At 72.8% G+C, this 107907-nt stretch carries 117 protein-coding genes, 1 tRNA gene, 1 rRNA gene and 2 pseudogenes; 34 read left to right on the top strand and 87 right to left on the bottom strand.

Going from position 1 to position 107907, the window contains the following annotated elements; all coding sequences use genetic code 11:
- Positions 1 to 87: 87 nt before the first annotated feature.
- The 5 genes from ABD086_RS22125 to ABD086_RS22105 all read right to left on the bottom strand — a co-directional run bounded on the left by ABD086_RS22125 (position 88) and on the right by ABD086_RS22105 (position 3522).
- The gene (locus ABD086_RS22125; protein ID WP_343910252.1) at positions 88 to 591 is read right to left on the bottom strand and encodes a SixA phosphatase family protein; all 504 of its coding nucleotides are present in this window, start codon (positions 589 to 591) and stop codon (positions 88 to 90) included.
- Between the two features lie 23 nt (positions 592 to 614).
- Positions 615 to 1631 (bottom strand): hypothetical protein, encoded by a 1017-nt coding sequence (locus ABD086_RS22120; protein WP_343910251.1) that lies wholly within the window; start codon positions 1629 to 1631, stop codon positions 615 to 617.
- A 127-nt stretch (positions 1632 to 1758) separates the two neighbouring features.
- The gene (gene fabI / locus ABD086_RS22115) at positions 1759 to 2541 is read right to left on the bottom strand and encodes an enoyl-ACP reductase FabI (protein WP_343910249.1); all 783 of its coding nucleotides are present in this window, start codon (positions 2539 to 2541) and stop codon (positions 1759 to 1761) included.
- A 1-nt stretch (position 2542) separates the two neighbouring features.
- Positions 2543 to 3271 carry a 3-oxoacyl-ACP reductase FabG gene (gene fabG, locus ABD086_RS22110; protein ID WP_343910247.1) on the bottom strand — a complete coding sequence of 243 codons (729 nt, stop codon included), beginning with the start codon at positions 3269 to 3271 and terminating at the stop codon, positions 2543 to 2545.
- 38 nt (positions 3272 to 3309) lie between these two features.
- Positions 3310 to 3522, bottom strand: a complete 213-nt coding sequence (locus ABD086_RS22105; RefSeq protein WP_343910245.1) for a dodecin — start codon at positions 3520 to 3522, stop codon at positions 3310 to 3312.
- Positions 3523 to 3552: 30 nt separating this feature from the next.
- On the opposite strand from ABD086_RS22105, the gene ABD086_RS22100 reads away from it, so the two are divergent.
- Complete coding sequence (locus tag ABD086_RS22100; RefSeq protein ID WP_343910243.1) at positions 3553 to 3885, top strand: DUF3099 domain-containing protein; 333 nt, start codon at positions 3553 to 3555, stop codon at positions 3883 to 3885.
- A 134-nt stretch (positions 3886 to 4019) separates the two neighbouring features.
- Entirely contained in the window at positions 4020 to 4208 is a 189-nt protein-coding gene (locus ABD086_RS22095; protein ID WP_343910241.1) for an acetone carboxylase, read from the top strand.
- A gap of 103 nt (positions 4209 to 4311) precedes the next feature.
- On the opposite strand, the gene moaA is transcribed toward ABD086_RS22095, so the two are convergent.
- Positions 4312 to 5307: a GTP 3',8-cyclase MoaA gene (moaA, locus tag ABD086_RS22090; protein WP_343910239.1), complete on the bottom strand. Its 996-nt coding sequence runs from the start codon at positions 5305 to 5307 to the stop codon at positions 4312 to 4314.
- Positions 5308 to 5351: 44 nt separating this feature from the next.
- Here moaA and ABD086_RS22085 point away from each other — a divergent pair, with 44 nt between their 5' ends.
- Positions 5352 to 6314, top strand: coding sequence for an SURF1 family cytochrome oxidase biogenesis protein (locus ABD086_RS22085; protein ID WP_343910238.1), 963 nt, complete (start codon positions 5352 to 5354; stop codon positions 6312 to 6314).
- Between the two features lie 8 nt (positions 6315 to 6322).
- On the opposite strand, the gene ABD086_RS22080 is transcribed toward ABD086_RS22085, so the two are convergent.
- The 3 genes from ABD086_RS22080 to ABD086_RS22070 form a co-directional block, all read right to left on the bottom strand.
- Positions 6323 to 8200, bottom strand: coding sequence for an ABC transporter ATP-binding protein (locus tag ABD086_RS22080; protein ID WP_425571681.1), 1878 nt, complete (start codon positions 8198 to 8200; stop codon positions 6323 to 6325).
- Positions 8201 to 8223: 23 nt separating this feature from the next.
- A complete protein-coding gene (locus tag ABD086_RS22075; RefSeq protein WP_343910234.1) occupies positions 8224 to 9009 on the bottom strand; it encodes an enoyl-CoA hydratase/isomerase family protein in 786 nt (261 codons plus the stop codon).
- A 73-nt stretch (positions 9010 to 9082) separates the two neighbouring features.
- Positions 9083 to 10681 (bottom strand): ABC-F family ATP-binding cassette domain-containing protein, encoded by a 1599-nt coding sequence (locus ABD086_RS22070; protein WP_343910232.1) that lies wholly within the window; start codon positions 10679 to 10681, stop codon positions 9083 to 9085.
- A gap of 53 nt (positions 10682 to 10734) precedes the next feature.
- On the opposite strand from ABD086_RS22070, the gene ypfJ reads away from it, so the two are divergent.
- On the top strand, positions 10735 to 11664 hold the full coding sequence (gene ypfJ / locus ABD086_RS22065) for a KPN_02809 family neutral zinc metallopeptidase (protein ID WP_343910230.1): 930 nt from the start codon (positions 10735 to 10737) through the stop codon (positions 11662 to 11664).
- Positions 11665 to 11671: 7 nt separating this feature from the next.
- Here the strand turns inward: ypfJ and ABD086_RS22060 are convergent, their stop codons facing one another.
- From ABD086_RS22060 to ABD086_RS22045, 4 genes are all read right to left on the bottom strand, one after another.
- Positions 11672 to 12580: a phosphotransferase gene (locus tag ABD086_RS22060; protein WP_343910228.1), complete on the bottom strand. Its 909-nt coding sequence runs from the start codon at positions 12578 to 12580 to the stop codon at positions 11672 to 11674.
- A 10-nt stretch (positions 12581 to 12590) separates the two neighbouring features.
- Positions 12591 to 14162, bottom strand: a complete 1572-nt coding sequence (locus tag ABD086_RS22055) for an ABC transporter permease (RefSeq protein ID WP_343910227.1) — start codon at positions 14160 to 14162, stop codon at positions 12591 to 12593.
- The gene (locus ABD086_RS22050) at positions 14159 to 15085 is read right to left on the bottom strand and encodes an ABC transporter ATP-binding protein (protein WP_425571680.1); all 927 of its coding nucleotides are present in this window, start codon (positions 15083 to 15085) and stop codon (positions 14159 to 14161) included. Before ABD086_RS22050 ends, ABD086_RS22055 begins: the two co-directional genes overlap by 4 nt.
- A gap of 76 nt (positions 15086 to 15161) precedes the next feature.
- Complete coding sequence (locus ABD086_RS22045; protein WP_343910223.1) at positions 15162 to 15671, bottom strand: metallophosphoesterase family protein; 510 nt, start codon at positions 15669 to 15671, stop codon at positions 15162 to 15164.
- Between the two features lie 99 nt (positions 15672 to 15770).
- Here ABD086_RS22045 and ABD086_RS22040 point away from each other — a divergent pair, with 99 nt between their 5' ends.
- Complete coding sequence (locus tag ABD086_RS22040) at positions 15771 to 16364, top strand: hypothetical protein (RefSeq protein ID WP_343910222.1); 594 nt, start codon at positions 15771 to 15773, stop codon at positions 16362 to 16364.
- On the opposite strand, the gene ABD086_RS22035 is transcribed toward ABD086_RS22040, so the two are convergent.
- The 9 genes from ABD086_RS22035 to ABD086_RS21995 all read right to left on the bottom strand — a co-directional run bounded on the left by ABD086_RS22035 (position 16352) and on the right by ABD086_RS21995 (position 23608).
- Positions 16352 to 16969 (bottom strand): acVLRF1 family peptidyl-tRNA hydrolase, encoded by a 618-nt coding sequence (locus ABD086_RS22035; protein ID WP_343910220.1) that lies wholly within the window; start codon positions 16967 to 16969, stop codon positions 16352 to 16354. The genes ABD086_RS22040 and ABD086_RS22035 overlap by 13 nt on opposite strands.
- A 123-nt stretch (positions 16970 to 17092) precedes the next feature.
- Positions 17093 to 17461 (bottom strand): metal-sulfur cluster assembly factor, encoded by a 369-nt coding sequence (locus ABD086_RS22030; RefSeq protein ID WP_343910218.1) that lies wholly within the window; start codon positions 17459 to 17461, stop codon positions 17093 to 17095.
- Positions 17454 to 17909, bottom strand: coding sequence for a Fe-S cluster assembly sulfur transfer protein SufU (gene sufU, locus ABD086_RS22025; RefSeq protein WP_343910217.1), 456 nt, complete (start codon positions 17907 to 17909; stop codon positions 17454 to 17456). Before sufU ends, ABD086_RS22030 begins: the two co-directional genes overlap by 8 nt.
- 2 nt (positions 17910 to 17911) lie before the next feature.
- Positions 17912 to 19162: a cysteine desulfurase gene (locus ABD086_RS22020; protein WP_343910215.1), complete on the bottom strand. Its 1251-nt coding sequence runs from the start codon at positions 19160 to 19162 to the stop codon at positions 17912 to 17914.
- A 2-nt stretch (positions 19163 to 19164) separates the two neighbouring features.
- Complete coding sequence (gene sufC, locus ABD086_RS22015; protein WP_343910213.1) at positions 19165 to 19932, bottom strand: Fe-S cluster assembly ATPase SufC; 768 nt, start codon at positions 19930 to 19932, stop codon at positions 19165 to 19167.
- On the bottom strand, positions 19929 to 20267 hold the full coding sequence (locus tag ABD086_RS22010; RefSeq protein ID WP_343910211.1) for a non-heme iron oxygenase ferredoxin subunit: 339 nt from the start codon (positions 20265 to 20267) through the stop codon (positions 19929 to 19931). Before ABD086_RS22010 ends, sufC begins: the two co-directional genes overlap by 4 nt.
- Positions 20267 to 21445, bottom strand: coding sequence for a Fe-S cluster assembly protein SufD (sufD, locus tag ABD086_RS22005; protein ID WP_343910209.1), 1179 nt, complete (start codon positions 21443 to 21445; stop codon positions 20267 to 20269). Before sufD ends, ABD086_RS22010 begins: the two co-directional genes overlap by 1 nt.
- A gap of 46 nt (positions 21446 to 21491) precedes the next feature.
- Positions 21492 to 22910 carry a Fe-S cluster assembly protein SufB gene (sufB, locus tag ABD086_RS22000; RefSeq protein WP_343910207.1) on the bottom strand — a complete coding sequence of 473 codons (1419 nt, stop codon included), beginning with the start codon at positions 22908 to 22910 and terminating at the stop codon, positions 21492 to 21494.
- Positions 22910 to 23608, bottom strand: coding sequence for a helix-turn-helix transcriptional regulator (locus ABD086_RS21995; RefSeq protein WP_343910205.1), 699 nt, complete (start codon positions 23606 to 23608; stop codon positions 22910 to 22912). The genes sufB and ABD086_RS21995 overlap by 1 nt, the downstream gene beginning before the upstream one ends.
- A 107-nt stretch (positions 23609 to 23715) precedes the next feature.
- Between ABD086_RS21995 and ABD086_RS21990 the strand changes: the two genes are divergently transcribed.
- From ABD086_RS21990 to ABD086_RS21965, 6 genes are all read left to right on the top strand, one after another.
- Positions 23716 to 24582, top strand: coding sequence for a lysylphosphatidylglycerol synthase domain-containing protein (locus ABD086_RS21990; RefSeq protein WP_343910203.1), 867 nt, complete (start codon positions 23716 to 23718; stop codon positions 24580 to 24582).
- Positions 24583 to 24675: 93 nt separating this feature from the next.
- Positions 24676 to 25452: a phosphatase PAP2 family protein gene (locus ABD086_RS21985; RefSeq protein ID WP_343910201.1), complete on the top strand. Its 777-nt coding sequence runs from the start codon at positions 24676 to 24678 to the stop codon at positions 25450 to 25452.
- Complete coding sequence (locus tag ABD086_RS21980) at positions 25449 to 26111, top strand: glycerophosphodiester phosphodiesterase (protein WP_343910199.1); 663 nt, start codon at positions 25449 to 25451, stop codon at positions 26109 to 26111. The genes ABD086_RS21985 and ABD086_RS21980 overlap by 4 nt, the downstream gene beginning before the upstream one ends.
- 47 nt (positions 26112 to 26158) lie before the next feature.
- Complete coding sequence (locus tag ABD086_RS21975) at positions 26159 to 27016, top strand: ABC transporter ATP-binding protein (RefSeq protein WP_343910197.1); 858 nt, start codon at positions 26159 to 26161, stop codon at positions 27014 to 27016.
- A complete protein-coding gene (locus ABD086_RS21970) occupies positions 27009 to 27776 on the top strand; it encodes an ABC transporter permease (RefSeq protein ID WP_343910196.1) in 768 nt (255 codons plus the stop codon). The genes ABD086_RS21975 and ABD086_RS21970 overlap by 8 nt, the downstream gene beginning before the upstream one ends.
- Positions 27767 to 28714, top strand: coding sequence for a COX15/CtaA family protein (locus ABD086_RS21965; RefSeq protein WP_343910194.1), 948 nt, complete (start codon positions 27767 to 27769; stop codon positions 28712 to 28714). The genes ABD086_RS21970 and ABD086_RS21965 overlap by 10 nt, the downstream gene beginning before the upstream one ends.
- Before the next feature lie 144 nt (positions 28715 to 28858).
- Here ABD086_RS21965 and ABD086_RS21960 read toward each other — a convergent pair whose 3' ends face one another.
- A complete protein-coding gene (locus ABD086_RS21960) occupies positions 28859 to 29803 on the bottom strand; it encodes a heme o synthase (protein ID WP_343910193.1) in 945 nt (314 codons plus the stop codon).
- A 182-nt stretch (positions 29804 to 29985) separates the two neighbouring features.
- Here ABD086_RS21960 and tkt point away from each other — a divergent pair, with 182 nt between their 5' ends.
- The 7 genes from tkt (at position 29986) to ABD086_RS21925 (ending at position 39257) form a co-directional block, all read left to right on the top strand.
- Positions 29986 to 32019, top strand: a complete 2034-nt coding sequence (gene tkt, locus ABD086_RS21955) for a transketolase (protein WP_425571682.1) — start codon at positions 29986 to 29988, stop codon at positions 32017 to 32019.
- Between the two features lie 49 nt (positions 32020 to 32068).
- Entirely contained in the window at positions 32069 to 33175 is a 1107-nt protein-coding gene (gene tal / locus ABD086_RS21950; RefSeq protein ID WP_343910189.1) for a transaldolase, read from the top strand.
- Entirely contained in the window at positions 33172 to 34833 is a 1662-nt protein-coding gene (gene pgi, locus ABD086_RS21945) for a glucose-6-phosphate isomerase (protein ID WP_425571678.1), read from the top strand. Before tal ends, pgi begins: the two co-directional genes overlap by 4 nt.
- 7 nt (positions 34834 to 34840) lie before the next feature.
- Positions 34841 to 36379: a glucose-6-phosphate dehydrogenase gene (gene zwf, locus ABD086_RS21940; protein WP_343910187.1), complete on the top strand. Its 1539-nt coding sequence runs from the start codon at positions 34841 to 34843 to the stop codon at positions 36377 to 36379.
- The gene (locus tag ABD086_RS21935; protein ID WP_343910186.1) at positions 36376 to 37287 is read left to right on the top strand and encodes a glucose-6-phosphate dehydrogenase assembly protein OpcA; all 912 of its coding nucleotides are present in this window, start codon (positions 36376 to 36378) and stop codon (positions 37285 to 37287) included. Before zwf ends, ABD086_RS21935 begins: the two co-directional genes overlap by 4 nt.
- A complete protein-coding gene (pgl, locus tag ABD086_RS21930; protein WP_343910184.1) occupies positions 37284 to 38003 on the top strand; it encodes a 6-phosphogluconolactonase in 720 nt (239 codons plus the stop codon). Before ABD086_RS21935 ends, pgl begins: the two co-directional genes overlap by 4 nt.
- A 249-nt stretch (positions 38004 to 38252) precedes the next feature.
- Positions 38253 to 39257: a type IV toxin-antitoxin system AbiEi family antitoxin domain-containing protein gene (locus tag ABD086_RS21925; RefSeq protein ID WP_343910182.1), complete on the top strand. Its 1005-nt coding sequence runs from the start codon at positions 38253 to 38255 to the stop codon at positions 39255 to 39257.
- A gap of 82 nt (positions 39258 to 39339) precedes the next feature.
- Here ABD086_RS21925 and ABD086_RS21920 read toward each other — a convergent pair whose 3' ends face one another.
- The 11 genes from ABD086_RS21920 to uvrA all read right to left on the bottom strand — a co-directional run bounded on the left by ABD086_RS21920 (position 39340) and on the right by uvrA (position 51572).
- Positions 39340 to 39699, bottom strand: coding sequence for an RNA polymerase-binding protein RbpA (locus ABD086_RS21920; protein ID WP_343910180.1), 360 nt, complete (start codon positions 39697 to 39699; stop codon positions 39340 to 39342).
- Positions 39700 to 39724: 25 nt separating this feature from the next.
- A complete protein-coding gene (gene secG / locus ABD086_RS21915; RefSeq protein WP_343910179.1) occupies positions 39725 to 39955 on the bottom strand; it encodes a preprotein translocase subunit SecG in 231 nt (76 codons plus the stop codon).
- Positions 39956 to 39986: 31 nt separating this feature from the next.
- On the bottom strand, positions 39987 to 40757 hold the full coding sequence (gene tpiA / locus ABD086_RS21910; RefSeq protein ID WP_343910258.1) for a triose-phosphate isomerase: 771 nt from the start codon (positions 40755 to 40757) through the stop codon (positions 39987 to 39989).
- A gap of 27 nt (positions 40758 to 40784) precedes the next feature.
- Positions 40785 to 41999, bottom strand: coding sequence for a phosphoglycerate kinase (locus ABD086_RS21905; protein WP_343910177.1), 1215 nt, complete (start codon positions 41997 to 41999; stop codon positions 40785 to 40787).
- 2 nt (positions 42000 to 42001) lie between these two features.
- Positions 42002 to 43000, bottom strand: a complete 999-nt coding sequence (gene gap / locus ABD086_RS21900) for a type I glyceraldehyde-3-phosphate dehydrogenase (protein ID WP_343910175.1) — start codon at positions 42998 to 43000, stop codon at positions 42002 to 42004.
- A 131-nt stretch (positions 43001 to 43131) separates the two neighbouring features.
- Complete coding sequence (gene whiA, locus ABD086_RS21895) at positions 43132 to 44118, bottom strand: DNA-binding protein WhiA (RefSeq protein ID WP_343910174.1); 987 nt, start codon at positions 44116 to 44118, stop codon at positions 43132 to 43134.
- A 22-nt stretch (positions 44119 to 44140) separates the two neighbouring features.
- Positions 44141 to 45142 carry a gluconeogenesis factor YvcK family protein gene (locus ABD086_RS21890; RefSeq protein WP_343910172.1) on the bottom strand — a complete coding sequence of 334 codons (1002 nt, stop codon included), beginning with the start codon at positions 45140 to 45142 and terminating at the stop codon, positions 44141 to 44143.
- Positions 45142 to 46017: an RNase adapter RapZ gene (gene rapZ, locus ABD086_RS21885; RefSeq protein WP_343910170.1), complete on the bottom strand. Its 876-nt coding sequence runs from the start codon at positions 46015 to 46017 to the stop codon at positions 45142 to 45144. The genes ABD086_RS21890 and rapZ overlap by 1 nt, the downstream gene beginning before the upstream one ends.
- Complete coding sequence (uvrC, locus tag ABD086_RS21880) at positions 46018 to 47982, bottom strand: excinuclease ABC subunit UvrC (RefSeq protein WP_343910168.1); 1965 nt, start codon at positions 47980 to 47982, stop codon at positions 46018 to 46020. It lies immediately after the preceding gene.
- A 76-nt stretch (positions 47983 to 48058) separates the two neighbouring features.
- The gene (locus ABD086_RS21875; protein WP_343910166.1) at positions 48059 to 48469 is read right to left on the bottom strand and encodes a Rieske (2Fe-2S) protein; all 411 of its coding nucleotides are present in this window, start codon (positions 48467 to 48469) and stop codon (positions 48059 to 48061) included.
- 67 nt (positions 48470 to 48536) lie between these two features.
- Positions 48537 to 51572: an excinuclease ABC subunit UvrA gene (uvrA, locus tag ABD086_RS21870; RefSeq protein ID WP_343910164.1), complete on the bottom strand. Its 3036-nt coding sequence runs from the start codon at positions 51570 to 51572 to the stop codon at positions 48537 to 48539.
- Positions 51573 to 51707: 135 nt separating this feature from the next.
- Between uvrA and ABD086_RS21865 the strand changes: the two genes are divergently transcribed.
- Together ABD086_RS21865 and ABD086_RS21860 are read left to right on the top strand one after the other, a co-directional pair.
- Positions 51708 to 52391: a maleylpyruvate isomerase family mycothiol-dependent enzyme gene (locus tag ABD086_RS21865; protein ID WP_343910162.1), complete on the top strand. Its 684-nt coding sequence runs from the start codon at positions 51708 to 51710 to the stop codon at positions 52389 to 52391.
- Positions 52391 to 53062 carry an MBL fold metallo-hydrolase gene (locus ABD086_RS21860; protein WP_343910160.1) on the top strand — a complete coding sequence of 224 codons (672 nt, stop codon included), beginning with the start codon at positions 52391 to 52393 and terminating at the stop codon, positions 53060 to 53062. The genes ABD086_RS21865 and ABD086_RS21860 overlap by 1 nt, the downstream gene beginning before the upstream one ends.
- Before the next feature lie 216 nt (positions 53063 to 53278).
- On the opposite strand, the gene ABD086_RS21855 is transcribed toward ABD086_RS21860, so the two are convergent.
- From ABD086_RS21855 to ABD086_RS21835, 5 genes are all read right to left on the bottom strand, one after another.
- On the bottom strand, positions 53279 to 53635 hold the full coding sequence (locus ABD086_RS21855; RefSeq protein WP_343910159.1) for a hypothetical protein: 357 nt from the start codon (positions 53633 to 53635) through the stop codon (positions 53279 to 53281).
- 46 nt (positions 53636 to 53681) lie between these two features.
- Positions 53682 to 54308 (bottom strand): hypothetical protein, encoded by a 627-nt coding sequence (locus tag ABD086_RS21850; RefSeq protein WP_343910158.1) that lies wholly within the window; start codon positions 54306 to 54308, stop codon positions 53682 to 53684.
- A 184-nt stretch (positions 54309 to 54492) separates the two neighbouring features.
- Entirely contained in the window at positions 54493 to 55590 is a 1098-nt protein-coding gene (locus ABD086_RS21845; RefSeq protein WP_343910156.1) for a 2Fe-2S iron-sulfur cluster-binding protein, read from the bottom strand.
- Between the two features lie 3 nt (positions 55591 to 55593).
- Positions 55594 to 55887 carry a hypothetical protein gene (locus tag ABD086_RS21840; protein ID WP_343910155.1) on the bottom strand — a complete coding sequence of 98 codons (294 nt, stop codon included), beginning with the start codon at positions 55885 to 55887 and terminating at the stop codon, positions 55594 to 55596.
- 5 nt (positions 55888 to 55892) lie between these two features.
- Positions 55893 to 57062, bottom strand: coding sequence for a 3-ketosteroid-9-alpha-monooxygenase, oxygenase component (locus ABD086_RS21835; protein ID WP_343910153.1), 1170 nt, complete (start codon positions 57060 to 57062; stop codon positions 55893 to 55895).
- A 46-nt stretch (positions 57063 to 57108) separates the two neighbouring features.
- Between ABD086_RS21835 and ABD086_RS21830 the strand changes: the two genes are divergently transcribed.
- Genes ABD086_RS21830 through ABD086_RS21820 form a run of 3 tightly spaced genes read left to right on the top strand, consistent with a single transcriptional unit; the run spans position 57109 to position 61013 of the window.
- The gene (locus ABD086_RS21830) at positions 57109 to 58299 is read left to right on the top strand and encodes an acyl-CoA dehydrogenase family protein (RefSeq protein WP_343910151.1); all 1191 of its coding nucleotides are present in this window, start codon (positions 57109 to 57111) and stop codon (positions 58297 to 58299) included.
- A gap of 30 nt (positions 58300 to 58329) precedes the next feature.
- Entirely contained in the window at positions 58330 to 59442 is a 1113-nt protein-coding gene (locus tag ABD086_RS21825) for an acyl-CoA dehydrogenase family protein (protein ID WP_343910149.1), read from the top strand.
- Positions 59439 to 61013: an AMP-binding protein gene (locus ABD086_RS21820; RefSeq protein WP_343910147.1), complete on the top strand. Its 1575-nt coding sequence runs from the start codon at positions 59439 to 59441 to the stop codon at positions 61011 to 61013. Before ABD086_RS21825 ends, ABD086_RS21820 begins: the two co-directional genes overlap by 4 nt.
- A gap of 75 nt (positions 61014 to 61088) precedes the next feature.
- Here ABD086_RS21820 and ABD086_RS21815 read toward each other — a convergent pair whose 3' ends face one another.
- A complete protein-coding gene (locus ABD086_RS21815; protein WP_343910146.1) occupies positions 61089 to 61880 on the bottom strand; it encodes a spermidine synthase in 792 nt (263 codons plus the stop codon).
- Between the two features lie 22 nt (positions 61881 to 61902).
- On the opposite strand from ABD086_RS21815, the gene ABD086_RS21810 reads away from it, so the two are divergent.
- The 3 genes from ABD086_RS21810 to ABD086_RS21800 are packed head-to-tail and all read left to right on the top strand — an operon-like array spanning position 61903 to position 64176.
- Entirely contained in the window at positions 61903 to 62463 is a 561-nt protein-coding gene (locus tag ABD086_RS21810; protein WP_343910144.1) for a P-loop NTPase family protein, read from the top strand.
- A gap of 5 nt (positions 62464 to 62468) precedes the next feature.
- Positions 62469 to 63488, top strand: a complete 1020-nt coding sequence (gene cobT, locus ABD086_RS21805; RefSeq protein ID WP_343910142.1) for a nicotinate-nucleotide--dimethylbenzimidazole phosphoribosyltransferase — start codon at positions 62469 to 62471, stop codon at positions 63486 to 63488.
- On the top strand, positions 63481 to 64176 hold the full coding sequence (locus tag ABD086_RS21800) for an adenosylcobinamide-GDP ribazoletransferase (protein WP_343910140.1): 696 nt from the start codon (positions 63481 to 63483) through the stop codon (positions 64174 to 64176). Before cobT ends, ABD086_RS21800 begins: the two co-directional genes overlap by 8 nt.
- Here ABD086_RS21800 and cobU read toward each other — a convergent pair.
- Positions 64173 to 64682, bottom strand: coding sequence for a bifunctional adenosylcobinamide kinase/adenosylcobinamide-phosphate guanylyltransferase (gene cobU, locus ABD086_RS21795; RefSeq protein WP_343910138.1), 510 nt, complete (start codon positions 64680 to 64682; stop codon positions 64173 to 64175). The genes ABD086_RS21800 and cobU overlap by 4 nt on opposite strands.
- Positions 64679 to 66157 carry a cobyric acid synthase gene (locus ABD086_RS21790; RefSeq protein WP_343910136.1) on the bottom strand — a complete coding sequence of 493 codons (1479 nt, stop codon included), beginning with the start codon at positions 66155 to 66157 and terminating at the stop codon, positions 64679 to 64681. The genes cobU and ABD086_RS21790 overlap by 4 nt, the downstream gene beginning before the upstream one ends.
- Positions 66158 to 66194: 37 nt before the next feature.
- Here ABD086_RS21790 and ABD086_RS21785 point away from each other — a divergent pair, with 37 nt between their 5' ends.
- Positions 66195 to 67007, top strand: a complete 813-nt coding sequence (locus ABD086_RS21785) for a siderophore-interacting protein (RefSeq protein ID WP_343910134.1) — start codon at positions 66195 to 66197, stop codon at positions 67005 to 67007.
- A gap of 6 nt (positions 67008 to 67013) precedes the next feature.
- On the opposite strand, the gene ABD086_RS21780 is transcribed toward ABD086_RS21785, so the two are convergent.
- The 4 genes from ABD086_RS21780 to ABD086_RS21765 form a co-directional block, all read right to left on the bottom strand.
- Positions 67014 to 67190, bottom strand: a complete 177-nt coding sequence (locus ABD086_RS21780) for a DUF1059 domain-containing protein (RefSeq protein ID WP_343910132.1) — start codon at positions 67188 to 67190, stop codon at positions 67014 to 67016.
- On the bottom strand, positions 67168 to 68028 hold the full coding sequence (locus ABD086_RS21775) for a histidine kinase dimerization/phospho-acceptor domain-containing protein (RefSeq protein WP_343910130.1): 861 nt from the start codon (positions 68026 to 68028) through the stop codon (positions 67168 to 67170). Before ABD086_RS21775 ends, ABD086_RS21780 begins: the two co-directional genes overlap by 23 nt.
- 39 nt (positions 68029 to 68067) lie before the next feature.
- Positions 68068 to 69219: an NDMA-dependent alcohol dehydrogenase gene (locus tag ABD086_RS21770; protein WP_343910128.1), complete on the bottom strand. Its 1152-nt coding sequence runs from the start codon at positions 69217 to 69219 to the stop codon at positions 68068 to 68070.
- 91 nt (positions 69220 to 69310) lie between these two features.
- On the bottom strand, positions 69311 to 70030 hold the full coding sequence (locus ABD086_RS21765) for an SDR family NAD(P)-dependent oxidoreductase (protein WP_343910126.1): 720 nt from the start codon (positions 70028 to 70030) through the stop codon (positions 69311 to 69313).
- A 110-nt stretch (positions 70031 to 70140) separates the two neighbouring features.
- On the opposite strand from ABD086_RS21765, the gene ABD086_RS21760 reads away from it, so the two are divergent.
- Complete coding sequence (locus ABD086_RS21760; RefSeq protein ID WP_343910124.1) at positions 70141 to 70296, top strand: hypothetical protein; 156 nt, start codon at positions 70141 to 70143, stop codon at positions 70294 to 70296.
- Positions 70297 to 70312: 16 nt separating this feature from the next.
- Here the strand turns inward: ABD086_RS21760 and ABD086_RS21755 are convergent, their stop codons facing one another.
- Genes ABD086_RS21755 through ABD086_RS21745 form a run of 3 tightly spaced genes read right to left on the bottom strand, consistent with a single transcriptional unit; the run spans position 70313 to position 71564 of the window.
- On the bottom strand, positions 70313 to 70489 hold the full coding sequence (locus ABD086_RS21755; protein ID WP_343910122.1) for a hypothetical protein: 177 nt from the start codon (positions 70487 to 70489) through the stop codon (positions 70313 to 70315).
- 11 nt (positions 70490 to 70500) lie between these two features.
- Complete coding sequence (locus ABD086_RS21750; RefSeq protein WP_343910120.1) at positions 70501 to 70698, bottom strand: DUF1918 domain-containing protein; 198 nt, start codon at positions 70696 to 70698, stop codon at positions 70501 to 70503.
- Positions 70699 to 70700: 2 nt separating this feature from the next.
- Positions 70701 to 71564 (bottom strand): 2-oxo acid dehydrogenase subunit E2, encoded by an 864-nt coding sequence (locus ABD086_RS21745; protein ID WP_343910118.1) that lies wholly within the window; start codon positions 71562 to 71564, stop codon positions 70701 to 70703.
- A 149-nt stretch (positions 71565 to 71713) separates the two neighbouring features.
- Between ABD086_RS21745 and ABD086_RS21740 the strand changes: the two genes are divergently transcribed.
- Positions 71714 to 72403: a DUF4389 domain-containing protein gene (locus tag ABD086_RS21740; RefSeq protein WP_343910117.1), complete on the top strand. Its 690-nt coding sequence runs from the start codon at positions 71714 to 71716 to the stop codon at positions 72401 to 72403.
- Here ABD086_RS21740 and ABD086_RS21735 read toward each other — a convergent pair.
- Positions 72400 to 72621: a DUF2188 domain-containing protein gene (locus ABD086_RS21735; protein ID WP_343910115.1), complete on the bottom strand. Its 222-nt coding sequence runs from the start codon at positions 72619 to 72621 to the stop codon at positions 72400 to 72402. The two genes, ABD086_RS21740 and ABD086_RS21735, sit on opposite strands and share 4 nt — an antisense overlap.
- Before the next feature lie 170 nt (positions 72622 to 72791).
- Here ABD086_RS21735 and ABD086_RS21730 point away from each other — a divergent pair, with 170 nt between their 5' ends.
- Positions 72792 to 73193, top strand: a complete 402-nt coding sequence (locus tag ABD086_RS21730; protein WP_343910113.1) for a DUF6855 family protein — start codon at positions 72792 to 72794, stop codon at positions 73191 to 73193.
- Between the two features lie 23 nt (positions 73194 to 73216).
- Here ABD086_RS21730 and ABD086_RS21725 read toward each other — a convergent pair whose 3' ends face one another.
- The 4 genes from ABD086_RS21725 to ABD086_RS21710 form a co-directional block, all read right to left on the bottom strand.
- Positions 73217 to 73606, bottom strand: a complete 390-nt coding sequence (locus tag ABD086_RS21725) for a hypothetical protein (RefSeq protein ID WP_343910110.1) — start codon at positions 73604 to 73606, stop codon at positions 73217 to 73219.
- On the bottom strand, positions 73603 to 73968 hold the full coding sequence (locus ABD086_RS21720) for a hypothetical protein (RefSeq protein ID WP_343910108.1): 366 nt from the start codon (positions 73966 to 73968) through the stop codon (positions 73603 to 73605). The genes ABD086_RS21725 and ABD086_RS21720 overlap by 4 nt, the downstream gene beginning before the upstream one ends.
- On the bottom strand, positions 73965 to 75185 hold the full coding sequence (locus ABD086_RS21715; protein ID WP_343910107.1) for a hypothetical protein: 1221 nt from the start codon (positions 75183 to 75185) through the stop codon (positions 73965 to 73967). The genes ABD086_RS21720 and ABD086_RS21715 overlap by 4 nt, the downstream gene beginning before the upstream one ends.
- 90 nt (positions 75186 to 75275) lie before the next feature.
- On the bottom strand, positions 75276 to 75548 hold the full coding sequence (locus tag ABD086_RS21710) for a DUF3303 domain-containing protein (protein ID WP_343910105.1): 273 nt from the start codon (positions 75546 to 75548) through the stop codon (positions 75276 to 75278).
- Between the two features lie 36 nt (positions 75549 to 75584).
- Here ABD086_RS21710 and ABD086_RS21705 point away from each other — a divergent pair, with 36 nt between their 5' ends.
- A complete protein-coding gene (locus ABD086_RS21705) occupies positions 75585 to 76043 on the top strand; it encodes a GNAT family N-acetyltransferase (protein ID WP_343910104.1) in 459 nt (152 codons plus the stop codon).
- A 60-nt stretch (positions 76044 to 76103) separates the two neighbouring features.
- On the opposite strand, the gene ABD086_RS21700 is transcribed toward ABD086_RS21705, so the two are convergent.
- The 12 genes and pseudogenes from ABD086_RS21700 to ABD086_RS21645 all read right to left on the bottom strand — a co-directional run bounded on the left by ABD086_RS21700 (position 76104) and on the right by ABD086_RS21645 (position 84208).
- Complete coding sequence (locus ABD086_RS21700) at positions 76104 to 76766, bottom strand: alpha/beta hydrolase-fold protein (protein ID WP_343910256.1); 663 nt, start codon at positions 76764 to 76766, stop codon at positions 76104 to 76106.
- A gap of 70 nt (positions 76767 to 76836) precedes the next feature.
- Positions 76837 to 76910, bottom strand: a tRNA-Pro gene (locus tag ABD086_RS21695).
- A gap of 131 nt (positions 76911 to 77041) precedes the next feature.
- A pseudogene (locus tag ABD086_RS21690) lies at positions 77042 to 77305 on the bottom strand (mycothiol transferase); the annotation flags it as partial.
- Between the two features lie 160 nt (positions 77306 to 77465).
- A pseudogene (locus tag ABD086_RS21685) lies at positions 77466 to 77567 on the bottom strand (hypothetical protein); the annotation flags it as partial.
- Positions 77564 to 78565 (bottom strand): hypothetical protein, encoded by a 1002-nt coding sequence (locus ABD086_RS21680; RefSeq protein WP_343910102.1) that lies wholly within the window; start codon positions 78563 to 78565, stop codon positions 77564 to 77566. The gene ABD086_RS21680 and the pseudogene ABD086_RS21685, both read right to left, overlap by 4 nt.
- 13 nt (positions 78566 to 78578) lie before the next feature.
- Positions 78579 to 79931 (bottom strand): ribosome biogenesis GTPase Der, encoded by a 1353-nt coding sequence (der, locus tag ABD086_RS21675; RefSeq protein WP_343910100.1) that lies wholly within the window; start codon positions 79929 to 79931, stop codon positions 78579 to 78581.
- The gene (locus ABD086_RS21670) at positions 79928 to 80692 is read right to left on the bottom strand and encodes a lysophospholipid acyltransferase family protein (protein ID WP_343910098.1); all 765 of its coding nucleotides are present in this window, start codon (positions 80690 to 80692) and stop codon (positions 79928 to 79930) included. Before ABD086_RS21670 ends, der begins: the two co-directional genes overlap by 4 nt.
- The gene (cmk, locus tag ABD086_RS21665; protein WP_425571676.1) at positions 80689 to 81360 is read right to left on the bottom strand and encodes a (d)CMP kinase; all 672 of its coding nucleotides are present in this window, start codon (positions 81358 to 81360) and stop codon (positions 80689 to 80691) included. Before cmk ends, ABD086_RS21670 begins: the two co-directional genes overlap by 4 nt.
- Positions 81361 to 81371: 11 nt before the next feature.
- Complete coding sequence (locus ABD086_RS21660) at positions 81372 to 82433, bottom strand: prephenate dehydrogenase (protein WP_343910094.1); 1062 nt, start codon at positions 82431 to 82433, stop codon at positions 81372 to 81374.
- Positions 82426 to 82812: a chorismate mutase gene (gene aroH, locus ABD086_RS21655; RefSeq protein ID WP_343910093.1), complete on the bottom strand. Its 387-nt coding sequence runs from the start codon at positions 82810 to 82812 to the stop codon at positions 82426 to 82428. The genes ABD086_RS21660 and aroH overlap by 8 nt, the downstream gene beginning before the upstream one ends.
- Before the next feature lie 150 nt (positions 82813 to 82962).
- A complete protein-coding gene (locus tag ABD086_RS21650; protein WP_343910091.1) occupies positions 82963 to 83355 on the bottom strand; it encodes a VOC family protein in 393 nt (130 codons plus the stop codon).
- A gap of 10 nt (positions 83356 to 83365) precedes the next feature.
- Positions 83366 to 84208, bottom strand: a complete 843-nt coding sequence (locus tag ABD086_RS21645) for a helix-turn-helix domain-containing protein (protein ID WP_343910090.1) — start codon at positions 84206 to 84208, stop codon at positions 83366 to 83368.
- Between ABD086_RS21645 and ABD086_RS21640 the strand changes: the two genes are divergently transcribed.
- On the top strand, positions 84194 to 84871 hold the full coding sequence (locus ABD086_RS21640; RefSeq protein ID WP_343910088.1) for a hypothetical protein: 678 nt from the start codon (positions 84194 to 84196) through the stop codon (positions 84869 to 84871). The two genes, ABD086_RS21645 and ABD086_RS21640, sit on opposite strands and share 15 nt — an antisense overlap.
- On the opposite strand, the gene ABD086_RS21635 is transcribed toward ABD086_RS21640, so the two are convergent.
- The 6 genes from ABD086_RS21635 to ABD086_RS21610 form a co-directional block, all read right to left on the bottom strand.
- The gene (locus tag ABD086_RS21635; RefSeq protein WP_343910087.1) at positions 84825 to 85574 is read right to left on the bottom strand and encodes a pseudouridine synthase; all 750 of its coding nucleotides are present in this window, start codon (positions 85572 to 85574) and stop codon (positions 84825 to 84827) included. The genes ABD086_RS21640 and ABD086_RS21635 overlap by 47 nt on opposite strands.
- Positions 85571 to 86260: an SMC-Scp complex subunit ScpB gene (gene scpB / locus ABD086_RS21630; RefSeq protein WP_343910086.1), complete on the bottom strand. Its 690-nt coding sequence runs from the start codon at positions 86258 to 86260 to the stop codon at positions 85571 to 85573. The genes ABD086_RS21635 and scpB overlap by 4 nt, the downstream gene beginning before the upstream one ends.
- On the bottom strand, positions 86244 to 87137 hold the full coding sequence (locus tag ABD086_RS21625) for a segregation and condensation protein A (protein WP_343910084.1): 894 nt from the start codon (positions 87135 to 87137) through the stop codon (positions 86244 to 86246). Before ABD086_RS21625 ends, scpB begins: the two co-directional genes overlap by 17 nt.
- Entirely contained in the window at positions 87134 to 87472 is a 339-nt protein-coding gene (locus tag ABD086_RS21620; RefSeq protein WP_343910083.1) for a hypothetical protein, read from the bottom strand. The genes ABD086_RS21625 and ABD086_RS21620 overlap by 4 nt, the downstream gene beginning before the upstream one ends.
- The gene (locus ABD086_RS21615) at positions 87457 to 88272 is read right to left on the bottom strand and encodes a ParA family protein (protein WP_343910254.1); all 816 of its coding nucleotides are present in this window, start codon (positions 88270 to 88272) and stop codon (positions 87457 to 87459) included. The genes ABD086_RS21620 and ABD086_RS21615 overlap by 16 nt, the downstream gene beginning before the upstream one ends.
- A gap of 406 nt (positions 88273 to 88678) precedes the next feature.
- Positions 88679 to 88990, bottom strand: a complete 312-nt coding sequence (locus ABD086_RS21610) for a GNAT family N-acetyltransferase (protein WP_343910082.1) — start codon at positions 88988 to 88990, stop codon at positions 88679 to 88681.
- A 41-nt stretch (positions 88991 to 89031) separates the two neighbouring features.
- Between ABD086_RS21610 and ABD086_RS21605 the strand changes: the two genes are divergently transcribed.
- Complete coding sequence (locus tag ABD086_RS21605; protein WP_343910080.1) at positions 89032 to 90411, top strand: glycosyl hydrolase; 1380 nt, start codon at positions 89032 to 89034, stop codon at positions 90409 to 90411.
- Between the two features lie 26 nt (positions 90412 to 90437).
- Here the strand turns inward: ABD086_RS21605 and ABD086_RS21600 are convergent, their stop codons facing one another.
- From ABD086_RS21600 to ABD086_RS21540, 13 genes are all read right to left on the bottom strand, one after another.
- On the bottom strand, positions 90438 to 92948 hold the full coding sequence (locus ABD086_RS21600) for a DEAD/DEAH box helicase (RefSeq protein ID WP_343910079.1): 2511 nt from the start codon (positions 92946 to 92948) through the stop codon (positions 90438 to 90440).
- A 49-nt stretch (positions 92949 to 92997) separates the two neighbouring features.
- The gene (locus ABD086_RS21595; RefSeq protein WP_343910078.1) at positions 92998 to 94623 is read right to left on the bottom strand and encodes a LamG domain-containing protein; all 1626 of its coding nucleotides are present in this window, start codon (positions 94621 to 94623) and stop codon (positions 92998 to 93000) included.
- A 73-nt stretch (positions 94624 to 94696) separates the two neighbouring features.
- Positions 94697 to 95620, bottom strand: coding sequence for a site-specific tyrosine recombinase XerD (gene xerD / locus ABD086_RS21590; RefSeq protein ID WP_343910076.1), 924 nt, complete (start codon positions 95618 to 95620; stop codon positions 94697 to 94699).
- Positions 95621 to 95631: 11 nt separating this feature from the next.
- Positions 95632 to 96756 carry an alanine dehydrogenase gene (gene ald, locus ABD086_RS21585; protein WP_343910075.1) on the bottom strand — a complete coding sequence of 375 codons (1125 nt, stop codon included), beginning with the start codon at positions 96754 to 96756 and terminating at the stop codon, positions 95632 to 95634.
- A complete protein-coding gene (locus ABD086_RS21580) occupies positions 96753 to 97382 on the bottom strand; it encodes an NUDIX domain-containing protein (RefSeq protein ID WP_343910073.1) in 630 nt (209 codons plus the stop codon). The genes ald and ABD086_RS21580 overlap by 4 nt, the downstream gene beginning before the upstream one ends.
- Positions 97383 to 97387: 5 nt before the next feature.
- Positions 97388 to 99091 carry a CTP synthase gene (gene pyrG / locus ABD086_RS21575; protein WP_343910072.1) on the bottom strand — a complete coding sequence of 568 codons (1704 nt, stop codon included), beginning with the start codon at positions 99089 to 99091 and terminating at the stop codon, positions 97388 to 97390.
- An 11-nt stretch (positions 99092 to 99102) separates the two neighbouring features.
- Positions 99103 to 99948 (bottom strand): copper transporter, encoded by an 846-nt coding sequence (locus tag ABD086_RS21570; protein WP_343910070.1) that lies wholly within the window; start codon positions 99946 to 99948, stop codon positions 99103 to 99105.
- Positions 99945 to 101117, bottom strand: a complete 1173-nt coding sequence (steA, locus tag ABD086_RS21565) for a putative cytokinetic ring protein SteA (protein WP_343910068.1) — start codon at positions 101115 to 101117, stop codon at positions 99945 to 99947. Before steA ends, ABD086_RS21570 begins: the two co-directional genes overlap by 4 nt.
- Positions 101118 to 101177: 60 nt before the next feature.
- Entirely contained in the window at positions 101178 to 102863 is a 1686-nt protein-coding gene (recN, locus tag ABD086_RS21560; RefSeq protein WP_343910066.1) for a DNA repair protein RecN, read from the bottom strand.
- Positions 102856 to 103815, bottom strand: a complete 960-nt coding sequence (locus ABD086_RS21555) for an NAD kinase (RefSeq protein WP_343910064.1) — start codon at positions 103813 to 103815, stop codon at positions 102856 to 102858. The genes recN and ABD086_RS21555 overlap by 8 nt, the downstream gene beginning before the upstream one ends.
- On the bottom strand, positions 103812 to 104651 hold the full coding sequence (locus ABD086_RS21550; protein ID WP_343910062.1) for a TlyA family RNA methyltransferase: 840 nt from the start codon (positions 104649 to 104651) through the stop codon (positions 103812 to 103814). The genes ABD086_RS21555 and ABD086_RS21550 overlap by 4 nt, the downstream gene beginning before the upstream one ends.
- Before the next feature lies 1 nt (position 104652).
- Positions 104653 to 104910: a hypothetical protein gene (locus tag ABD086_RS21545; RefSeq protein ID WP_343910060.1), complete on the bottom strand. Its 258-nt coding sequence runs from the start codon at positions 104908 to 104910 to the stop codon at positions 104653 to 104655.
- A gap of 9 nt (positions 104911 to 104919) precedes the next feature.
- Entirely contained in the window at positions 104920 to 105918 is a 999-nt protein-coding gene (locus ABD086_RS21540; RefSeq protein ID WP_343910058.1) for an HAD-IIA family hydrolase, read from the bottom strand.
- 47 nt (positions 105919 to 105965) lie between these two features.
- On the opposite strand from ABD086_RS21540, the gene ABD086_RS21535 reads away from it, so the two are divergent.
- The gene (locus ABD086_RS21535) at positions 105966 to 107090 is read left to right on the top strand and encodes a DUF1015 family protein (RefSeq protein ID WP_343910056.1); all 1125 of its coding nucleotides are present in this window, start codon (positions 105966 to 105968) and stop codon (positions 107088 to 107090) included.
- Here ABD086_RS21535 and ABD086_RS21530 read toward each other — a convergent pair.
- Positions 107065 to 107400 carry a single-stranded DNA-binding protein gene (locus ABD086_RS21530; protein ID WP_343910055.1) on the bottom strand — a complete coding sequence of 112 codons (336 nt, stop codon included), beginning with the start codon at positions 107398 to 107400 and terminating at the stop codon, positions 107065 to 107067. The genes ABD086_RS21535 and ABD086_RS21530 overlap by 26 nt on opposite strands.
- Before the next feature lie 224 nt (positions 107401 to 107624).
- A 5S ribosomal RNA gene (gene rrf, locus ABD086_RS21525) occupies positions 107625 to 107741 on the bottom strand.
- Positions 107742 to 107907 lie beyond the last annotated feature (166 nt).

Raw genomic sequence — 107907 nt, 5'->3', positions numbered from 1 at the left:
GTGCTCATCACGGCACGCTCACATCACCCACACATCCAGCAGAAGAGCCGAAGTTTCGGCCGACAAGTACAGGTTTTGGCCGACAGGTCAGCCGCGGCCGACGTGGTAGCCGACCAGCCGGGCGGAGCCCTCGGCGAGGTCGGACCACGCGCCGTCGTACTCGAACACCGCCGTGGCGCTGGTCGGGAAGCCGGCCAGCAGCTGGCTCTCCAGCTCCGGGTCGCCCTCGCCGTCGCCGAGGAGCTGCGCCAGGTAGGCCATGGTCGGGTTGTGGCCGATGACGACCAGCGTCCGTACGTCGTCGTCGACGAGCCCGATCAGGTCGACCGCCGTCGCCGGCTCGGCGACGTACAGCCCGCGGTCGTAGTCCGGCTCGAGCTCCCAGCCGCCGCCCGCGGCGAGCGCCTCCCAGGTCGCCCGGGTGCGGGCGGCCGCGGAGACCAGCGCGTGCTGGGGGGCGAACCCGCGGCCGGCGAGCCAGGCGCCCGCCTCGGCGGCGTCGGCGCGGCCCCGGTCGGTGAGCTCACGCTCGAAGTCCGTACGGCCGCCCTGCTCCGCCTTCGCGTGCCGCATCACTGCGATCGTCCTCATCGCGCCATCGTCGCATCCGACGCTCAGCCGCGGACCTTCACCGTCCTCGTGTCAGAGTCCCCGAGGAGGTTCGCGACACCCTGGTCCGGCACGAACGTCGCGCGGTAGCGGTGCACTCCGGGCGAGACGTTCTGCAGGGTCCGGGTGACGGTCTCCGGGAACAGCGCGACCGAGCGCAGGGTCAGGACCCGCTTGCGGCTTGCGAGGTCCTGCACCACGAGGGTCCCGGAGGCGTTCGCCGGGAACAGGGCGTAGACGACGGCGCTGAACTCCACGACCGACGGCCGCGGCGAGCGGAGCCCGATCTGCACGGCCGCCTGGTCCTTCTTGGCGCTGAGCGTGATCGTCTGCGCGGACGACGTGGACCCCTCCACCGGGGCGCCCGCTCCGGGCACGAACGTGGCGGTGGCCGTGTAGGTCCCCTTCGGGTCGAGACCGGAGAGGTCGAGGGTGGCGAACCAGCCGCCCGCGTCGGGCACCTCGACCCGGCCGGGCACCACGTAGGTCCCCATCGGGATCTCCACCGGAGCCAGGCCCTCGACCCGGAAGATCATCGACCCGGGCGCGCCCTCCACCGACTCGTAGTGGGAGACGCTCGCGGCGAGCTCGAGCACGCCGACGCCTTCGTTGCTGAGCGTGAGCCGGGTCGTGGTGGGCCGGCCAGGGACCGTCGCCGACGCGGTGGTCCCGGACGGGAGGTAGGTCGTGCCCGGGGTGGTCTGGGCGGGCCTGAAGTCGAAGGTGAGCTCGCGGGTCCCGGCGCTGAAGACTCGTCGGTCGACGGTGGTCGACCCACCGGAGACCAGCAGCGGGTCCGGGAACGCCGCCGTGTCACTGACCCAGACCTGGCCGTACACGGGGGTGCCGTCGGCCGCCGCCACCGCGATGTCCAGGTGCACCCTGAGCGGGCCGGGCGCGGTCATCGCGACCGAGATGGTCGTGGGCACCTCGGTCGGAGCCTCGTCACGGGGGCCGACCGACTCCGCGATCGCTCCCGGGGCGGTGAGGGTCGTGCCCAGGAGCGCGAGCAGGAGGCTCACGGCGAGCAGGGCAGGTCGGGCTCGGGCCATCGGCGGTCCTCGGTCGACGGGAGCAAACCCGAGACCGGATCCGCCCGACCAGTCAATAGCAGTTTCGGCCCGCCGGTGGCGGAATTCCCAGCACGGCTCAGGCGCCCATGGCGTGGAAGCCGCCGTCGACGTGCACGATCTCACCGGTGGTGGCCGGGAAGAAGTCCGACAGCAGCGCGCACACGGCCTTCGCGGTCGGCGTCTGGTCGGTGTTGTCCCAGCCCAGCGGCGACCGGTCGCTCCACATCGCCTCGAGCTCCTCGAAGCCCGGGATCGCCTTCGCGGCCAGCGTCTTCAGCGGGCCGGCCGACACCAGGTTGACGCGGATGCCCTCGGGGCCCAGGTCGCGCGCCAGGTAGCGCGAGCACGACTCGAGCCCGGCCTTCGCCACGCCCATCCAGTCGTACGCCGGCCACGCGACCGTCGCGTCGAACGTGAGCCCGACCACGGAGCCGCCGTTCTGCATCAGCGGCCGGCAGGCCTGGGTCAGCGACATCAGCGAGTACGCCGACACCTGCACCGCCTGCGCGACGTCCGGCCACGGACCGGTGAGGAACTTGCCGCCGAGCAGCGTCTCCGGGTTGCCGTAGGCGATGGAGTGCACCACCCCGTCCAGGCCCGCGTCGGGGCCCAGGTGCTCGCGGACCTGGTCGGCGAGGCCGGCGAGGTGGGACTCGTCGGTGACGTCCAGCTCCAGCACCGCCGGCTCCTCGGGGAGCCGCTTGGCGATCCGGCGGGTGATGCCGAGGGCCCGCCCGAAGTTCGAGATCAGCACGGTCGCGCCCTGCTCCTGCGCCACCTTCGCGGTCGCGAAGCCGATCGAGCTGTCCATCGTCACGCCCGCGACCAGGATCCGCTTGCCGTCGAGGATGCCTGCCATGTCAGTGCCCCATTCCCAGTCCACCGTCGACCGGGATGACCGCCCCGGTGACGTACGCCGCGCCGGGGCCGGTCAGCCACAGCACCGTCTCCGCGATCTCGTCGACCGAGCCGTACCGCCCCAGCGGCACCTGCCCGAGGATCGCGGCCTTCTGCTCGTCGGTGAGCACGCCCGTCATGTCCGTCTCGATGAACCCCGGCGCGACGACGTTCGCCGTGATCGACCGGGAGCCGAGCTCGCGCGCGATCGACCGGGCCATGCCGACCAGACCGGCCTTCGAGGCGGCGTAGTTCACCTGCCCGGCGGAGCCGAGGAGGCCCACGACCGAGGAGATGAACACGATCCGGCCCCGGCGCAGCCGGAGCATGCCCTTGGCGGCCCGCTTGGCCAGCCGGAAGGAGCCGGTGAGGTTCGTGTCGATGACCGATCCCCAGTCGTCGTCCGACATCCGCAGGAGGAGGGTGTCGGCGGTGATGCCGGCGTTCGCGACGAGCACCTCGACCGGCCCGTGGGCCTCCTCGATGGTCGCGAACGCGGCCTCCACCTGGCCGGGGTCGGTGATGTCGCACCGGACGTCGAGAGTGCCCGCCGGCGCGCCGCCGCTGCGCGTGGTGACCGCGACCTGGTCGCCGTTCCGGACGAAGGCCTCGGCGATGGCGCGGCCGATGCCCCGGTTGCCGCCGGTCACCAGGACCGACCTGCCCCGCTGCGTTGTGCTGTCTTCGCTCACGTCAGGTGACGCTAGCCATTACCGCCGGGTAGACGGAATCAGTCGTCCTCGAGTCGGAAGCCGACCTTCATGCCGACCTGGAAGTGCTCGACCGTGCCGTCCTTGACCTGGCCACGCACCTGCGTGATCTCGAACCAGTCGAGGTGGCGCAGCGTGCGGCCGGCCCGCTCGATGCCGTTGCGGACGGCGGCGTCGATGCCCTCCGGGGAGGTGCCGACGATCTCGGTGACGCGGTAGGTGCGGTTCGTCATGGCTCGACAGTACCGGCGTACGCTGGACGGATGGCCCGGGACCTGCGTCACCACCGCGACGAGGCGGTCCGCATCACCACGGCTCCGTCGAGCCGCAACGCCGACATCGCCGCCCGGCAGCGCCGCTACCTGGTCTCGATGGGCATCCGCACCGTGTGCTTCGTCGCCGCGATCGTCGCCGCCCTGGCCGGCATCGGGTGGCTCTGGCCGATCTTCATCGCCGGCGCCCTGGTCCTGCCGTACGTCGCCGTGGTGATGGCCAACGCCAACGCTTCGAGATCCGACGGCTTCGACCTGATCGACGGCCAGTTCGGCAGGCCGCAGCTCGGTCCGGGCACGGATCCAGGGGACGACCAGGGCTGAACGACGCTTGGTCTGCGCCGCGCCGCGTGACAGAATCGCGGCGCGAGCCGGGTCTCCCCCGTCTCGGTTCGCAGCGGTGCCGGACGGCTTCCCCCGTGGCTGTCCGGCACCGCTCATTTTCCCAGGAAGGCACCATGACCGACGCCGACATCTGCTCCGCGAAGGGCTGCCAGGCAGCCGCCGTCTGGGAGCTGCAGTGGAACAACCCCAAGCTGCACACCCCCGACCGCCGCAAGGTCTGGCTCGCCTGTGACGAGCACCGGCAGTCGCTCGCGGACTTCCTCGCCGCCCGGCAGTTCCTGAAGGACGTCGTCCCCCACTGACGAGCATCGGCCTACTGGGTCTCGACACGCTCCGTCGGGTCCGCTGACGCGTCCCCGGTCGCTGCTCGACCACCCACGATGACGCCCGCTGGCGCGGCCGTCATCAGCCGCCGATCGCGGACATCGGGCGGTCCGGCTGCAGGAACGTCGGGTCGTCGATGCCGTGCCCGGCGCGCTTGCCGGCCATCGCGGTCACCCAGCGGTCCGCGACCTCCTCGTCCGAGGCGCCCGCACGCATCGCGGCGCGCAGGTCAGACTCCTCGCGCGCGAACAGGCAGTTGCGGACCTGGCCGTCCGCGGTGAGGCGGACGCGGTCGCAGTCGCCGCAGAACGGCCGGGTCACGCTGGCGATCACGCCGACGGTCGCGGGGCCGCCGTCGACGACGAACAGCTCCGCCGGGGCGCTGCCCCGCGGCTCCGCCGCCGGCGTGAGGGTGAACTCCGCCTCCAGCCGCGCGAAGATCTCGTCGGCGGTGACCATGCCCTCGCGGCTCCAGCCGTGCTGGGCGTCGAGCGGCATCTGCTCGATGAACCGCAGGTGGTAGCCCTCCGCGATCGCCCAGCGCAGCAGCTCGGGCGCCTCGGCGTCGTTGATGCCGCGCATCAGCACCGCGTTCACCTTCACCGGGCCGAGGCCGGCCTCGCGTGCCGCGGCCAGGCCGGCGAGCACGTCCGGCAGCCGGTCGCGCCGGGTGATCTGCTTGAACGACTCGCGCCGGATGCTGTCGAGGCTGACGTTCACGCGGTCCAGCCCGGCGGCGGCCAGCGCGTGCGCGGTGCGGGCGAGCCCGAGCGCGTTGGTGGTCAGCGACGTCTCCACGCCCAGGGCACTGGTCTGGCGGACGATGTCGACGAGGCCGCGGCGGACCAGCGGCTCGCCGCCGGTGAACCGCACCTCGCGGACGCCGAGCAGCTCGACGCCGATGCGGACCAGCCGGACGACCTCGTCGTCGGTGAGCACCGTCTCGTCCGGCAGCCAGTCGAGGCCCTCGGCCGGCATGCAGTACGAACAGCGCAGGTTGCACCGGTCGGTCAGCGACACGCGCAGGTCCGTCGCTACCCGTCCGAACCGGTCCTCGAGCCTCTTCGTCTGCGCCACCCCTGCACTCTAGTCCGCTGGTGGGCGCCGGATAGCCTCGACGAGTGCGATCGTTGCGGTTCCTGCTGAGTCGGCGGTGGCTGCTGTTCGCCCTGGTCGTGGTCGTGCTGTGCTACGCCACCTGGTGGTTGGGCGAGTGGCAGTTCCACCGGCTGGCCGACCGCAAGGAGTCCAACCAGATCATCCGCGCCAACGAGGACCGGGCTCCGGCCCCCGTCGCCGACGTCCTCTCCCCCGGCGGCGCGGTCGCCGACGAGGACGAGTGGCGCCTGGTCACCGCCACCGGCACCTACGACACCGACGACACCGTGATCGTCCGCTACCGCACCCGGGACGGGCAGTCGGGGGTGGACGCCGTCGTCCCGCTCGTCACCGCCGACGGCACCGCCCTGCTCGTGGACCGCGGCTGGATGGCGGCCGACAACCAGGGCGCCGGCCCGACCGACCTGCCCGAGCCACCGGCCGGCGAGGTCACCGTCGAGGGCTGGGCCCGCGCGGACGCGACCGGCGACAGCACCGCCGTCGACGGCCACTCCACCCGCGCGATCTCCAGCGACACGATCGGGCCGGCGATCGACCGGCCCGTGTACGGCGGGTTCGTCGAGCTGAAGTCCGAGGACGGGCAGCCGGCCGACGGGCTCGAGCCGGTGGAGCTGCCGGAGCTCGACAACGGCCCGCACTTCTTCTACGGCCTGCAGTGGTGGTTCTTCGGCCTCCTCGCGATCTGCGGGTTCCTCTACCTCGCGTACGACGAGTGGCGCGGCCGGAGCCGGGGCGAGAGCTCGACCCGCGAGCAGGTCGCCGACGAGCGCAAGCAGCGGCGGGCGCTGAAGAACGCGCAGAAGCAGCGGCTGCGCGAGGCCTACCAGCGCGCGTACGAGGAGGAGCGCCGGGAGCGTCAGAGCTCGCGCAGCGTGCCGCCGCCTGCGGACGCCGCGGCGCCGCCCGACGAGGCCGGCGAGACCACGAACGCCGCCACCCGCCCGAACTTCCCCGGCGCGCCATAGCGCGGCGGTCAGGCCGAGGTCCGGGCGTCCTCGGCGAACTGGGTGCGGTACAGGTCGGCGTACAGCCCGCCCTGGGCGAGGAGCTCGGCGTGGGTGCCGCGCTGGACGACCCGGCCGTCGTCGATGACGAGGATCTGGTCGGCGTCGCGGACCGTCGAGAGCCGGTGCGCGATCACCAGCGAGGTGCGGTCCTCCAAGGCCGCGTCGAGGGCGTGCTGGACCGCGGCCTCGGACTCGCTGTCCAGGTGGGCGGTCGCCTCGTCGAGGACGACGATCGCCGGCGCCTTGAGCAGCAGCCGGGCGATCGCGAGCCGCTGCCGCTCCCCGCCGGAGAGCCGGTAGCCGCGGTCGCCGACCACGGTGTCCAGGCCGTCGGGCAGGCCACGGACCAGGGTCGCGATCTGGGCGGCCTCGAGCGCGGCCCACACGTCCTCGTCGGTCGCTCCCGGTCGCGCGTAGAGGAGGTTGGCACGGATCGTGTCGTGGAACATGTGGGCGTCCTGGGTGACGTACCCGACGGTGTCCTCCAGGGACTGCAGGGTCACGTCGCGGACGTCGTGGTCGCCCACCCGCACGACACCGGAGCCCACGTCGTACAGCCGGGCGACCAGGTGGGTGATCGTGGTCTTGCCGGCTCCCGACGGGCCGACCAGGGCGACCATCTGCCCGGGCTCCGCGGTAAACGTGATGTCGCGCAGCACCGGTCCGGCGTCGCGGGACTCGGTGCGGGCGATGGCCTCGAGCGAGGCGAGCGAGAACTCGTCGGCCTTGGGGTAGCTGAACGCGACGTGGTCGAACTCCAGCCGCGCGGAGCTCGTCGGGAGGGCGACCGCACCCGGCTTCTCCTGGATCATCGACGGCAGGTCGAGGACCTCGAAGACCCGCTCGAAGCTGACCAGCGCGGTCATCACGTCGATCCGGACGTTCGAGAGGCCCTGGAGCGGGCCGAGCAGCCGGACCAGCAGCGTCGCGAGCGCGAGCAGCGTGCCCACCGTCAGCACGCCGTCGAGGGCGAGGTGCCCGCCGACGCCGTACACCAGCGCGGTCGCGATGGCCGGTACGGCGAGCATCGCGGCCATGAAGACGCGCTGCACGAGGGCGATGCGGACGCCGAGGTCGCGGACCACCTCCGCCCGCGTGGCGAAGGTGCGGTCCTCCTCCTCGCGGCGCCCGAAGAGCTTCAGCAGCATGGCCCCGCCGACGTTGAAGCGCTCGGTCATCACGTTGCCGAGGTCGGCGTTGCCGTCCATCTGCCGGCGGGTGAGGCCGGCCAGCCGGTTGCCGACCCACCGCGAGCACAGGTAGAGCAGCGGGAAGAGCACCAGGCAGAGCAGCGTGATCTGCCAGCTGAGCGCGATCATCGCGATGCCGACGACCACGACGGAGATCGCGTTGGAGACCGTCCCGGAGAGCGTGGAGGTGAACGCGCGCTGGGCGCCGATCACGTCGTTGTTGAGCCGCGAGACGAGCGCGCCGGTCTGGGTGCGGGTGAAGAACGCCAGCGACTGGCGCTGGACGTGCCCGAACACCTCCGTGCGCAGGTCGTAGATCAGGCCCTCGCCGATCCGCGAGGACAGGTAGCCGGTGACCACGGTCAGGGCGCCGTCCAGCAGCGCGACCGCCGCCATCGTGACCGCGAGCCAGGTCACCAGCTCGCCGTTGCCCGCGAGGATGCCGTCGTCGACGATCCGCTGCACCAGCAGCGGGGAGACGACCACGAGGCCGGCGTCGACGACGGTGAAGGCGAGGAAGAGGACGATCAGCGACCGGTGCGGGAGCGCGTAGGCGAGCACCCTGCGCACGGTGCCCCGCGCGAGACGCTGCTGCGTCGCGCTGCGGTCGGCGCGCAGGGACCGGAACGCCGGTCCCATCCCCATTGCCGACATCGGACCCTCCCTCTCCTGCGTGGTTACTGCATCAGTGCCGCGAGCTCACGGAACCGCCGGGTCTGCGCCTCCCGCTCGAGGCGGCGCTGGTCGTCCAGGCTCCGGTCGGCGGCGCCCTGGAGGAGCGCCTTGGTCTCGCGGACCGCGCCCGCTATCGGCGCGGTCAGGGCGCCCACGAGGTCTGCCACGGCCGCCTCCAGCTCCGCGGCGGGTACGGCGGTCAGCGCGAGCCCGATGTCCACGGCCTCGGCTGCCCCGACCATCCGCGCGGTCGCGCAGATCTCCAGGGCCCTGGCGTACCCAACGCACTCGACCAGCGGCTTTGTTCCCGTCAGGTCCGGCACCAGCCCGAGCGCGGACTCCTTCATGGAGAACTGGGCGTCGTCGGCGACCACCCGCAGGTCGCACGACAGCGCCAGCTGGAAGCCGGCGCCGATCGCGTAGCCCTGCACCGCCGCGACCGACACGAAGCGGGGGTCGCGGAGGAACGTGAAGCCCTGCTGGTAGGCGTCGATGGTCGCCGAGAGCTCCTCGTCGGACAGCGCGAGCAGCCCGGCGACGGACTCCTCGCCCGAGGTGTTCGACGGGTCGAGCATCGAGCGGTCCAGCCCCGCCGAGAACGAGTGGCCCGACCCCTGGACGACCACCACGCGCACGTCGTCGCCGATCTCCGCGCCGAGCGCTGCGAGCGCCCGCCACATGGTCGGCGTCTGCGCGTTGCGCACGTCGGGCCGGTGGAGGGTGATCGTGGCGACCGGACCGGCGAGGTCGTACTTCAGGCCGGCGGCGAGGAGGGTGTCAGCGTCCATGGTGCGCACCCTATTCGGGTCTCAGTCCGTCATCGCACGCGGTCGACCAGGCTCGCGCCGCCGACACCCGGGCTCAGGCGAGCGACACGAGGTCGGCGTACTCGGCGTTCCAGAGGTCCTCGACGCCGTCGGGGAGGATCAGCACCCGGTCCGGCTCGAGCGCGAACACCGCGCCCTCGTCGTGGGTGACCAGGACGATCGCGCCCTCGTAGCTGCGGATCGCCGCCAGCACCTCTTCGCGGGAGGCCGGGTCGAGGTTGTTGGTGGGCTCGTCGAGCAGCAGCACGTTCGCGCTGGACACGACCAGCGACGCCAGCGCGAGCCGCGTCTTCTCACCGCCGGACAGCACCTTGGCGGGCTTGTGCGCGTCCTCGCCGGAGAACAGGAACGAGCCCAGGACCGAGCGCGCCTCGGTGTCGGTGAGCTGGGGCGCGGCGCTCTGCATGTTCTCGAGGACCGTGCGCTCGACGTCGAGCGTCTCGTGCTCCTGGGCGTAGTAGCCGAGCTTGAGCCCGTGGCCCGGTACGACGGCGCCGGTGTCGGGCCGGTCGATGCCGGCCAGGATGCGCAGCAGCGTGGTCTTGCCGGCGCCGTTCAGCCCGAGGATCACCACGCGAGACCCCTTGTCGATCGCGAGGTCGACGTCGGTGAACACCTCGAGCGAGCCGTACGACTTCGACAGCTCGCTGGCGGTCAGCGGCGTCTTGCCGCACGGGGCCGGCTTCGGGAACGCGATCCGCGCCACCTTGTCGCTCTGCCGCTCCGACTCCACTCCCGCGAGCAGCTTCTCGGCCCGCTTGAGCATCGACTGCGCCGCCTGGGCCTTCGTCGCCTTGGCGCGCATCTTGTTGGCCTGGTCGGTCAGCGTCTTCGCCTTGTTCTCGGCGTTCATCCGTTCCCGCTTGCGCCGCTTCTCGTCGGTCTCCCGCTGGGTGAGGTACGCCGTCCAGCCCATGTTGTAGACGTCGATCTCGCCCCGGTTGGCGTCCAGGTGCAGCACCTTGTTGACCGTCGCCTCGAGCAGGCCGGTGTCGTGGCTGATCACGATCAGCCCGCCCTTGTGCGACGCGAGGAAGTCGCGGAGCCAGAGGATCGAGTCGGCGTCCAGGTGGTTGGTCGGCTCGTCGAGCAGCAGCGTCTCGGCCCCGGAGAACAGGATCCGCGCCAGCTCCACCCGGCGGCGCTGGCCCCCGGAGAGCGTCTTCAGCGCCTGGCCCAGGATGCGGTCCTCGATGCCGAGGCTGTGCGCGATCTGCGCCGCTTCCGACTCCGCGGCGTACCCGCCGCCCGCGTGCAGCTCGGCGTCCGCGCGCTCGTAGCGGCGCATCGCGCGCTCGCGCACCTTCACGTCGTCGCTGCCCATGTCGATCTCGGCCTGGCGCAGGCGGCGTACGGCGTCGTCGAGCCCGCGCGCGGACAGGATCCGGTCGCGGGCGAGCACCTCGGGGTCGCCGGTGCGGGGGTCCTGGGGCAGGTAGCCGACCTGGCCGGTGGTCTGGACGGTGCCGGAGGCGGGCAGCGCCTCGCCGGCCAGGATCTTCGTGAGCGTGGTCTTGCCGGCGCCGTTGCGCCCGACCAGACCCACCTTGTCGCCGGCGGCGACGCGGAAGCTGACGTTCTCCATGAGCAGACGCGCGCCAGCACGGACTTCGAGCTGGTGGGTGAGGATCATGAGGGTGCAAGTCTAGATGTGGGTACGGTCCTCCCTGACATCGAGGAGGTCCCATGCGCTTCAACCCCAAGGCGCGGCTGAACACCCGCAGGATGGGCGACGCCGGGCGCTCCGGCGCCCGCGGCGGCGGGACCGGCGGCCTCCCGATCCCGGCCGGGGTCGCCGGCGGCGGCGTCGGCGGGCTGATCATCGTGGTGATCATCGTCGCGGTCAGCATGTGGCTGGGCGGCGGCTCCTCCGGCGGTGGTGGCGGCGGGTACGACGACTCGCGGATGTCGGACACCGGCCGGTACGAGCACTGCAAGACCGGCGAGGACGCGAACAAGGACCCCGACTGCGCCCGGGTCGCCGTCGAGAACTCGCTGTACGACTACTGGTCCGAGACCCTCCCGGCACAGGCGGGCATCGAGTTCACGCCCGAGAAGAAGGTGGAGACGTTCACCGGCGCCATCCAGACGGGCTGCGGGCAGGCGACCTCGGACGTGGGCCCGTTCTACTGCCCGACCGACCGGACGATCTACCTGGACACGACGTTCTTCCGCGACGTCCTCCAGCAGCAGCTCGGCGGACCCAGCGGCGCGTTCGTGGAGCCGTACGTGCTCGCCCACGAGTACGGCCACCACATCCAGAACCTGCTCGGCACCATGTCGAAGGTGAAGACCCAGCAGGGCCCGCACAGCGACAGCGTCAAGCTCGAGCTCCAGGCGGACTGCTACGCCGGCATGTGGGCGCACTCGGCCACCACCACCGAGGACGAGAACGGCGTGGTGCTGATCCAGGACCTCACCCAGCAGGACATCCAGGAGGCGATCGACGCCGCCACCGCGGTCGGCGACGACCGGATCCAGCAGCAGTCCGGCGGCGGGGTCGACCCGGACTCGTGGACGCACGGCTCGTCGGCCGAGCGGGTCCGGTGGTTCACCATCGGCTACAAGTCGGGCTCGCTGGACGACTGCGACACGTTCGCGCCGGGAGCCGTCTGACGGCAGATCAGGACTCGACGAGCGCCTCGATGTGCGGGAACTGGCGCTGCAGCGCCCGCAGGTGCGGCGCGACCGACGGGTGGCGGTACTTGCCGGCCAGGGCGCCCTCGCCGCCGGCGACCCGCGCCAGCGCCCACTCGGCCCGGTTCAGGACCGTGTAGACGGCGGTGACCCGCGCGCCGAGGGTGACCTCGTCGCGGGTCGCGAGGCCGTCCGGCAGGCCCATCAGGTAGGCGTCGAGCAGCGGCTCGAGCTCCTCGCGGGCGGCGAGGGCGTAGTAGCCGAGGTCCGACCCGACCGGTCCGGTGCCGAGCATCGCCCAGTCGATCGCGATCACGTCGTCGCCGTCGCGGCCGGGCAGGTTCGCGGGGACGGCGTCCCCGTGGGTCGGCACCTGCACCAGGGCGTCGGCGGCCGCCAGCAGCTCGGCCCGCCGGGCCCAGAGGACGTCGGCGACGTCCGCCACCGTCGTGCGCGCCAGGGTCTTCCAGCCGCCGTGCCGCTCCACGCGAGCCATCCGGTCGCGGAGCTGGTTGCGGGCCAGCCACGGGGCCGGCGCGAGGTGCGCCCCCGCGAACCGGCCCAGCGCGTGGGCGACGAACAGCCCGCTGGTCGCGGCGTCCTCCACCCACTCCTCGGTGATGGTGAGGCCCTCGGCGTCCTCCTCCACCGCGCCGTGCGCGGGCGCGCGCAGGCCGGGCGTGTCGACGACCAGGCCGGCGGTGACCACGTCGGCGGGGCGCCGCCAGTAGGCGAAGTGACGCGGGCTGGACAGCTCGGGCGGGTCGCCCTCGACGGGTGCGGCGATGCGCTTCACGACCACAGCCTGGTCGCCCAGGGCGGTCCGCCACACGCCGACCGTCGAGCCTCCGGAGCCGGCGCGGAGCGCGACCCACCCGGGCTGGGGCTGCCACATACCCCGAAAACTAGTGCACGTCACGCCGCGCGAAGGCGACCTGGCCCGCGACACTCAGGGCGACGGCCACCGCGCTCAGCACCAGGAACGGCGGCCAGCTGAAGCTCTGGGCGGGCACCGGTGCGAGGTGCTCGAAGGGCGAGAGGTCCTGGAGCCAGGGCGGCAGCCGCAGCACCTCGCCGAACATCATCACCACCCAGACCAGCAGCAGCCCCAGCCACGCCGCGCGGGACGCCCGAGGCGCGACCCCGTGCAGGAGCCGGGCGACGCCGCTGAGCACCAGGACCGCCGGAAGGTACGACGCCAGGTCCGCCGTCATCCGCACCACGGCGCTGCCGTCGCCGGTGACGAGCGCGTACGTCGTCCCGAGGCCGAGACCGGCCACCAGCAGCACCGCCACGGTGCCGAGGACCGTCACCACGACGTGGCCCAGGAGCCACCGGGAACGCGACAGCGCGGTCGCGAGCACCGGCTCGAGCCGGCCGCCCTCCTCCTCGCCGTAGGGGCGCAACGCGGACGAGATGGCGTAGCCGCCCGCCAGGGCCGCGAGCATCGCGATCATCGCGGCGTAGAACGCGTCGGCGACGCTGCCGCCGAGGTCCAGGATCATCTGCTTGCTCAGGTCGGAGTCGCCGACCAGGGCGTCGACGTCGTTCCCCATGACGCCGAAGGACAGGCCGGCCACGGCGAGCCCGAGAGCCCACCCGAGGAACGCCGGCCGCTGCAGCCGCCACGCGAGCCCGAGGCCGCTGCGCAGTCCCCGTCCGGCGTGCGCCGGCCCCGGGCGGCTGGCGAGCACCCCGGCCCCGAAGTCCCGGCGGTCGAAGACGACGTACCCGGCCGCAGCGAACGCCAGCGACCCCACGACCAGCAGGAGCGCCGGCCACCACCGCAGGCCCGAGAACGGGTGCATGCCCTGGTACCAGCCGATCGGCGACACCCAGCTCAGTGCCGGCGCGCTGACGTCGCCGATGGCACGCAGGCCGTAGGCCAGCCCGATCACCGCCCCGACCAGGCCGTAGGTCCCGCGGGCGCTGCCGACGAGCTGGGCGGCCAGCAGGGTCACGCCCGCGAAGAACCATCCGCAGAGCGCGACCCCGACGCCGAGGCCCACCGAGTCGGCGGTCGCGAGCCCGTAGGCGACCAGGCTCGCCGTCACGAGCGCGCCGACGACCACGCTGCCCAGGGCCGCGTCGAGCAGCGCGGCGGTCGTGGTGGCGTACCGGCCCACCGGGGCAGCCCGCAGGAGCTCGTCGCGCCCGGTCTCCTCCTCGGTCCGGGTGTGGCGGCCGACGAGGACCATCACCATCAGGCCCACGACGATGGCGCCGAACGCCGAGGCCTGCCAGGTCACCTGGCCGCCGACCGTGTTCAGGGCGCGCGCCGGCCCGGCCATCGCGACGAGGGCGGCGTTGCCCTCCATGCCCGCCGCCGCCCGGTCGAACTCCGCCTGGGTCGCGTACAGCCCGTCGACGCTCCAGGCCTGGCTGACGTAGAGGATCGGGACGCCGACGCCGAACCACACGTAGAACCAGCGGTCCCGCCTCAGGAACGCGCGCAGGAACGTGAGGGTCCCGGTCACCGCTCCTCCCCGGCGCCCCGCTCCGGCTGGTCGACGTAGTGGCGCAGGAACAGGTCCTCGAGGGTGGGCGGCTGGCTGGTCAGGGAGCGCACGCCGGCCGCCTGGAGGGTGTCGAGGACGGCGTCGATCGCCGACGTGTCCACCTCGAGGTGCACGCGGTGCCCGTCGACATCGAGGTCGTGGACCCCCGGCAGGTCGGCCAGACCGGGCGCTTCGCGCTCGAGCTCGGCGGAGATCGACGTACGGGTCAGGTGCCGGAGATCCGCGAGCGAGCCCGACTCGACCACCCGGCCGGCGCGGATGATGCTCACCCGGTCACAGAGGTGCTCCACCTCGGCCAGGATGTGACTGGACAGCAGGACGGTGTGGCCCGCGTCGCGGAACTCCTCGATGCAGAGGCGGAACGCCTCCTCCATCAGCGGATCGAGCCCGGACGTCGGCTCGTCGAGCACGAGCAGCTCGGCGTCGGAGGCCAGCGCCGCGACCAGCGCCACCTTCTGCCGGTTGCCCTTGGAGTAGCTGCGCGCCTTCCGGGTGGGGTCGAGGTCGAAGCGCTCGAGCAGCGCGGCGCGCCGGGCGGCGTCCAGCCCGCCGCGCAGCCGGCCGAGCAGGTCGATCGTCTCGCCGCCGGTGAGGTTCGGCCACAGGTTCACCTCACCCGGCACGTAGGCCAGCCTGCGGTGCAGCTCGGCGGCGTCGCGCCAGGGGTCGGCACCGAAGAGGCGCACCTCCCCCGCGTCCTTGCGCAGCATCCCGAGCAGCACCCGGATGGTGGTCGACTTGCCGGCCCCGTTGGGGCCGAGGACGCCGTGCACCTCGCCCCGCGGAACCCCGAGGTCGAGCCCGTCCAGCGCCCGCACGGAGCCGAACGTCTTCACCAGACCGCGGATGTCGATGACGTCGGACGCGCCCACGATCGCCACGCTACGCGCGCCCGGCCCGCAGTGGCCCGGGCCGCAAGCCACCCGGCGCGGGCCCTTGGTCCCCTCCGGGCCCGGCTCAGGGACGCCGGACCGGCAGCCGGTGCAGCACCACCTCGCCGAGCCGGCCGCCGGTCACCGTCGTGGTCATGTAGGTGCAGTGCGGCTGGCGGCGGCGGTCGGTCGGCGACCCCGGGTTGAGCAGGCGCAGGCCGGTGTCGGCGGTGGTGTCCCAGGGGATGTGGCTGTGCCCGAACACGAGGACGTCGACATCGTCGTACGCCGCGGCGCACCGCCGTTCGCGACCGTCGGGGCCGCCGGTCTCGTGGACCACCGCGAGCCGCAGCCCGTCCACCTCGGCGCGCCCGACCTCGGGCAACCGCGCGCGCAATGCCTGACCGTCGTTGTTGCCGTAGCAGGCCACCAGCCGCGCCGACCGGGCCTCGAGCGCGTCGAGCAGCGGGACGTCGACCCAGTCCCCGGCGTGGACGACCACGTCGGCGGCGTCGACCGCGGCCCAGACCTCCGCCGGCAGGTCCTTCGCGCGCTTCGGCAGGTGCGTGTCGGCGATCAGCAGCAGGGAGGGCACGTCGCGAATGTAGTGCGGCCGGCAACAAATCGGCCCGGTGCGGGCGTCTTCCCGGTGCCCGCCCGGACCGACCGGGCCACCACCGACGAAGGAACGACCATGAACTCTCGGGTACTCACCGCCGCCGCCACGACCGCTGTCGCCGCCGCTCTCGCGGTCGCCGCTCCCTCCGTGGGGTCCGCTCCGGAGGCTGCGCGGATGGCCGCGCCCCGCACCCAGCTCACGCTCGACTTCACCGGCTGCAACGGCTGCGAGCTGCGGCTCACGCAGGCCCGTGACGGGCACGACCACGTGTGGCAGTCGAAGAGCCGGACCGTCCGACACGGCTCGGTCTCCTGGTCGATCCCGACCAGCCGCACCCACGGCCTCAGCATCACCGTGGGCGCGCCGTGGGACGGCGGCGGGGGCTACGTGCCGACGATCGCGTTCCGGTACGCGGGCGAGCGGGTCGGCGACGAGGTGACCAACGCCGTCGCGAAGACGAAGCGGAAGGCGTCGGCCTGCTGGGCCGGCACCGGCGACGACGCGGTCACGATCGCCGTCACCGTCGTCCGCGCGCGATCCACGAACCCTGCCGGTGACCCCATCCGCACGCCGCGCGCCTTCACCACCACCACCCAGGACTGGCAGAAGCCGATGGCGCGCGCCTGGCACGGCATCTCCGGCACCCAGGAGGTCACCTACTGCGGCTGAGCGTTCTCGACCTCGACCGACGCGGCGCACGCGTCGCGAACCGCCTGCTCGAGCACCCCGCGCCGCGGGTCCGGGACGGCGAGCCGGCGTCTCGTCGGGCGCACGTGGCGCAGCCGCGGGTCGGTGAGGACCTCGTCGACGGCCGTCTGGTCACCACCGGTGACCAGCGGACCGTCCAGGCCGGCCAGGATCCGGGCTGCGTGGTCGGCGGCGGCCTCGTAGGCCTGCCGCGCCTGGTTGTCCCGCCGGCGGGCGAACCGCTGCTGGCTCTGCCCGCCGGCCTTGGTGCGGCCCTGGACGTGCCGCTGGCCGACCTTGCTGTCGAGGGTCGCCGTGCCGTGCAGCCTGGCGACGGCGAACCCGCCCTTGCGGACCAGGAGCACGCCCCAGTCGTCGGGGGCGGCGATCGCGGCGGCGAAGTCCGCGGGGTCGGCCGGGCCGGCGTACTCGCGGTCGAACGGCAGGCGGGCGCCGAACGTGCTGCCGTCGACTGCCGCGCCGCTCAGGGCGCCGCGTTCGACGGTCAGCGCGGTCTCGCCGTGCCGGGCCGTGAAGTTCTCGACCCAGCGCACCACGCGGTCGGAGGGGACGAGGACGTGCGGCACGGACCGAGCCTAGAGGTGGCTCGCGCGGTCGGACTTGTCGGGCAATCCCTGACGTCGTCGGCCGAAACTTCGGCCGACAAGTTCCGGTTTCCCCGGTCGACCGGGGAAACCGCCGGCCGAGGCTCAGACGTTGAACCCCAGCGCCCGCAGCTGCTCGCGGCCGTCCTCGGTGATCTTGTCCGGGCCCCACGGGGGCATCCAGACCCAGTTGATCGCGACGTCGTTGGCCAGGCCCTCGAGGGCGCCGTTGGTCTGGTCCTGGATCACGTCGGTGAGCGGGCAGGCGGCGGACGTCAGGGTCATGTCGAGCACCACGTTCGAGTGCTCGTCGACGTGCACGCCGTACACCAGGCCCAGGTCGACGACGTTGATGCCCAGCTCGGGGTCGACGACGTCCTTCATCGCCTCGGTGATGTCGTCCACGGTGGCCGTGGCGGTTCCGCCGCCGGCCGCGGCCTCGGGGACCTCGGGCAGGTCAGAGTGGTCAGCCATGAGAGCTCTCCTCCAGGGATCGGGCGGTGGCGTCCTTCCAGGCCATCCACGACAGTAGTGCGCACTTCACGCGCGCCGGGAACTTCGCGACACCGGCGAAGGCGATGCCGTCCTCCAGCACGTCCTCGTCCGGCTCCACGGTGCCCTTGCCCTGCATGAGGGTCAGGAACGTCTCGTGGATCGACATCGCCTCGTCGATCTTCTTGCCGATCACGAGGTCGGTCAGCACCGATGCCGACGCCTGCGAGATCGAGCAGCCGACCGAGTCGTACGAGACGTCCTCGACCACGCCGTCGGCGACGTGCACGCGGAGCGTGACCTCGTCGCCGCAGGTCGGGTTCACATGGTGCACCTCGGCCTCGTACGGCTCCCGCAGACCCTTGTGGTGCGGGTTCTTGTAGTGGTCGAGGATGATCTCCTGGTACAGGGCATCCAAGTCTTGACTCATCATCAACCCAACTTGAAGTACGACCGGGTGTATTCCAGCGCGTCGACCAGCGCGTCGATCTCGGCGGGCGTCGTGTAGAGGTACGACGACATCCGGGTCGAGCTCTGCACACCGAACCGGGCGTGCGCCGGCTTGGCGCAGTGGTGGCCGGCGCGGACGGCGATGCCGCGCGAGTCGACCACCTGGGCGACGTCGTGCGGGTGCACGCCCTCGATCTCGAACGAGATCGCTCCCCCGCGGTCCGCGGCGTCCAGCGGGCCGAGGACCCGCAGGCCGGGGATCGTCTGCAGGCCCTTCAGCGCGTACGCCGTGATCGCCTGCTCGTGCCGGTGGACGGCCTCCATGCCGATGTGCGACAGGTAGTCGACCGCGGCACCGAGGCCGACCGCCTCGACGATCGGCGGGGTGCCCGCCTCGAACCGGTGCGGCGCCTTCGCGAACGTGGACCGCGCCATGGTGACCGTCTCGATCATCTCGCCGCCCCCGTGGAACGGCGGCAGCTCATTGAGCAGCTCCTCGCGCCCCCACAGCACGCCGATGCCGGTCGGGCCGACGACCTTGTGGCCGGTGAACACGAGGAAGTCGCAGCCGGCCGCGGTCACGTCGACCGGCAGCTGCGGAGCCGCCTGCGAGGCGTCCACGACCGAGTACGCGCCGACGGCGCGTGCCCGGGCGGCCAGGTCCGACACCGGGTTGACAGTGCCGAGCATGTTCGACACCCACGTGAACGCGACGACCTTGGTGTGCTCGTCGACCAGCTGGTCGGCGTTCGACAGGTCGAGACGGCCGTCGTCGGTGAGCCCGAACCACCGCAGCTCGGCGCCCGACCGCTCGCACGCCAGCTGCCAGGACACCAGGTTGGAGTGGTGCTCCATCTCGGTGACCACCACGTTGTCGCCCGGGCCGAGCTCGATGGTCCGGGCCAGCAGGTTCAGCGCCTCGGTGGCGTTCTTGGTGAACACCACCTCGTTGCGCGACGGGGCGTTGATGAACGCCGCGACCTTGTCGCGGGCGCCCTCGAACGCCTCGGTCGCCTCCGCGCCGAGGAAGTGCATGGCGCGCGCGACGTTCGCGTTGTGCCGCTCGAGGTGGTCGACCATCGTGTCGATCACGATCTGCGGCTTCTGCGAGGTGTTGGCGCTGTCGAGATAGACCAGCGGCTGGCCGCCCGCGAGGGTCCGCTCCAGGATCGGGAAGTCGGCGCGGATCACCTCCAGCTCGGGGAGGAGTCCGGGCAGCTGCGTCGTGGTCATGCTCAGACCGCCGCCTGGGTGGAGGTGAGGAAGCGCTCGTAGCCGTTGGCCTCGAGCTCCTCGGCGAGCTCGGGGCCGCCGGACTCGGCGACCTTGCCGTCGACGAAGACGTGCACGTGGTCGGGCTCGATGTAGCGCAGGATCCGGGTGTAGTGCGTGATCAGCAGGACGCCCTTGCCCTCCTGCGCGCGGAACCGGTTGACGCCCTCCGAGACCACCTTGAGCGCGTCGATGTCGAGGCCGGAGTCGGTCTCGTCGAGGACCGCGACCTTCGGGTTCAGCAGCTCGAGCTGGGCGATCTCGTGGCGCTTCTTCTCACCGCCGGAGAAGCCCTCGTTGACCGAGCGCTGCGAGAACGTCGGGTCCAGGTTGAGGTTGCCCAGCGCCGTGTTGACGTCCTTGACCCAGGTGCGCAGCTTCGGCGCCTCGCCGTCGATGGCGGTCTTGGCGGTGCGCAGGAAGTTCGCCACCGAGACGCCGGGGACCTCGACGGGGTACTGCATCGCCAGGAACAGGCCGGCGCGGGCGCGCTCGTCGACCGACATCGCGAGGACGTCCTCGCCGTCCAGGGTGACGGTGCCGCCGGTGACGGTGTACTTCGGGTGGCCGGCGATGGAGTACGCCAGCGTGGACTTGCCGGACCCGTTGGGACCCATGATCGCGTGCGTCTCGCCGTCCTTGATGGTCAGCGTGACGCCCTTGAGGATCTCCTTCGGACCGTCCTCGGTGTCGACGGACACCTGCAGGTCCTTGATCTCCAACGTGCTCATGAGGGGGTCACTCCGTTCAGGGTGGTGGTGGTGTCCACGTAGATGTCGTCGCCGCGCACTTCCAGCGGGAAGGTGGCGACGGGCTCGGTGGCCGGCAGGCCGGTCGGCTTGCCGGTGCGGAGGTCGAAGCGCGAGCCGTGCAGCCAGCACTCGACGGTGCAGTCGGCGACCTCGCCCTCGCTCAGGGCGACGGCCGCGTGGGAGCAGAGGTTCTGGAGCGCCGCGAACTCGCTGTCGCCGCAGCGCGCGATCGCGACGTCGTACGCGCCGACGGTGACGCCGAGCGCCTCGTCGGTGGGGACGTCGCTGACCGCGCAGGCTCGTTCGAAACCCATCAGGCCTCCTGGAGGAGGTTCTTGGCGAGCTCGGCCTCCACGGTCTGGAGCAGCTGCTCCTCGATCGACGGGATGCCGACCCTGCGGATCAGGTCGTTGAAGAAGCCGTGCACGACCAGCCGGTGCGCCTCCTTCTCCGAGACGCCGCGCGAGCGCAGGTAGAACAGCTGCTCGTCGTCGAACCGCGCGGTCGCGGACGCGTGGCCCGCGCCCTCGATCTCGCCGGTCTCGATCTCGAGGTTCGGCACGGAGTCGGCCTGGCAGCCGTCGGAGAGCACCAGGTTGCGGTTCTCCTCGTAGGTCTCGATGCCCTCGGCGACCTTGCGGATCAGCACGTTGCCGATCCACACCGTGTGCGCGCCCTGGCCCTGCAGCGCGCCCTTGTAGAGCACGTGGCTCTTGGTCCGCGGCGCGTTGTGGTCGGCGAACAGCCGGTGCTCGAGGTGCTGGCCCGCGTCGGCGAAGTACAGGCCGAGCAGCTCGGCGTCGCCGCCGGGCCCGGCGTACTCGACGTTGGCGTGCATCCGCACGACGTCGCCGCCGAACGAGACCGAGGTGTGCTTGACGGTCGCGTCGCGACCGACCCGGATCGCGTCGCGGCCGAGGTGCACCGCGTCGTCGTCCCAGTCCTGCAGCGACAGGATGTTCGCCACGGCGCCGTCGCCCACCACGGCGGTGGTGATCGCGGCGTACCGCGCGGAGCCGGTGTGCACGATCGCGATCGTGGCGTGGGCGTGCCTGCCGACCCGGATCAGCAGCCGGCCGTAGACGAGGTCCTCGACGGACTCGCCGTGCAGGCGCAGCACGATCGGCTCCGCGATCTCGGCCTCGGCCGGGACGTCCAGGAGCAGGGCGGCACCGGCGTTCGCGGCCGCCAGCGCGGCCGGGCGGTCGTTGGGCGCGAGCTCGCCGAGCTCGCGTGCCTCGGCGTCGCCGATCTCGGTCAGCGTCACCCCCGCCGGCAGCGTCGTATCCCACGTCAGGTGGGCGTCGGACGCCTCGCCGTCGAGCAGCCCCCGCAGCCGCTTGAGCGGCGTGAACCGCCAGACCTCCTCGCGCCCGGTGGGCACCGGGTGGTCGGCCAGGTCGTACGACGGGGGCGGGTTGAGGTGGCTCTCGACCCGGTCCTGCTCCAGGGCGGAGGCGACGCTCTCGCGAGCGGTGTCGGTCAGTGTCACAGAGGTGTCTCTCTACGTGCGGTGGACGGACGGCCGGCGGTGAGCGTCAGCCCACTGCCCCTTCCATCTGGAGCTCGATCAGGCGGTTCAGCTCGAGGGCGTACTCCATCGGGAGCTCCTTGGCGATCGGCTCGACGAAGCCGCGGACGATCATCGCCATCGCCTCGTCCTGCTCCATGCCGCGCGACATGAGGTAGAAGAGCTGGTCGTCGGAGACCTTGGAGACGCTCGCCTCGTGGCCCATGGACACGTCGTCCTCGCGGATGTCGACGTACGGGTAGGTGTCGCTGCGGCTGACCTGGTCGACCAGCAGCGCGTCGCAGAGCACGTTCGACTTCGAGCCGTGCGCGCCCTCGTTGACCTGGATCAGGCCGCGGTACGACGTGCGCCCGCCGCCCCGCGCCACGGACTTCGACAGGATCGAGCTCGAGGTGTTCGGCGCCGCGTGCACCATCTTGGCGCCGGCGTCCTGGTGCTGGCCCTCGCCCGCGAACGCGATCGAGAGCGTCTCGCCCTTGGCGTGCTCGCCCATCAGGTAGATCGCCGGGTACTTCATCGTCACCTTCGAGCCGATGTTGCCGTCGACCCACTCCATGGTCGCGCCGGCCTCGCAGGTCGCGCGCTTGGTGACGAGGTTGTAGACGTTGTTCGACCAGTTCTGGATGGTCGTGTAGCGGCAGCGGCCGCCCTTCTTCACGATGATCTCGACCACCGCGGAGTGCAGCGAGTCGGAGCTGTAGATCGGCGCGGTGCAGCCCTCGACGTAGTGCACGTAGGCGTCCTCGTCGACGATGATCAGGGTGCGCTCGAACTGGCCCATGTTCTCGGTGTTGATCCGGAAGTAGGCCTGCAGCGGGATGTCCACGTGCACGCCCTTCGGCACGTAGATGAACGAGCCGCCGGACCACACCGAGGTGTTGAGCGCCGCGAACTTGTTGTCACCGACGGGGATGACGGTGCCGAAGTACTCCTTGAAGAGCTCCTCGTGCTCCTTCAGGCCGGTGTCGGTGTCGACGAAGATGACGCCCTGCTCCTCGAGGTCCTCGCGGATCGAGTGGTAGACGACCTCGGACTCGTACTGCGCGGCGACGCCGGCGACCAGGCGCTGCTTCTCCGCCTCCGGGATGCCGAGCTTGTCGTAGGTGTTCTTGATGTCCTCGGGCAGGTCGTCCCAGGAGGTGGCCTGCTTCTCGCTGGACCGCACGAAGTACTTGATGTTGTCGAAGTCGATGCCCGACAGGTCCGAGCCCCAGGTCGGCATCGGCTTGCGGTGGAAGAGCTTGAGGCCCTTCAGGCGCAGGTCGAGCATCCACTGCGGCTCGCTCTTCTTGGCGGAGATGTCGCGCACGACGTCCTCGTTGAGACCGCGCTTCGCGCCCGCGCCGGCGTCGTCGCGGTCGGCCCAGCCGAACTCGTAGCGACCGATGCCCTTGAGCTCCGGGTTGAGTTCCTCGATGGAGGTCATCAGCTGACCCGCTCCTTCTTGTCGGTGGGGGTGGTCGGGATGCAGGTGGTGCAGACCCCGTCGCCGTGGGCGATCGTGGCCAGGCGCTGGACGTGGCGGCCGAGCACCTGGCTGATCGCCCGGGTCTCGGCCTCGCACAGCTGCGGGAACTCGTGGGCGACGTGGGAGACCGGGCAGTGCTGCTGGCACAGCTGCTCCCCCACGACCGGCAGGTGTCGCACCGACGCGGCGTACCCCTCGTCGGTGAAGATCTTGGCCAGGATCTCGGCCGATCCCAGCCCGGGGTGCTCCGCGCGGACGCCCTCGAACCGCTCGTGGATGAACGCCGCGCGGCGGGTCGCGAATTCCCGGACGGCGTCGTCGCCTCCGGTCTCGCGGAGGAACCGCAGGGCCTGGACGGCGAGGTCGTCGTACTGCTGGTCGAACCGGTCGCGGCCGACCTCGGTGAGCGCGAACAGCTTCGCCGGCCGGCCGCGGCCGCGGTGCGCCTGCTGGCGCGGCTCCCGGGACTCGACCGCACCCTCCTCGACCAGCTGGTCGAGGTGCCGGCGTACGGCGGCGGGGGTCAGGTCCAGCCGCTCGGCGAGCGCCGCGGCGGTGGAGGGCCCGTTGTCGAGGATCGACCGGGCGACGCGCTCGCGCGTCGGCTGGTCGTGCCCTGCTGCGCCACTGGCGGCGGGGACCTCCTCGAATTCCACAACACCAGTGTGCCGTTATTGATTTGGGTGGTTCAAGTAAGGCTCGCCTTACCCTGCTTCCCGGAAACGGCCTCCGGGGTTGGGTCCGGCTGCCACACTTCCAGCAGATGACCGCACGCCTCCGCTCCATCCTGCACTCCCGCACCCTGCTCGTCGCCGGAGTGATCGTCAGCGTCCTGGTCCCGGTCCTCACGCTCCCCCGGTTGCCCGCGGTGAGCCCCTGGCCGGTGCTCGCCGGCCTGCTGCCGTGGGTGGTCGGCAAGTACCTCCTCTGCCCGCTGCGCTGGCGCGCGCTGACCGACGCCGGGCTGTCCCGCCGGTGGCACCTGCGCGCGTACGCCGAGTCCGAGCTGCTCGGCCTGGTCACGCCGGGCCACGTGGGCGCGGACCTCTGGCGGCTCAAGCGGCTCACCGGTGCCGGCCTCGGCCGCGGCGACGCCGTCGTCAGCGTCGGCGCCGACCGCCTCGTCGGTGCGATCGGCCTCGCGGCGTTCGTGGCGTTCGCCGGCGCGGCGCTGCCGACCCGGATGCTGCTCGGGGTCGCGGCCGTCTCGCTGGCCGCCCTCGCGGCGGTCCTCGTGCTGCGCCGGGTCAAGCCCGACCTGCTGCCGTCCCGGCCGCTCCCGCCGCCGCGTGCCCTCGCCCACGGCCTCCTGCTCTCCGCCGGCTACCAGCTCTCCATCGCCGCCCTGCTGATGGGCGCGGTCGGCGCCACCGGGCACGGCGTGTCCCCGCTCGCGGTGCTCGGCGCGTTCGGCGCCAGCCAGCTCGCCGGCGCCGTGCCGGGGCCGAACGGCGCGAGCCCGCGCGACGGCGCGCTCGTCCTCGGGCTGGTCGCGGCCGGGGTGCCCCTGGGAGCCGCCGCCGCGGCGGTCTCGATCAAGGCCGCGGTCGCCTGGCTCCCGGCGCTCGCGCTGGGTGGCAGCAGCCTCCTGCACCACCGGCGCACGGCGCCCGCGCCCCTCCCCGCCTGACGGGACGTCCGGCGCCAGGCCGCGGGACCTTCGCCCCGGGCCGAGCCGGGGCGACCGGAGCAGCATCGACAGTGAAGACCTCTGGGGGTCCTCATGTACATGCCGCGCCGTACCTCCCGACACCGCACACGCCTGCGCTGGGTCGCGGGCCAGGCCCTCGTCGTCCTCGCGGCCGTCTTCTGCTACTTCCAGGTGCGCGGCCTGACGTCCGCGGCGCCGGAGGTCGCCTACGACCACGCCGGTGAGCTGATGCGGCTCGAGCGCGACACCGGCATCGACGTGGAGGGCGTGGTGCAGGCGCCGGTGCTCGCCTACCACTCGCTCGAGGTCCTCGCGAACTGGATCTACATCTGGGGCCACTGGCCGGTCATCATCGTGGCCATGGTCTGGCTCGCGTGGCAGCACCGTCCGGTGTTCCTGCGACTGCGCGACGCGATGCTGGTCTCGGGCGCGATGGGCCTCGTCGTCTTCGTGACCTACCCCGTCGCCCCGCCGCGGCTGGTCGACCCCGACCTCGTGGACACCGTCACCGAGGCCTCGCACGCCTACCGCGTCCTGCAGCCGCCCAACTTCGTCAACCAGTACGCCGCGATGCCCAGCCTGCACGCCGGGTGGGACCTGCTCGTCGGCATCTCGATCGTCACCGCGGCCACCCACGTCGCCCTGCGCCTCGTGGGCTGGACGCTGCCCGCGCTGATGGCGTTCGCCGTCGTCGCCACGGCGAACCACTACATCGTCGACGTGGTGGCCGGCATCGTGTTCGCCCTCGTCGGGTACGGCGCCGCGCTGCTGCTGGAGCGGCGGCGCGCGGCTCGCCAGGCGGCTCGACGGGCGCCTCGACCGGCCGCTCGACGGGCGGCGGCCCCATGACGCTCCTCGCCGTCGCCCACCGCGCCGGGAACTCGCTCGACGGCCTGCACGAGGCCAACCTGCTCGGCGCCGACGTCATCGAGTGCGACGTGCACGCGTACCGCGGCCGGCTCGAGGTCCGGCACCTGAAGACCGCGGGACCCCTGCCGTTCCTGTGGGACCGGTGGGAGCTGGTCCCGGCGAGCGCGCCCCGCCTCGGGCTGCACGAGCTGCTGGCCACCGACCGGCGCGGCGCGGTCTTCATGCTCGACCTCAAGGGCCGCCGCGAGTCGACCGGCCGGGCGGTCGCGGACCTCCTGCACGAGCACGCCCCCGGCCACCCGGTCCTGGTGTGCGGCCGGCACTGGCCCGCCGTCGAGCACGTCGCGGAGGCGCTGCCCTACGTCTCTCCGGTGCTGTCCGCGCGCACCCGTGCCGAGCTCGCGGCGCTCCGCAGGCGGGTCGGTGACGCGGGCCGGCGTGCGCCGTACGGCGTCTCGCTGCACGCGTCCCTGCTCACCGAACGACTGGTGGCAGGGCTGCGGCAGCGCGTCGAGACCGTGATGACCTGGCCGGTCAACGACCCCGCCGTCCTCGACCGGGTCCAGGCGCTCGGGGTGAACGGCGTGATCAGCGACGAGCCCGCCATCCTGCGCGAGGTGCGGCGCCGCGCGGCCTGACCGAGGCCACTGCGGTGTGACCCAGCCCTCGTTCCTAGACTCGGGGCGTGCCCGCCGACCCCGCCCCCGCCGTCGCCGTCGACGGCCTGGTGATGCGGTACGGCGACAAGGTCGCCGTCGACGGGCTGTCGTTGGTCGTCGAGCGCGCCACGATCACCGCGGTGCTCGGCCCGAACGGCGCCGGCAAGACCACGACCCTCGAGACCTGCGAGGGCTACCGCCGCCCGCAGGCGGGGTCCGTGCGGGTGCTCGGGCTCGACCCGGTCCGCGACCGTCGCGAGCTGCTCCCCCGCATCGGCGTCATGCTCCAGGGCGGCGGCGCGTGGAGCGGCGTCCGGGCGATGGAGATGCTCGACCACGTCGCCCGCCTGCACGCCCACCCCCTCGACACCGCGATGCTCGCCGACCGGCTCGGGCTGGGCGACTGCGGGCGCACGCCGTACCGGCGCCTGAGCGGCGGCCAGCAGCAGCGGCTGGGCCTCGCGATGGCGCTGGTCGGGCGCCCCGAGATCGTGTTCGTCGACGAGCCCACGGCCGGGATGGACCCCCAGGCCCGGCACACGACATGGGACCTGCTGCGCGAGCTGCGCGAGGCGGGGGTGACCGTCGTCCTCACCACGCACTACCTCGACGAGGCCGAGCAGCTGGCCGACCAGGTCCACATCATCGACCGCGGCCGGCTGGTCGCGTCGGGCACGCCGGAGGAGCTGACCCGCGGGTCGTCGGCGACCGTCCGGCTCGTCGTCGACAAGGAGCTCCCCGCCGAGGCCGAGGCCGCGCTGCGCGCGTCGGTGGACCGGTGGAGCGTCGACCACGACGTGGCCGTGCGCTCGATCAGCTTCGGTTCGCGCACCCTCGAGGACGTCTTCCTCGAGCTCACCGGCAGGGGCCTGCGGCATGACTGAGCACGTGTTCACGCCGATGCCGGGGGCCGCACCGCTGCACCAGCAGGTGCGCGCCCAGGCGCGGATGGAGGCGCGGCTGATGCTGCGCAACGGGGAACAGCTGCTGCTCGCCGTGGTGATCCCCGTGATCGTGCTGATCGGCGGCGTCACCGGCTCCGAGCACCTCGGGCTGTCGCTGGACCACGCACCCGTCGACGTCTTCGCGCCCGGCGTGCTGGCGCTGGCGATCATGTCGACGGCGTTCACATCGCTGGCGATCGCGACCGGCTTCGAGCGCCGGTACGGCGTGATCAAGCGGCTCGGCGCCTCACCGCTCCCCCGCTCCGGGCTGCTGCTCGGCAAGGTGGGCGCGCTGCTGCTGGTCGAGGTCCTCCAGGTGGTGGTCATCGGCGCGGTGGCCCTCGCGTTCGACTGGGACCCGTCGCCGTCGGCGCTGGGCCTGGTGCTCGCGGTCGTGCTGGGCACGGCGGCGTTCGCCTCGCTCGGGCTGTTCCTCGCGGGGGTGCTGCGCGCGGAGGCGACGCTCGCCGCGGCCAACCTCGTCTACCTGCTGCTGCTCGCCGGCGGCGCCGTCGTCCTGCCGATCTCGGCGTACGGCGCGTTCGGCGACGTGGTGCGGTGGCTGCCCTCCGGGGCGCTCGGCAGCGCGATGCGCGCGGCCCTCATCGACGGCGCCACCTCGTGGCGCGACCTGGGCGTGCTGCTGGTGTGGGCCGCCCTCGGCACGACCCTGACGGCGAGGACCTTCACGTGGGAGTGAGCGCGCGACTGCGCGCCCGGCTGGGGCGCATGGACGAGTGGCTGACCGGGTGGGCGTGGGCGTCCATCGTGGCCAACTGCGTGCTGGTGGTGACCGGCGGCGTCGTCCGCCTGACGGGCTCGGGGCTGGGCTGCCCGACCTGGCCGCGGTGCACGGAGGAGTCGTTCACGCCGCACGGCGCCTACACCATCCACTCGGTGATCGAGTTCGGCAACCGGCTGCTCACCTACGTCCTGGTGGCGATCGCGGTCGGCACCTTCGTCGCGGCCTGGCAGTCGGGGCGCCGCGAGCTGCGCGTGCTGGCGCTGGTGATGGCGCTCGGCATCCCCGCCCAGGCGGTGATCGGGGGCATCACGGTCCTCACCGACCTGAACCCGTGGGTCGTCTCGCTGCACCTGCTGTGCTCGCTGGCGATCATCGGCGTCGCCGTGCTGTTCCTCCACCGGGTCGGGCGCCCGGCCCCCGCCGTGCGTCCGCGCGGCGCCGTGGTCGGCCTCGCGTGGACGACGTTCGCCGCGGCGTGGGCGGTCCTGTACGTCGGCACCGTCGTCACCGGCTCCGGGCCGCACGCCGGCGACGTCAACTCCGACCGCAACGGCCTCTCGCCCCTCCAGATGAGCCAGCTGCACGCCGACCTGGTGTTCCTGTTCGTCGGCCTGACCCTCGGCCTGCTGTTCGCGGTCGTCGCCGGCGGCTACCCGGCCGCCACGCGGACCGCGGTCGTCTGGCTGCTCGTCATCGAGGTCGCGCAGGGTGCGATCGGCTTCGTGCAGTACTTCACCGACCTGCCCGTCGTCCTGGTCGGCTTCCACATGCTCGGCGCGGCCCTGGTCTCCGCGGCGGTGACCTGGGCGCTGGTCCGGGTGCGCGAGCCCGCGGTTTCGGCTGCTGGCAGCCAGATCCTGCACGACACGCCGGGGCGCGCCGGCGTGTCGTGAGGGTTTCGGCTGCCAGCAGCCGAAACCCGCGACCGCCCGGACATGGCGACGGCGGCCGCCCGCACCCCCGTGGGCGGGCAGACCGCCATCACCCACCTAGACGTCGTGGCGGGCGATTCGGTTGCGTCCGGCGGCAGATTTCTTTCAGCGGCTGATCAGCGGGTCCAGCGCGACCGCGACGAACAGCAGCGACAGGTAGAGGTTCGAGGAGTGGAACAGCCGCATCGGCTGGATCACGGAGAGGTCCTCGGTGCCCCGGGTGCGCGCCCACATCCGGTGCGCCTCGAGGAGGAACGCCGCGCCGAGCACGGCCGCGGCGACCGGGTAGAACAGCCCGGTGTCGGCGACCGGCCACAGCAGCAGCGAGGTCGCGACCATCAGCCAGCTGTAGACGACGATCTGGCGCCCCACGGTCGACGCGGACGCCACCACCGGCAGCATCGGCACGTCGACGTTCGCGTAGTCCTCGCGGTAGCGCAGGGCGAGGGCCCAGGTGTGCGGCGGCGTCCAGAAGAACACCACCAGGAACAGCACCACCGGGGTCCACGACAGCGAGCCGGTGACGGCGGTCCACCCGATCAGCGTCGGGAAGCAGCCCGCGATGCCGCCCCAGACGATGTTCTGCGTCGTACGCCGCTTCAGCAGCATCGTGTAGCCGAAGACGTAGAACGCGTTGGCGAGCACCGACAGCAGCGCCGACAGCGGGTTGACCCAGACGTACAGGATCACCGTCGACAAGATCCCGAGCGCGAACCCGAACACCAGCGCGGCCCGCGGGGACACGATGTGCCGCGGCAGCGCCCGCCGGCGGGTCCTGCGCATCTGCTCGTCGATGTCGCGGTCGTAGACGCAGTTGAACACCGACGCCGAGCCGGCGGAGAACGTGCCGCCGATCACGGTGGCGACCACCAGGCCGAGGTCCGGTACGCCGCGGGCGGCGTAGAACATCACCGGCACCGTGGTGAGGAGCAGCAGCTCGATCACGCGGGGCTTGGTGAGGCCGACGTACGCCGCCACCACGTCCTTGACCGTCGCCCGTTCTGGCGCGGTCTGCCGCGCAGCAGAGGCCGACTGGCCGACGTAGGTCACGGGGTTCCTCGAGCGGGAATGTGGGCACCGGGGCGGTGATTGGGCTGGTGCGAGTCTATCGCCCGAGGTGAGTAGGCTCGGCATCGGCCGAAACGCGCGAAAGGAACCCTGTGAGCAAGACCTCTGCATTGGACTGGACCGACCTCGACGAGAAGGCGGTGGACACCGCCCGGGTCCTCGCCATGGATGCGGTGCAGAAGGTCGGGAACGGCCACCCGGGCACGGCGATGAGCCTCGCCCCGGTCGCGTACCTGCTGTTCCAGAAGGTGATGCGGCACAACCCCGCCGACCCGAACTGGCCGGGCCGCGACCGCTTCGTGCTGTCCGCCGGCCACAGCTCGATCACGCTGTACAACCAGCTGTTCCTCGGCGGCTGGGGCCTGGAACTCGACGACCTGAAGTCGCTGCGGACCTGGGGTTCCAAGACCCCCGGCCACCCGGAGCACGGGCACACCGCCGGCGTCGAGACCACGACCGGCCCGCTCGGCCAGGGCGTCGGCAACGCGGTCGGGATGGCGATGGCGGCGCGCCGCGAGCGCGGCCTGCTCGACCCCGGCAGCGCCGACGGCGACTCGGTCTTCGACCACCACATCTACTGCATCTGCAGCGACGGCGACCTCGAGGAGGGCGTCAGCGCCGAGGCGTCGTCGATCGCCGGGGTGCAGCAGCTCGGCAACCTCACGGTGATCTACGACGCCAACCGCATCTCGATCGAGGGCAACACCGACGTGGCGTTCACCGAGGACGTCGGCAAGCGCTACGAGGCGTACGGCTGGCACGTGCAGACCGTCGACTGGACCCATGACGGCACGACGTACGTCGAGGACGTCCCGGCCCTCTACGAGGCGATCCGGGCGGCCGAGGAGGTCACCGACCAGCCCAGCATGATCGTGCTCCGCACGGTCATCGCGTGGCCGGCTCCGCACGCGCAGGGCACCGGCAAGTCGCACGGGTCCGCGCTCGGCGAGGACGAGGTGCGCGCGACCAAGGAGATCCTCGGCTTCGACCCCGACCGGCACTTCGAGGTGCCGGACGACGTGCTCGCCCACACCCGATCGCTGATCGAGCGCGGCAAGCAGTGGCAGGCCGCCTGGGAGGAGGAGTTCCAGGCCTGGAAGGCGTCCGCGGACCCGGCCACGCTCGCCACCTGGGAGCGGATGCAGACCCGCGCCCTCCCCCCGGAGCTCGACGACGTGCTCCCGACGTTCGACGCGGACCCCAAGGGGATGGCGACCCGCAAGGCCTCGGGCACGGTGATCAACGCCATCGCCGGGGTGATGCCCGAGCTCTGGGGCGGCTCGGCCGACCTCGCGGAGTCGAACAACACCACGATCGAGGACGCGCCGTCGTTCATCCCGAAGGACCGCTCGACCGACCAGTGGTCCGGCGACCCGTACGCCGGTCGGGTCCTGCACTTCGGCATCCGCGAGCACGGCATGGGCGCGATCCTCAACGGCATCACGTTGCACGGCGGGACCCGCGTCTTCGGCGGCACGTTCCTGACGTTCTCCGACTACATGCGCGGCGCGGTGCGCCTCGCGGCGCTGATGGGCCTGCCGGTGACCTACGTGTGGACCCACGACTCGATCGGCCTGGGCGAGGACGGTCCCACGCACCAGCCGATCGAGCACCTCGCCGCGCTCCGGGCGATCCCCGGTCTCGACGTCGTGCGCCCGGCGGACGCCAACGAGACCGCCGCGGCCTGGAAGGCGATCCTGCAGCACACCGACCGGCCGGCCGGCCTCGCGCTGACGCGCCAGAACGTGCCGGTCTTCCCGCGTGGCGAGGAGGGCTTCAGCGACACCAGCAACGTGCACCGCGGCGGCTACGTCCTGCTCGACGTCGAGGGCGGCGCCCCCGACGTCGTGCTGGTCGGCACCGGGTCCGAGGTGCAGGTGGCCGTGGCGGCGCGCGAGCTCCTGGCGGCCGACGGCATCCGCGCCCGCGTCGTCTCCATGCCCTGCCGCGAGTGGTTCGACCGTCAGGAGGAGGCGTACCGCGACTCGGTGATCCCGCCGACCGTCAAGGCCCGCGTCTCGGTCGAGGCCGGCGTGGCGCAGGGGTGGCGCGAGGTCGTCGGCGACCACGGCCGGATCGTCTCCATCGAGACGTACGGCGCGTCCGCGGACTTCGCGCGCATCTACGAGGAGTACGGCATCACCGGGGAGGCCGTCGCCAACGCGGCCCGTGACAGCGTCCGCTCCCTGGCGGACTGAGCGAGCGCCCCACCACCCACCGCATCCGCACCCGACTCCGGGAGGAACCATGAGTGACCGACTGAAGGCACTGTCCGACGCGGGGGTGTCGATCTGGCTCGACGACCTCTCCCGCGAGCGCATCGAGACCGGCAACCTCGCCGACCTCATGCGGGAGAAGTACGTCGTCGGCGTGACCACGAACCCGACGATCTTCGCCGCCGCCATTGCCAACGGCGAGCGCTACGACGAGCAGGTCGCCCAGCTCGTCGACAAGGGCGAGGACGTCGACCGCGTCGTCTTCGAGCTCACCACCGAGGACGTCCGCAACGCCTGCGACATCATGAGGCCCGTGTACGACGCGACGCCGTACGACGGCCGCGTCTCGATCGAGGTCGAGCCCCTGCTGGCCAACGACACCGAGGGCACCATCAACTCCGCCCGCGCGCTCTGGGCGGCGGTCGACCGGCCCAACGCGCTCATCAAGATCCCGGCGACCCTCGAGGGCCTGCCGGCGATCACCGCGGCGATCGCCGAGGGCATCAGCGTCAACGTCACGCTGATCTTCGGCGCGCAGCGCTACCGCGAGGTGATGGACGCCTACCTCACCGGCCTGGAGCAGGCCCGGGAGGCCGGCCGCGACCTGTCGACCATCCACTCGGTCGCGTCGTTCTTCGTCTCCCGCGTGGACACCGAGGTCGACAAGCGCCTCGAGGCCATCGGCTCGGAGACGGCCCTCGCCCTGCGCGGCAAGGCGGCGATCGCGAACGCGCTGGTCGCCTACGGCGAGTTCGAGGAGATCTTCGGCTCCGACCGCTGGCGCGAGCTCGAGGCCGCCGGCGCCAACCGGCAGCGTCCGCTCTGGGCGTCGACCGGCGTGAAGAACCCCGACTACGACGACACGATGTACGTCCGCGACCTGGTGGTCGCCGAGACCGTCAACACGATGCCGGAGAAGACCCTCGACGCGTTCGCCGACCACGGCGAGGTGCTCGGCGACGTCGTCACCGGCAAGGCGGGCGAGGGCAGGGCGATCCTCGACCGGCTGGTCGAGCTCGGCATCGACTGGGAGGACGTGCTGGTCGTGCTCGAGACCGAGGGTGTCGACAAGTTCAAGAAGTCCTGGGAGGAGCTGCTCGAGACCGTGTCCGGCCAGATGGAGAAGGCCAAGGCGTGAGCGGTCCCGCCGACCGGCCCGTCGACCCGTCCTCGACCGACGCGTGGGCGCGGCTCGGTGCACTGGCGGCGGACTTCGACCCCGACCTGCGCGGCTGGTTCGCCGCCGATCCGGGCCGGGTCGACCGGCTGACGTTCACCGCGGCGGACCTCTACGTCGACCTGTCGAAGTCGCTCGTCGTCGACCGGGTGGTGTCCGCGCTCCTCGACCTGGCCCGCGAGGTCGGCCTGGAGGAGCGCCGCGACGCCATGTTCCGCGGTGAGCACGTCAACGTCACCGAGGACCGCCCGGCGCTGCACACGGCGCTGCGGCTGCCGCCCGACGCGCACCTGGAGGTCGACGGGCAGGACGTCGTGGCCGAGGTCCACGACGTCCTGCGTCGCGTCTACGACTTCGCGGACCGGGTCCGCAGCGGCGCGTGGACCGGCGTGACCGGCGAGCGGATCCGGACGGTGGTCAACATCGGCATCGGGGGGTCCGACCTCGGCCCGGCGATGGCCTACGAGGCGCTCGCACCGTACCGACAGGCCGGCCTCGAGTGCCGGTTCATCAGCAACAACGACCCGACCGACGCCGCCACCACCCTGGCCGGCCTGGACCCGGCGACGACCCTGTTCATCGTGTCCAGCAAGACGTTCGGGACCCTCGAGACGCTGACCAACGCCCGCCTGTGCCGGGCGTGGCTGCTCGACGGGCTGTCGGGCCAGGACGAGACCGAGGCGGTGGCGAAGCACTTCGTGGCCGTGTCCACGGCGCTGGACAAGGTCGCGGAGTTCGGGATCGACCCCGCCAACGCGTTCGGCTTCTGGGACTGGGTCGGCGGCCGGTACTCCCTGGACTCGGCGATCGGGCTCTCGCTGGTCGTCGCCATCGGACCCGAGCGCTTCGCGGAGGTGCTGGCCGGGTTCCACGCGATGGACGAGCACTTCCGCCGCACCGACCTCGCCCACAACGTCCCCGTCCTGATGGGGCTGCTCAACGTCTGGTACACCAACTTCCTGGGCGCCGAGACGCACGCCGTGCTGCCCTACGCCCAGCTGCTGCACCGGTTCCCCGCGTACCTCCAGCAGCTGACGATGGAGTCCAACGGCAAGAGCGTCCGCTGGGACGGCTCGCCGGTGTCGACCGATACCGGCGAGGTGTTCTGGGGCGAGCCGGGCACCAACGGGCAGCACGCGTTCTACCAGCTCATCCACCAGGGCACCCGGCTGATCCCGGCCGACTTCATCGCCGTCGCGACCCCGCCGTACCCGCTGAAGGACGGCGAGACCGACGTGCACGAGCTGTTCCTCGCGAACTACTTCGCCCAGACCCGGGCGCTGGCCTTCGGGAAGACCGCCGACGAGGTGCGGGCCGAGGGCACGCCGGAGCGGCTCGTGCCGGCGCGGGTCTTCCCCGGCAACCGGCCCACCGCGTCGATCATGGCCCCGGCGCTGACGCCGTCCGTGCTCGGGCAGCTGGTCGCGCTCTACGAGCACATCACCTTCACCGAGGGCGTCGTCTGGGGCATCGACTCCTTCGACCAGTGGGGCGTCGAGCTCGGCAAGCAGCTCGCCCAGCAGGTCATCCCCGCGGTCGCGGGCGACGAGGCCGCCGCGGCCGAGCAGGACGCGTCGACGCAGTCCCTGATCGCCTACTACCGGAGGCACCGCCAGTGAACGCCGCATGAACCGACCGAACCCGCTGCGCGACCCGCGCGACCGCCGGCTCCCCCGCATCGCCGGTCCGTGCGGCATGGTGCTGTTCGGCGTCACCGGCGACCTGTCGCGGAAGAAGATCATGCCCGCGATCTACGACCTCGCGAACCGCGGCCTGCTGCCGCCCGGCTTCAGCCTGACCGGCTTCGCGCGCCGCGACTGGGCCGACCAGGACTTCGCGCAGATCGTGCACGACTCGGTCAAGGCGCACGCGCGCACGGAGTTCCGGGAGGAGGTCTGGAAGCAGCTCGCCGAGGGCTTCCGGTTCGTCCCCGGCGACTTCGACGACGACCAGGCGTTCGAGCGGCTGCGCCGGACCATCGAGGAGCTCGACGAGCTGCGCGGCACCGGCGGCAACCACGCGTTCTACCTCGCGATCCCCCCGGGCTTCTTCGGGGACGTGGTCAGGCAGCTGAAGGAGCACGGGCTCGCGGAGGCCCGCGGCGACTCCTGGCGCCGGGTGGTCGTCGAGAAGCCCTTCGGCCACGACCTCGAGTCGGCCCGCGAGCTCCAGCGGACCCTCGGCGACGTGTTCCCGTCCGGGTCGATCTTCCGGATCGACCACTACCTCGGCAAGGAGACCGTGCAGAACATCTTGGCGGTGCGGTTCGCCAACGAGATGTTCGAGCCGGTCTGGAACTCCAACTACGTGGACCACGTGCAGATCACGATGGCCGAGGACATCGGCATCGGCGGCCGCGCCGGCTACTACGACGGCATCGGCGCGGCGCGCGACGTGATCCAGAACCACCTGCTCCAGCTGCTCTCGCTGGTGGCGATGGAGGAGCCGACGTCGTTCGAGGCGGACAGCCTGCGCATCGAGAAGCAGAAGGTACTGTCCAGCGTGACCCTGCCCCGGCGGCTCGACCTCACGACGGCGCGCGGGCAGTACGCCGCCGGCTGGGCCGGCGGCGAGAAGGTCATCGGCTTCCTCGAGGAGGAGGGCATCAAGCGCACGTCGACCACCGAGACGTTCGCCGCGGTGAAGCTGAACATCGAGAACCGCCGCTGGGCCGGCGTGCCGTTCTACCTGCGCACCGGGAAGCGGCTGGGCCGCCGGGTCACCGAGGTGGCGATCGTCTTCAAGCGGGCTCCGCACCTGCCGTTCTCCGACTCGGCGACCGAGGAGCTGACCCAGAACGCGCTGGTGATCCGGATCCAGCCCGACGAGGGCATGACCCTGCGGTTCGGATCCAAGGTGCCTGGCACCGCGATGGAGATCCGCGACGTGAACATGGACTTCGTGTACGGCGGCGCCTTCACCGAGTCCTCGCCGGAGGCCTACGAGCGCCTGATCCTCGACGTGCTCCTCGGCGACCCGCCCCTGTTCCCCCGCCACGAGGAGGTCGAGCTGTCCTGGATGATCCTGGACCCGGTCCTCGATCACTGGGCCCGGGACGACGAGAAGGGCAAGAGCAAGCCCGAGCAGTACGAGGCCGGCACCTGGGGGCCCGCATCGGCGGACGAGATGCTGGCCCGCGACGGACGGGTCTGGAGGCGACCGTGATCGAACTCATCAACACCAACTCGTCCGGCATCGCCGCGGAGCTGCAACGCGCGCGGGTGCGGGCCGGCAGCCCCGCGATGGGCATGGTGATGACCCTGGTGATCGTCGTCGACGAGGACGACGCGGAGGGCGCGATGCGCGCCGCCCGAGCCGCCTCGCACGAGCACCCCGCGCGGGTCCTCGGCGTGATCCTCGGTGACGGCCGGGGCGCCCCGCAGGTGAACGCCCAGGTCGGCACCGGCTCCGGCTGGACCGGCGAGACCGCGCTGATCCGGCTCAAGGGCGAGGTGGTCAAGCACCCGGAGTCGGTCGTGCTGCCGCTGCTGCTGCCCGACCTCCCGGTCGCCGTCTGGTGGCCGAACCATCCGCCGGACGACCCCGCGCGGGACCCGCTCGGCCGGCTCGCGCAGCGCCGGATCACCGACGCCGCGTCGGCGATCCGGAACAAGACCACGGCGATGCACCAGCAGTGCTCGGTGTACACCATCGGGAACACCGACCTCGCGTGGACGCGGATCACGCCCTGGCGCGCCCTCCTCGCCGCGGCCCTGGACCAGCAGCCGCTGAAGGTCACGCACGGCTCGGTCACCGCCGAGCGGATCAGCCCGAGCGCCGACCTGCTGACGGCGTGGCTGGCCGACCGGCTCAAGATCCGGGTCGACCGCAAGAACTCCTCCGGGCCCGGCATCACCGAGGCGGTCCTGGACACCAAGGACGGACCGATCCGGATCAGTCGCACCGACGGCAAGCTCGCGACGTTCTCGTCGCCGGGCCGGCCGGATCGCCCGGTGGCGCTCAAGCGCCGCGAGCTGCCCGAGCTGCTCGCCGAGGAGCTGCGCCGTCTCGACGAGGACGACGTGTACGCCGAGACCGCCCGCAAGCTGCTGAAGCTGGAGAAGGCGAAGTGACCAGCACGCCCCGCATCGAGGTCCACCCCGACTCCGCGACGCTGGCCACCGCCGTGGCCGGTGAGCTGCTCAGCCGGCTCGCGGACATCCAGGCCACCGGCGGCGTCCCGCAGATCGCGCTGACCGGCGGCACCATCGCCGAGGAGATCCACCGCGAGATCGCCCGGCTGTCGCCGGCGTCCGACGTCGACTGGTCCCAGGTCGGGATCTGGTGGGGCGACGAGCGCTTCGTCGCACCCGACTCCCCGGACCGCAACGCCGGCCAGGCGCGCGCGGCGTTCCTGGACGCCGTCGGCGCCACCCAGGTGCACGAGATGCCGTCGACCGCAGACGCCGCGGACGTCGACGCGGGCGCGGCGTCGTACGCCGCCGAGCTGCGCGAACACGGATCCGGCGAGTTCGACGTGGTGATGCTCGGCATCGGGCCGGACGGCCACGTCGCGTCCCTGTTCCCGGGCTTCCCCCAGCTCGACGCCACCGACATCGCCGTCGGCGTGACCGACTCCCCCAAGCCCCCGCCGGAGCGGATCAGCCTCACCTTCGCCCCGCTCAACCGCGCCAGGTCGGTGTGGTTCCTGGTCAGCGGCGACGGCAAGGCCCCGGCGGTCGCCCAGGCCCTCGGCGGTGCCGACCGCCACGACATCCCCGCCGCCGGGGTCACCGGCCACGACGAGACCATCTGGTTCCTCGACCGCGGGGCCGCGTCCCAGCTGTAGACGGCGTGCCGACTCGGCGCGACTGCAGGCCGAAAGGGTGCCGAGTCGGCGCCACTGCAGGGCTCAGGGGTGCCGAGTCGGCGCCAGTGCAGGGCTCAGGGGTGCCGAGTCGGCGCCACTGCAGGGCTCAGGGGTGCCGAGTCGGCGCCACTGCAGGGCTCAGGGTGCCGAGTCGGCGCCACTGCAGATGTTGTCCACAGATTGCGATCGAGCAGGGGCGAGACCGCGCCGGGCGGGAAGTGCTCGGTCATGGACATCGACGACATCATCGCGAGCGCAAGCCTCGTCGGGGAGTTCCCGATCCCTGCACTCGAACCCTTCACCTACCGACAGGCTCTCGACGCAGGCGTCACTCGACACCAGCTGACGCGCCTCGTCAAGGCGGGTCTCCTGCGCCGCCCACTCCGACAGGTCTACCTCGCGACGGAGGCGGGTGACTCTCTTGCCGTGCGCGCAGCTTGTCTTCGCCTCGTGGTGCCACAGGACTGCGTGGTCGTCGACCGGCACGCCGGCTGGCTCCTCGGCGCCCAGATGATCCTCCGGCCGGGCGAGCACCTCGACCTCCGACCGCTCTCCCTGTTCCGGCCGTCCGGACACGGTCGGCTCCGCAACGACCTGTCCGCCAGCGGCGAGCGGAACCTCAGCGTCGACGACGTCATGGAGATCGGCGGCCTGCAGGTCACGACGCCGATCCGCACCGCGTGGGACCTCGGACGGGTTCGCTGGACCGACGATGCCATCTCTGGCCTCGATGCCATGTTCCGCCTCGGTTCCTTCACCATGGACGAGTTCCTCGACGGCATCGAGCGATTCCGGGGCATGCGCTGGGTCACCACCCTCCGGGCCATCGGCCCACTCGCTGACGGACGCAGCGAGTCACCCGGCGAGTCCGTCCTCCGGCTGCGATGCATCGAGGCGCAGGTCCACGTCGTACCGCAGGTCGAGATCTATGGCGACGGGGCGCTCATCGCGCGCCTGGACCTGGCGAACGAGGACCTACTGCTCGGATTCGAGTACGACGGCGACGAGTGGCACAGCACGCCGGAGCAACTGGAGCACGACCGGACGCGCCGCCGCGACGTCGCCGAGCGCGGCTGGCTGCCGGTTGCGCTGCGCAGCGACGACGTCTTCGGACGCCAGCGCCTGTGCGACCGGATCATCCGCGAAGCAGCTCACGAGGCGCGGGTTCGGCGCGGCCTACGCGTGACCGGATCTGCACAACCGCCGAGTCGCCACCTGTTCGGCCTGCAGTAGCGCCGAGTCGGCACCTGTCCGGCCTGCACTAGCGCCGACTCGGCACCCGTTCGGCCTGCAGTAGCGCCGAGTCGGCGGTCGCTCAGAAGATGATGTCGCCGGACTTGCGGCGGGAGCGGAGCAGCTCGAGGGCCTCGTCGAGGATGTCGGCGGCCTCCTGGTCGGAGCGCCGCTCCTTCACGTAGGCCAGGTGCGTCTTGTAGGGCTCGATCTTCGGCGCCGGGGGCGGGTTCTCGGAGTCGAGGCTGGCCGGCAGGCCGCACTTGGGGCAGTCCCAGGTGTCGGGCGTGGTCGCCTCGGTCGAGAACGTCACCACCGAGCGGTGCTCGTTGGCACAGAAGTACGTCACTGCCTGACGCGGGGCGGCTTCGCCGCGCTCCGCCTCACCCATCGGGCCGGCCCCCACCCGGCTCCCGCGAATAGCGTTTCCTCCACCAGCCACGGAACGGTTCCCTTTCTCAGATGTGTCAGTACGCCAGCAGGAGCCCGAGGGCGATGACGCAGGCGAACCAGATGACGCCGACTCCGACCGTCAGCCGGTCGAGGTTGCGCTCCGCGACGGACGAGCCGCCGAGTGAGCTGGAGACGCCACCACCGAACATGTCCGAGAGACCGCCGCCACGACCCTTGTGCAGCAGCACGAGCAGGATCATGAGGGCGCTGGTGATCATCAGCACGATGGTGAAGAGCAGTTGCACAGTACGGAAGCCTACGTCAGAGAGTCGGAGATCAGATGATCGGCATGTCGTAGAAGCGGCAGATCGCTCCGAACTCGTCCGCCTGGAGGCTCGCGCCCCCCACGAGGCAGCCGTCCACGTCGGCCTGCGCCATGATGCCGCCGACGTTGGCGGCCTTCACGGACCCCCCGTACAGGATGCGGACGCCGTCCGCGGCCGCGTCGCCGTGCGCCTCCCGCACCTGGGCGCGGATCGCCTGGCAGACCTCCTGCGCGTCGTCCGGGGTCGCGACCTCGCCCGTGCCGATCGCCCAGACCGGCTCGTACGCGATCACCAGGCTCGCGACCTGCTCGGAGGTGAACCCGGCGAGCGAGCCGACGGTCTGGGAGATGCAGTACGGGACGTGCTCCCCGGCCTGGCGCACCTCGAGGCCCTCGCCCACGCACACGATCGGCGTCATGCCGCCGGCGTGCGCCCTCCGGGCCTTGGCCGCGACCAGCTCGTCGGTCTCCCCGTGGTACTGCCGCCGCTCGCTGTGGCCCACGACGACGTAGGTGCACCCGAGCTTGGCCAGCATGCCGGCGGAGATCTCGCCGGTGTAGGCGCCCGACTCGTGCTGCGAGACGTCCTGGGCGCCGTACTTCACGAGCAGCCGGTCGCCGTCCACCAGCGTCTGCACGGACCGCAGGTCCGTGTACGGCGGCAGCACGACGACCTCGCACTTCGCGTAGTCGTGCTTCTTGTCCGCCAGCGTCCACGCCAGCTTCTGGACGAGCACCACCGCTTCCTGGTGGTTCAGGTTCATCTTCCAGTTCCCCGCCATCAGCGGGGTGCGATTGCCAGACACGCGCTAGTCCTCCAGGACCTTGATGCCGGGGAGCTCCTTGCCCTCGAGGTACTCGAGGCTGGCGCCACCGCCGGTCGAGATGTGGCCGAACGCCGACTCGTCGAAGCCGAGCCGGACGATCGCGGCCGCGGAGTCGCCGCCGCCGACGACCGAGAGGCCGTCGACCTTCGTGAGCGCCTCGGCGACGGCACGGGTGCCCTCGGCGAACGCGTCGACCTCGAAGACGCCCATCGGGCCGTTCCAGAAGACCGTGCGGGCGTCGGCGAGAGCCGCGGCGAAGGCGGCCCCGGACTCCGGGCCGATGTCGAGACCGAGGGCGTCGGCCGGGATGGCGTCCGCGGCCACCACCTGCGGCTGCGGCTCGCGGTCACCGGACGGGAACTCGGTGTCGACCACGATGTCGGTCGGCAGCACGATCTCCACGCCGGTGTCGGCCGCGCGCTGCAGGTACGACCGGCAGGTGTCGAGCTGGTCCTCCTCGAGCAGGCTCTTGCCGACCTCGTGGCCCTCGGCCTTCAGGAACGTGAACACCATCCCGCCACCGATCAGCAGCTTGTCGGCCTTGCCGAGCAGGTTGTCGATCACGCCGAGCTTGTCGGAGACCTTCGAGCCGCCCAGCACGACGACGTACGGGCGCTCCGGCGACTCGGTCAGGCGGCGCAGCACCTCGATCTCCGCCGCGACGAGCTTCCCCATGGCGTGCGGGAGGCGCAGCGCGACGTCGTAGACCGAGGCCTGCTTGCGGTGCACGACGCCGAACCCGTCGGACACGAACGCGTCGGCGAGTGCGGCGAGCTGGTCGGCGAAGGCGCCGCGCTCGGCGTCGTCCTTGCTGGTCTCGCCCGGGTTGAAGCGGACGTTCTCCAGCACCGCCACCTGGCCGTCACCCAGCCCGGCGACGGTCTCCTGGGCGCTGTCGCCGACCGTGTCGGTCGCGAATGCGACCTCCTGGCCGAGCAGCTCGCCGAGCCGCGCGGCCACCGGGCGGAGCGAGTAGCGCTCCTCGGGCGCACCCTTCGGCCGGCCGAGGTGGGCGACGACCACCACCCGGGCGCCGGCGTCGGCCAGCTCCCGGATGGTCGGGACGCTCGCCCGGATCCGCTTGTCGTCGGTGATCGTCTGCCCGCCATCGGGCTGAGCCTCCAGCGGCACGTTGAGGTCCGACCGGACCAGCACGCGCTTCCCGGCGACGTCGCCCAACCCGGCGTACTCCCCCATCGTCAGAGCGTCTCGCCGATGTAGGCGATGAGGTCGGCGAGGCGGTTGGAGTAGCCCCACTCGTTGTCGTACCAGCCGAGGACCTTGACCTGGTTGCCGATCACCTTGGTGAGCGGCGCGTCGAAGATGCACGACGCCGGGTCGGTCACGATGTCGGTGGAGACCAGCGGGTCGGTCGAGTACTTGAGGAACTTGCCGTCGGCCGCGGCCTTGACGATCTCGTTGATCTCCTCGACCGAGGTCTCGCGCGAGGCCTCGAAGGACAGGTCGGTCGCCGAGCCGGTCGGGACCGGGACGCGCATGGCGTAGCCGTCCAGCTTGCCCTTCAGCTCCGGGAGCACCAGGCCGATCGCCTTCGCGGCGCCGGTGGAGGTCGGGACCATGTTCAGCGCGGCGGCGCGGGCGCGGCGCGGGTCCTTGTGGATGTTGTCCTGCAGGTTCTGGTCCGCGGTGTAGGCGTGGATCGTGGTCATCAGGCCCTTGTTGATGCCGATGCCCTCGTGCAGCGCCTTCGCCATCGGCGCCAGGCAGTTGGTGGTGCACGACGCGTTGGAGATGACGGTGTGCGCGGCCGGGTCGTACGTCGTGTGGTTGACACCCATCACCACGGTGACGTCCTCGTTCGAGGCGGGCGCGGAGATGATCACCTTCTTCGCGCCGCCGCTGTCGACGTGCGCGCGCGCCTTGGTGGCGTCGGTGAAGAAGCCGGTCGACTCGACGACGACGTCGACGCCGACGTCGGCCCACTTCAGGTTCGCCGGGTCGCGCTCGGCGAAGGTCTTGACGACCTGGTCGCCGACCCTGATCTCGTCCTCGGTCGCCGTCACGTCGGCGTCGAGCCGGCCCAGGATCGAGTCGAACTTGAGCAACGGCGCCAGGGACTTGTTGTCCGTGAGGTCGTTGACGGCGACGATCTCGATGTCCAGGCCCGAGGCGCGGACGGCGCGGAAGAAGTTGCGGCCGATCCGGCCGAACCCGTTGATACCTACTCGAACGGTCACTGCGTGCTCCTGCTTCTCGTCGATCAGGGTGCCAGGGGGTCGGTTCCGACCCTATCGCCTGGGCGTGCGGGCCCGGACCGGCGTCCGGGCTACGTACGGGTAACGAACCGAGGGTCCGGGAGCCCGAGCCGTCAGGCCTCGTCGGCCAGCATGTCCGGGGTCAGCGACGCCTCGGTGTCGGGGATGCCGAGCTCCTCGGCCCGCTTGTCCGCCATCGCCAGCAGGCGGCGGATCCGGCCGGCGATCGCGTCCTTGGTGAGGACCGGGTCGTGCAGCTGCCCGAGCTCCTCCAGCGACGCCTGTTTGTGCTCGAGGCGCAGCTCGCCGGCCATCCGGAGGTGGTCGGGTACGTCGTCGCCGAGGATCTCCATCGCGCGCCCGACCCGGGCGCCGGCCGCGACGGCGGCGCGGGCGGAGCGGCGCAGGTTGGCGTCGTCGAAGTTCGCGAGCCGGTTCGCGGTCGCCCGCACCTCGCGGCGCATCCGCCGCTCCTCCCACGCCATCAGGGACTCGTGGGCGCCGAGCCGGGTGAGCAGCTGGCCGATCGCGTCGCCGTCGCGGATCACGACGCGGTCGACGCCGCGCACCTCGCGGGCCTTCGCGTGGATGCCCAGTCGCCGCGCCACGCCGACCAGCGCCAGCGCCGCCTCGGGCCCGGGGCAGGTCACCTCCAGGGCGGACGACCGGCCGGGCTCGGTGAGCGAGCCGTGCGCGAGGAACGCGCCGCGCCAGGCCGCGACCGCGTCGCAGCCACCGCCGGACACGACCGCCGGGGGCAGGCCTCGCACCGGTCGGCCCCGCTGGTCCAGGAGCCCGGTCTGGCGGGCCAGGGCCTCGCCGTCCTTGACGACGCGCACGATGTACCGGCTGCCCTTGCGGATGCCGTTGCCCTGGACCATCACGACGTCGGACTGGTGCCCGTAGACCTCGGCGACGTTGGTGCGCAGCCGGCGCGCGGCCGCCCCGGTGTCGAACTCGGCCTCGACGACGATCTTCCCGCTCACGATGTGCAGGCCACCGGCGAACCTCAGCATCGAGGCCACCTCGGCCTTGCGGCAGCACGTCTTGGTGATCTGGGTGCTGGCCAGCTCTGCCTTCACCTGGGCCGTCATCGCCATGGGGCCGATCCTTTCACGCCCGTCAACGCGCTGCGTCGGCCCCTTCGGGAGAACCGCCCATGACCGCGGAGTACGCCGCGGCGAGCTTCACCGGGTCGTGCCTCGGCGAGCCGTCGTCGCACGCGACGTCCGCGACCACGAGCCGCGCGCCGGTCGCCTGCACGACCTGCTCGAGCTCGGGCTCGCGTGCGTGGCGGGTGTCGGCGAGGACGGTGTCGACGCGCAGCTCGGGCGCGTGCTCGGCGAGCACGGCGAGGTGGTCGGCGGCGCCGAAGCCCGGGGTCTCCCCCGCCTGCTCGTCGAGGTTCAGGGTGACCACGACCCGGGCGTCGCTGCCGACGATCGCGCCGCGCAGCGCCGGGACCATCAGGTGCGGGATCACCGACGTGAACCACGACCCCGGGCCGAGCACCACCCAGTCCGCGGCGTGCACGGCGTCCACCGCCTCGGGGCACGGCGTCGGGTCGGGCGGGTCCAGCGCGATCGACGCGATCACACCGTCCGTGGTCGCCACCTCGACCTGGCCGCGGACCGGCGTCAGCCGGTCCGGGTCGTCGCGGTCGAGGCCGCGGACGTGGGCGGTGATGTCGAGCGGCGTGAGCGCCATCGGCAGCACCCGCCCCGACGTGCCGAGCAGCTTGCCGACCCAGTCCAGCGCCGCCACCGGGTCGCCGAGCTGCTCCCAGAGCCCGACGATCAGCAGGTTGCCGATCACGTGGCCGCGCATCTCGCCCTGCCCGGCGAAGCGGTGCTGCAGCACCCGGGCCCAGGTGTCGCCCCACCGGTTCTCCCCGCAGAGCGCGGCGAGGGCCATCCGCAGGTCGCCCGGCGGGAGGACGCCGAACTCCGAGCGCAGCCGGCCGGAGGACCCGCCGTTGTCGGCGACCGTCACCACCGCGGTGAGGTCGTCGACCACGAGGTCGTCGACGAGCAGGCGGAGCGCCTGCAGGGTCGCCGCGAGGCCGTGCCCGCCCCCGAACGCGACGACGGACTGGGCCCGCAGCTGGGAACGGTCCGACGCCATCACTCGCGCCCGAGATCGCGGTGGCTGGCGCGCGTCTCGTAGCCGGCCGCCTTCAACCGACGGGTGATCTCCTCGGCCATCGCCACGCTGCGGTGCTTGCCACCGGTGCACCCGACGGCGACCGTCATGAACCGCTTGCCCTCCCGCAGGTAGCCCTCGGCGACGCCCTCGAGCACCGGCACGTAGGCGTCGATGAACTCCGCCGCGCCGGGCTGGCTCATCACGTAGTCCGCGACCTCCTTGTCCCTGCCGGTGCTGGCCCGGAGCTCGGGAACCCAGTGCGGGTTGGGCAGGAACCGCATGTCGGCGACGAAGTCGGAGTCGACGGGGATGCCGTACTTGAAGCCGAAGCTCGTCACGGTGACCTTCAGGCGGGTGTTGTCCGGGGTGCCGAACGCCTCCGCGATCCGGTCGGTCAGCTGGTGCACGTTGAGGGCGGTGGTGTCGATGACCAGGTCGGCGTCGCTGCGCAGGTCCGCGAGCACCCCGCGCTCGCGCTGAAGCCCGTCCAGCAGCCGGCCCGCGCCCTGGAGGGGGTGGGGACGGCGGGCCGCCTCCTGGCGGCGGACCAGGACGTCGTCGGTCGCCTCGAGGAACACCAGCGTGGCGTGCCGGCCGGTCGCGCCCTGGGCGAGGTTGGCCTGCAGGGTCTGGAAGAACGAGCCGGACCGGACGTCGACGACCACCGCGATCGGCTGCTCGACGCCACGGCTCTCGTCGACCAGCTGGACCACCTCGCGGAGCAGGCTCGGCGGCATGTTGTCGACCACGTAGTAGCCGAGGTCCTCCAGCTCCTTGGCCGCCGTGCTGCGGCCGGCCCCGGTCATCCCGGTGACGACCACCAGCTCGCCGTGATGGTCATGCGACTGCTCCACTCAGGCCTCCTCGATCTCGCCGGTCGCGGTGTTCACGCGGACGCCAGTCTTGCCCTTCGCCTGCGCGACCGCATCCTTGATCGCAGCGGCGGTCCGCGGGCCGATGCCCGGCACCAGCGCGATCTCGTCGGTGGTCGCCTCGCGGAGCTTCTTGAGCGACCCGAAGTGCTTGAGCAGGGTCTTGCGGCGCACCTCGCCCAGTCCCGGCACGTCGTCGAGCACGCTCTCCACCATCGACTTCGACCGCCGGGAGCGGTGGTGGGTGATCGCGAACCGGTGTGCCTCGTCGCGGATCCGCTGGAGCAGGTACAGCCCCTCGCTCGAGCGGGGCAGGATGACCGGGTCCTCCTGGCCCGGCAGCCACACCTCCTCGAGCCGCTTCGCCAGCCCGACGACCGGGATGTCGACGATGCCCAGCTCCTCCAGCGCGCGCTGCGCGGCGGCGACCTGCGGCGGGCCGCCGTCGACGACCACCAGTCCGGGCGCGTACGCGAACTTCCGCGGCCGGCCGGTCTCGGGATCGACCAGCATCGGACCGTTCTCGGTGACCCGCTCCGTCGAGCCGGCCTGCTCGTCGAGCAGCCGGCGGAACCGGCGGGTGATCACCTCGTGCATCGACGCGACGTCGTTCTGGCCGTCGACGCCGCGGATCACGAACCGGCGGTACTCGCTCTTGCGGGCCAGGCCGTCCTCGAACACGACCATCGACGCGACGACCTCGGTGCCCTGCAGGTTGGAGACGTCATAGCACTCGATGCGCAGCGGCACCTCGTCCAGGCCCAGCGCCTCCTGGAGCTCCTCGAGCGCCCGGTTGCGGGTGGTCAGGTCGCTGGCCCGCTTGGTCTTGTGCAGGGCGAGGGCCTGCTCGGCGTTCTTCTCGACGGTCTCCTGCAGCGCCTTCTTGTCGCCGCGCTGCGGCACCCGGATCGCCACCTTCGACCCGCGCAGGTCGCTGAGCAGCTGCTCGTAGGTCGCGTGGTCCGGGGGCAACGCCGGCACCAGGATCTCCCGCGGGATCTCGTCCGGCCCGGCGCCGGCGTACAGCTGCAGGATGAAGTCGTCGACCAGCTTGGCGGTGTCGCCCTCGTCGACGCGGTCCGCCACCCAGCCGCGCTGGCCGCGGATCCGGCCGCCGCGGACGTAGAAGATCTGGACGGCGACCTCGAGCGGGTCCTCGGCCAGCGCGACCACGTCGGCGTCGGTGCCGTCGCCGAGCACCACCGCCTGCTTCTCGAGCGCCTTGCGGATCGCGCCGAGATCGTCGCGGAGCCGCGCCGCCTTCTCGAAGTCGAGCTCCTCGGAGGCGGCGTACATCTCCCTCTCGATCCGCTTGACGAACGCCGTCGTGTGCCCGGCCATGAACTCGCAGAAGTCGTCGACGATCTCCCGGTGCTGCTCGGCGCTGACGTTGCCGACGCACGGGGCGGAGCACTTGTCGATGTAGCCGAGCAGGCAGGGTCGGCCGATCTGGGCCGATCGCTTGAAGACGCCGTTGCTGCACGAGCGCATCGGGAAGACCCGCAGCAGCAGGTCGACGGTCTCGCGGATCGCCCAGGCGTGGCTGTAGGGGCCGAAGTAGCGGGTGCCCTTGCGCTTGGCGCCGCGGCCGACCATCACCCGCGGGAACTCCTCGCCGACGGTCACCGCCAGCCACGGGTAGGACTTGTCGTCGCGGTACTTCACGTTGAACCGCGGGTCGAACTCCTTGATCCAGGAGTACTCCAGCTGCAGCGCCTCGACCTCGGTCTTGACGACCGTCCACTCGACGCTCGCCGCGGTCGTCACCATCGTCGCCGTGCGCGCGTGCAGGTGGCGGACGTCCTGGAAGTACGACGACAGCCGGGCGCGCAGGTTCTTCGCCTTGCCGACGTAGATGACCCGACCCTTCGGGTCGCGGAACCGGTACACCCCCGGCTGGGTCGGGATCGACCCCGGTTCGGGCCGGTACGACGCAGGCGATGGCACGTCCCCAACCTTACGGTCCGGGTGCGACAGCGCCCCCCTCGTGGTGCCGGTGGTGTCGGTGGTGTGGACGGTGTCGTCAGGCCGTGACGATCTGGCCGCCGTCGTCCTTGACGTCGACGCGGGGCAGCGGCGTCGTGGCCGGGCCGTTCTCGACCGCGCCGTTCTGGATGGAGAACTTGCTGCCGTGGCAGGTGCAGTTGATGGTGCCGTTCGCGACCGTGGACACCGGGCAGCCCTGGTGGGTGCAGATCGCCGAGAAGCCCTCGAAGGTCCCCTGCGTGGGCTGGGTGACCACGATCTTCTGATCGGCGTAGATCTTGCCGCCGCCGACCGGCACCTCGGAGGCCGGGCCGAGCGTCAGGCCGGCCTGGGCCGTCGACTCGGTGGCGGTCGACCCGCCGCCGGAGCTCCCACACGCCGCGAGGAGCGGAGCCCCTGCTGCGACAGCGGCTGCTCCGGTCAGGGCGTTGCGGCGGGTGAGCGACATCGGTCGTCCTCTCGGGCTGGTGGTCGTTGAATCTTCACCGTACCCACGGGGTGGTGGGCGCCCGGGTTCAGCTCGCCTGGCGCCGCGGCGCCGTCTTCTTCGCCGTCGTCTTCGCCGTCGCCTTCGTGGTCGCCTTCGTGGTCTTCTTGGCTGCCGTCTTCTTCGCCGCGGTCTTCCGGGCGGGCGCCTTCGCCGCGGCGGCGCGCCGGGCCTTCGGCTGCTCGGCCTCGCGCCCCTCGAGCAGCGGCGCGAGGAACTGCCCGGTGTAGCTGTCCGGGTTGGCCGCCACAGCCTCGGGCGTGCCCTCCGCGACCACGGTGCCGCCGCGCGAACCGCCCTCGGGGCCCATGTCGACCAGCCAGTCGGCGGTCTTGATGACGTCGAGGTTGTGCTCGATGACCAGCACGGTGTTGCCCTGGTCGACCAGCCGGCCGAGCACGAGCAGCAGCTTGCGGATGTCCTCGAAGTGCAGACCGGTGGTCGGCTCGTCGAGCACGTAGACGGTGCGGCCGGTGGACCGCTTCTGCAGCTCCGAGGACAGCTTCACGCGCTGCGCCTCGCCGCCGGACAACGTGGTCGCCGGCTGACCGAGGCGGACGTAGCCGAGCCCGACCTCGACGAGCGTCTTCATGTGCCGCGCGATCGCGGGCACCGCGGCGAAGAACTCCGCGGCCTCCTCGATCGGCATGTCGAGGACCTCGGCGATCGTCTTGCCCTTGTAGTGCACCTCGAGCGTCTCGCGGTTGTAGCGGGCGCCGTGGCAGACCTCGCACGGGACGTAGACGTCCGGCAGGAAGTTCATCTCGATCTTGATCGTCCCGTCGCCGGCGCACGCCTCGCAGCGGCCGCCCTTGACGTTGAACGAGAACCGGCCCTGCAGGTAGCCGCGCATCTTCGCCTCGGGTGTCGAGGCGAACAGCTTGCGGATGTGGTCGAAGACGCCGGTGTACGTCGCCGGGTTCGACCGCGGCGTGCGGCCGATCGGCGACTGGTCGACGTGGATGACCTTGTCGACGTGCTCGAGGCCGGTGATCTTCTGGTGCCGGCCGGGAACCGCGCGGGCGTTGTAGATCTGCTTGGCCAGCGAGGTGTAGAGGATGTCGTTGACCAGCGTCGACTTGCCCGATCCGGAGACGCCGGTGACCGCGACGAACAGACCCAGCGGGAACGAGACGTCGACGTTCTGGAGGTTGTGCTCGCGGGCGCCGTGCACCGTGAGCTCGCGGCCCTTGGTGCGCGGCCGGCGCACCGCGGGCACCGGGATCTCGCGGCGGCCGGAGAGGTACTGGCCGGTCATCGAGTCGGGGTGGGCGAGCAGCCCGGCGACATCGCCGCTGTGCACGACCTGGCCGCCGTGCTCGCCGGCACCGGGACCGATGTCGACGACCCAGTCGGCGACCCGGATCGTGTCCTCGTCGTGCTCGACGACGATCAGCGTGTTGCCGAGGTCCTTGAGCCGCACCAGCGTCTCGATGAGCCGGTGGTTGTCGCGCTGGTGGAGGCCGATCGACGGCTCGTCCAGCACGTAGAGGACGCCGACCAGCCCGGCGCCGATCTGGGTCGCCAGCCGGATCCGCTGCGCCTCGCCACCGGAGAGCGACCCGGACGGGCGGTCCAGCGACAGGTAGTCGAGACCGACGTCGAGGAGGAAGTTCAGGCGCTCCTGGATCTCCTTGAGCACCCGCTCGCCGATCTGGCGCTCGCGCGGGGTCAGGTCGAGGTTGCGGAGGTAGTCCGCGGTCTCGTTGATCGGCAGCGCGCAGACCTCGGCGATGTTCTTGCCGCCGTCCTGCAGCGAGGCACCGAGCGTCACCGCCATCGACACCGGCTTGAGCCGGCTGCCGCCGCACGCCGGGCACGGGACCTCGCGCATGAAGCCCTCGAAGCGCTCCCGGCTGACGTCGGACTCCGCCTCGTGGTGGCGCCGCTCGATGTAGGAGCTGACCCCTTCGAACTCGGCGTAGTAGGCGCGCTGGCGTCCGTACCGGTTGCGGGTGACGACGTGGACCTTGGTCGGGTGGCCGTTCAGGATCGCCTTCTGGCCCTTGGCCGGCAGGTCCTCCCACGGCGTGTTCAGGTCGAAGCCGAGCTCCTCGCCGAGCGCGCCCATCAGCCGCAGGAAGTAGTCGGAGACGTGCGCCTGGCTCCACGGCTGGATGGCGCCCTCCCCCAGCGTCGCCTGCGGGTCGGGGACGACGAGCTCCGGGTCGACCTCGAGCCGGGTGCCGAGACCGTGGCAGGTCGGGCAGGCGCCGAACGGCGAGTTGAACGAGAACGACCGCGGCTCGAGCTCGTCGGTGTCGATGGGGTGGTCGTTCGGGCACGCCATCTTCTCGCTGAACTTCAGCTCGCGGCCCGGGTCCTTGGGGTCCAGGTCGACGAAGTCGAACAGCACCAGACCGCCGGCGAGCTGGAGCGCGGTCTCGACCGAGTCGGTGAGCCGGCGCTTCGAGGACTCCTTGACCGCGAGCCGGTCGACGACCACCTCGATGGTGTGCTTCTTCTGCTTGTCGAGCTTCGGCCCCTCCGACGACAGAGTGTCGAGCGAGTAGGTCTCGCCATCGACCCGGGCGCGGGAGAAGCCCTGGGCCTGGAGCTGCTTGAACAGCTCGACGTACTCGCCCTTGCGGCCGCGGATGACCGGGGCCAGCACCTGGAACCGGCGGCCCTCCTCGAGCGCGAGGATCCGGTCCACGATCTGCTGCGGCGTCTGCCGCTCGATCGGCGCCCCGCACGTCGGGCAGTGCGCGCGGCCCGCGCGGGCGTAGAGGAGCCGGAGGTAGTCGTAGACCTCGGTGATGGTGCCGACGGTGGAGCGCGGGTTCTTGGAGGTGGACTTCTGGTCGATCGACACCGCGGGCGACAGGCCCTCGATGAAGTCGACGTCGGGCTTGTCCATCTGGCCGAGGAACTGGCGGGCGTACGCCGACAGCGACTCGACGTACCGCCGCTGCCCCTCGGCGAAGATCGTGTCGAACGCCAGGGAGGACTTGCCCGAGCCGGACAGCCCGGTGAAGACGATGAGGGAGTCGCGGGGCAGGTCGAGCGACACGTCCTTGAGGTTGTGCTCGCGCGCACCTCGGATGATGAGCTGGTCCGCCACTGACTGATCCCCTCGCTTCGAACAGGTGTTCGCCATCGTAACCGGCGCGAACCAGTCATAACGAACCCGCGCCCGCCCGTGTTCCCCACACTCTCACGGGCCACCGACAGTGGGCCCATCCGGCAGGATGGCCCCATGGCCGACCCCCTGGACCTGTCCGAAGCGACTCGGCGGCTGATCCGCAGCGCGGACGGGCTGAGCGACGAGCAGTACGCCGCCCCGAGCGCCCTGCCCGGCTGGTCCCGGGCCCATGTGCTCGCCCACCTGGCGCTCAACGCCGAGGGCCTCGCCGGCGCCCTCACCGGCGTCGTCGAGGGCCGCCGGGTGCCGATGTACGCCTCACAGGAGGCCCGTGACGACGACATCGACGAGCTCGCCGGCGAGGAGCCGGCCGCGGTCCGGGCGCGGCTGCTCGGCGGCTGCACCGACCTGGCCGACGCGCTCGCCGCCGTACCCGAGGACCGGTCGGGCACGGTCATCGAGCGCAGCCCCGGCAGCGACCGGACCTTCACGGTCGCGGACGTGCCGTCGATGCGACTGCGCGAGATCGAGATCCACCACGCCGACCTGGCGGTGGGCTACGACCGGTCGTCGTGGGCGCCGGAGTTCGCGGTACACGTGCTGGACGGCGCGGCGGCCCGCTCGCCGGGGCCGTTCACGGCGCACGCGACCGACCTCGGCCGCGAGTGGAGGTACGGCGAGGGCGGGCCGGTCGTCTCCGGCGCCGCCGTCGATCTGGCGTGGTGGGTGACCGGCCGGGGTACCGGCGAAGGACTGACGAGCGACAGCGGCGAGCTGCCGCGGATCGGAGCGTGGTGATGTCGTACACGGGCGAGGTGACGGTCGGCGGCGAGGCGGACGTCCGGGAGCTGGAGCACCTGACGATCGCGAAGGTCGCGGTCGACGAGAAGATGTCGAACAACTCCTACCTGCTGACCTGCCGCGACACCGCCGACCAGGTGCTGATCGACGCCGCCGACGCGGCGCCGGTGCTGCTCGACCTGATCGGCCCCGCGGGCCTGACGACGGTGATCACCACGCACCAGCACTGGGACCACCACCGGGCGCTCGCCTCCGTCGTCTCGGCCACGGGAGCCTCGGTCGTCGCCGGCGCACCGGACGCCGCGGCGATCACCGAGCAGACCGGCGTCCCCGTGGACCGGCCGGTCGGCCAGGGCGACACCGTCGCCGTCGGCTCCTGCTCGCTGTCGGTCATCGCGCTGGCCGGCCACACCCCCGGCTCGATCGCGCTGCTCTACGAGGACCCGTCCGGGCACCCCCACCTGTTCACCGGCGACTCGCTCTTCCCCGGCGGGGTCGGCAACACCTTCGGCGACGAGGCGGCGTTCGCCCAGCTCATCGACGAGGTGGAGACCAAGATCTTCCAGCGCCTCCCCGACGACACCTGGTTCTACCCCGGCCACGGCAACGACTCGACGCTCGGCGCCGAGCGGCCGGCGCTGCCGGACTGGCGGGCGCGGGGCTGGTGAGACACGCGGATCGGTCACCAACCGCATGAATTCGGGCCTCGAACGTGCGGTTGGTGACCAATCCGCGCACCCGTCGGCCGGCGGTGGGTGAGCCACCGAACCCGCCGCCGGGACGGTGGCTGACGCACCGCCGGCCCGCGCGAAGCGTGCGGATTGGTCACCAACCGCATGAATTCGGGCCTCGAACGTGCGGTTGGTGACCAATCCGCGACGCGCTCAGCCGTCGTACGACCGCCGGAGGTCGTCGTACAGCAGCCGGTTCACGCGGTAGCGGATGCGTCGGGTCAGGTCGTCGTCGGGCGGGTCGCCGGGGGTCAGCAGCCGGAAGCCGAGCAGAGTCTCGGTCCCGCGCGCGGTCAACGTCAGCTCCACCCAGTCGTCGGGACGCGCGGGCCACAGCGACGACCAGACCACGCGGCGCGGCCGCGCCGCCTCGAGCACCTCCGGCACGACCTCGTCGCTGCGCAGCGCCAGCCAGGCGCGCACGCCGACGCGCTTGCGCGCCACCAGGTCGTCCCACACGACGTGGGGCGGCGCCGGCAGGCGCTTGGCTCGCGCGCCGTACTCGACCACGACGCCACCTCACCACGGACGCGGGCGATGCGCCTCCGTATTCGCCTCAGGCGACCTCGGGCCAGTCCCCGTCGCCCTCCCACTCGGCGACCGGGCGGTACGGCGCGAGGCCGGGGCCGGTGATCGGGGGCAGGTTGTCGAACTGCCGCAGCTCGAACGGGTCGGGCGAGGCGGTCGACCAGTCCGTGAGGTCGTCAAGGAACGTCAGGTCGTCGTAGTCCGGCACCGCGTCGAGGTCGATCAGCTCGTCGAGCGGCACGCCGGCGGGGGTCGTCGCGGTGGCGAGCCCCGCGAACAGGTGGAGCATGGTCCAGTCGGGCGACGTCCCGGCGTCGAGGTGGTCGAGGAGGGTGTCCTCGGCGACGCCGGCGTCGACCACCGTGACCAGGCGCGAGGTGCCGTGCACGGCGGCCCAGCGCCACATCGTGCGTGCGGTCAGGTGCTGCGCGGCCGAGCGAGCCAGCACCCGGGCGACCGTCGCGGCCGGGACGGAGTCGGAGAGCATCAGGTTCTCGACGTCGTGGAACGTGACCCGCTCGGGGTGGTGGTGGAGCTGGCGAAACCTCCGGTCGAGGTCACGCTGCCCGGAGACCTGGCGGTCCGGCCTCGCCGCGGTCGCGGTCAGCCGCCACCCCAGCAGGGCCACGGTGATCAAGCACAGTCCGAGAAGCACGGCCATCCCTCATTCCGGTCTCCGGACCCGGGCGGCGGCGATCAGGAGGGAGCGGCGATCACTGGTCGCGGGCCGGAGTTGTTCGCTTCATGGGTTGAGCAGCAAACTTCCCGGTACCCGCGCCGGTTACGCACCAGAGCACCCGGGTCCGTGGTGGTCTGGACCTGGGGTGTCGCACGGCCTCTCAGTGGTACGTGACGCGCACCGTGTCGGTGACCGGGACGGACTGGCAGCCCAGCCGGATCCCCTCGGCGATGTCCTCCTCGTCGAGCACGTCGTTGTGCAGCATCTTGACCTCGCCCTCCAGCAGCCGGAGGGCGCACGCCGAGCACTCCCCCTCCCGGCACGAGTACGGCGCCTTCACGCCCTTGGACTCCAGGTGGTCGAGCAGCTTCGTGCCGGGCGCCCAGTCGTCGAAGGCGTAGTCCTGGCCGTCGAGCTCCACCTCGAGCCGCACCGGGCCCTGCGGCTCGGCTCCGGCGTCGTCGACGACCACCTCGTCCTGGTCGCGTTCGGCGTCCTCGATCTCGTGCTCGGCGACCTCCTGGTCGTGCAGGTCCCCGAACGGGTTCCCGCCGAGCGAGACGAACTTCTCCTGGTGCCGCCGCTCGCGCGGGAACTCCAGCTCCTTGAGCGCCGCGGTCGTCATCTTCATGAACGGCCCCGGGCCGCACACGAACGCGTCGTACGACGTGAAGCTGCTCGCGAACGCCTTCAGCTGCTCCTGGCTGGGCAGCCCCTGCACGGACTCCAGCCAGTGCACCACCACCAGCCGCTCGGGGTGCTCGGCCGCCAGCCGGGCCAGCTCCGCCGCGAAGATCACCGACCGCTCGTCGCGGTTCGCGTAGAACAGCACGATCCGGCCCGTGCCCTGCTGGAGGGCGGTCCGGGTGATGGAGATGATCGGCGTGATCCCACTGCCGCCCGCGAACAGCAACAGGTCGGCGGAGAGCGACGCCGGCGTGAAGATGCCGCTCGGCGGGAGCGCCCGCACCGAGTCGCCCTCGCGGACGTGGTCGCAGATCCAGTTGGACGCGTACCCGTCCGCGGTCCGTTTGACGGTGATCGTCAGCGGCCCGCCGCCGACCGGGCTGCTGGACAGCGAGTAGCAGCGCGCGGCCACGCCGGTGCGCTCCGACGGCACCGCCAGGGTCAGGAACTGCCCGGGCTTGTAGGCGAACCGCTCCTCGGCGCCGGCCGGCACCTCGAAGGAGATGGAGTGCGCGTCCGCGGTCTCCTCGACCACGTCGACGACCTTCAGCTCGTAGGAGTCCTCGCTCACGACCTAGTAACCGTCCTCGGCTCCGATAGGGACCTGTCCCTCGCGTACGGCGGCCTCGATGCTGGCCGCCAGGCGCGGGCAGGCCGGATGGCCCTCGCGGCCGCTCGCGCGCCGGCCCAGCTCCGGGCAGGACCGGCGGGCCTCGGCGGTCCACTGGATCGAGGTGTGGTGCTCGCTGTTCTTCTTCACGCCGACGTGCGCCAGGCAGTCCAGGCAGGCGACCTCGACCAGCCGGGCCGACGTGTACAGGCGCTGGTCCTCGAGGGTCTCGGCGCGGGTGGGGACGAAGGAGGCCATCGGCGTCAGGTCCCCGACATCAGCTGGGGAGTCTCGGCGGACTCGGTGTGGTCGGCGTCGTCCTGCTCGGCCTTCTTGCGGAGGTTCTCGGCGACCTCCTCCTGCCAGAACTCGTTGGCCTTGGTGGTGTCGACCTCGAACTCGAAGCGGTCCACCATCTCCGGGGCGATGTCGGCCTTGTCGACGTAGAACTGCTCGTACCACCGCCGCAGCTGGTAGACCGGGCCGTCCTCCTCGCAGAGCAGCGGGTTCTGGACCGGCACCTTGTTCTTCCAGATGTGCACGTCCTGGAGGAAGCCCTCGCCGAACATCTGCGCGTACTTCTTCGCGATGTAGTCGGCCGTGTCGTCGTCGAGGCCCTCGGGCTTCTTCACGGTGATGCCGTACTGCAGCGTGAACGAGTCCGGCCCGGTCGGGATGTGGCAGTTGATCAGGATCACCTCGGTCTCGAACCCCTTGTAGTCGACGTCGAGCCAGTTGATCATGTACGCCGGTCCGTAGTACGTCGCCTCGGACTTCAGGAACAGCTCGGCGCTACCGTAGCCGCCGGACTTGTCCGGGCGGCCCTTGGACTCCATGTACTGGGTCGCCTGGGTGCCCTCGAAGACGTTGCGGAAGCTCGTGGGAAACGAGAAGTGCACGTAGTAGAAGTGCGCCATGTCCACGACGTTGTCGATCAGCTCGCGGCAGTGCGAGCCGGTGATCGGCACGACCTCCCAGGTCCACGCGGTGTACTCGCCCTCCTCGAGGCCCGGCAGCACCGGCGGCAGGATGTCCAGGTCGGGCTCCGAGGCCTCGACGTCGTGCCAGACCAGCACCTGGCCGTTGCGGATCACCACCGGGTACTTCTGGGTCCGCGCCCGCAGCGGCACCCGCCGCGCGTACGGGATCTGCTTGCACTTGCCGTCGCCGCCCCAGCGCCAGTCGTGGAAGGGGCAGGCGACCTCGTCGCCCTTGACCTCGCCCTGGGTGAGGTCGCCCCCCATGTGCCGGCAGTAGCCGTCGAGCACGTTGATCTCGCCCTGTGAGTCCTCCCAGACGACGAGCTTGCCGCCGAACGCCTCGACGCCGTGCGGCGTGCCGTCCCGGAAGGAGTCGGCCAGGCCCAGGCAGTGCCACCCGCGCGCGAAGCGCTCGGGAGCCGTTCCGTGGTCGAGCTGTCGGGTATCGCTCATGGGTCCATTATGGACCAGAATGAGAACACGTTCTAGTCTGGCCCGCATGCACATCGCGCTGACACCGAACCAGGAGGGGCTGCGCGAGGAGCTGCGCGAGTACTTCGCCGCCCTCGTCACCCCCGACGTCAAGGCGGGCCTCTCGTCGGCGACCGGCGAGTTCGGCGACAGCCAGGTCTACAAGGACGTGATCCGCCGGCTGGGCACCGACGGGTGGCTCGGCATCGGCTGGCCCGAGGAGTACGGCGGGCAGGCCCGGTCGATGACCGACCAGCTGATCTTCACCGACGCGGCCGCGGTCGCCGGCGTTCCGATCCCCTACCTGACGCTCAACACGGTGGGGCCGACGATCATGCGCTACGGCACCGACGAGCAGAAGGAGTACTTCCTCCCCCGGATCCTCCAGGGCGACCTGCACTTCTCGATCGGCTACTCCGAGCCCGGCTCCGGCACCGACCTCGCCTCGCTGAAGACCCGCGCGGTCCGCGAGGGCGACGAGTGGGTGATCAACGGCCAGAAGATGTGGACCTCGCTGATCCAGTACGCCGACTGGATCTGGCTGGCCTGCCGTACCGACCCGGACCTGCCGCGGCACAAGGGGCTGTCGATGATCCTGGTGCCGGCCGACTCCCCCGGGTTCTCGTACACGCCGGTGCACACGGTCGCCGGCGTCAGCACCAGCGCGACGTACTACGAGGACGTGCGGGTGCCCGCGGGCAACCTGGTCGGCGAGCTCAACGGCGGCTGGTCGCTGATGACCAACCAACTCAACCACGAGCGGGTGGCGCTCACCTCCGCCGCGCCGCTGACGCACTCGATCGAGATGGTCCGGCGCTGGGCGCAGGAGACGAAGAACCCCGACGGCCAGCGGGTGATCGACGCCGAGTGGGTGCAGATCGCCCTCGGCCGCGCCCACGCCCGCGCGGAGGCGCTGCGGCTGATCAACTGGAAGCTCGCGGCCGACGCGGACGCGGGCGTCGACCTGTCGCCCGCCGAGGCGTCGGCGACCAAGATCTACGGCTCCGAGCTCGCCACCGAGGTGTACCGCTCGCTGATGGAGGTCGTCGGGCCGAACGCCGGCGTCACCGCCGAGTCCGACGGCGCGGTGCTCCAGGGCCGGCTCGAGCGGTTCTACCGCTCCGCCCTGGTGATGACGTTCGGCGGCGGCACCAACGAGATCCAGCGCGACATCATCGGGTACGTCGGCCTCGGCCTCCCCGCAGCCAAGCGTTCGTAGCCCCAGAATCGACGGAGAGAGCTGAACGACATGGACTTCCGGTTCACCCAGGAGCAGGACGAGGCCGCGGAGCTCGCGGCGGGGATCCTCGCGGACCGTGCCACCAACGAGCGGATGAAGGCCGTCGAGTCCGGCGGCGACCGGTTCGACCGCGACCTGTGGGCCGCGCTCGGCGAGGCGGGCCTGCTCGGGCTCGCGCTCCCGGAGGAGTACGACGGCGCCGGTCTCGGCCTCATCGAGCTCTGCCGGGTGATCGTCGAGGTCGGCCGCACCGTCGCTCCGGTCCCGCTCGCCGCGCACGGACCGGCCGCCCGCCTGCTGGCGGAGGTCGGCACCGCGGAGCAGGAGCAGCGCTGGCTCACCGGGGCCGCCACCGGCGCGACGGTCGTGACCGCCGCGGTCGCCGAGGAGCGGGCGTGGGCCCCCGAGCGGCCGACGACGACCGCGGCCCAGGACGGCGACGGCTACCGGCTGACCGGCAGCAAGGCCGTGGTCCCCGCCGGCCCGTACGCCGACGTGTTCCTGGTGCCGGCCGAGACCCCGTCCGGCGTCGGCGTCTTCCTGGTCGAGCCGGGTGATCCCGGGGTGACGGTGGTGCCGCAGACGTTCTCGGACCGGGACGCGGTCGCGCGCCTCGACCTCGCCGGGGTCGAGGTCGGCGCCGACCGGCTCCTCGGCGCGGCCGACGGCTCGGCCGATCACCGGCTCCGGCAGCTGATGGTGCTCGGCGGCGCCGCCGAGCAGCTCGGCATCACCGAGGGCGCGCTGCGTCTCACGTCGCAGTACGCGAAGACCCGCGAGCAGTTCGGCCGCCCGATCGGCACCTTCCAGGCGGTGTCGCAGCGGCTGGCCGACGGCTACATCGACGTCCTCGGCCAGCGGCTGACGCTCTGGCAGGCCGCGTGGCGGCTCGAGGAGGGCCTGCCCGCGGACACCGAGGTCGCGATCGCCAAGCTGTGGGCCGCGGACGCCGGGCACCGGCTCGCGCACACCACCGTGCACGTGCACGGCGGGGTCGGCATCGACCTGGACGGCGAGGCGCACCGGTACTTCACCGGCGCCAAGCGCTTCGAGTTCCTCCACGGCGGGTCGACCGAGCAGGCACTGACGATCGGACGGGCGCTGGCCGCCGAGCCCGCGTGAGCCCGCCGGCCGGGATGCCCACGGTGCGCGAGCAGCTGCTCGCGCGGGCGGCGGACGAGTCCCCCGGGTTGCTGTTCGAGGACCACGCCTGGACCTGGGCCGAGGTGGTGCGGGAGTCGTGCGTGCGGTCGGCCGTGCTGGCCCGGCTGCTGCCGCAGGGCGCGCCGCCGCACGTCGGCGTGCTGCTGGAGAACGTGCCCGAGTTCGCGTTCCTCCTCGGCGGCGCGGCCCTCGGCGGGCACGCGGTGGTGGGCCTCAACCCCACCCGGCGGGGCGCCGCGCTGGCCGCGGACGTGGCGCGCGCGGACGTGCAGGTCGTCGTGACCGACGCGGCGCACGCCGAGCTGCTCGCCGATGCCGACGTACCGGTCCTCCCGGTCGACTCCCCCGACTGGCCGGAGCTGCTCGCCGAGCGGGCCGACGCCGGCGTGCCCGACGTCGAGGTCGGCCCGGGCGACCTGATGATGCTGATCTTCACCTCCGGCACGTCCGGCGAGCCGAAGGCCGTCAACGTCACGCAGGCGAAGGTCGCGTACCCGGGGCAGTTCCTGTCCGAGCGGTTCGGGCTGACCGGCGCGGACACGGCGTACGTGTCGATGCCGATGTTCCACTCCAACGCGATCATGGCCGGTTGGGGCCCGGCGCTGGCCGCCGGCGCGACCGTGGCGCTGGCCCGGCGGTTCTCGGCGTCCGGCTTCCTGCCCGACGTCCGGCGGTACGGCGCGACGTACGCCAACTACGTCGGCAAGCCGCTCACCTACATCATGGCGACGCCCGAGCGGCCCGACGACGCGGACAACCCCCTGCGGCTGGTGTTCGGCAACGAGGCCAACGACCGGGACATCGAGGGCTTCGCGCGGCGCTTCGGCTGCGTGGTCGTCGACTCCTACTCCTCCACCGAGAACGCCGTGGTCGTGCAGCGGGTCCCGGGGATGCCGCCGGGGTCGCTGGGCCGGCCGGTCGAGGGCGTGCAGGTGCTGGACCCGGTGACGATGGCGGAGACGCCGGACGCCGTCTTCGACGAGACCGGTGCGCTGCTCAACGCCGAGGAGGCGACCGGCGAGCTGGTCAACACCCTGGGCGCCGGCGCGTTCGCCGGCTACTACGAGGACCCGGAGGCCGAGGCGGAGCGGATGCGCGGCGGGATGTACTGGTCCGGCGACCTCGCCTACCGCGACGCCGACGGGTTCGTCTACTTCGCCGGGCGCACCGCCGACTGGCTGCGCGTCGACGGCGAGAACCTCACGGCCGCGCCCGTCGAGCGGATCCTGCTGCGCCACCCCTCGGTCTCCGAGGCGGCCGTGTACGCCGTGCCGGACGAGTCGGTCGGCGACCAGGTGATGGCCGCGCTGGTGGTCACCGGCCACCTCTCCCCGTCGCTGCTGGAGGAGTTCCTGGCCGCACAGCCCGACCTGTCCCCCAAGGCGTGGCCGCGGTACGTCCGGGTCGTCGGCACGCTGCCCCGCACCGCGACCAACAAGGTGCTCAAGCGGGCGCTCGCCGCCGAGGGCCCGGTCGCGGGCGAGGGCGTGCTGTGGACGCGGGAGCCGCGAGGCACGGCGTACTCCTGAGCATGGTCGTGCCCGCCAGGACGTCATACGGATGGAGCATCCCCTTCCACCGTCCGTATGACGTCCCACGAGGTGTCACCGACCGACCGGCGGCGGGGACGGTTCGGTGTCGTCCGTCGTGAACGGCGTGCCGCCCCCGAAGCCGTCGCTGACCTGGGCGGCGTCGAGCACCCGGTACGGCGCGGGCGCGCTCGCCGAGCGCTGCCGCAGCGCCGCCACGGGCACCGGCCCGCGGGACGCGACCACCACCAGGTTCCCGAGGCGCCGGGCGCGCAGGGTCGCCGGCTCCGCGGTCAGCAGCAGCTCCGGGAACACCGACCGCAGCCCGCCGACGACCCGCCGGACCCAGCCGAACGGCGCCCGGTCGGTCAGGTTCAGCACGAACAGCCCGGCCGGGTCCAGCACCCGCGCCACGTCGCGGAAGAACTCCACGGTGACCAGGTCGCCGGGCACCCGGGCGTCGGCGAACGCGTCGAGCACCACGAGCTCGGCGTACCCGTCGCGCAGCCCGGCGATCCCGCGCCGGCCGTCCACCGGGCGCACCTTGATCCCGCTGCGCGGCGGCAGCGGCAGCTCGGCGCGGACCAGCTCGGTGACCTCGGCGGCCGGCTCCAGGACGACCTGGGGCGAGCGCGGCCGGGCGGCCGCGATGTACCGCGGCAGCGTCATCGCCGCGCCCCCGACGTGGACCGTCCGGAGCGGCGCTCCCGGAGGACCGGCCGCGTCGATGACGTCGGCGATCCGGCGCACGTACTCGAACTCGAGCTGGAGCGGGTGGCGCAGGTCCACGTGCGACTGGTTCATCCCGGCCATCCGCAGCACGAAGGTGCCCGGGCGGTCCCCCGGCACGATCTCGGACGGCTCCACGCCAGCACCGTACGATGCCGCGGTGCTCAGCGCTGCCGACCCGCTCCCCCACCGGCCGGCGCGGATCGCGGTGGCCGGCGTCTCCGGGTCCGGCAAGAGCACCCTCGCCCGCCGGCTCGCGACGCTGCTCGACCTGCCGTACACCGAGCTGGACTCGCTGTTCCACGGCCCCGGCTGGACACCCCGTCCGACGTTCCGGGCGGAGGTCGAAGAGCTGGTGCGCGGCGACCGGTGGGTGTGCGAGTGGCAGTACGACGAGGCCCGGCCGCTGGTCGCCGCCCGCGCGGAGCTGCTGGTGTGGGTCGACCTGCCGTTCCGGGTGACGCTCGTCCGGCTCGTGCGCCGCACCGTCGGGCGCCGGGTGCGCCGCGAGGAGCTGTGGCACGGCAACCGGGAGGCGCCGCTGCACACGTTCTTCACCGACCGCGACCACGTGGTCCGGTGGGCGGTCCGCAGCCGCCGCAGCTACCACCAGCGGATCCCGGCGGTCGCCGCCGAGCACCCCCGTCTCGTCGTGGTGCGGCTGCGGTCCGCGCGCGACGTCGACCGCTGGGTCCGCGAGGTGCTGGAGCCGTTAGCCTGACCGCCATGCGCCGACCCTCCTCCCAGGCGGCGGCCGCCGCTGCCGCGCGGCTCGCGGCCCTCGCGACCCCGCCGGGCGCCCTCGGCCGGCTCGGCGACCTGGCGGTCTGGCTGTGCGCGGTCCAGGACGCGGTGCCGCCGCGCGAGCTCACGAACGTCCGGCTGGTCATCTTCGCCGGCGACCACGGGGTGGCGCGGCACGGCGTGTCGGCGTACCCGCCCGCGATCACGGCGGCGATGGTCCGCACCTTCGTGGCCGGCCGGGCCGGCGCGAACGCCCTCGCCGCGGCCCACGGGGTGCACGTCCGCGTGCTGGACCTCGGCGTCGACGACGACCTCGACGGCGTGCCCGACGACGTACGCCGCCACAAGGTGCGCCGCTCGTCCGGCGCCATCCACCTCGAGGACGCGCTGACCCCCCAGCAGGCGCGGGCCGCGCTGGCGGCGGGCGCGGACATCGCGCGCGAGGAGATCGCCGCGGGCGCGGACCTCCTGCTGAGCGGTGACATGGGCATCGGCAACACCACCCCGGCGGCCGCCCTGGTCGCCGCGGCGCTGGGCCTCCCGGCGGCGGAGGTCACCGGCCGCGGCACCGGCGTCGACGCGGCCGGGCTGGCGCGCAAGCAGGCGGTCGTCCAGCAGGCGCTCGACCGCGCGGGCGGGCGCGTCGACGACCCGGTCGAGACGCTGGTCGCACTGGGCAGCGCCGACCTCGCCGCGAGCACCGGCTACCTGCTCGAGGCCGCGCGCCACGGCGTCCCGGTCCTGCTCGACGGACTGATGGCCGTCGCGTGCGCGCTCACCGCCGACCGGATGGACCCGGGCGCCGCCTTCTGGTTCGCGGCCGGCCACCGCTCGACCGAGCCGGCCCAGTCGCTCGCGCTCGCGAAGCTCGGCCTCGAGCCGGTCCTCGACCTCGGGCTCCGGCTGGGTGAGGGCAGCGGCGCGGTCGCCGCCGTACCCGTGCTGCGCAGCGCGGTCGCCCTGCTCCGCGACGTCGCCCTGCTCGAGGAGCTCGGTGGCTGACGCCTGGCGGCTCGCCCTCGGCACCCTCACCGCGCTCCCCGTGCGGCCGCCGGGCCGGGTCGACCGCCGCACCACGCGCGCCGCCATGCTCCTCGCGCCGCTGGCCGCGCTGCCGCTCGGCGTGCTGGTCGCCGCGGTGCTCGCCGTCGGCGTCGCGCTCGCCCTGCCACCGCTGGCGTCCGGGCTGCTCGGTGTCGGCGCCCTCGCCGCGGGCAGCCGCGCGCTGCACTGGGACGGCCTGTCCGACACCGTCGACGGACTGACGGCGTCGTACGACGCGGCCCGGTCGCTCGAGGTGATGCGGTCCGGCACCAGCGGCCCGGCCGGCGTGCTCGCCACCGTCGTGGTGGCCGGGCTGCAGGCCGTGTCGTTCGCCGCGCTCGTCGACGCCCCGCTGGTCGCCGGCGCCCTGGTCTGCCTGTCGCGGTGCGCGCTGTGGATCGTGTGCTGCACCCGCGTCCCGGGCGCCCGGCCCGACGGGCTCGGCGCGTCGTACGTCGGCACCGTGCCGCTCCCGGTGGCCGTCGTCGGCGGGGTGCTGCTTTCGGTCACCGGCGGCCTGGCGGTCCTGCTGCTCGTGCGGCGGGTGACGCGGCGCTTCGGCGGCGTCACCGGCGACGTGATGGGCGCGGCGATCGAGGTCGCTCTCGCGGTCAGCCTGCTGACCTGGGTCGCCCTTCTCGGCTAGAGCTTCAGCACCCGCCCGGCCACGACCAGGTGCACCTCGTCGCAGGCGGCGGCGAAGCGCTTGTTGACCTCGCCGAGCAGGTCGCGGAAGAGCCGCCCGGAGCGGTGCTCCGGCACCACGCCCCAGCCGACCTCGTTGGTCACCAGCACCACGTCCGCGCGCAGGACCCGGACCGCGGCGGCGACCTCCTCCTCGACGTACGCCGAGACGTCCTCGGTGCGGGCGTCCCACATCCCCGCGTCGTCGACCAGCCGGGTCAGCCAGGTGCCGAGGCAGTCGACGAGCACCGGGCCGCGGGTGCGCAGGGCGGCGGTGAGGTCGCCGGTCTCGAGCGTGGTCCAGGTGCGCGGCCGCCGGGCCCGGTGCGCCTCGATCCGGGCCAGCCAGTCGGCGTCGTCGTGGACCGGTCCCGGCGCGACGTACGTGACGGCCGCCCGGTCCGCGAACAGCTCCTCCGCGTGCGCCGACTTGCCGGACCGCACCCCGCCGGTGACCAGGACCCTCACGCGGCGGCCCCCGGCGGCAGGAGCGGCACGTCCGGCGCGCCCGCGACGGCCAGCGTGTGCAGCGCGTCCAGGTCCAGGTGCTCCTCGACCAGGTCGGCGAGCAGCTCCAGCCGGCGTTCGCGCGCGGCCGCGAAGCTCACCCCCGAGGGCTCCCACACGTGCCCGGTGGCGCGGGCGACCGCGGTGAGGAAGGCGGTCCGGAAGGAGTCGCCCTCCAGGCTGCCGTGCCACATCGTCCCGAACACGTGGCCGGCCCGCGCGCCGCCGAGGAACTCCTCCACGCCCGCGCCGCAGGTGACCCGGCCGTGGTGGATCTCGTAGCCGGCGGTCGGCGCGCCGAGCGCGGCGCCGCGCGGCAGCCGCAGCACCTTCTCCGGGGCGAAGTCCGTGCGGACGTCGAGCAGTCCCAGCCCCGCCACCTCGCCCGGAGCCCCCTCGACGCCGTGCGGGTCGGCGACCGTCCGCCCGAGCATCTGGAACCCGCCGCAGATGCCCAGCACCGGACGTCCGGCCGACGCGTGCGCGACGACCGCGCGGTCGAGGCCCCGGTCGCGCAGCCAGGCCAGGTCGGCGACCGTGGCCCGGGTCCCGGGGACCACGACCAGGTCGGCGTCCGCCAGGGCACGCGGGTCGCTCGCGAACACCACGTCCAGCCCCGGCTCCAGCCCGAGCGCGTCGACGTCGGTGAAGTTGCTGATCCTCGGCAGCCGCACGACCGCGACCTTGAGCGCCGCCCGCTGGTCGCGCCCGCGCCGCCCGTCCAGGTCCAGCGCGTCCTCCGAGTCCAGCCACAGGTCCGGGTGCCAGGGCAGCACGCCGTGCACTCGCCGACCGGTCAGCGCCTCCAGCTGGGCCAGGCCCGGCGCCAGGAGCCCCCGGTCGCCACGGAACTTGTTCACGACGAAGCCCGCGACCAGCCGCTGGTCCTCCGGCTCCAGGAGCGCGACCGTGCCGTACAGGGCCGCGAACACCCCGCCGCGGTCGATGTCGCCGACCACGACCGTCGCCAGGCCGGCGTGGCGGGCGAGCCCCATGTTCACGAAGTCGCTGCTGCGCAGGTTGATCTCGGCGGGGCTGCCCGCACCCTCGGCGACCACCACGTCGTACCGCGACGACAGGTCGTCCCAGGCGTCGTACGCCGCCCGGGCCAGGCGCTCCCGGCCGGTGGCGAAGTCGGACGCGTCGACCGTCCCGGCCGGCTGCCCCATCACCACCACGTGGCTGCGCAGGTCACTGCCCGGCTTGAGGAGCACCGGGTTCATCGCCGCCTCGGGCTCCGCCTGCGCGGCGACCGCCTGGATCCACTGAGCGCGCCCGATCTCGCCGTCGGCGCACACCATGGAGTTGTTCGACATGTTCTGCGCCTTGAACGGCGCGACCTTCACACCGGCCCGCGCGAGCGCCCGGCAGATACCGGTGGTCACGACGGTCTTGCCCGCGTCGGAGGTGGTCCCGGCGACCAGCAGCCCGCTCATGGCGGCCACTGTAACGAGGTAAGGGTAGCCTTACTCCATGGCGTACTACGGAACGGTCGAGTCGGCGACGTGGCTCACGCCCGCGCTGGTGCGGGTGGTGCTGGGCGGTCCGGGTCTGGCCGGCTTCGCGGTGTCCGGCGACACCGACGCCTACGTCAACGTGGCGATCCCGCCGGCGGGTGCGCCGTACGACGCCGTGTTCGCGCCGGCCGACGTGCGGGAGGCGCACGACCGGGCGCACTGGCCGGCCCGCCGCCGCTACACGGTGCGCGGCTGGGACGGCGCTCGCCTGGTGCTCGACGTCGTCGTGCACGGCGACGCCGGTGTCGGCGGGCGCTGGGCGTCGAGCGCCGCGCCCGGCGACGTGCTGGTCCTGGAGGGTCCCGGGGGCGGCTACCGACCCGACCCCGAGGCCGACTGGCACCTGCTCGTCGGCGACGAGTCCGCGCTGCCGGCGATCGCCGCGTCGCTCGAGGCGGTCCCGGCCGGACGCCGCGCGGTGGTGCGCCTGGTCTGCGACGGTCCGGAGCACGAGGTCGAGCTGAGCTGCCCGGGCGAGCTCGACCTCGCCTGGCTGCACCGGTCCGGTACGCCGGCGGACGCCGAGCTGCTGCCCCGCGCGGTCGCGGACCTGGCCTTCCCCGCCGGCCGGGTGCACGCGTTCGTGCACGGCGAGGCCGACGAGATCCGCGCGATCCGCCGGCACCTCCTCGGTGAGCGCGGCCTGCCGCGCTCCGCGATGTCGTGCTCGCCGTACTGGCGCCGGAGCATGACGGACGAGGCGTGGCGCCAGGTCAAGCGCGACTTCGTCGCGCAGATGGACGCCGACGTCCCCACCTCGGCCGCCTGACGACGGTCAGGCGACGCGGACGACCTTGCTCTCCACGGCGGCGACGACGTCGGGAGTGAGGTCGGTGATGCCGTGGTCGGCTGCCGCGTGGGACGCGACGGCGGACATCAGCGCACCGCGGTCGGCGTTCTCGAAGGTGGCGGCGCAGCCCGGCATGACATCACCGCAGGCGAGCTTGAACATGGTTCTCCTCATGGGTTGTCCGGCGGGGTCCGGTGCCCCGCGGGACCCGGACCCACAGGACGGCACTGTCGTCGTCCTGATCGGCGCCCATTGTCCCACCATGCGCAACCACCAGGGCCCTGGCGAGGTAGAGACCGATGGTCACGCCGGTGCCGTCGTCGTTCAGCTCGAACGGCTCGAACAGCGCGGTCAGCACGGCGTGGTCGATGGGATCGGCGTCCCGGACCACGGTGATCTCCCACCACGGGCCGGTCTCCGCGACCGACAGCCGCACGCTCCGGGGCTCCGGTCGGGACTGCGCCGCCGTCCAGAGGTCGCGCAGGACGCGGCGGAACAGGTCGGGGTCGACGTGGAGGACGACGTCGGGACCGAGCCCGTGCACCTCGTCGAGCCCCAGGGTCTCGGCGAGCTCGCCGACCGGCACCGGGGACCGCTCGACCCGCACCAGGCCGAGCGAGGCGGCGGCGAGCAGCTCGACGTCCCGGACGCGCTCGTCGAGGCGGTCCAGCGCGGCCGCGAGCTTCGCCACCGTCCGTTCGGCGGCGGCCGGTGGCACGTCGCCCTCGGCGAGCATCGCTGCCCACCCGCGGGCGGTCGTCAGGGGCGTCCGCATCTCGTGCGCGAACGCGGCCAGGAACCGGTCCCGCTCACGCGCCGCGTCGGGGTCCGGCTGGTTGGTCACCCGCGCCGACCCGGCGTCGACGAACCCACGGACCCAGCGGTGCACGAGCGCGGGCTCCACCGACCAGTGCGAGGCCACCTCGGCCACGCTCCGGCCGGAGAGCACCTCCAGCACCGCACGCACCCGCGGATCCGGGTGCTCGAGCCAGGGCGTCACGTGCCTCCCATCGGTCGGTGGCACGAGGACCTGTGCCGTTCAGTCGTCGTAGACGATGACGCCGCGGATGTTCTTCCCGTCGCGCATGTCCTGGTAGCCCTGGTTGATCTGGTCCAGAGAGTACGTCGTCGTGACCATCTCATCGAGCTTGAGCCGGCCGTCCATGTAGAGGTCGAGCAGCCGCGGGATGTCGTAGCGCGGGTTGGCGTTGCCGAAGATGCAGCCGACGAGCTCCTTGCGCATCATCGACATCTCGAACAGATTCAGCTTCACGTCGTCGGCCATCATGTTCGCGACGGCGGTGACGACGCCGCGGCCGGCCTTCTTGACCAGGCTCATCATCGGCGCGATCAGGTCGCCGGTGGCCAGCCCGACGGCGAGGATCGCCTTGTCCGCCATCGCGCCCTGGGTGATCTCGCTGATCAGCGCCTGCGCGTCCGCCATCGACGCCGCGGTGTGCGTGGCCCCGAGCGTGAGGGCCTTCTCGCGCTTCCAGTCGACGGGGTCGATCGCGACCACGTACCGGGCGCCGGCCATCGCCGCGCCCTGGACGGCGCTCATGCCGATCCCGCCGATGCCGACCACGGCGACGGTCTCGCCGGACTGCACGTCGGCGGCGTACGTCGCCGAGCCCCAGCCGGTCGTCACGCCGCAGCCCACCAGCGCCGCGCGCTCGAGCGGGACGTCCGGGCGGATCTTCACCGCGGAGTCGACGTTCACGACCGTGTACGGCGAGAACGTGCCGAGCCCGACCATGATGCCGAGGTCGCGACCGTCCTTGGCGTGGTGCCGGTAGGAGAAGTCGCTGAGCTGCATGCCGCTGAGCAGGAACGCGCCGAGGTCGCACAGGTGCTGGTGCCCGGTCGAGCACGAGGGGCACTTGCCGCAGGACGGGATGAAGCTGAAGACCACGTGGTCCCCGACCTCGAAGCCGACCGTGTCCGGCCCGACCTCCTGGACGACACCCGCGCCCTCGTGGCCGCCGATGACCGGGAACTGCTTGAGCCCGAAGGCCTCCGCCAGCTCCGGGTCCAGGACCATGTCGCCGGTGACCAGGTGCTCGTCGGAGTGGCACAGGCCGGACGCCGCCAGCTTGACCAGCAGCTCACCCCGCTTCGGGGGGTCGAGCTCGATGTCCTCCACACTCCACTCGGTGTGCGGCTCCCACAGGATGGCGGCGCGGGTCTTCATGCTGTGCTCCCTCGGCTCCGGAAGTAGAACGTGTTCTCGGAGCAACGTAGCCCTCCGGGGCGGCCGCTGTCAGCGCTCTGCGTGAAACTCGTCACAGGAGGTTGAGGCCGCCGTCGAGCACGACCACCTCGCCGGTCAGGTAGTCGCTCGCGACCAGGTCCGACACCAGTCCCGCGACGTCCGCGGGGGTCGCCGCACGCCGCATCGGCGACCGCTCGCGCCAGAGCCGCTGGGCCTCGGTCCAGTCCGCGGTCAGCGGGGTGTCCACCAGGCCGGGCGCCACCGCGTTCACCCGCACCTCGGGGCCGAGCGCCGCCGCCAGCAGCCGCGTGACGTGGTTGAGCGCGGCCTTGCTCGCGGCGTACGGGATGGAGGAGCCCTTCGGGCGCACGCCCGCGTGGCTGGTCACGTTCACCACGCAGCCGCGGGCCGCCCGCAGGTACGGCGTCGCCGCGGTCGCCAGCGCGAAGGGGCTCACCAGGTTGACCTCGAGGACGTCGCGCCACTCCTGGGGGGTCGCCGCGGCCAGGTCAGCGTGCGGGATCGGCCGGCTCACCCCGGCGTTGTTGACGAGCACGTCGAGCCGCCCGAGCCGGGCCAGCGCAGCGGACACCGTCGCCAGCGCGGCATCCGCGTCGGCCAGGTCGGCCTGCAGGTAGGAGCCGCCGAGCTCCCCCGCGATCCGCTCGCCCTCCTCGACACTGCTCCCGGAGTGGACGACGACGTGGAACCCGTCCGCCGCGAGCCGGCGGGCGATCGCCGCGCCGATGCCGGACGTGCTGCCGGTGACGAGGGCGACGCGCTGGGTCATGCGGGCACCCTAGGGCGTGGGCCGGGACTGGAGCGCTGGGGGCTTTGGTCCCGCCCGGCACGGACCGCCGGCCCTGATCCGCGCGGTGCCCCCGCTGCCAGCCTCGGCGCATGAACGGAACCAACTACGACGTCCACGCGCACTCGCCCTTCTTCTGGGTGGCGTTCCTGGCGGTCGCCGTCACCGCCACCGTCGCGCTGATGTGCCTGTTCCTGTACGGCGTCGGGCGCGGCAGCGACGGCGGTCGGCACCACCCGTCGCACTGACCGCCGGGATCCGCCGCTACTCCGGGCGCTGGGCCCGGTCGCGCGCGGAGCGCCGCCGGACCCGGTACTGCTCCGAGGTCAGGTAGCGCCGCAGCGCGGCGAGCATCGACTCGCTCCCGCGCGGCGGACGGCCGACGACCGCGTTCTTCGCCTCCGCCGCGGCGCGTGCCTTCTCGATCTCCTCGCCGGACATGGCGGCCTCCTTCACCCCTCGCGCGGGAAGTGCTGGACCTCGGCGTCGGGACCCGGGTACACCAGCGACTCGTGCCCGGTGTCCGACCACCGCACGACGTACGGCGGGCTGCCGTCCTCGTGCCGGACCTCGACGATCTCGCCGTCCCGCACCGACTCGCCGACATGGGCGCTCCGGACCACGAGCCGGTCTCCGACTGCGGCGTGCATGTCTACCTCCCCTGGCTGGCTTCGCTGACGGACTCCGCGCGCAGTCCGGCGAGGTGCGGCTCGAACCGCTCCGGCTCGGCGCAGTACTCCCGGATCGCGCGTGCGAACGAGACGGCCTGCCGGCCGTCGACGTACCGGTGGTCGAAGGTGGCCGTGAGCGTCACCATCGGCCGCACCACGACCCGTCCCTCCACGGCCATCGGGCGCGGCGAGACGGAGCCGACGAGGACCAGCACCGGCACCCGGTAGTAGCTCGCGAGCGGCGAGTAGGCGCGCGTCACGTCCCACATGCCGACCGACGAGATCATCGCGCTGCCGAACGGGTGCCGGTGGATGCCCAGGGCCGGCAGGTCGAGGCCGAGGTCGCAGGCCAGGAACGAGCTGAGCCGGATCGCCGGCCGCACCGCCCACTGGGGCAGCAGGTCGAGGGTGTGCTTCACCTGGCCGAACGACCGGTCGTCGCCGCTCCGGGTCGCCGCGGCGGCGGCGCGCAGCTCGCGCGCCAGCTCCACGACCGACTTCGCGTCGGCGCGCTCGATCTTGGCTCCGGTGAGCTCGTCGGAGCCGGGGTCGCTGATGATGAAGAAGACGTCGGTCGTCGGGTACGGCCGCTCCCGGCCGCGGGCGATCGCCACCCGCAGGCTCGGCACCTCGTGCAGGGCGTGGGCCACGGCCCGGCCGACCAGGTGGGTGACGGTGACCGGCTCCTCGGCGTCCGACCGCGTCATCGCGACGAAGTCGAGCATCGCGGCGGCGTCGATGTCGAGGTCGCCGTAGAACTGGGGATCGGACGGCGGCCCCCACGCCGCCCACGCGAGCTTGCGCCAGCCGTGCAGTGCCTGGGACACCGGGGTCCGGTTGCTCATCGTCGCCTCCTCCGCCCCCATCGCCAGCGTCGCGGGCGCCGGTCGGGACGCGGCAGGGTCGGTCGCCATCGCGCGCCGGGACCTTCGCCCCTCCTGCCGGTCCTGGGCCGGGCACAGGCTGGGAGGCAGGACGAGCGAAGGAGACTGCGATGAGCGCGACGTATCCGGTCCACACGTATCCGGTCCACGTGGACGCCGATCTCGACGAGGGGATCAGCCGCGGCCTCTGGCTGGTGAAGTGGTTGCTGGCGATCCCGCACTTCGTGGTGCTGCTCTTCTTGTGGATCGCGTTCGTCGTGCTGAGCGTCGTGGCGTTCTTCGCGATCCTGTTCACGGGCCGGTACCCGCGCTCGATCTTCGACTTCAACCTCGGGGTGCTGCGCTGGACCTGGCGGGTGTCGTTCTACGCGTACGGCGCCCTGGGCACCGACCGCTACCCGCCGTTCACGCTGCGCGACGTTCCCGACTACCCGGCGCACCTCGACGTCGACTACCCCGAGCGGCTCTCGCGCGGTCTGGTCCTGGTGAAGTGGTGGCTGCTGGCCATCCCGCACTACCTGGTGGTCGCGATCTTCACGAGCGGCTCGGTGTACATCGGCGGCCGGGCGGCGCAGAGCGACACCTCACCGGTGTGGAGCACCGGCCTGATCGGCCTCCTCGTGCTGTTCGCCGCCGTGGCCCTGCTGTTCACCGGGCGCTACCCGCGCTCGATCTTCGACTTCGTGCTCGGCATGCAGCGCTGGGCGCTGCGCGTCGGGGCGTACGCCGCCCTGATGACCGACGACTACCCGCCGTTCCGCCTGGACATGGGCGGCCACGACCCGGGTGCCCTCACCTAGGACGGCAGCTCGTCGCTCCTGCGCGGGTAGCGGTTGCGCTCGACGACGCGGCCGTCGGCACTCCTGATCACGTGCTGGACGCCGCGGACGCGGGCCTCGCTGCGCCCCACCTCGGCGGCCGCCTCCCGGGTCCGGTACTCGCCGGGCAGGGCTTCCCGCCCGCCGACCCGGTTCCGCCACACCTCACCGTCGCAGTAGGTCTCGATCGGCTCTCCCATCACCCTCTCCTCCCCAGGTGGGACGAGTACCCGGTCGACGACCGGACCACTCGGCCAGCGTGGCGTTACGGTGACGCCGTGGTTGCCGAACGGCCGGCGAGCGACCGGTTCGACGCGCTCGGCGACCGGGTGCGGCGCGTGCGGAGCGCCGGACAGGAAGGTGACCGACCATGACCGCAGGCACCGCCGACGACCCCTGGGTCCTCAGGACCGCACCCGGCACCTCGGAGTACCGCATGTACCGCGACCCCGACGCCGATCTCCCGGCGCTGGTCTGCGTCGTCGGGACCACGACGCTGAGGTACCACCTGCGCGCGGTCGACGACCTCCACGCGATGCTCGTCGAGCGCGGGGACTGGGTCGACCTGGGCGCGGCCGACGAGCAGAAGCCGGCGAAGGAGGGCTCGGTCGAGGCCTGGGGCCGCGACCCGGCCAACCCGGTCGGCGGCTGGTACGGCCTGCGCAAGGGCTACCGGGGCCGGTTCGGCATGTACCTCCCGCCGCTGCTCGAGCACCTCGGGCTGGCAGAGCTCGAGCACCACCCGCGCAACAACCGGGTCCGCGCGACGTAGCCGGCGACCGCCCAGCCTGGTGCTCAGGCGAGCGTCCAGGCCCCCGGGCTGACCTCGTGCCCGTGGGCGCGCAACTGCTGGACCGCGGTCGTCAGCGCGATCGCGGCCCGCTTCGGCGCCCGGCGGTACTCCTCGCCGGACACGACCGTGAGCGTGACCGCCGTGCCACCGCCGTCCGGGGTCGCCCGGCCCTCGATCGTGGTCCAGTTGAAGGTGCCGGAGGCGACGTCGAACCAGTCGACGAAACGCGACCTGAAGTGGTCCGGGCCGCGCTCCTTGGCCTTGAACCGCTCCCGGGCCAGTTCGGCGACCAGCACGCCGATCGCCTCCTCGGCCGGGGCGGAGGTGCGCAGCACCAGGTGGGGCGTCCCCGCGTGGTGCCGGTCCCAGCCGCCGATCTCGAGGTCGGTCATGCGACCGGCCCGCGGCGTACCCGCTCCCACTGGGCCTCCGCGGCGGCGAGCTCCGCGACGACCTCCGCGGGCGGCTCCACCTCGACGGCCAGGCGGGCGAGGTTCTCGCGCGCCTGCTCGCGCAGTCGCGCGGCCTCGGGGGTGACGTCGACGCCGCCGAGGACGGCGCGGAGCGTGGTCTCGCCCCGGTCGATGCGCTGCTGCACCGCGCGCCAGTCGGGGCCCAGTCGGCCCTCGCGGGCCGCCTCCGCCCGCTCGTCCTGCTGGGCGGCGAGCTCGCGGTCGGACGCGGCAACCTGCTGCTGGAGGCCGTCGACGAGGGCGTGCAGCCGCGCGATCGGGTCGTCGGCCGCGGTGCTCATGCCGCCGCGCTCCCCACACCGCCCTGGGCGAGGTCCTCGATCAGCGCCAGCCGGTCCAGGATCGCCGTCCTCGCCTCGGCGAACCCCTGGATGGCCGACTCGATGGTCTCGAAGACGCCGTAGATCAGGCGCACGTTCTTCACAACCGCCTCGATGTCCTGGTACGCCGTGACCGCGCCGGCCAGCCAGCCCACCACCGGGGTCGCGGCCTCGGCGGCCATCTTCATCAGCTTGTTCGCGATCAGGTTGAGGGCCGCGCCGATGGCGGTGCAGGCGAGCTTGCAGACGGTCGCGAGCCGCTTCACCAGGTCGGCGGCGACGCCGTACGCCGCGCCGAGCTCGAACACGTCGTAGGTCATCGTCGCCATCGCGGTCCGGAAGGCGTCGCCGGACTCGCCCTGCCAGGTGGCCGGCGTGCTGGCCACCAGGCCCGCGTGGTTGCGGGCGATCGCCCCCGCGGCATCCCCGGCGTGGCTCCAGGACTCCCCGGCGCGGAAGATGCCCTGCCAGTCACCGGCCAGCGGGTGGTAGACGCAGCGGTCCAGGATCGAGAAGCCGATGAACTGCTCCGCGACCCAGTCGATGCCGCCGAGCAGCCCGCCGGCCGTCCAGCGCAGGTCCTGGACCGGGTTCTCCGGTGCCTGCCCGGGCACGAGGTACGACGACGCGTCGGCGACCTCCCCCACCGGACCGGCCCCTCCCCACTGACCGAGCGCGTCGATGAGCGACGTCGCGTCACCGACCGCGCCGGTCACGGCTCCGACCGTGTCGGCGGTCTTCTGCCAGAAGAACGAGTTGACCTCGCCATACCCGTCCGGGGCGCTCTCCCCGGCCGCCCCGAGGATCGGGCCGCCCAGGTCGGGGCTGTCGCCGGCGGCGCCCGAGCCGCCTGTGCCGCCCGTGCCCCCGAGCTCGCCGAGGAGCCGGGCGAAGGACGCGCCGACCTGCCCGTCGGTGTCGGCGAGGTCGACGGCCGTGTCGCCGACCGCGCCCGCCAGGCGCTGCTCGACGGCGGCGACCAGGTGGGCGGCTTGCTCGCCGGCCCAGATCGCCGCCTCCGAGAGCGGGTCGAACATCGAGAGCAGCAGTCCGGTGGAGTCGCCGATGCCGGCGTTCGCGGGCAGGTAGGCGGCGATGGCGTCCGCGTGCGCCCGCTGGCGCTCGAGGAGCTGCTGGCTCAGCGCCAGGGTGTCGTACTGGATGACGATCTCACTCATGGTTCCCCCGAGAGCGCGTGCGTGTGGTGCCCTCGACTCCTGCCCCGCTCGCGACGCCGCGAAACGCCGCGGCGGGCCGGCGGCGCCCGTCTAGCCTTCCGCGCGCCTCCTGGCCTCGGCTCCGGTGATGACCGGCCGGATGTCGATGTCCATGAGGGCCGACCAGTGCTCCCTCCACTGTGCGAGCTCTTCTGCCGTCGCACCTTCCATGACCTGCCAGCAGGTGGTCAGCTCCGGGTCGGTCCAGGAGCCCAGCACCCGCACCGAGTCCGGCAGGCCGCGCCCCTCGGCAGCGAACTTCGCATAGATCTCCCGGGCTGCGCCGGGCTTCCAGTGCTCGACAGCCAGTGTCAGGTTCGGCATGCGGCCACCACCCTTCGTGCCATGCGGAGCCCCCGTATGAAGATCCGGATCCGTGCGTTCCCGCTACCTATCCTTGACCGGGTGGAAGACACCGCGGAAGTCCTCGTCCGGACGCCTCCGAATCTCCAGGACTACCTGCACCTGAGGGCCGCTTCGGGGCTGACGCCGAAGTCGGCTGCGGAAGGCCAGGGCGCACTGGCTGGCAGTTGGTGCTGGAGCGTGGTCCAGCGTGGAGGACGCGCTGTTGCGATGGGTCGGGTGATCGGCGACGGGGGCTGGTACTTCCACATCGCCGACATGGCGACGCTGCCCGAGCACCAAGGCCGCGGACTGGGGCGGCGCGTGCTCGACGACCTCTTGGCGCAGATCAGTGCAGCCGCGCCAGCAGCGCCGTACGTGACGCTCATGGCTGACGCGCCGGGACGCCGCCTCTACGAGTCGATGGGATTCGTGGAGACCGCGCCCGAGTCGCTCGGCATGCGCCTCGCGCACTGAGCCGCCCGTCATCGCGAGGGACGCCACGGCGACGTCCGGGCGGTCGAACTCATGGGCGGTTCATGGCTGTTCGGCCACTGTCGGGCCGGGGCCCTCAGCCGCGATGTCGGCTCGCCAGCCGCGCGCGATCCGGTTCCAGAAGTCGGCCAGGTCGGGACGCCACCGCGACCACCAGTGGAGCCCGCACGCCCGCCGCTGGTTGACGTGCTCCACCCCGGCCGCGGTCAGCGCGGCGCTGAACGTGTCGGCCTGCCGGCGCAGCTGAGGCTCTGTCGCTGCGGTGACGTAGACGAGGTTGGCCGCGTCCTCCGGCGTGCACGGGACCCCGTTGCCGCTGGAGAGGTAGACGGCGGTCCGGCGGAGCGCCGCGGCGCCGCTGACCGGGTCCACCGCGGCCCAGGCGGCGGGATGGCCGACCGGGTCGCCGAGCGGTCCGGAAGCCTGCGGGTCGTCACCGGCGCAGACCTTCTCGGCCTCGAAGGCGGGGTACGCCGCGAGGCGGGCCGCCGGGGTGGAGAGGTCCACCGCGCCCGAGAAGACCCCGAGCGAGCCGAACACGCGGGGGAAGCGCTCGGCGACGTGCGCGGCCGACAACCCGCCCCCGCTGTAACCCGCGATGGCCCGGTGGCGCGCTGCCGACGGTCGCGCGGCGGCGTCGGAGTGGACCCGGCACCTGGTTGGCAGGGCGTCGTCATCAACACCTGTCGCGCGATGCACACGCATGGCCCCCAAAACGAGGACGAGGCCGCCCCCGCGTCTCGCGGGAACGGCCTCTGACCTGCGGTTCCTTCGGTCGGGCTGACAGGATTTGAACCTGCGACCCCTTGACCCCCAGTCAAGTGCGCTACCAAGCTGCGCCACAGCCCGAACAGCCCCTCGCCGGGGCCGCGTGAACACTACCGCAGCCGGGCGCTCCCGCTGGAATCGGGTCGTGTGCCTGAGCACGCGCCATGGCGCGTTGTCGGGCACACGACCCGCACCAGGGGGCCACCCCACGCTCAGCCCATCGTCTTCTGGCCGTCGATGGTCTCGCGGAGGATGTCGGCGTGGCCGGCGTGCTGGGCGGTCTCGGCGGCGATGTGCAGGAACACCATCCGGTTCGACCACGACGCGCCCGGCTCGAACCACGGCGCCCGCGGGAGCGGGTGCCGCTCGTCGAGGTCCACGGTGCGCACCAGCTCCTCGGTGTCGGCCGCGATGGCGTCGTACCGGTCCAGCAGTCCCTCGAGGGTCTCGTCCTCGAGCATCCGGGAAGCCGTTCCGGTACTCCAGCACCGCCGTCGGCGGGTTCGCCCAGTCGATGTTCGCCCAGTCCACGTCCGGCTGCTCCGTCGGCCCGTGCACCACGAACTCGGCCCACGTCTGCTCGACCGTGGCGACGTGCTTCACCAGCCCGCCCAGCGACAGCTCGCTGACCGTCGGGCGGGAGCGGGCCGCGTCGTCGTCCAGGCCGCGGACGGGGACCAGGAAGAGCTCCCGGTGCTTGCGGAGGTGCTGGAGGAGGTCCGCGCGCTCGGTGGTCACGGCGTCGCGCCCGGAGCCGACGCGGCAACTCCCCGGCCGCGATGCGAGGCGACCTGCGCGGAGTCCGGGGCCACCTGGAGCGAGGACGTGTCGACCGCGACGAACGCCGACGCGGGGATGCTCTTGAGCTCCTCGACCAGCCGCGCCGGCCAGCGGGCGTTCTGCTCCCCCTGGAAGTACCAGGGCGACCCGTTGTCGGCCAGCACCAGCCCGTACCTCTTCATCGCCTTGATCACCGTGACGGCGTACGCCGAGTAGCCGCTGGTCGAGAAGCCCGCCCGGAGCCGGAACCGCGCGCCCATCGGCGGGTAGGCCAGCGAGGACCGCGAGCCGGCGTCGTGCCGAGCGGGCCAGAGGTGGTGCCTGCTGGTGACGTCGGTGGTGAACCGGATGGCGTGGTCCACGCGGCCGGCCTTCACCTCGTTCCAGCGCAGCAGGCCGGGCAGGATCGGCAGCCCGGCGGCGTCCGCGGAGGTCCAGCCGTCCGGCCGCAGGTCGTTGGAGCGCAGCGACCAGACGGCGCCCGAGCCCGCGACCCAGCGGCCGCTGCGGACCCGGGTGTTCCAGGTCTCGTAGAGCTTGCAGCTGCCCTTGTCGACGACGATCGCGTGCTTGTCGCCGGACGACCCGCGACCGCCCTCGATGCGGGTGTCGTCGCCGAGCGGGTAGCGCACCCGGTCGCTCTCCGAGGCGTAGTCGAACCGCACCCGGACCTTGCGGTGCGACGACCTCACGACCGTGATCGGGATGCCGTAGTTCGGGCCGTCGCCGTACGACGGGCCGAAGTCGGGGTGCAGGTCGACGTCGGTCGACATGTGCGAGAGCCACTGCCGGCTGCGGGCGTGCACCGGCAGGTGCCGCACGTCGGCGTGCCACCAGTTGTCCTTCGGGAACTCCGAGCAGTGGGTGCCCGCGACCGGCTGCGCGGCCCCGGGAGCCGCCGCAGGTGCGACGACCAGCGAGGTGGCCGCCAGGGTCAGGACGAGCAGGCGTCGCATGGCCCCGACGGTACTACCGCTTCCGCTTCTCCCGCGGCCGCTGCTGGAGCACGATCGGGGTGCCCACGAAGCCGAACTCCTCGCGCAGCCGGCGCTCGATGAAGCGCTCGTAGGACGCGTCGAGCTTGCCGGTGGTGAACAGGATGAACGTCGGGGGCGCGGTCGTGGCCTGGGTGCCGAACAGAATCCGGGGCTGCTTGCCGCCGCGGACGGGGTGCGGGTGCTCGGCGACCAGGCGGCCGAGGAAGCCGTTGAGCGCGCCGGTCGAGATGCGGGTCTCCCAGCCCTCGAGCGCCCGGTCCAGCGCCGGCACCAGCCGGTCGACGTGCCAGCCGGTGCGGGCGGTGACGTTGATCCGCGGCGCCCACTGCACCTGCACCAGCTCGCGCTCGATCTCGCGCTCGAGGTAGTGGCGGCGCTCCTCGTCGACGAGGTCCCACTTGTTGAACGCGATCACCAGCGCCCGGCCGGCGTCGCGCACGGTCTGGAGGATCCGGACGTCCTGCTCGGAGATCGACTGCTCGGCGTCCAGCACGAGCACCGCGACCTCGGCGCGGTCGATCGCGGTCGAGGTGCGCAGCGATGCGTAGTACTCGTGGCCCGAGGCCTCCTTGACCCGCTTGCGGATGCCCGCGGTGTCGATGAACCGCCAGGTGCGGCCGCCGAGCTCGACGAGCTCGTCGACCGGGTCGACCGTCGTGCCGGCCACGTTGTCGACGACGACCCGCTCCTCCCCCGCCAGCTTGTTGAGCAGCGAGGACTTGCCGACGTTCGGCTTCCCGACGATCGCGACCCGGCGCGGGCCGCCGACCTCGGGCTCCCGCTCGGGCGGGGCCTCCGGCAGCGCGGCGAGGACGGCGTCGAGCATGTCGCCCGAGCCCCGGCCGTGCAGTGCGGAGACGGGGTACGGCTCGCCGAGGCCGAGGTTCCAGAGCGCGTACGCCTCCGCCTCGGTGCGCTGGTCGTCGACCTTGTTCGCGGCCAGCACGACCGGCTTGCCGGACTTGCGCAGGATCTTCACGACCGCCTCGTCGGCGTCGGTGATGCCGACGGTCGCGTCGACGACGAACAGCACGGCGTCGGCCAGCCCGACCGCGATCTCGGCCTGGGCGGCGATCCGCTCGGCCAGGCCGCGGGCGTCGGGGTCCCAGCCGCCGGTGTCGACGACCGTGAACGCGCGGCCGGCCCAGTTCGCGTCGTACGACACCCGGTCGCGGGTGACGCCGGGGACGTCCTCGACCACCGCCTCCCGGCGGCCGATGATGCGGTTGACCAGCGTCGACTTGCCGACGTTGGGCCGCCCCACGATGGCCAGGACGGGTACGGGGCCGAGCGCCTCCGTGGCGGCAGGCTCGAGCTCGGTCATGGTGCTCCTTCATCGGTGACCCCGGTGGCGGGGTCGGGATCTACGTCGGTCGGCGGCAGCGGACCCGGGAGCTCTCTCCCGGTCGACGCGCGCGCCCGGTCCAGCTGGACCAGCATGTGCTCCCTCAGGAACAACGAGGCCTTCTCCACTTGTTCCCGCGTCCGCGGCCACGGCTCCGGCTCGGTGCGCCACACCTCGCCGAACACCATGTCGATCACGGCGCCCCGGCGCGGCAGCGAGTTGCTGTGCCCGCCGGGCTCCCGGGTGCCGATCATGGTCACGGGTACGACGGGCGCGCCCGACACCAGCGCCAGGTACGCCGCCCCGCGGTGGAACCGCTCCAGGTCGCCCGGGCCGCGGCTGCCCTCGGGGTAGATCCCGATCGCGTGGCCGTTGCGCAGCGCGCGCAGGCAGATCCGCACCGCACGGGGGTCCGGGTGGTAGCGGTCGAGCGGGATCTGGCCGGAGTGCCAGAGGAAGGTGCCGAGGAGGCCCTTGAACATCTCGACCTTGGTGAGCGCGTGCGCGGGACGCGGCGCGAAGATCGCCAGCAGCGGGCCGTCGGTCACGCCCACGTGGTTGGAGGCGTAGATGATCGGGCCGGAGGCCGGCACGTTGCCCGGGTCGCTCACGCGCACGTCGTACCGCCGCCGGATCAGCCAGCGGGCCAGCGGGCGCAGGAACGAGTAGAGGAGGTAGCGCGGAGGTCCGGAGACCCGGTCGCTGCGCGGCGGCTCGAGGTGCGGGAGCGAGCCGGTCACGTCCGGGCCTCGGCGTCCTCGACCAGCGCCACGACCAGGCCGATGACCTCCTCGAGCGTGTGGCCGGTGGTGTCGATGTGGACCGCGCCGTCGGCCATCACCAGCGGTGCCGTGGTGCGTCCGGAGTCGATCCGGTCGCGGGCCAGCAGCGACTCCCGGGTCGCCTCGACGTCGGCGGCGCCCGCCTCCGCGGCGCGGCGCTCGGCGCGCGCGGCGGGGTCAGCGCTCAGGTACACCTTGACCGGGGCGTCGGGCGCGACGACCGACCCGATGTCGCGGCCCTCGACGACGATCCCGCCGTCGGCCGCGATCACCTCGCGCTGCAGCCGGAGCAGGCGGCCCCGCACCTCGGGGACCGTGCTCACCGGCGACACCGCGGCGTTCACGTCGTCCTCGCGGATGGCGACGGCCACGTCGGTGCCGTCGACGGTGATCGACGGAGCGAGCGGGTCGGTGCCGGAGACGATCTCGGGCTCCCCGCAGCGGGCGGCGACGGCGTCGGCGTCGTGCACGTCCACGCCCTGGCGCAGCATCCACCAGGTCATCGCGCGGAACATCGCGCCGGTGTCGAGGTAGCGCAGCCCGAGCCGCTCCGCGACACCCCGGGAGGTGCTCGACTTGCCGGATCCGGAGGTGCCGTCGACGGCGACGACGAGGGGGCTGCTCACGGGCGGCAAGCCTACCGGTGGGTCACCCATCCCCGGGATTCGAGCGACGTCAGCAGGTGGTCGGCACGGGACTCCTCGACGAGCAGCTCCACCAGGCCGACGGGGCGGCCCGGGTCGTGGTCGATGTGCACGTCCTCGATGTTGACCCCGCTCGCGCCGGCGTCCGCGAACAGCCGCGCCAGCTCGCCCGGGTGGTCGGGCACCGACACGAACACCGACCGCATCGGACGCACCGGCGCGCCGTGCTTGCCGGGGATCGCCTGGGTGCCGGCCACGCCCTCGCGGAGCACGGCCTCCAGGCTGCCGCGGTCGGCGTTCGAGACCGCGGCGATCAGCGTGTCGAGCTGGCCGCGGACCTCGCCGAGCAGGGCGAGCACGGCGTCGGCGTTCTGCGTGACGATCTGGCCGTACAGGGCGGGGTCGCCCGCGGCGACGCGGGTCACGTCGCGGACGCCCTGGCCGGTGAGCGCGAGGTGCCCCTCGGGCGCGTCGGCGAGGCGGGCCGCGACCAGCGAGGCCAGGAGGTGCGGCACGTGGGACGTGCGGGCGACGGCGCGGTCGTGCTCCTCGGGGGTGAGCCGGACCGGCACTCCCCCGCAGACCGCGACCAGCGCCTCGACGAGCGCGACCACCTCCGGCCCGGAGCCCTGGTGGGGCGTGATGGCCCACGGCCGGCCGTCGAACAGCGCCGCGCTGGCCGCCAGCGGTCCCGAGCGCTCGCTGCCGGCCATCGGGTGGCTGCCGGCGTACCGCTCGGCGCCGGGGCGGCCCGTCACGGCCGCGAGCGGGCCGGTCTTCACGCTGCCGACGTCGGTCACGCAGGCGTCGGTGTCCTCCAGCGCCCGCACGATCTCGGCGCCGAGGTGGTCCGGCGGGACGGCGACGACGACCAGCTGCGGGCGGTCCTCCGGCCTCCGGGGTCGTCCGGCGCCGAGCCCGGACGCCGTGCGCACGTGCTCGGGGGACGCGTCGGTGAGCAGCACCTCGATCCCGGCCCGCCGGCAGGCCAGGCCGATCGACGTGCCGAGCAGACCGGTGCCGACGACCTCGACCGGACCGGTCAGCTCACTCATCGTCCGGCACCGCCCGCACGCGGGTCAGGTCCCGGCGCAGCGCGGCCGCCCCGTGCAGGTAGACGTGGGTGATGTCCGAGCGCGGCAGGTCGGTCTCGACGTGCGCCATCATCCGCACCACCCGCGGCATCGAGCCGTCGATCTCGAGCTCGCGGGCGCAGATCAGCGGCACCTCGCCGAACCCCAGCCGCCGGGCGGCGTACGCGGGGAACTCCGAGTGCAGGTCGCTGGTGGCGGTGAAGATCACCGAGATGAAGTCGTCGACCTCCAGGCCGTTGGACTCCATCACGTCGGTCACCATCTCGGCGACGCGCTCCAGGAGGTGGTCGCGCACGTCCTCCTCGAGCTGGGTCGCTCCTCGCACTGCCCTGACTGCCACGCGGCAAGGCTAGCGAGGCCCGGGCGGGCGGTTCGGTGCGGTCTCACGCCCAGCCTCTGCGCGCAATTGAACGACGAGACTGGGCTACCAGCGGGTAGCGGCAGCCTGGCCGTTCAATTGCGTGGGAGGGCGCGCAACCGCCGCCGCACCCTAGGACGGCTGGTACGACCCGAACGACCAGTGGTTGCCCTCGGGGTCTTCGACGCTGCCGCCGCGGCCGCCGTAGTCCTGGTCGACCATGTCGCGCACGACGGTGGCGCCCGCGTCGACCGCGCGGGCGAAGACCGCGTCGGGGTCGTCGGTGACGAGGTACGCCGCGGCGCCGCCCACGTTGGTGACCGCGGCGTCCGGGCGGTGGCTGCCGAACATGATCCCGCCGCCTCCGGGCCACAGCCACTCGGCGTGCACGACCACGGACGGGTCGCTCTCGTCGCGGTACGTCGCGTGCTCGACGAACCCGACCGCGGACAGCCACGCGATCATCGCGCCGGCGTCCCGGAAGGACAGGGTGTGCCAGAGCCTGATGTCTGCTGCGTTGCTCATGAACCCACCCTCACCCGCCGGCGGCACCCGTGTCTTGGAGGAACGGGAACTCCTCCCGCAGCCAGGTCGACGGCGGGCAGCCGGCCAGCGCGACCCACTCCCGGGTCAGGTGGGACTGGTCGGCGTAGCCGCAGCGGTGGGCGACGTCGGCCAGCGGCAGCCGGCCCAGCAGCGCCCGCGACGACGAGAACCGGCCCAGGCGCTGCACCTCCTTGGGGGTGAGGCCGCACTCGGCGCGCACCAGGTTGCCGAGGTGCCGGCGGCTGTAGCCGACCTCGTCGGCGACGGCCTGCACCGACGCGCCCCGGGTGAGCCGGGCCAGCGCCCGCCCGACCTCGGCCCGCGGCCCGATCACGTCGTGCCGCGCCAGCTGCGCCACCAGGCTGCGCTGCACGAGGTCGACCCACGTCGACGGCGGCGCCTCGTGCAGCCGCGCGGGCAGGTCCCGCAGCCAGGGCGCGACGTCGTCCAGCTCCAGCAGGTCCCCGGCGAGCGCGGCCGCCGGCATCCCGAACAGGGCCCGGGTCCCGGCGGTCGTCAGGGCGAGCTGCAGGCCGGCCTGGTGGCCGTCGTGGTGGATCTCGGCGGGCCGCGCGTGCAGCCCCGAGACCGTCGACCACCGCGCCGAGCGGCTCTCCGGCCGGTCCCGCCAGCCCACGTCGAGCGGATCACCCACCGGCAGCACGAACGTCACCGTCGTGGACGGCAGGCCGCGGTGCACACCCGGGGCGCCGAGGTCGACGTCGTAGGCGACCACGGAGGCGACGTACGGCGCCAGCGCCCGCATCCCCGCAACGTACCCCTTGCGGAACGCGCCCAGCAGGCGGATCGTGGGGTGATGGTGGCGCAGCACCGAGTTCCTGACGGGCTCCCGACGCTCTCGCGCGGCAAGCACCGCAATCCCCGCAAGGGCGCCTGCTTCATGGAGATGGCGTCCGTCCTCGCCAACGAGCCGTGGAGCGACAAACCGCGCTGCACGGATCCCCTCCTCGCCCAGCTGGCCCGCCTGGTCAACGACCACAGCACCGACGCGCACCGCGGCGACCTCGCGGTGCTGATCCCGTCGGTGATCGGCGTCCACGGCACCGGCCTCGCGTGGGACGTGCAGTTCGTCGCCGCCGTCGCCGGCAACGCGGTGCCGGACGTGCCCGAGTACCTCCAGCGCGCGCTCGCCGGCGGGCTGGTCCGTTGCGAGGAGCTCTCCGGCCGGCTCGGCCTCGACACCACGGGCATCCGCGCGTCGCTGGACCAGGTGCCCGGCGCCGAGGCGTGGGCCCGGCAGTGGCTCGACGGCACACCGCTGACGGAGAAGCAGTTCCGCCGCCGGTCGGCGCCCCAGGTGGTCCGCTGTGCGGTCCGGGGCATCGCGACGGGCGCCGTACCCGACCCGGACGCGCGCCTCGCGGAGCTGCTGCGGGTCGGCGTCGACGCCGCCCGGCTGCTGTCGCCGCCCGTGGCGACCGCGCCCCCTACATCTGGGCGACGTCCAGCAGCTCCCCCAGCTCGGCACGGCTGAGCTCGCGCATCTCCCCCACCGGCAGCTTCCCGAGCTGCACCGGGCCGATCGCCGTGCGCGTGAGCCGGCGCACCGGGTGGCCGACGTGGTCGAGCAGCCGCCGCACGATCCGGTTGCGCCCCTCGTGGATCACCAGCTCGACGATCGACTTCGCCTCCGTCGCCTGCACGACCCGCGCGGTGCGCACCGTCACCGGGCCGTCGTCGAGGGTGACGCCCTCCAGGAGCTGCTTGATCGTGCGCCGGTAGACCTCGCCCTCGACCTCCGCGACGTAGGTCTTGTCCACCTCGTACGACGGGTGCGCCATCCGCTGCGCGAAGTCGCCGTCGTTCGTGAGCAGGAGGAGCCCGGAGGTGTCGGTGTCCAGGCGGCCGACGTGGAAGAGCCGCTCGGGCCGGTCCGCGACCAGGTCGCCGAGGTTCCGCCGGCCCTCCGGGTCGGACATCGTCGACACGACCCCGCGGGGCTTGTTGAGCACCAGGTAGACCTTCTCCGACACCGGCGGGAGCCGCCGGCCATCGACGCGGATCACCGCCGTGCGCGGGTCGACCTTGGTGCCGAGCCGGGTCACGACCTCGCCGTCGACCTCGACCAGCCCGTCGAGCATCAGCTCCTCGCACTTGCGCCGCGAGGCGACGCCGGACTGGGCGAGCAGCTTCTGGAGCCGGATCAGGCCGTCGTCGTCCGTCTCGACATCCGTCATGTCGGCTCGGTCCCGCCGTCGGGCTCGGTGCCGTCGCCCGAGTGCGGCGAGTGCGGGTGGTGCGGCTCCGGCTCCGGCGTCGGCTCGGTGGCGACCGGTGCCGCCGCCATCTCCGCGAGCTCGTCCTCGAGGTCGTCCATGTCCGGCAGGTACGGCGCCAGCTCGGGCAGCTCGTCCAGCGAGGTGACGCCGATCCGCTCCAGGAAGTAGCTCGTCGTCCGGTAGAGGTTCGCGCCGGTCTCGTGGTCCTGGCCGGCCTCCTCGACCAGGCCCCGGGTGAGCAGCGTGCGCATCACGCCGTCGACGTTGACGCCGCGGATCGCCGACACCCGGGCGCGGGACACCGGCTGCTTGTAGGCGACCACCGCCAAGGTCTCCAGCGCCGCCTGGGACATCCGGGCCTGCTGCCCCTCGAGCACGAAGCCCTCGACGACCGCGGCGTACTCCTCGCGCGTGTAATAGCGCCAGCCGCCGCCCACGTTGCGCAGCTCGAAGCCGCGCCCCTGCTCGGTGTACTCGGCGGCGAGCCCCCGCAGCGCGAGCACGACCTCCTCGGTCGGGTAGCCGGTGGCGGTGGCCAGGGCGACCTCGTCCAGCGGCTCGTCGGCGACCATGAGCAGCGCCTCGAGCGACGGGCGCAGCTCCGCCACCGGTACGGCGAGCGTCTCGTCAGTCGTCTCGGTCATCGGTGCCCTCCTCGATCGGTGCATCCTCCGGCGCGGCGGAGTCCGGCTCGGGCGGTGCCCCGTCGAACTCGTCGGTGATCAGGTCGTCGACGTCCGCGTCCTCGTCGCCGGTCCAGCGGATGGTCAGCTCCCCGAGGGGGGTGACCTGGTCGAACGCGACGGCGCCCTCCCGGAACAGCTCCAACAGCGACAGGAACCGCGCCACCGTCGTCAGCCGGTCCGGGGAGTCGCCGCACAGCGCCCGGAACGTCATCGTGCCCTGCCGCCGCAACCGGTCGACCACCAGGGCCGCCTGCTCGCGCACGCTGACCTTGGCGGCGTGGATGTGGTGCAGGGAGAGCTCCAGCACCGGCTTCGGCTCGAGCGCCTTCGCCGCGAGCTGGGCGAACTGCTCCAGCCCGATGCCGATGAGCACCTCGGGCAGCAGCCCGGCGTACCGCTCCTCCAGGCCGACCGCCCGCGGGTGCCGCTTCGACTCCCCCGCCAGCCGCTGCTCCAGCACACTCGCCACCTGCTTGAAGGCCTTGTACTGCAGCAGCCGCGCGAACAGCAGGTCGCGGGCCTCCAGCAGCGCGAGGTCCTCCTCGTCCTCGACGTCGCCCTGCGGCAGCAGCCGCGCGGCCTTGAGGTCCAGCAGCGTCGAGGCGACCAGCAGGAACGACGTCGTCTGCTCGAGGTCCCACACCCGGCCGCCGGCCTTGACGTACGCGATGAACTCGTCGGTGACCGTGGACAGCGACACCTCGGTGATGTCGAGCTTGTGCTTGGCGATCAGGTTCAGCAGCAGGTCGAACGGACCCTCGAAGTTGTCGAGGCGCACCTCGAAGCCCGGGGCGGCCTCGGCCGCGCTCTCCTGGACCTCTGGCTGGGCGATCATTCCTCGGTCAATCGTCGCACCAGCGCGCTGTCGTCGCCATGGGCCTCGAAGTCCGCGAGCACCATCGCGATCGCCTCGCGCACCAGGCGGCCGCGGTCGACCGCGAGGCCGTGCGACCGGCGCAGCACCAGCCGGGCGTGCTCGAGGTCGAGCAGCTCGTCGGAGGTGACGTACACCGTCATCTTCTCGTCGTGCCGGACCCGGCCGCTCGGCTTCTTCGGCTCACGCTGCTGCTCGGTCGGGGGCTCCTCCGCCGCACGCGGCTCGTCGGGCGGCGCGGGTGCGGTGGGGCGGAACAGGTCGTCGGCAGCGGGGAGGCTCACCCGTCGAGACAACGAGCCAGCACCTCCTTGGCCAGCTGCCGGTAGGCGTCCGCACCGGTCGAGGTCGAGGCGTACGTCGTGATCGGCTCGCCGGCGACCGTGGAGTCGGAGAACTTCACCGTGCGGCGGATGACCGTGTGGAAGACCTTGTCGCCCCAGGCCTGCACCAGCCGCTCCATCACCTCGCGGCTGTGCAGCGTCCGGCCGTCGTACATGGTGCCGAGGACGCCGTCGATCTCGAGCTTGGGGTTCAGCCGCTCGCGCACCTTGTCGATGGTGGTCTTCAGCAGCGCCACCCCGCGCAGTGCGAAGTACTCGCACTCCAGCGGCACGATCACCCCGTCCGACGCGGTGAGCGCGTTCACGGTCAGCAGCCCCAGGGACGGCTGGCAGTCGATGAGGATGACGTCGTAGTCCGCGATCGCCGGCGCGAGGACGCGCTGCAGGGTCTGCTCGCGGGCCACCTCGTGCACGAGCTGGACCTCGGCGGCCGACAGGTCGATGTTCGAGGGCAGCAGGTCCATGCCGGGCACCCCGCTGGGGACGACCACCTCGCGCAGGTCGACGTCGCGGTCCATCAGCAGGTTGTAGACGGTCAGGTCCATCTCGTGCGGGTTGAGCCCCAGGCCCACGGACAGCGAGCCCTGGGGGTCGAAGTCGACGAGCAGCACCTTGCGGCCGTGCTCGGCCAGCGAGGCCCCGAGGTTGATGGTCGTCGTGGTCTTGCCGACGCCGCCCTTCTGGTTGCACATCGAGATCACGCGGGCGTGACCGTGCTCGGTGAGCGGGCGCGGCTCCGGGAGGTCGGGCATCGGGCGGCCGGTCGGGCCGAGCTTGGCTTCGACGGCGGGGCGCTCGAAGGGAAGGGCGTCGGCCACGTGGTCCTCTCGGGATGCTGCGTCGGGGGAAGGAGCCGGTGAGGGGGTCGGGGAGGGGGTCGGCGCGAGGGGCGGCATCGCGCCGGCGAGCGCGCCGCTGGCTGCCGAAGCCGGGACTCCACCGAAGCTGCCGCCTGCGTTCATCCAACGCTCCCTCATCCACATGTCGACACAACGACTTGTAGCCGACCTCGGCGACTCTAGGTGCGGGCTCCGACAGCGAACAAGCCGAACGCGGAAACCCCCAGCCCGCGGGCGAAATCTGTGCATGGCCTGTGCACGAGCGCCACGCCCGGTGCACAGGCCGGGCCCGCCCTGTGCACAGCCCTGTGGAGAGCGGTCAGTCCCTCGCGGTGGTCGGCGGGGCGCCGTACACGAGGTCCTGGTACTCGGGGTGCCGGTCGATCCAGCCCTTGATGAACGGGCACAGGGGCAGCACCTGCCGGCTGCCGTCGGCGCGGACGTCGTCGAGCGCGAACCGGGCCAGCGCGGAGCCGACGCCGCGGCCCTCGAACTTCTCGTCCACCTCGGTGTGGGTGAAGACGATCAGCCGGTCGGCCAGCTGGTACTCCGCGAAGCCCGCCAGCTCCCCGTCGATGTGCGCCTCGTAGCGGGACGCCTCTGGATTCTTCGAAGTCGCGACATCGGTCATGCCGTCGACACTAGACTGCGGCTGTGCGACCACGGGGGGCCGTGACGGTCTTGCTGGCGGGGTTGCTCACGGGGGGATTGTTCGCGTCCGGGGCCACCCCCGCGTTCGCGCGCCCCGAGCACCTGGCCCGGACCGCGGAACGAGGGGTCACGACGGTCACCGCCCGCCTCGCTCCCCCGGTCGTCACCGCTGGCGAGCCGGCGGCGCTGGTCGCCCAGCTCTCGCCGGCCCAGCAGGGCCGCCCCGTGACGGTCGAGCGGTACGTCGGCGGCGCCTGGGCGCCGCTCCTGGACGGCACCGCCAACGCGGCCGGCCGCGCCGTCGTCCCGCTGGACACCACCCAGCCCGGCACCCAGCGGCTGCGTGTCGTCGCCGAGGCCTGGAACGGCGGGCCCGCCTCCGCGCCGTCGCGCGCGGTGACCCTGACGGTCACCACACCCGACCAGTGCACCCCGCGGACGCCGCTCGCCGACCCGGACGCCGACCTCGCGGCCCGCTGCCTGGCCGCCCGGCTGGACCGCTGGAAGGGCGCGGGCCTGATGGGTGTCGGTCAGCAGCTCAACATGTCCAGCGCGGCGTACACCGCCCCGCTCGCCGCCCTCGGCAGCCGCCGGGTGCCGGTGGTCGGCTTCGACCTCTGGGAGCTCGGGAAGACCCGCACCTACGAGTTCCCGTTCTTCGACCAGGCGTTGGCGGACCTGGTCGCGATGGCCCAGGGCGGCGCCGTGCTCACCGCGTCCTGGCACGCGCCCAACCCGCACACCGGCCGGGAGTACAACGACCGCAGCTGGCACAGCTTCGGCGCCCTGCTCGACTCCGCCACCCCCGAGGCGCAGGCGTTCTGGGCGGGGTACGACGAGCAGCTGGCGGTCCTCGCGGCGCTCCAGGCCGAGGGGGTGGCGATCGTGTTCCGCCCGTTCCACGAGGTCAACGGCGACTGGTTCTGGTGGGGCCGGCCGAACGCCGCGGCGTTCACGAAGGTCTACCACCAGCTGCAGGAGCGCGCCTGGGCCGCCGGGGTGCACAACGTGCTGTGGGGCTACTCGTTCGCCGCCGCCAACCGCCCCGGCATCGTCGCCCCCGAGAAGCTGCTGCCCGCCCGCGTCGACGTCGCCGGCATCGACTCCTACTACCCGTCCACCGGCAGCCACCGCGGCGGCCAGGCGCCGTCGATGGCCGGGTACGCCGCGGTCGCGAAGCGGGTCCCCCGGATGGCGTTCACCGAGATCGGCCCGTCGGCCGACAAGAAGCAGAGCTGGAAGCCGTCGGTGATCACCGCCACCGCCAAGGCCCAGCCCCGCAGGCCGCTCTGGGCGCTGCTGTGGGTCGACGACGCCTCCGGCTACAAGCAGATCTCGTCGCTGAACGGCGGGTTGTCCTGGCTCGACTCCTGCCCGTTCGGGTTCTGCCCGGTCCGCTGACTCGGTCCTCGATTGCGCCGAGACCGTCAGCCGCCCAGCCGGCGCATCGCGGTCGCGCGCAGCACCAGCTCGCCGACCTCGTCGGAGGCGTCCAGGTCGGCCTGGGCCTCGATCACCCAGTCGTGGTGGCCCTCGGGGTCGTGGACGGTCTGGGTGACCTGCCAGGTCCGGCCGGTCTCCTCGACGCGCAGCAGCGCCGGGCCGCGCGCGTCCGCGTCCAGCAGCACCCGGTCGTGCTCGGCGTAGTACTCCTCGATCGCCTCGTCCCACGCGGACCGGGTCATCACGACCTCCCCCGGCGGGTCGGTCCGGTCCGCGGCGGCCCGCTCCATCGCCATCAGCCCGTCCAGGTCGTCGCCGGCGACCAGCTCGACCCGGCGGAACATCGCGTTGCGGATCATCACCGCGAAGGCGCGCGACTGCTTCGAGATCGGCCGCGGGGACGGCGGCGGCTCGTGGTGCGCCACGTCCGACCGCACGTGCGAGGGATCGGCCAGCGCCTCCCACTCGTCGAGCAGCGAGGAGTCGGTCTGCCGCACGGTCTCCCCCAGCCACTCGACCAGGTCCTCGAGCTCGGGCGTGCGGTGCGACTCCGGCACGGTCTGGCGCAAGGTCCGGTACGCGTCGGTCAGGTAGCGCAGCACCAGGCCCTCGGACCGGGCCAGCTGGTAGCGCGACACGAAGTCGGTGAACGACATGCCCTGCTCGTACATCTCCCGCACGATCGACTTCGGCTGCAGCGCGTCCTCCGGCAGCCACGGGTGCGTCTGGCGGTAGATCTCGTACGTCGCCTCCAGCAGCTCGGCGAGCGGACGCGGCCAGGTCACCTCCTCGAGCAGCGCCATCCGCTCGTCGTACTCGATGCCGTCGGCCTTCATCTCCGCGACCGCCTCGCCGCGGGCGGCGTACTGCTGCTGCAGCAGGATCTGGCGCGGCCCCTCCAGCACCGCCTCGATCACGGACACGATGTCGAGGGTGTGCTCCTCCGCCTCGGGGTCGAGGACGTCCAGCGCGGCCAGCGCGAAGTGCGCGAGGGGCTGGTTCAGCGCGAAGTCGACGGGCAGGTCGACGGTCAGCACGTAGCGGCGGCCGAGCTCGTCGGGCTCGTCGAGCCGGGTGAGCACGCCCGAGTGCACCAGCGACCGGGCCAGCCGGAGTGCGCGGCGGGCCAGCCGGCGCTGCTGGCGCGGGTCCTCGTGGTTGTCGGTCAGCAGCCGGCGCAGGACCGGGAACGCGTCCTCGTCGCGGGACACGACGTTGATGAGCATCGCGTTGTCGACCTTCATCCGCGACACCAGCGGTTCGGGCTCACCTGCCACGAGCTTGTCGAAGGTCTGCTCGCTCCACACGACGGTGCCCTCGGGCGGCTTCTTCAGCTGCGCCTTCGCGTTCTTCCGCCCGGCGGCCTGCCGCTCGGCCGCCTTGGCCTTGGCCTTCTCGTTCTCGATGACGTGCTCGGGCGCCTGCACGACGACGTACCCGGCGGTGTCGAACCCGGCCCGGCCGGCCCGGCCCGCGATCTGGAGGAACTCCCTCGACCGGAGGATCCGCTGGCGGCTGCCGTCGAACTTGGCCAGCCCGGTGAACAGCACGGTCCGGATCGGCACGTTGATGCCCACGCCGAGCGTGTCGGTGCCGCAGATGACGCCGAGCAGCCCGGCCTGGGCCAGCTGCTCCACGAGCCGGCGGTAGCGCGGCAGCATCCCGGCGTGGTGCACGCCGATCCCGCGCCGCAGCAGCTTGTTGAGGGTCTTGCCGAAGCCGGCACCGAACCGGACGTGGTCCAGGCGGTCGCCGAGCTCGGGCTTGGGGACCCACCCCGCCTTGAGCAGCGTCGTCGCGTGCTCGACGGCGTCCTTCTGGGTGAAGTGCACGACGTAGACCGGCCCCTGGCCGGTCGTCACCAGCTCCTCCAGCGTCTCCGGGAGCGGCGTCATCGCCCAGGAGAAGGTCAGCGGCACCGGCCGTACGGCGTCCGCGACGACCGTGGTCTCCCGCCCGTTGCGCCGGGTGAGGTCCGCGGCCAGCTCCGTGACGTCGCCGAGGGTGGCCGACATCAGCAGGAACTGCGCCTGGGGCAGCTCGAGCAGCGGCACCTGCCAGGCCCAGCCGCGGTCCGGCTCGGCGTAGAAGTGGAACTCGTCCATGACCACGAGCCCGACGTCCGCGGTCGCACCCTCGCGGAGCGCGATGTTGGCCAGCACCTCGGCGGTGCAGCAGATGATCGGGGCGTCGGGGTTCACCGAGGCGTCCCCCGTGAGCATGCCGACGTCGGCGGCGCCGAACTCCGCGACCAGCGCGAAGAACTTCTCGCTGACCAGCGCCTTGATCGGGGCGGTGTAGAACGACACCCGGTCCTCGGCCAGCGCGGCCCGGTGGGCGGCCTCCGCGACCAGTGACTTGCCGGACCCGGTGGGCGTCGCGAGCACGACGTTGTCACCGGCCAGCAGCGCCAGGATCGCCTCCTCCTGGTGCGGGTACAGCGTCAGTCCGCGCTGGGCCGCCGCCGCGGTGATGTCGTCGAGGAGGTCGGCCACCCGCCCATCCTCCCTGACGGGGAAGGCGGCGCCGGCCGCGGAGGGGTCGTCAGCAGCCGCGGGCGGCGTGGCGCGACAGCCGGTGCCCGCTGACCGTCGGGCGCCCCGAGTCGATGGGGAACCCGCGCTGCCAGTCCGAGACCAGGCTCGCCTGGTTCATCTCCTGCTGGCCGTCGCCCTCCAGCGAGAGCCGCAGGGTCATCGGCACGCCGGGGATCGCCGCGCGGTCCGTGACCGAGCCGACCGGCTTGCCGTCGAGGAACCAGGTGATGTGGGTGCCCGAGACCTCGACGGCGACGGCGTACGCCGAGCGCAGCGGCGTGGCCGAGGCGGTCGTCGCGCCGCTCCAGCGGTACTTCGGCGAGCGGACCCCGAACTGCACCCGGCGGGAGAACGGCGTGATCCTGGCGATCTCGATGTTGTGCTTGCCGCAGTCGTAGTCGGCGGCCTTGGCGGGGACGAGCTCGGCCAGCACGCCGTACGCGCGGCCGCCGGACTCGTACGCGCCGCGGATCCGCATCCGGGCCTCCCACCGGCCCTGCGCCGCGGCGTTCCCGTGCAGCGTGGCGCGGGTCGTGCCGAAGTCGCCGGGGCCGGCTCCGTAGAACCTCTTGCTGTCGAGGGTCAGCTGGCCGTTCTGCTTGCTGACCCGGCCGGCGCCGTCGGTGTAGTCGACCCAGTGGCCGCGGTCCCGGGTGCCGCGGGTGGGCCCGCCGGTCAGCGACTGGCCGTGCTCCCAGGCGAAGTCCCAGTACAGCGGGTACCACCGGTACCGCTCGCTGGCGGTCGGCGTCGGCGCGCCGCTGCCGAACATGGCGCTGCCGGGCGGCGGCAGCGACACGCTGGCGAGCGCGGCGCGGCGCAGCTCCTCGTAGCGGGCCGCCGCCTCGGGCCCGACGTACACGTAGAGCGGGAACGACTGGGTCCAGCCGATCGCGTTGCCGTCCTCCCGGTAGTCCTCCTCGCGGACCCGGAAGACCGCGACGCCGGGCTCCTCGGTGAGCCCGGCGAACCGGCCGAGGCCGTCGTCGCCGACGGTGGTCGTCGCGACCTTCGACCAGGTGTCGCCGTCGACGCGCCGCTGCAGGGTCAGCGTCCGGCCGGCGAAGACCGGGAGGCCGCGCGAGGAGGGGCTGCGGAAGATGTCGTCGGGGGTGGTGTCGACGGTGATGCCGAACGCGCGGCCGGCCGGCACGAGTGCGGGCTCACCGGTGTTGTTCGGCGGCTGCCCGGTGACGCGCAGGGTGAGGTCCTGGGTCTTGGCGACGAACAGCCGCGACGGCGACAGGTGCCGACCCGCCTTCACGCGGTACCGGATGTTGAACATGCCGGGCGCCGGATAGGAGAAGGAGAAGCTGCCGTCGGCCCGGGTGCGGGCGCGGAAGCCGTCGACCGTGGTCCACCGGTCACCGGGGCGTCCCATGTGGAGCTGGAGGACCAGGGTCCGCGCGCCGGGCGCCCCCACGCTGCCCGTCCACGTCAGGCGCTGGCCGCCGACGTACGTCGCCGGCGAGACCGACAGCGCCGGGGCGCCGGCGCGGGCGCGGGCGTGGGCCGGCGCCGCGGGAGGCAGCGTGACCAGGGCGAGGCCGGTGAGCACCGGCACGAGGGCGGCGAGCGCCACCAGCCAGCGGCGGGACCGGTCCGGGGTGCGGAGCGAGGAGAACGGGAGCACGTCTGCAGTTATCGGCCGGCGACCCCCCGATCTTGACGGGTTCCGGCGCCGGAGCCGTCACCCGGTCGCCGGGTCAGTCGCGGGCGCGCGGGTGGGCGGTGGCGAAGACCTCGCGCAGGTTGTCCACGGTGACCAGGGTGTACACCTGGGTGGTGGTCACCGACGCGTGCCCCAGCAGCTCCTGCACGACGCGGACGTCGGCGCCGCCGTCGAGGAGGTGGGTCGCGAACGAGTGGCGCAGCGTGTGCGGCGAGACGTCCCGGGTGACGCCGGCGCGCTCGGCGGCCCGGACCAGCACCGCCCAGGCGGACTGCCGCGACAGCCGGCCACCGCGGGCGTTGAGGAACAGCGCCGGCGTGCCCTTCCCCGCCGCGACCAGCTCCGGCCGGCCGCGGACCAGGTAGGTGTCGACCGCCTCGCGGGCGTACGAGCCGACCGGCACCAGGCGCTCCTTGCTGCCCTTGCCGCGGAGCAGGACCGTGCCGTCCACCATGTCCAGGTCGTCGACGTCGAGCCCGACCGCCTCGGAGATGCGAGCGCCGGTGCCGTAGAGCACCTCGAGCAGCGCGCGGTCCCGCAGCGCCAGCGTGGTGCCGGGGGCGCCCGCGGCCTCCAGGATCGCCTCCACGTCGGCCAGCGGCAGCGCCTTCGGCAGCCGCTTGGCCGGCGCCGGCGGCTTCACCCCGCTGGCCGGGTCCACGGTCGCGAGGCCGTCGGCGACCGCGAACCGGTGGAACCCCCGCACCGCCACCACGGTGCGGGCCGCGGAGGTCGAGCTCAGCGCCGGGTGCCCCTCGCCGCCCTCCCGCAGCCGCACCAGGAAGCCGGACACGGTGGCCTCGCTGACCGAGCCCAGGTCCTCGATGCCGACCTCGGCGAGGTACTCCAGGTACCTGCGCAGGTCGCGCCGGTACGACGTCAGCGTGTTCGCCGCCAGGCCGCGCTCGACCGAGAGGTGGTCGAGGTAGGTGCGGACGGCCCGCTGGAGGTCGTTCATGTCCTTCGGGTTTAGGCGAGCACCTCGTCCAGGGGGACGGCGTCGATGCCCACGGCCTCGCCGACCGGGCCGTTCGTGAGCCGGCCGTCGTAGGTGTTCAGGCCGAGCGCCAGCGAGCGGTCGTCGCGCAGCGCCTGCCGCCAGCCCTTGTCGGCCAGCGCGACGGCGTACGGCATGGTGGCGTTGGTCAGCGCGTAGGTGCTGGTGTTCGGGACCGCGCCCGGCATGTTCGCCACGCAGTAGAACGTCGAGTTGTGCACCTGGTACGTCGGGTCGTCGTGCGTGGTCGGGTGCGAGTCCTCGAAGCAGCCGCCCTGGTCGATCGCGATGTCGACCAGCACCGAGCCCGGCTTCATCCGCGAGACCAGGTCGTTGGAGACCAGCTTCGGCGCCGCGGCGCCGGGGATCAGCACCGCGCCGATCACCATGTCGGCCTCCATCACCTGCTGCTCGATCGCGAGCTTCGACGAGGCCAGGCCGTGGACCCGGTTGTTGTACCGCCAGAAGGACATCCGCAGCTTGTCCAGGTCGGTGTCGAGCAGCGTCACGTCGGCGCCCATGCCGAGCGCGATGTTGGCGGCGTTCTGGCCCGAGACGCCGGCGCCGATGATGACGACCTTGGCGTTGGCGACCCCGCCGACGCCGCCCATCAGCACCCCGCGGCCGCCCTGGGCCTTCATCAGGTTGTAGGCGCCCACCTGGGGCGCGAGGCAGCCGGCGACCTCGGACATCGGGTACAGCAGCGGCAGCCCGCCGGAGGGCAGCTGCACGGTCTCGTACGCGATACCGGTGACCTTGCGCTTCAACAGCTCCTCGGTCAGCGGCTTGTCCGCGGCCAGGTGCAGGTACGTGAACAGCGTGAGACCCTCCCGCATCCGGTCGTACTCGTCGGGCACGGGCTCCTTGACCTTCAGGACCAGGTCGATGCCGCCGTCGGTGCCCCAGGCCTCCTCGGGCGTGCCGACGATCTTCGCGCCCGCCCCGGCGTACTCGTCGTCGAGGATCTGGGAGCCGACGCCGGCGCCCGTCTCGATGTAGACCTCGTGCCCGTGCGCGACCAGCTCGTGCACGCCGATCGGGGTGATCGCCACCCGGTACTCGTGGTTCTTGACTTCCTTGGGGACGCCGATCTTCACGAATCCTGCTCCTTCTGGTGATCTGTGCCACTTCCTCGGGGCACCGGCGCGAGCCTACTCCCGGCGACGAGCACCGCCAGGGCCAGGTGGGCGTCGGCCAGCCGGCCGGCCACGACGGCGTCGTGGAGGTCGGCGAACGGCACCCAGTCCAGGACCATCTCGGCCTCCTCGTGCTCGAGCTCGAAGTCGCCGCGGCCCACCTCGGTGAGGTCGGTGGCCAGGTAGAAGTGGGACATCTCGGAGGTGATCCCCGGGGAGGAGTACGCCGAGATCAGGTGCGTCCACGACCGGGCCTCGAGGCCGGCCTCCTCGACCAGCTCGCGGCGCGCCACGTCGATCGGGTCCTCCCCGTCGACGTCGAGCAGCCCGGCGGGCAGCTGGACGAGGGTGTGCCGGACGGCGTGCCGGTACTGCCACAGGCACAGCACCCGGTCCTGGTCGTCCATCGCCAGCACGATCGCGGCGCCGGGATGCTCGAGGACCAGCCGCGAGAACGGCTCGTCCTCGGGGTGCCCGGGCCGGCGGATCCGGTCGTTGCGGAGCCGGACCACCCACCCGCCGCCGTCGTACTCGAGGTGGCTCTCGGCCACCGGCCACTGCTCGGGGACGTCGCGGAGGTCGGGCACCCGGATCAGGCGTCCATGCCGTCGGCGTCGACCGGCTCCCGGCGCAGGCCGGTCTCGTCGATCGGGAACCGGAGCTCGCGCTGGCGGTCGATCGCCGCCCCGACCAGGCCCTTGAACAGCGGGTGCGGGCGGGTCGGTCGCGAGCGCAGCTCGGGGTGCGCCTGGGTGGCGATGTAGTACGGGTGGACGTCTCGGGGCAGCTCGACGAACTCGACCAGGTTGTTGTCCGGGGAGGTGCCGGAGAAGACCATCCCGGCCTCCTCGAGCTGCTCGCGGTAGGAGTTGTTGACCTCGTAGCGGTGGCGGTGCCGCTCGTCGATCAGCGCGGCGCCGTACACCTCGCGGGCGATGCTGCCCTCCTTGAGCGCGGCCGGGTAGAGACCCAGGCGCATGGTGCCGCCGAGGTCGCCGGCGCCCTCGACGAACGCCAGCTGCTCGGCCATCGTCGCGATGACGGGCTCCGGGGTGTCCGGGTCGAACTCCGTCGAGCCGGCCTTCTCCAGGCCGAGCACGCTGCGGGAGTACTCGATCACCATGCACTGCAGGCCCAGGCACAGGCCGAGCGTGGGGATGCCGTGGGTGCGGGCGTAGGTGAGCGCGCCGAGCTTGCCCTCGATGCCCCGCACCCCGAAGCCGCCCGGGACGCAGATCGCGTCGACGTCCTGGAGGTTCTTGGCGGCGCCGGCCTCGGTCTGGCACTCGTCGGAGGCGATCCAGCGCAGGTTGACCTTGGCCTCGTGGGCGAACCCGCCGGCCCGGAGCGCCTCGGCGACCGAGAGGTAGGCGTCGGGCAGGTCGACGTACTTGCCGACCAGCGCGACCGTGACCTCCTCGTTGGGGTGGTGGACCCGGCGGAGCAGGTCGTCCCACACGGTCCAGTCGACGTCGCGGAACGGCAGGTCGAGGCGGCGTACGACGTAGGCGTCGAGGCCCTCGCGGTGCAGCACCTTCGGGATGTCGTAGATCGACGGCGCGTCCGCCGCGGTGACCACGGCGTCCTGGTCGACGTCGCACATCAGCGAGATCTTCCGCTTGATCGACGGCGGCAGCTCGCGGTCCGCGCGGCAGACCACGGCGTCGGGCTGGATGCCGACCTGGCGCAGAGCGGCCACCGAGTGCTGGGTCGGCTTGGTCTTCAGCTCCCCGGACGGGCCGATGTACGGCACCAGCGAGACGTGCAGGAAGAAGCAGTTGTCGCGGCCGATCTCGTGCCGGGTCTGGCGCGCGGCCTCGAGGAACGGCAGCGACTCGATGTCGCCGACGGTGCCGCCGATCTCGGTGATGACGACGTCGACCCCGGGACCCCCCATCGCGAGGATGCGGTCCTTGATCTCGTTGGTGATGTGCGGGATCACCTGCACGGTGTCGCCGAGGTAGTCGCCGCGCCGCTCCTTGGCGATCACGCTCGAGTACACCTGGCCGGTCGTGACGTTCGCGATCTGGCCGAGGTCGGTGTCCAGGAACCGCTCGTAGTGCCCGATGTCCAGGTCGGTCTCGGCCCCGTCGTTCGTCACGAACACCTCGCCGTGCTGGAACGGGTTCATCGTCCCCGGATCCACGTTGAGGTACGGATCGAGCTTCTGCATCGTCACGCGCAGACCACGCGCCTTGAGGAGGCTGCCGAGGCTGGACGCCGTCAGGCCCTTCCCGAGCGAGGAGGCGACGCCTCCGGTCACGAATACGTGCTTGGTCGGCGTCCCACTACTCACGGAACTCCATCCTACGTGACGGGCACAGCGCCGTCGGACCCCGACGCACCGAAGGATCCGCCCTGGACCGTGAGGGACCGGATCAGGGCGAGCGTCGCGGTCACCCGGCCGAGCGGAGTGGCCACCCCGTCGACGGTCGCCACCTGGCTCGCGGCCGGCTCCGCGCGCAGGTCCGCGAGCCGGCGCGCGGAGCCCGCGACCACGACCCCGGTGGCCTTGGCCGCGAGGCCCTCGACCACGCCGGACAGGATCGCGGGGTCGACCCGCTGCCCGAGGACGACCAGGACCACGGGCGCGCGAGCGGCACCCTGCGGCGACGTCATCAGCTCGGCGCCGTCGAGGCTCTGCCGGATCGCGGCGGCGTCGGAGCTCGGCAGGTCGTCGCCGGCGACCGCGAGGCCGACCAGCTGGCCGATCCGGACGTACGTCGACGCGTCCTGGCTCACGGCGCCGGCGCCGAGCTGCTTCATGACCTGGCTGCCCAGGGTGTCGACGAGCGACTTCTCGGAGGGGTCGGTGAGCGCCTCGCGCGCGTCGTACGTCCCGGCGACCGACCCGCCGGCGGACTCGATCTCCGCGCCGAGCGCGCTGACGACGTCGCCGTCGGCGCCGGGCAGCACCAGCAGGGAGACCGAGCGGTCCTTGAGCCCGTTGTCGTAGAGGTGGGCCGCGGACGCGGCGGCGAACTCGTCGCCGTACGACGCGGCCTGCCGGGCCGTGCGCTCCTGGGTGGTCGCGGCGGCCGGCCGGTCGTCGCGGCCGAGGTCGCTGAGCGGGCCGCCGCCGAGGACCACCCCCACGGCGAGGGCGAGGAAGACGGCGACGAGGGAGACGATGTGGTGGCGGTACGAGATCACGTGGGAAGTCCCTGGAGCAGATCGGCGAGGGCGTCGAGCCAGTCGTGGCCGACGGGGGTGACGGACAGGGCGGCCGCGAGCGCGACCAGGCCGGCGAGCAGCACCAGCAGCAGGTGCCAGGGTCGGACCCGGCCGGAGTACAGGTGTGGCACGGCGTCGGCGTCGACCAGGCGGTGCCCGACCTTGAGACGGGTCAGGTAGGTGCTGGCCAGCCCGGTGCGTTGCCGGTCGAGGAAGTCGGCCAGCGTCGTGTGCATGCCGACCCCGACGATGACCGCGGCCTCGGCCGCGTCGGCGACGATCAGCGCGGCGTCCTCGGGCGTCGCAGCGGACTCGACCACCGACGGCCGGATGCCGAGCCGCTCCAGCGACTCGAGGTGCGCGCGGCCCGCGCCCCGGTCGGTGCGCACGACGACGTCCCGGGCGGCCTTCAGCGTCGCCGCGCCCGGCAGCTCGGCGTCGTCGGCGTGGGCGTCGAGCACCACGACGTCCGGCCGGAAGCCGGCGGCCCGGAGGGCCTCCGCTCCCCCGCCGACGCCGATCAGCACCGGGTCCTGCTCGCGCAGGAACCTACGGATCCCGGCCAGCTCCCGCTCGTGGTCCTGGCCCCGGACCACGACCACCACCGGACGGCCGGCGACCGACGTGTGCAGCCGGGGCACACCGCGGCCGTGCAGCAGCAGGTCCTGCTCCCGGCGGAGGAACTCGGTGCTGTTGTGCGTGAACGTCTCGAGCTGGGTGACCAGCCCGCCGCGAGCGGCCTCGAGCTCCGTCTCCACGGTCGCGGCGTCGACGGCGCGACCGGCGGCGAGCAGCACCTCGCCGTCGTACACGGAGCCGTCGTGCAGGCGCACGGTCCGCCCGTCGCCGACCGCCGCGAGGCCCGCCGCGCCGATGCCGTCCACGAGCGGGACGCCGGCGTCGACCAGCACCTGGGGCCCCAGGTTCGGGTAGCGGCCGGAGATCATCGGCACCGCGTTCACCACGGCGGCCACCCCGGCGTCGACGAGCGCCTGCGCGGTCGCGCGATCGAGGTCGACCTGCTCGAGCACGGCGATGTCACCCGGGCGGAGCCGGGGCACCAGGGTGCGGGTGCGGCGATCGACGCGGGCGGTGCCGACGAGGCCGGGGAGACCGACGGCGGGACGTTGACGTACAGGCATCCTCATGACCCGGCCATGCTGCCAAACCGGAGCGGCCGATCCGCGGACCGGCCGATGCCGGGCGCGTCAGCGCTCGGTCTGCGCCACGTCGAGGAGCTCGCGGGCGTGCGCCAGAGCGGTGTCGGAGTCGGCCAGGCCGGCGAGCATCCGGGACAGCTCGCGCTCGCGCTGCGCGTCGTCGAGGACGGTGAGGCCGGAGCTGGTGACCGTCCCGTCGGAGGACTTCTCGACCACGACGTGCCGGTCCGCGTAGGCCGCGACCTGGGGCAGGTGGGTCACGACCAGCACCTGCGCGCTGCGGGCCAGCTGGGCCAGCCGCCGGCCGACCTCGACCGCCGCCGCACCGCCCACGCCCGCGTCGACCTCGTCGAACACGAAGGTCGGGACCGGGCTGGTGCCGGCCAGCGCGACCTCCAGCGCCAGCATCACGCGGGACAGCTCACCGCCCGACGCGCCCTTGGCGAGCGGCCGCGGCTCCGAGCCGGTGTTCGCGGCCAGCATCAGCTCGACCTCGTCGGCGCCCGCGGAGGTGAACCGGTCGGTCGTGCGCACGTCCACGGTCAGCCGGGCGTGCGGCATCGCCAGCAACGCCAGCTCCGCCGTCACCTGCTCGCCGAGCCGGGCGGCGGCCTCGGCCCGCGCGGCGGACAGCGCGGCCGCCGCGGCCGCGCGCTCGCCCCGCAGCACCTCCTGCTCGGCGCGCAGCTGCTCGATCCGCTCGTCGGTGTGGTCGAGGTCGAGCAGCCGGGTCGACGCCCGCTCCGCCCAGGCCAGCACCTCGTCGATGGTCTCGCCGTACTTGCGGGTCAGTGCGGTCAGCGCGGCGCGCCGATCCGACACGCCGGCCAGCCGCGCGGGGTCGGTGTCGATGCGGGCGGCGTACGACGCCACGTCGGCCGCGAGGTCGGAGAGCAGGTAGGTGATCTCCGCCAGCCGGTCGGCCAGCTCGCCAGCCTCGGCGTCGTGCTCGCGGACGCCGTCGAGCAGCGTGCGCGCCGCGGACGTGGTCGCCAGCGCGTCCGGGTCGCCCTGCTCGCTGGAGAGGGCCTCGCGGGCCTGCTCCGCGGCGGTGCGCAGCGTGTCGGCGAACCCGAGGCGGGACTCCTCGGCGGCGAGCGCGGCGTCCTCCCCCGGCTCCGGTGCGACCGCCTCGATCTCGCCGAGGCCGAACCGCAGCAGGTCGGCCTCCTGCGCCCGCTCGCGGGCGGTGGTGACCACGTCGTCGAGCTCGCGCTCGGTCGCCTCGAGCCGGTGGTGGAGGTCCTGGTAGGTGGCCAGCAGCCCGGCGACCTCCGCACCCCCGAACCGGTCGAGGGCGTCGCGCTGCGCGCGGGCCTGCAGCAGCCGGTGCTGGTCGGACTGCCCGTGCACGGCCACGAGGGGCTCCGCGATGCCGGCCAGCGACGAGACCGGCACCGACGCACCGCCCACGAAGGCCCGCGACCGCCCCTCGGCGGACACGTTGCGGGCGAGCACCACCCGGTCGTCCTCGACCTCGCCGCCGACCTCCTCGACCGCCGCGGCGAACTCGCTCAGCGCACCGACCCGCACCACGCCCTCGACACGCGCGGAGCGGGCACCGGTGCGCACCGCGCCGCTGTCGGCCCGGCCGCCGAGCAGCAGGCCGAGCGCGGTGACGATCATGGTCTTGCCCGCGCCGGTCTCACCGGTGATCACGGTCAGGCCGGGGCCGAGCTCCAGCGTCGAGGAGTCGATCACGCCCAGCTGGCCGATCCGGATCTCCTCAAGCATCGCCCGACCCCGTCGGTCGCCGGCGGCGCTCCGTCGAGCCGCGCCACCCTTCGACCGGCAGGCCGAACTTGGCGACCAGCCGGTCGGTGAACGGAGCCTGGTGCAGGCGCACCAGGCGCACCGGGGTCCCGCCGCGGCGCACCTCGATCCGCGCGCCCGGCGGCAGGTCAATCGCCCGCCGCCCGTCGGCCCACAGCACGCCGTACCCGTCGGTGCGGGCCAGCACCTCGACGGCCAGCACCGAGCTCGGCGAGACCACGAGCGGCCGCGCGAACAGCGCGTGCGCGCTGATCGGCACCATCAGCAGCGCCTCCACTCCCGGCCAGACGATCGGGCCACCGGCGCTGAAGTTGTACGCCGTCGACCCGGTCGGGGTCGCGCACACCACGCCGTCGCAGCCCCACCGGGACAGCGGGCGGCCGTCCACCTCGACCACGACCTCGATCATCCGCTCGCGCGCGGCCTTCTCGACGCTCGCCTCGTTCAGCGCCCAGGTGCGCGCGACCACCTCCCCGTCGCGCTGGACGGTCACGTCGAGCGTGAGCCGGTCCTCGATGGTGTAGCGGCGGCCGACGATCGCGTCGATCGTCGACTCCAGGTCCTCGTACTCGGCCTCGGCGAGGAAGCCGACGTGTCCGAGGTTGACGCCCAGCACCGCCGTGCCCTCGGCGCGGGTCAGCTCGGCGGCCCGCAGGATCGTCCCGTCGCCTCCGATCACCACGACCAGCTCGCAGCCGGCGCTCGGGGAGTCGCCCTGGGCGACCTCGATCGCGCCCGGCGCGGCCTCGAGCCCGAGGTTGCGGGCCTCGTCGGCCAGCAGCCGGACCACCAGCCCGTGGGCGGTCAGCAGCTTCGCGAACGCGCGCGCCACCTCGCGCGCCTCGTCCCGCCCGGTGTGGGCGACCAGCAGCACGCGCCGGACCGGCGGGGCCGGCGGGGTCGGGCTCGTCACGGGTCCACCCTCTCACCCGCCGTCCCCGGCGGGGCGGCGGCGCGCACCGCGGTGTGGATGGCCTCGTCGTCCAGCAGGGCCGGACCGCGCCGCAGCCAGAGGAAGAACTCCACGTTCCCGGACGGCCCCGGCAGCGGGCTGGTGGCCACCATCCGCGCTCCCCACCCGCGCGCCGCGGCGGCGGCCGCCACGCTGGCCACGGCCTCCGCGCGCAGCGCCGGGTCGCGCACGACCCCGCCCTTGCCGACGCGGTCCTTGCCGACCTCGAACTGCGGCTTGACCATCAGCGCCAGGTCGCCGTCCGGCGCCGTCACGCCGAGCAGCGCGTCGAGGACCAGCTCCAGCGAGATGAAGGACAGGTCACCGACGACGACGTCCACCGGGCCGTCGGTGATCTCGGTGGTCAGCTCCCGCACGTTCACCCGATCGCGGACCAGCACCCGCTCGTCGGACTGCAGCTTCCACGCCAGCTGCCCGTAACCCACGTCGACGGCGACCACCTGGGCGGCCCCGTGCCGCAACAGCACGTCGGTGAACCCTCCCGTCGAGGCGCCGGCGTCCAGGCAGCGGCGGCCGGCGACCACGAGCCCGGCCGGCTCGAACGCCGCCAGTGCCCCGGCCAGCTTGTGCCCGCCCCGGGACACGTACTCCGGGCGATCCGGGTCGGCCGCCACCACGATCGCGACGTCGGTGGTCACGCCGGTCGCCGGCTTGGTCGCCACCGCGCCGGACACGGTCACCCGCCGCTGCGCGATCAGCTCGCTCGCGTGCTCACGCGAGCGCGCCAGGCCGCGGCGGACCAGCTCGGCGTCCAGGCGCAGGCGTCGCGGGGGCACGTCAGGCGCGATCGGCGCCGGGGTCGTCGCCGGAGTCGTCGCCGAGGTCGGTGGCGTCGAGGGCCCGGCGCAGCCGGTCCTGGGCCGCCTCGAACACGCCCACGTGCTCCTCGATGGGCCGCTCCTCGAGCTCCTCGACGGCGACGATCACCCCGTCGACGCCGGCGATCCCCGTGCGCACCCGCTCCGGCTCCGGCGGCACCGTGTCGGGCTCGGCAGGGTTCTCCACCGGGCCGGGGAACTCGGGGTCCTCAGTCATGTCCCGAGGCTATCGCGCGGGTGCCTCGACGCCCGACAGGTGCACCGGCTCCCCGCTCTCGTCCAGGTGGGCCCACGCCGCCTCGGCGACCGCGCGCCACCAGTCCGCCGGGTCCCCGCGTCCGGTCACGACCAGCGCTCCGTCGTCGACCGACGCCCGCCAGCCACCCAGCGCGAACGCCCGGCCGTCCGCGACCGGTGCCTCGTGCGCCACGAGCAGGCCGCCGAGGTCGGGTGCCAGGTAGGTCGGCCGCTGCTCCGGCGGAGCCGCGACCAGCTCGGGCAGCCCGGTGACCCCGGTGAGCACCAGCAGCGAGGCCAGGCCGGCGTTCCGAGCGCCCAGGATGTCGGTGTCCAGCCGGTCCCCCACCATCAGCGGACGCTCGCCGCCGACCCGGCGGACCGTCTCGTCCAGGAGCGGGCGTGCCGGCTTGCCGGCGACGTCCGGCTGCACGCCCGCGAACCGGCGCAGCATGTCCACCAGGACCCCGTGCCCGGGCGCGAGCCCGAACTCCGCCGGGAACGTGAGGTCGGTGTTGCTGGCCACCCACGGCAGACCGTCGCGGATCCGCACCGCCGCGCGCATGATCTCCGCCCAGCGCACGTCCGGGCTGTACCCCGTTGCGATCGCGACCGCCTCGTCGTTCGCGCCGACCGGCACCAGGCCCTCGGCCTCCAGGGCCTCGCGCAGCCCCTCCGCACCCAGGGCCACGATCCGCGCCGCCCGCCCGAAGCGGTCGGCCAGGAGCCGAGCCGCCGCCTGGGACGACGTCACCACGTCGTCGGACTCGGCCTCCACTCCGAGGTCGCGGAGGTGCGCGGCCACCTGCTCCGGCGGCCGGGACGCGTTGTTGGTGATGAACGCCAGCCGCATCCCCGCGGCCCGTGCCTTCGCCAGGTGCCCGGGGGCGCCCGGGACGGCGGCTCCGCCCACGTAGACCACGCCGTCGAGGTCGAGCATCGCGAGGTCGTGGACCCGGCACAGTGCCTGCGCTGACGAGCCGAGCACCCCTGCCTCCTCACGGTACGGACGTGCTCGCACCCTACGATGCTCCGATGGATGCCGGCTCCCTGGTCCCCCCGCCCCACGTGGCGCGACCGCTGCGGCTCCTTCCGTTCCGGGGGCTCACCCTGGCGCCCAAGCGGATCGGCGCGCCCTCCTCGGTGCGCGCCTTCACGCGGCCGTACCGCGACGTCGCGGACCGGTTGCAGCGCTGGGAGCGCCGCGGCGAGCTGAGCCACGACGAGGCCCCGGCCGTCTACCTCCACGAGTACACCTCCGGCGCCCTCTCCGTGCGCGGCCTGGTCGGCGCGCTGGACATCTCCCGCCCGGCCACCGGACGCGACGACGTCGCGGTCTTCCCGCACGAGGGCGTCCACCCCGCGCAGGCGGCCGAGCTGGCTGCGCGGATGTCGGAGATGCAGACCAACCCGGCCCCGATCCTGCTCGTGCACCGCGGCCCGGAACCGCTGCGCGACCTGATGGACAACCTGCAGCGCCGAGACCCGCTGCGCGAGTTCACCGACCGGGGCGGACAGCACCACCGCGTCTGGGCGATCCGCGACGAGCACCACCAGGCGTTCCTGGGCCGCTGCCTGGAGCCGGCGCGCGCCGTGATCGCCGACGGCCACCACCGGTACGCGGCGTACCTCCGGATGCAGCAGGACGACCCGCGGGCCGCCACCGGCGCGGGCCTCGCGATGCTCGTCGACCAGGACGACACGCCCCTGTACCTCGGGCCGATCCACCGCGTCCTGGGCCACGTGACGATCGACGGGCTGCGGACCGCGGCGGAGCGGACCGGCGCCACGTTCCGGCTCGCGGACGCCGCACCGGCTGTGGCGGCGCTGGCTTCGGACACGCTCGTGGCGACCGACGGCCGGAGCTGGGCGACCGTGCGGCTCGAGGTGCCGGCGGACCGGCTGGCCGTCGAGGTCCTCCACGAGAGGCTGCTGCCCGCCGTGACCCCGCGCCCGACCCGGGTCGCGTACCACCACGCCGTGGACGATGCGCTCACCGACATCGCGAGCCGTCCCGGCCTCGCGGTCCTGCTGCCCGCGCCCGGCTTCGGGCAGGTGCTCGCCACCTGCCGTGCGGACCGGTTGCTGCCCGAGAAGGCCACGTCGTTCCAGCCCAAGCCCAGCGTCGGAGTGCTCATCCGCTCGCTGCGCGACGAATGACCCTGCCCGCGGACATCTCCACCTCGACCCGGGACGCCACCGCGCCGCCGGCCCGGAAGAACCGCCGGTGCAGCTCACCGGTCACCTCCACCACGTCGTCGGCCGACCACCCGCTCACCGAGCGGCGCGCCTTCACCGACCACGCGGCGCACTCGATGGCGTCCACCGCCTGACGGGACCGCGCCGCGCTGCGCCGACGCGGAACGACGACCCGGAACGTCCAGACGGAGTCGCCGCTCGGTAGCACCCGCTCCTCGGGTGCCTGGGAGAGCCGACCGACCAGGTGGACCTCGTTCGTGGCCAGGTCCATTGCCCGGTTCGTTGCTTCGCTCTTCGCCTCTGACTTCGGTGCGGACATCGCACATCACCTCCGGACCGCAGGCAACGCGGTAGGACCGACAGCCGCCGGCTCGAGCGAGCTCGCCTGTGCACGGGCCTGCGGGAGGCCTCACCTGTGCACACGACGTGGGCCGAACTGGCCCGAAATGACGAGCAGGGCCACCCGTGAACGGGTGGCCCTGCTCTGAAAAGTATGTCCGGCGGCGTCCTACTCTCCCACAACCTCTCGGTTGCAGTACCATCGGCGCTGAAAGGCTTAACTTCCGGGTTCGGGATGGGACCGGGTGTTTCCCTTTCGCCATGGCCGCCGTAACTCTTGCGATCGTCGCCCGTGGTGAATTCACACGGACGTCGACCAAGTATTCAGTTGATCGTCAGATCTGATTGTGGACGCGAGACAACCCTTTGTAGGTTCAATTGAGGGTTTGTGGGACAAGCCCTCGGCCTATTAGTACCGGTCGGCTGGGCATTGCTGCTG

The sequence above is a fragment of the Nocardioides aquiterrae genome, assembly GCF_039526625.1.
Taxonomy (GTDB): domain Bacteria; phylum Actinomycetota; class Actinomycetes; order Propionibacteriales; family Nocardioidaceae; genus Nocardioides; species Nocardioides aquiterrae.
Note: the sequence above shows the minus strand (reverse complement) of the source record. Positions and strands in the feature narration are given on the sequence as shown.

Bases quoted from the DNA above. Each gene is read 5' to 3' on its own strand.
- ABD086_RS22125 (WP_343910252.1), bottom strand. From the start codon at position 591: ATGAGGACGATCGCAGTGATGCGGCACGCGAAGGCGGAGCAGGGCGGC.
- fabI (WP_343910249.1), bottom strand. From the start codon at position 2,541: ATGGCAGGCATCCTCGACGGCAAGCGGATCCTGGTCGCGGGCGTGACG.
- ABD086_RS22105 (WP_343910245.1), bottom strand. From the start codon at position 3,522: ATGACGAACCGCACCTACCGCGTCACCGAGATCGTCGGCACCTCCCCG.
- ABD086_RS22100 (WP_343910243.1), top strand. From the start codon at position 3,553: ATGGCCCGGGACCTGCGTCACCACCGCGACGAGGCGGTCCGCATCACC.
- ABD086_RS22095 (WP_343910241.1), top strand. From the start codon at position 4,020: ATGACCGACGCCGACATCTGCTCCGCGAAGGGCTGCCAGGCAGCCGCC.
- ABD086_RS22080 (WP_425571681.1), bottom strand. From the start codon at position 8,200: ATGTCGGCAATGGGGATGGGACCGGCGTTCCGGTCCCTGCGCGCCGAC.
- ABD086_RS22075 (WP_343910234.1), bottom strand. From the start codon at position 9,009: ATGGACGCTGACACCCTCCTCGCCGCCGGCCTGAAGTACGACCTCGCC.
- ABD086_RS22070 (WP_343910232.1), bottom strand. From the start codon at position 10,681: ATGATCCTCACCCACCAGCTCGAAGTCCGTGCTGGCGCGCGTCTGCTC.
- ypfJ (WP_343910230.1), top strand. From the start codon at position 10,735: ATGCGCTTCAACCCCAAGGCGCGGCTGAACACCCGCAGGATGGGCGAC.
- ABD086_RS22060 (WP_343910228.1), bottom strand. From the start codon at position 12,580: ATGTGGCAGCCCCAGCCCGGGTGGGTCGCGCTCCGCGCCGGCTCCGGA.
- ABD086_RS22040 (WP_343910222.1), top strand. From the start codon at position 15,771: ATGAACTCTCGGGTACTCACCGCCGCCGCCACGACCGCTGTCGCCGCC.
- ABD086_RS22030 (WP_343910218.1), bottom strand. From the start codon at position 17,461: ATGGCTGACCACTCTGACCTGCCCGAGGTCCCCGAGGCCGCGGCCGGC.
- sufU (WP_343910217.1), bottom strand. From the start codon at position 17,909: ATGAGTCAAGACTTGGATGCCCTGTACCAGGAGATCATCCTCGACCAC.
- ABD086_RS22020 (WP_343910215.1), bottom strand. From the start codon at position 19,162: ATGACCACGACGCAGCTGCCCGGACTCCTCCCCGAGCTGGAGGTGATC.
- sufC (WP_343910213.1), bottom strand. From the start codon at position 19,932: ATGAGCACGTTGGAGATCAAGGACCTGCAGGTGTCCGTCGACACCGAG.
- ABD086_RS22010 (WP_343910211.1), bottom strand. From the start codon at position 20,267: ATGGGTTTCGAACGAGCCTGCGCGGTCAGCGACGTCCCCACCGACGAG.
- sufB (WP_343910207.1), bottom strand. From the start codon at position 22,910: ATGACCTCCATCGAGGAACTCAACCCGGAGCTCAAGGGCATCGGTCGC.
- ABD086_RS21990 (WP_343910203.1), top strand. From the start codon at position 23,716: ATGACCGCACGCCTCCGCTCCATCCTGCACTCCCGCACCCTGCTCGTC.
- ABD086_RS21985 (WP_343910201.1), top strand. From the start codon at position 24,676: ATGTACATGCCGCGCCGTACCTCCCGACACCGCACACGCCTGCGCTGG.
- ABD086_RS21980 (WP_343910199.1), top strand. From the start codon at position 25,449: ATGACGCTCCTCGCCGTCGCCCACCGCGCCGGGAACTCGCTCGACGGC.
- ABD086_RS21970 (WP_343910196.1), top strand. From the start codon at position 27,009: ATGACTGAGCACGTGTTCACGCCGATGCCGGGGGCCGCACCGCTGCAC.
- tkt (WP_425571682.1), top strand. From the start codon at position 29,986: ATGGATGCGGTGCAGAAGGTCGGGAACGGCCACCCGGGCACGGCGATG.
- tal (WP_343910189.1), top strand. From the start codon at position 32,069: ATGAGTGACCGACTGAAGGCACTGTCCGACGCGGGGGTGTCGATCTGG.
- zwf (WP_343910187.1), top strand. From the start codon at position 34,841: ATGAACCGACCGAACCCGCTGCGCGACCCGCGCGACCGCCGGCTCCCC.
- ABD086_RS21925 (WP_343910182.1), top strand. From the start codon at position 38,253: ATGGACATCGACGACATCATCGCGAGCGCAAGCCTCGTCGGGGAGTTC.
- tpiA (WP_343910258.1), bottom strand. From the start codon at position 40,757: ATGGCGGGGAACTGGAAGATGAACCTGAACCACCAGGAAGCGGTGGTG.
- ABD086_RS21905 (WP_343910177.1), bottom strand. From the start codon at position 41,999: ATGGGGGAGTACGCCGGGTTGGGCGACGTCGCCGGGAAGCGCGTGCTG.
- whiA (WP_343910174.1), bottom strand. From the start codon at position 44,118: ATGGCGATGACGGCCCAGGTGAAGGCAGAGCTGGCCAGCACCCAGATC.
- ABD086_RS21890 (WP_343910172.1), bottom strand. From the start codon at position 45,142: ATGGCGTCGGACCGTTCCCAGCTGCGGGCCCAGTCCGTCGTCGCGTTC.
- ABD086_RS21875 (WP_343910166.1), bottom strand. From the start codon at position 48,469: ATGTCGCTCACCCGCCGCAACGCCCTGACCGGAGCAGCCGCTGTCGCA.
- ABD086_RS21865 (WP_343910162.1), top strand. From the start codon at position 51,708: ATGGCCGACCCCCTGGACCTGTCCGAAGCGACTCGGCGGCTGATCCGC.
- ABD086_RS21860 (WP_343910160.1), top strand. From the start codon at position 52,391: ATGTCGTACACGGGCGAGGTGACGGTCGGCGGCGAGGCGGACGTCCGG.
- ABD086_RS21840 (WP_343910155.1), bottom strand. From the start codon at position 55,887: ATGGCCTCCTTCGTCCCCACCCGCGCCGAGACCCTCGAGGACCAGCGC.
- ABD086_RS21835 (WP_343910153.1), bottom strand. From the start codon at position 57,062: ATGAGCGATACCCGACAGCTCGACCACGGAACGGCTCCCGAGCGCTTC.
- ABD086_RS21830 (WP_343910151.1), top strand. From the start codon at position 57,109: ATGCACATCGCGCTGACACCGAACCAGGAGGGGCTGCGCGAGGAGCTG.
- ABD086_RS21825 (WP_343910149.1), top strand. From the start codon at position 58,330: ATGGACTTCCGGTTCACCCAGGAGCAGGACGAGGCCGCGGAGCTCGCG.
- cobT (WP_343910142.1), top strand. From the start codon at position 62,469: ATGCGCCGACCCTCCTCCCAGGCGGCGGCCGCCGCTGCCGCGCGGCTC.
- ABD086_RS21790 (WP_343910136.1), bottom strand. From the start codon at position 66,157: ATGAGCGGGCTGCTGGTCGCCGGGACCACCTCCGACGCGGGCAAGACC.
- ABD086_RS21785 (WP_343910134.1), top strand. From the start codon at position 66,195: ATGGCGTACTACGGAACGGTCGAGTCGGCGACGTGGCTCACGCCCGCG.
- ABD086_RS21780 (WP_343910132.1), bottom strand. From the start codon at position 67,190: ATGTTCAAGCTCGCCTGCGGTGATGTCATGCCGGGCTGCGCCGCCACC.
- ABD086_RS21770 (WP_343910128.1), bottom strand. From the start codon at position 69,219: ATGAAGACCCGCGCCGCCATCCTGTGGGAGCCGCACACCGAGTGGAGT.
- ABD086_RS21765 (WP_343910126.1), bottom strand. From the start codon at position 70,030: ATGACCCAGCGCGTCGCCCTCGTCACCGGCAGCACGTCCGGCATCGGC.
- ABD086_RS21760 (WP_343910124.1), top strand. From the start codon at position 70,141: ATGAACGGAACCAACTACGACGTCCACGCGCACTCGCCCTTCTTCTGG.
- ABD086_RS21755 (WP_343910122.1), bottom strand. From the start codon at position 70,489: ATGTCCGGCGAGGAGATCGAGAAGGCACGCGCCGCGGCGGAGGCGAAG.
- ABD086_RS21750 (WP_343910120.1), bottom strand. From the start codon at position 70,698: ATGCACGCCGCAGTCGGAGACCGGCTCGTGGTCCGGAGCGCCCATGTC.
- ABD086_RS21745 (WP_343910118.1), bottom strand. From the start codon at position 71,564: ATGAGCAACCGGACCCCGGTGTCCCAGGCACTGCACGGCTGGCGCAAG.
- ABD086_RS21740 (WP_343910117.1), top strand. From the start codon at position 71,714: ATGAGCGCGACGTATCCGGTCCACACGTATCCGGTCCACGTGGACGCC.
- ABD086_RS21735 (WP_343910115.1), bottom strand. From the start codon at position 72,621: ATGGGAGAGCCGATCGAGACCTACTGCGACGGTGAGGTGTGGCGGAAC.
- ABD086_RS21730 (WP_343910113.1), top strand. From the start codon at position 72,792: ATGACCGCAGGCACCGCCGACGACCCCTGGGTCCTCAGGACCGCACCC.
- ABD086_RS21725 (WP_343910110.1), bottom strand. From the start codon at position 73,606: ATGACCGACCTCGAGATCGGCGGCTGGGACCGGCACCACGCGGGGACG.
- ABD086_RS21720 (WP_343910108.1), bottom strand. From the start codon at position 73,968: ATGAGCACCGCGGCCGACGACCCGATCGCGCGGCTGCACGCCCTCGTC.
- ABD086_RS21715 (WP_343910107.1), bottom strand. From the start codon at position 75,185: ATGAGTGAGATCGTCATCCAGTACGACACCCTGGCGCTGAGCCAGCAG.
- ABD086_RS21710 (WP_343910105.1), bottom strand. From the start codon at position 75,548: ATGCCGAACCTGACACTGGCTGTCGAGCACTGGAAGCCCGGCGCAGCC.
- ABD086_RS21705 (WP_343910104.1), top strand. From the start codon at position 75,585: ATGAAGATCCGGATCCGTGCGTTCCCGCTACCTATCCTTGACCGGGTG.
- ABD086_RS21700 (WP_343910256.1), bottom strand. From the start codon at position 76,766: ATGCGTGTGCATCGCGCGACAGGTGTTGATGACGACGCCCTGCCAACC.
- ABD086_RS21680 (WP_343910102.1), bottom strand. From the start codon at position 78,565: ATGCGACGCCTGCTCGTCCTGACCCTGGCGGCCACCTCGCTGGTCGTC.
- der (WP_343910100.1), bottom strand. From the start codon at position 79,931: ATGACCGAGCTCGAGCCTGCCGCCACGGAGGCGCTCGGCCCCGTACCC.
- ABD086_RS21660 (WP_343910094.1), bottom strand. From the start codon at position 82,433: ATGAGTGAGCTGACCGGTCCGGTCGAGGTCGTCGGCACCGGTCTGCTC.
- ABD086_RS21650 (WP_343910091.1), bottom strand. From the start codon at position 83,355: ATGAGCAACGCAGCAGACATCAGGCTCTGGCACACCCTGTCCTTCCGG.
- ABD086_RS21640 (WP_343910088.1), top strand. From the start codon at position 84,194: ATGGTGGCGCAGCACCGAGTTCCTGACGGGCTCCCGACGCTCTCGCGC.
- ABD086_RS21635 (WP_343910087.1), bottom strand. From the start codon at position 85,574: ATGACGGATGTCGAGACGGACGACGACGGCCTGATCCGGCTCCAGAAG.
- scpB (WP_343910086.1), bottom strand. From the start codon at position 86,260: ATGACCGAGACGACTGACGAGACGCTCGCCGTACCGGTGGCGGAGCTG.
- ABD086_RS21625 (WP_343910084.1), bottom strand. From the start codon at position 87,137: ATGATCGCCCAGCCAGAGGTCCAGGAGAGCGCGGCCGAGGCCGCCCCG.
- ABD086_RS21615 (WP_343910254.1), bottom strand. From the start codon at position 88,272: ATGCCCGACCTCCCGGAGCCGCGCCCGCTCACCGAGCACGGTCACGCC.
- ABD086_RS21610 (WP_343910082.1), bottom strand. From the start codon at position 88,990: ATGACCGATGTCGCGACTTCGAAGAATCCAGAGGCGTCCCGCTACGAG.
- xerD (WP_343910076.1), bottom strand. From the start codon at position 95,620: ATGAACGACCTCCAGCGGGCCGTCCGCACCTACCTCGACCACCTCTCG.
- steA (WP_343910068.1), bottom strand. From the start codon at position 101,117: ATGAGGATGCCTGTACGTCAACGTCCCGCCGTCGGTCTCCCCGGCCTC.
- recN (WP_343910066.1), bottom strand. From the start codon at position 102,863: ATGCTTGAGGAGATCCGGATCGGCCAGCTGGGCGTGATCGACTCCTCG.
- ABD086_RS21545 (WP_343910060.1), bottom strand. From the start codon at position 104,910: ATGACTGAGGACCCCGAGTTCCCCGGCCCGGTGGAGAACCCTGCCGAG.
- ABD086_RS21535 (WP_343910056.1), top strand. From the start codon at position 105,966: ATGGATGCCGGCTCCCTGGTCCCCCCGCCCCACGTGGCGCGACCGCTG.
- ABD086_RS21530 (WP_343910055.1), bottom strand. From the start codon at position 107,400: ATGGACCTGGCCACGAACGAGGTCCACCTGGTCGGTCGGCTCTCCCAG.